This window comes from Streptomyces sp. HUAS MG56 (assembly GCF_058673395.1).
Genome location: NZ_CM178722.1, coordinates 5,421,336 through 5,535,016, shown reverse-complemented (window position 1 = coordinate 5,535,016; position 113,681 = coordinate 5,421,336). Strand labels below are relative to the sequence as shown.

Annotated in this window: 102 protein-coding genes, 3 tRNA genes and 2 pseudogenes (1 of these 107 only partly in view); 50 read left to right on the top strand and 57 right to left on the bottom strand. The window is 70.1% G+C overall.

Translation table 11 applies throughout. The annotated features are described in order from the left end of the window. A protein-coding gene (locus AC4OXY_RS26245) for an HTTM domain-containing protein (RefSeq protein ID WP_491994643.1) crosses the window boundary here: on the bottom strand, window positions 1–1,060 show its 5' portion. 188 nt of this gene lie to the left of the window's left edge; only the first 1,060 of its 1,248 coding nucleotides appear in the window; its start codon is at window positions 1,058–1,060; its stop codon lies beyond the left edge, outside the window. A 14-nt stretch (window positions 1,061–1,074) separates the two neighbouring features. Continuing rightward, the gene (locus tag AC4OXY_RS26240; protein WP_491991154.1) at window positions 1,075–1,809 is read right to left on the bottom strand and encodes a DUF5819 family protein; all 735 of its coding nucleotides are present in this window, start codon (window positions 1,807–1,809) and stop codon (window positions 1,075–1,077) included. A gap of 715 nt (window positions 1,810–2,524) precedes the next feature. On the opposite strand from AC4OXY_RS26240, the gene paaA reads away from it, so the two are divergent. The 6 genes from paaA (at window position 2,525) to AC4OXY_RS26210 (ending at window position 7,531) form a co-directional block, all read left to right on the top strand. Next, window positions 2,525–3,601 carry a 1,2-phenylacetyl-CoA epoxidase subunit PaaA gene (gene paaA / locus AC4OXY_RS26235; RefSeq protein WP_356025964.1) on the top strand — a complete coding sequence of 359 codons (1,077 nt, stop codon included), beginning with the start codon at window positions 2,525–2,527 and terminating at the stop codon, window positions 3,599–3,601. Continuing rightward, entirely contained in the window at window positions 3,598–3,885 is a 288-nt protein-coding gene (paaB, locus tag AC4OXY_RS26230) for a 1,2-phenylacetyl-CoA epoxidase subunit PaaB (protein WP_030640248.1), read from the top strand. The genes paaA and paaB overlap by 4 nt, the downstream gene beginning before the upstream one ends. Further along, the gene (gene paaC, locus AC4OXY_RS26225) at window positions 3,882–4,613 is read left to right on the top strand and encodes a 1,2-phenylacetyl-CoA epoxidase subunit PaaC (protein ID WP_362820685.1); all 732 of its coding nucleotides are present in this window, start codon (window positions 3,882–3,884) and stop codon (window positions 4,611–4,613) included. The genes paaB and paaC overlap by 4 nt, the downstream gene beginning before the upstream one ends. Then, window positions 4,607–5,146, top strand: coding sequence for a 1,2-phenylacetyl-CoA epoxidase subunit PaaD (paaD, locus tag AC4OXY_RS26220; protein WP_356025959.1), 540 nt, complete (start codon window positions 4,607–4,609; stop codon window positions 5,144–5,146). Before paaC ends, paaD begins: the two co-directional genes overlap by 7 nt. Next, window positions 5,146–6,210: a 2Fe-2S iron-sulfur cluster-binding protein gene (locus tag AC4OXY_RS26215; RefSeq protein ID WP_356025956.1), complete on the top strand. Its 1,065-nt coding sequence runs from the start codon at window positions 5,146–5,148 to the stop codon at window positions 6,208–6,210. The genes paaD and AC4OXY_RS26215 overlap by 1 nt, the downstream gene beginning before the upstream one ends. A gap of 178 nt (window positions 6,211–6,388) precedes the next feature. Continuing rightward, complete coding sequence (locus tag AC4OXY_RS26210) at window positions 6,389–7,531, top strand: acyl-CoA dehydrogenase family protein (protein WP_362820683.1); 1,143 nt, start codon at window positions 6,389–6,391, stop codon at window positions 7,529–7,531. A 289-nt stretch (window positions 7,532–7,820) separates the two neighbouring features. Here the strand turns inward: AC4OXY_RS26210 and AC4OXY_RS26205 are convergent, their stop codons facing one another. The 4 genes from AC4OXY_RS26205 to AC4OXY_RS26190 form a co-directional block, all read right to left on the bottom strand. Then, the gene (locus AC4OXY_RS26205; RefSeq protein ID WP_491994642.1) at window positions 7,821–8,150 is read right to left on the bottom strand and encodes a rhodanese-like domain-containing protein; all 330 of its coding nucleotides are present in this window, start codon (window positions 8,148–8,150) and stop codon (window positions 7,821–7,823) included. Between the two features lie 109 nt (window positions 8,151–8,259). Then, window positions 8,260–9,066, bottom strand: a complete 807-nt coding sequence (locus tag AC4OXY_RS26200) for a hypothetical protein (RefSeq protein ID WP_356025951.1) — start codon at window positions 9,064–9,066, stop codon at window positions 8,260–8,262. Window positions 9,067–9,339: 273 nt separating this feature from the next. Beyond that, window positions 9,340–10,833, bottom strand: coding sequence for a DUF2252 domain-containing protein (locus AC4OXY_RS26195; protein ID WP_491994641.1), 1,494 nt, complete (start codon window positions 10,831–10,833; stop codon window positions 9,340–9,342). A 319-nt stretch (window positions 10,834–11,152) separates the two neighbouring features. Then, a tRNA-Leu gene (locus AC4OXY_RS26190) sits at window positions 11,153–11,236 on the bottom strand. Window positions 11,237–11,674: 438 nt separating this feature from the next. On the opposite strand from AC4OXY_RS26190, the gene AC4OXY_RS26185 reads away from it, so the two are divergent. From AC4OXY_RS26185 to pknB, 6 genes are all read left to right on the top strand, one after another. Beyond that, entirely contained in the window at window positions 11,675–12,520 is an 846-nt protein-coding gene (locus AC4OXY_RS26185; RefSeq protein ID WP_356025949.1) for an FHA domain-containing protein, read from the top strand. A 10-nt stretch (window positions 12,521–12,530) separates the two neighbouring features. Beyond that, entirely contained in the window at window positions 12,531–13,049 is a 519-nt protein-coding gene (locus AC4OXY_RS26180; RefSeq protein WP_356025946.1) for an FHA domain-containing protein FhaB/FipA, read from the top strand. A gap of 140 nt (window positions 13,050–13,189) precedes the next feature. Beyond that, complete coding sequence (locus tag AC4OXY_RS26175; RefSeq protein ID WP_356026187.1) at window positions 13,190–14,725, top strand: Stp1/IreP family PP2C-type Ser/Thr phosphatase; 1,536 nt, start codon at window positions 13,190–13,192, stop codon at window positions 14,723–14,725. 27 nt (window positions 14,726–14,752) lie between these two features. Next, window positions 14,753–16,198 (top strand): FtsW/RodA/SpoVE family cell cycle protein, encoded by a 1,446-nt coding sequence (locus AC4OXY_RS26170; RefSeq protein ID WP_356025944.1) that lies wholly within the window; start codon window positions 14,753–14,755, stop codon window positions 16,196–16,198. Further along, on the top strand, window positions 16,195–17,673 hold the full coding sequence (locus AC4OXY_RS26165) for a peptidoglycan D,D-transpeptidase FtsI family protein (protein ID WP_376287937.1): 1,479 nt from the start codon (window positions 16,195–16,197) through the stop codon (window positions 17,671–17,673). Before AC4OXY_RS26170 ends, AC4OXY_RS26165 begins: the two co-directional genes overlap by 4 nt. A gap of 172 nt (window positions 17,674–17,845) precedes the next feature. Continuing rightward, window positions 17,846–19,834: a Stk1 family PASTA domain-containing Ser/Thr kinase gene (gene pknB, locus AC4OXY_RS26160; protein WP_356025939.1), complete on the top strand. Its 1,989-nt coding sequence runs from the start codon at window positions 17,846–17,848 to the stop codon at window positions 19,832–19,834. A 67-nt stretch (window positions 19,835–19,901) separates the two neighbouring features. Here pknB and AC4OXY_RS26155 read toward each other — a convergent pair whose 3' ends face one another. The 6 genes from AC4OXY_RS26155 to AC4OXY_RS26130 form a co-directional block, all read right to left on the bottom strand. After that, entirely contained in the window at window positions 19,902–20,666 is a 765-nt protein-coding gene (locus AC4OXY_RS26155; RefSeq protein WP_491991153.1) for a class E sortase, read from the bottom strand. A gap of 42 nt (window positions 20,667–20,708) precedes the next feature. Continuing rightward, complete coding sequence (locus AC4OXY_RS26150; RefSeq protein ID WP_402066711.1) at window positions 20,709–21,803, bottom strand: class E sortase; 1,095 nt, start codon at window positions 21,801–21,803, stop codon at window positions 20,709–20,711. Beyond that, a complete protein-coding gene (locus AC4OXY_RS26145; protein WP_356025933.1) occupies window positions 21,800–22,438 on the bottom strand; it encodes an aminodeoxychorismate/anthranilate synthase component II in 639 nt (212 codons plus the stop codon). Before AC4OXY_RS26145 ends, AC4OXY_RS26150 begins: the two co-directional genes overlap by 4 nt. Beyond that, window positions 22,435–22,596 (bottom strand): hypothetical protein, encoded by a 162-nt coding sequence (locus AC4OXY_RS26140; RefSeq protein WP_356025931.1) that lies wholly within the window; start codon window positions 22,594–22,596, stop codon window positions 22,435–22,437. The genes AC4OXY_RS26145 and AC4OXY_RS26140 overlap by 4 nt, the downstream gene beginning before the upstream one ends. A gap of 73 nt (window positions 22,597–22,669) precedes the next feature. Further along, a complete protein-coding gene (locus AC4OXY_RS26135) occupies window positions 22,670–23,377 on the bottom strand; it encodes a class E sortase (protein WP_491991152.1) in 708 nt (235 codons plus the stop codon). A 56-nt stretch (window positions 23,378–23,433) separates the two neighbouring features. Further along, window positions 23,434–24,216 (bottom strand): DUF881 domain-containing protein, encoded by a 783-nt coding sequence (locus AC4OXY_RS26130; RefSeq protein ID WP_356025927.1) that lies wholly within the window; start codon window positions 24,214–24,216, stop codon window positions 23,434–23,436. Window positions 24,217–24,318: 102 nt separating this feature from the next. Here AC4OXY_RS26130 and crgA point away from each other — a divergent pair, with 102 nt between their 5' ends. After that, window positions 24,319–24,573: a cell division protein CrgA gene (gene crgA, locus AC4OXY_RS26125; protein WP_356025923.1), complete on the top strand. Its 255-nt coding sequence runs from the start codon at window positions 24,319–24,321 to the stop codon at window positions 24,571–24,573. A 268-nt stretch (window positions 24,574–24,841) separates the two neighbouring features. Here crgA and AC4OXY_RS26120 read toward each other — a convergent pair whose 3' ends face one another. Together AC4OXY_RS26120 and AC4OXY_RS26115 are read right to left on the bottom strand one after the other, a co-directional pair. Then, on the bottom strand, window positions 24,842–25,741 hold the full coding sequence (locus tag AC4OXY_RS26120; RefSeq protein ID WP_491991151.1) for a rhomboid family intramembrane serine protease: 900 nt from the start codon (window positions 25,739–25,741) through the stop codon (window positions 24,842–24,844). 106 nt (window positions 25,742–25,847) lie between these two features. Beyond that, a complete protein-coding gene (locus AC4OXY_RS26115) occupies window positions 25,848–26,378 on the bottom strand; it encodes a peptidylprolyl isomerase (protein ID WP_491991150.1) in 531 nt (176 codons plus the stop codon). Between the two features lie 162 nt (window positions 26,379–26,540). Between AC4OXY_RS26115 and AC4OXY_RS26110 the strand changes: the two genes are divergently transcribed. Then, complete coding sequence (locus tag AC4OXY_RS26110) at window positions 26,541–27,239, top strand: DUF5324 family protein (protein ID WP_356025915.1); 699 nt, start codon at window positions 26,541–26,543, stop codon at window positions 27,237–27,239. A 244-nt stretch (window positions 27,240–27,483) separates the two neighbouring features. After that, window positions 27,484–27,636 carry a hypothetical protein gene (locus tag AC4OXY_RS26105; RefSeq protein WP_362820679.1) on the top strand — a complete coding sequence of 51 codons (153 nt, stop codon included), beginning with the start codon at window positions 27,484–27,486 and terminating at the stop codon, window positions 27,634–27,636. An 85-nt stretch (window positions 27,637–27,721) separates the two neighbouring features. Here AC4OXY_RS26105 and AC4OXY_RS26100 read toward each other — a convergent pair. Beyond that, a tRNA-Ala gene (locus tag AC4OXY_RS26100) sits at window positions 27,722–27,794 on the bottom strand. A gap of 181 nt (window positions 27,795–27,975) precedes the next feature. Between AC4OXY_RS26100 and AC4OXY_RS26095 the strand changes: the two genes are divergently transcribed. Both AC4OXY_RS26095 and AC4OXY_RS26090 read left to right on the top strand, forming a co-directional pair. Further along, window positions 27,976–28,524 (top strand): helix-turn-helix domain-containing protein, encoded by a 549-nt coding sequence (locus tag AC4OXY_RS26095; RefSeq protein ID WP_356025911.1) that lies wholly within the window; start codon window positions 27,976–27,978, stop codon window positions 28,522–28,524. 143 nt (window positions 28,525–28,667) lie between these two features. Further along, the gene (locus AC4OXY_RS26090; protein ID WP_491991149.1) at window positions 28,668–30,095 is read left to right on the top strand and encodes a serine/threonine-protein kinase; all 1,428 of its coding nucleotides are present in this window, start codon (window positions 28,668–28,670) and stop codon (window positions 30,093–30,095) included. Here the strand turns inward: AC4OXY_RS26090 and AC4OXY_RS26085 are convergent. Both AC4OXY_RS26085 and AC4OXY_RS26080 read right to left on the bottom strand, forming a co-directional pair. Next, window positions 30,059–31,453, bottom strand: coding sequence for a hypothetical protein (locus AC4OXY_RS26085; protein ID WP_491991148.1), 1,395 nt, complete (start codon window positions 31,451–31,453; stop codon window positions 30,059–30,061). The genes AC4OXY_RS26090 and AC4OXY_RS26085 overlap by 37 nt on opposite strands. A 265-nt stretch (window positions 31,454–31,718) precedes the next feature. After that, window positions 31,719–31,847, bottom strand: a complete 129-nt coding sequence (locus AC4OXY_RS26080) for a DLW-39 family protein (protein WP_003999697.1) — start codon at window positions 31,845–31,847, stop codon at window positions 31,719–31,721. A gap of 348 nt (window positions 31,848–32,195) precedes the next feature. Here AC4OXY_RS26080 and AC4OXY_RS26075 point away from each other — a divergent pair, with 348 nt between their 5' ends. Together AC4OXY_RS26075 and AC4OXY_RS26070 are read left to right on the top strand one after the other, a co-directional pair. Beyond that, on the top strand, window positions 32,196–32,546 hold the full coding sequence (locus AC4OXY_RS26075) for a DUF6344 domain-containing protein (RefSeq protein WP_356025904.1): 351 nt from the start codon (window positions 32,196–32,198) through the stop codon (window positions 32,544–32,546). Between the two features lie 192 nt (window positions 32,547–32,738). Then, the gene (locus AC4OXY_RS26070) at window positions 32,739–33,542 is read left to right on the top strand and encodes a glycosyltransferase family 2 protein (RefSeq protein WP_356025902.1); all 804 of its coding nucleotides are present in this window, start codon (window positions 32,739–32,741) and stop codon (window positions 33,540–33,542) included. Here AC4OXY_RS26070 and AC4OXY_RS26065 read toward each other — a convergent pair. Further along, window positions 33,520–33,714, bottom strand: coding sequence for a ferredoxin (locus tag AC4OXY_RS26065; protein WP_356025900.1), 195 nt, complete (start codon window positions 33,712–33,714; stop codon window positions 33,520–33,522). The genes AC4OXY_RS26070 and AC4OXY_RS26065 overlap by 23 nt on opposite strands. 242 nt (window positions 33,715–33,956) lie before the next feature. Further along, on the bottom strand, window positions 33,957–34,421 hold the full coding sequence (locus tag AC4OXY_RS26060) for a hypothetical protein (RefSeq protein WP_491991147.1): 465 nt from the start codon (window positions 34,419–34,421) through the stop codon (window positions 33,957–33,959). Between the two features lie 603 nt (window positions 34,422–35,024). On the opposite strand from AC4OXY_RS26060, the gene AC4OXY_RS26055 reads away from it, so the two are divergent. Further along, window positions 35,025–39,152, top strand: coding sequence for an nSTAND1 domain-containing NTPase (locus tag AC4OXY_RS26055; RefSeq protein ID WP_491991146.1), 4,128 nt, complete (start codon window positions 35,025–35,027; stop codon window positions 39,150–39,152). Window positions 39,153–39,363: 211 nt separating this feature from the next. Here the strand turns inward: AC4OXY_RS26055 and AC4OXY_RS26050 are convergent. From AC4OXY_RS26050 to dnaA, 9 genes are all read right to left on the bottom strand, one after another. Then, window positions 39,364–39,440: transfer RNA gene (locus AC4OXY_RS26050), tRNA-Ile, on the bottom strand. A gap of 112 nt (window positions 39,441–39,552) precedes the next feature. Beyond that, complete coding sequence (locus tag AC4OXY_RS26045) at window positions 39,553–40,287, bottom strand: DUF3566 domain-containing protein (RefSeq protein WP_356025893.1); 735 nt, start codon at window positions 40,285–40,287, stop codon at window positions 39,553–39,555. A 19-nt stretch (window positions 40,288–40,306) separates the two neighbouring features. Further along, window positions 40,307–42,904, bottom strand: a complete 2,598-nt coding sequence (gene gyrA, locus AC4OXY_RS26040) for a DNA gyrase subunit A (protein ID WP_356025891.1) — start codon at window positions 42,902–42,904, stop codon at window positions 40,307–40,309. A gap of 42 nt (window positions 42,905–42,946) precedes the next feature. Next, window positions 42,947–45,055, bottom strand: coding sequence for a DNA topoisomerase (ATP-hydrolyzing) subunit B (gene gyrB, locus AC4OXY_RS26035; protein ID WP_356025888.1), 2,109 nt, complete (start codon window positions 45,053–45,055; stop codon window positions 42,947–42,949). Window positions 45,056–45,429: 374 nt separating this feature from the next. After that, window positions 45,430–45,978 (bottom strand): DciA family protein, encoded by a 549-nt coding sequence (locus AC4OXY_RS26030; RefSeq protein ID WP_356025886.1) that lies wholly within the window; start codon window positions 45,976–45,978, stop codon window positions 45,430–45,432. Next, complete coding sequence (gene recF, locus AC4OXY_RS26025; protein WP_491991145.1) at window positions 45,975–47,096, bottom strand: DNA replication/repair protein RecF; 1,122 nt, start codon at window positions 47,094–47,096, stop codon at window positions 45,975–45,977. Before recF ends, AC4OXY_RS26030 begins: the two co-directional genes overlap by 4 nt. 39 nt (window positions 47,097–47,135) lie before the next feature. Continuing rightward, window positions 47,136–48,011 (bottom strand): phosphogluconate dehydrogenase (NAD(+)-dependent, decarboxylating), encoded by an 876-nt coding sequence (gene gnd / locus AC4OXY_RS26020; RefSeq protein ID WP_356025881.1) that lies wholly within the window; start codon window positions 48,009–48,011, stop codon window positions 47,136–47,138. Between the two features lie 181 nt (window positions 48,012–48,192). Continuing rightward, window positions 48,193–49,323 carry a DNA polymerase III subunit beta gene (gene dnaN, locus AC4OXY_RS26015; protein WP_071374904.1) on the bottom strand — a complete coding sequence of 377 codons (1,131 nt, stop codon included), beginning with the start codon at window positions 49,321–49,323 and terminating at the stop codon, window positions 48,193–48,195. A 965-nt stretch (window positions 49,324–50,288) separates the two neighbouring features. After that, window positions 50,289–52,361 (bottom strand): chromosomal replication initiator protein DnaA, encoded by a 2,073-nt coding sequence (gene dnaA / locus AC4OXY_RS26010; protein WP_491991144.1) that lies wholly within the window; start codon window positions 52,359–52,361, stop codon window positions 50,289–50,291. A gap of 394 nt (window positions 52,362–52,755) precedes the next feature. Here dnaA and rpmH point away from each other — a divergent pair, with 394 nt between their 5' ends. The 9 genes from rpmH to AC4OXY_RS25965 all read left to right on the top strand — a co-directional run bounded on the left by rpmH (window position 52,756) and on the right by AC4OXY_RS25965 (window position 59,725). Then, the gene (rpmH, locus tag AC4OXY_RS26005; protein WP_015659252.1) at window positions 52,756–52,893 is read left to right on the top strand and encodes a 50S ribosomal protein L34; all 138 of its coding nucleotides are present in this window, start codon (window positions 52,756–52,758) and stop codon (window positions 52,891–52,893) included. A 21-nt stretch (window positions 52,894–52,914) separates the two neighbouring features. Then, window positions 52,915–53,286 carry a ribonuclease P protein component gene (rnpA, locus tag AC4OXY_RS26000; RefSeq protein WP_356025876.1) on the top strand — a complete coding sequence of 124 codons (372 nt, stop codon included), beginning with the start codon at window positions 52,915–52,917 and terminating at the stop codon, window positions 53,284–53,286. Further along, on the top strand, window positions 53,283–53,657 hold the full coding sequence (gene yidD, locus AC4OXY_RS25995) for a membrane protein insertion efficiency factor YidD (protein WP_356025874.1): 375 nt from the start codon (window positions 53,283–53,285) through the stop codon (window positions 53,655–53,657). Before rnpA ends, yidD begins: the two co-directional genes overlap by 4 nt. 3 nt (window positions 53,658–53,660) lie before the next feature. Continuing rightward, entirely contained in the window at window positions 53,661–54,941 is a 1,281-nt protein-coding gene (gene yidC / locus AC4OXY_RS25990) for a membrane protein insertase YidC (RefSeq protein WP_356025872.1), read from the top strand. A gap of 15 nt (window positions 54,942–54,956) precedes the next feature. Continuing rightward, window positions 54,957–55,469: a Jag family protein gene (locus tag AC4OXY_RS25985; protein ID WP_356025869.1), complete on the top strand. Its 513-nt coding sequence runs from the start codon at window positions 54,957–54,959 to the stop codon at window positions 55,467–55,469. A gap of 117 nt (window positions 55,470–55,586) precedes the next feature. Continuing rightward, window positions 55,587–56,303: a 16S rRNA (guanine(527)-N(7))-methyltransferase RsmG gene (gene rsmG, locus AC4OXY_RS25980; protein WP_356025866.1), complete on the top strand. Its 717-nt coding sequence runs from the start codon at window positions 55,587–55,589 to the stop codon at window positions 56,301–56,303. Window positions 56,304–56,618: 315 nt separating this feature from the next. Further along, complete coding sequence (locus AC4OXY_RS25975) at window positions 56,619–57,692, top strand: ParA family protein (RefSeq protein ID WP_356026185.1); 1,074 nt, start codon at window positions 56,619–56,621, stop codon at window positions 57,690–57,692. Further along, window positions 57,689–58,783 carry a ParB/RepB/Spo0J family partition protein gene (locus tag AC4OXY_RS25970; RefSeq protein ID WP_356025864.1) on the top strand — a complete coding sequence of 365 codons (1,095 nt, stop codon included), beginning with the start codon at window positions 57,689–57,691 and terminating at the stop codon, window positions 58,781–58,783. The genes AC4OXY_RS25975 and AC4OXY_RS25970 overlap by 4 nt, the downstream gene beginning before the upstream one ends. Before the next feature lie 324 nt (window positions 58,784–59,107). Continuing rightward, the gene (locus tag AC4OXY_RS25965) at window positions 59,108–59,725 is read left to right on the top strand and encodes a GNAT family N-acetyltransferase (RefSeq protein ID WP_356025862.1); all 618 of its coding nucleotides are present in this window, start codon (window positions 59,108–59,110) and stop codon (window positions 59,723–59,725) included. Window positions 59,726–59,803: 78 nt separating this feature from the next. Here the strand turns inward: AC4OXY_RS25965 and trxA are convergent, their stop codons facing one another. From trxA to AC4OXY_RS25930, 7 genes are all read right to left on the bottom strand, one after another. Then, window positions 59,804–60,136: a thioredoxin gene (gene trxA, locus AC4OXY_RS25960; RefSeq protein ID WP_356025859.1), complete on the bottom strand. Its 333-nt coding sequence runs from the start codon at window positions 60,134–60,136 to the stop codon at window positions 59,804–59,806. Window positions 60,137–60,184: 48 nt separating this feature from the next. Continuing rightward, window positions 60,185–61,153, bottom strand: a complete 969-nt coding sequence (gene trxB, locus AC4OXY_RS25955) for a thioredoxin-disulfide reductase (protein ID WP_356025857.1) — start codon at window positions 61,151–61,153, stop codon at window positions 60,185–60,187. A 156-nt stretch (window positions 61,154–61,309) separates the two neighbouring features. After that, the gene (locus AC4OXY_RS25950; RefSeq protein WP_491991143.1) at window positions 61,310–62,251 is read right to left on the bottom strand and encodes an anti-sigma factor family protein; all 942 of its coding nucleotides are present in this window, start codon (window positions 62,249–62,251) and stop codon (window positions 61,310–61,312) included. Next, entirely contained in the window at window positions 62,248–62,973 is a 726-nt protein-coding gene (gene sigM / locus AC4OXY_RS25945; RefSeq protein WP_491991142.1) for an RNA polymerase sigma factor SigM, read from the bottom strand. Before sigM ends, AC4OXY_RS25950 begins: the two co-directional genes overlap by 4 nt. Window positions 62,974–62,999: 26 nt before the next feature. Next, window positions 63,000–64,721 carry a protein kinase family protein gene (locus AC4OXY_RS25940; RefSeq protein WP_362820670.1) on the bottom strand — a complete coding sequence of 574 codons (1,722 nt, stop codon included), beginning with the start codon at window positions 64,719–64,721 and terminating at the stop codon, window positions 63,000–63,002. Window positions 64,722–64,839: 118 nt separating this feature from the next. Next, window positions 64,840–67,233 carry a murein biosynthesis integral membrane protein MurJ gene (gene murJ / locus AC4OXY_RS25935; RefSeq protein ID WP_491991141.1) on the bottom strand — a complete coding sequence of 798 codons (2,394 nt, stop codon included), beginning with the start codon at window positions 67,231–67,233 and terminating at the stop codon, window positions 64,840–64,842. A gap of 45 nt (window positions 67,234–67,278) precedes the next feature. Then, on the bottom strand, window positions 67,279–69,660 hold the full coding sequence (locus tag AC4OXY_RS25930; RefSeq protein WP_362820669.1) for a DUF6049 family protein: 2,382 nt from the start codon (window positions 69,658–69,660) through the stop codon (window positions 67,279–67,281). A 296-nt stretch (window positions 69,661–69,956) separates the two neighbouring features. Between AC4OXY_RS25930 and AC4OXY_RS25925 the strand changes: the two genes are divergently transcribed. Then, the gene (locus AC4OXY_RS25925) at window positions 69,957–71,399 is read left to right on the top strand and encodes a CCA tRNA nucleotidyltransferase (protein WP_491991140.1); all 1,443 of its coding nucleotides are present in this window, start codon (window positions 69,957–69,959) and stop codon (window positions 71,397–71,399) included. A 110-nt stretch (window positions 71,400–71,509) separates the two neighbouring features. Here the strand turns inward: AC4OXY_RS25925 and AC4OXY_RS25920 are convergent, their stop codons facing one another. From AC4OXY_RS25920 to AC4OXY_RS25905, 4 genes are all read right to left on the bottom strand, one after another. After that, window positions 71,510–72,034: an LppU/SCO3897 family protein gene (locus AC4OXY_RS25920; RefSeq protein WP_356032483.1), complete on the bottom strand. Its 525-nt coding sequence runs from the start codon at window positions 72,032–72,034 to the stop codon at window positions 71,510–71,512. A gap of 130 nt (window positions 72,035–72,164) precedes the next feature. Then, window positions 72,165–73,427: an MFS transporter gene (locus AC4OXY_RS25915; protein ID WP_376287922.1), complete on the bottom strand. Its 1,263-nt coding sequence runs from the start codon at window positions 73,425–73,427 to the stop codon at window positions 72,165–72,167. 103 nt (window positions 73,428–73,530) lie between these two features. After that, window positions 73,531–74,613 (bottom strand): inositol-3-phosphate synthase, encoded by a 1,083-nt coding sequence (locus AC4OXY_RS25910; RefSeq protein ID WP_491991139.1) that lies wholly within the window; start codon window positions 74,611–74,613, stop codon window positions 73,531–73,533. A gap of 43 nt (window positions 74,614–74,656) precedes the next feature. Then, a complete protein-coding gene (locus tag AC4OXY_RS25905) occupies window positions 74,657–75,340 on the bottom strand; it encodes a PadR family transcriptional regulator (RefSeq protein WP_356032475.1) in 684 nt (227 codons plus the stop codon). Window positions 75,341–76,126: 786 nt separating this feature from the next. On the opposite strand from AC4OXY_RS25905, the gene AC4OXY_RS25900 reads away from it, so the two are divergent. Both AC4OXY_RS25900 and AC4OXY_RS25895 read left to right on the top strand, forming a co-directional pair. Further along, entirely contained in the window at window positions 76,127–78,400 is a 2,274-nt protein-coding gene (locus tag AC4OXY_RS25900) for a transglycosylase domain-containing protein (RefSeq protein WP_491991138.1), read from the top strand. Between the two features lie 129 nt (window positions 78,401–78,529). Next, window positions 78,530–80,074 (top strand): glycosyltransferase family 87 protein, encoded by a 1,545-nt coding sequence (locus AC4OXY_RS25895; RefSeq protein WP_491991137.1) that lies wholly within the window; start codon window positions 78,530–78,532, stop codon window positions 80,072–80,074. Between the two features lie 101 nt (window positions 80,075–80,175). On the opposite strand, the gene AC4OXY_RS25890 is transcribed toward AC4OXY_RS25895, so the two are convergent. From AC4OXY_RS25890 to AC4OXY_RS25880, 3 genes are all read right to left on the bottom strand, one after another. After that, on the bottom strand, window positions 80,176–81,207 hold the full coding sequence (locus AC4OXY_RS25890) for an alanine racemase (RefSeq protein WP_356032467.1): 1,032 nt from the start codon (window positions 81,205–81,207) through the stop codon (window positions 80,176–80,178). 83 nt (window positions 81,208–81,290) lie between these two features. Then, window positions 81,291–82,412, bottom strand: a complete 1,122-nt coding sequence (gene femX / locus AC4OXY_RS25885) for a peptidoglycan bridge formation glycyltransferase FemX (RefSeq protein ID WP_356032464.1) — start codon at window positions 82,410–82,412, stop codon at window positions 81,291–81,293. 123 nt (window positions 82,413–82,535) lie between these two features. Continuing rightward, entirely contained in the window at window positions 82,536–82,853 is a 318-nt protein-coding gene (locus AC4OXY_RS25880) for a hypothetical protein (protein WP_491991136.1), read from the bottom strand. Between the two features lie 271 nt (window positions 82,854–83,124). Here AC4OXY_RS25880 and rpsF point away from each other — a divergent pair, with 271 nt between their 5' ends. The 4 genes from rpsF to rplI all read left to right on the top strand — a co-directional run bounded on the left by rpsF (window position 83,125) and on the right by rplI (window position 84,833). Continuing rightward, window positions 83,125–83,415 carry a 30S ribosomal protein S6 gene (gene rpsF / locus AC4OXY_RS25875; protein WP_005482942.1) on the top strand — a complete coding sequence of 97 codons (291 nt, stop codon included), beginning with the start codon at window positions 83,125–83,127 and terminating at the stop codon, window positions 83,413–83,415. Between the two features lie 78 nt (window positions 83,416–83,493). Beyond that, window positions 83,494–84,090 carry a single-stranded DNA-binding protein gene (locus AC4OXY_RS25870; RefSeq protein WP_491991135.1) on the top strand — a complete coding sequence of 199 codons (597 nt, stop codon included), beginning with the start codon at window positions 83,494–83,496 and terminating at the stop codon, window positions 84,088–84,090. A 41-nt stretch (window positions 84,091–84,131) separates the two neighbouring features. After that, the gene (gene rpsR, locus AC4OXY_RS25865) at window positions 84,132–84,368 is read left to right on the top strand and encodes a 30S ribosomal protein S18 (protein WP_003949403.1); all 237 of its coding nucleotides are present in this window, start codon (window positions 84,132–84,134) and stop codon (window positions 84,366–84,368) included. 18 nt (window positions 84,369–84,386) lie between these two features. Further along, the gene (gene rplI / locus AC4OXY_RS25860; RefSeq protein WP_071380565.1) at window positions 84,387–84,833 is read left to right on the top strand and encodes a 50S ribosomal protein L9; all 447 of its coding nucleotides are present in this window, start codon (window positions 84,387–84,389) and stop codon (window positions 84,831–84,833) included. 143 nt (window positions 84,834–84,976) lie between these two features. Here rplI and AC4OXY_RS25855 read toward each other — a convergent pair whose 3' ends face one another. Then, window positions 84,977–86,314, bottom strand: a complete 1,338-nt coding sequence (locus AC4OXY_RS25855; RefSeq protein ID WP_491991134.1) for an MATE family efflux transporter — start codon at window positions 86,312–86,314, stop codon at window positions 84,977–84,979. Between the two features lie 481 nt (window positions 86,315–86,795). Between AC4OXY_RS25855 and dnaB the strand changes: the two genes are divergently transcribed. Further along, window positions 86,796–88,274: a replicative DNA helicase gene (gene dnaB, locus AC4OXY_RS25850; RefSeq protein WP_356032454.1), complete on the top strand. Its 1,479-nt coding sequence runs from the start codon at window positions 86,796–86,798 to the stop codon at window positions 88,272–88,274. An 18-nt stretch (window positions 88,275–88,292) separates the two neighbouring features. On the opposite strand, the pseudogene AC4OXY_RS25845 reads toward dnaB, so the two are convergent. Further along, window positions 88,293–88,869: pseudogene (locus AC4OXY_RS25845) on the bottom strand (dienelactone hydrolase family protein). 39 nt (window positions 88,870–88,908) lie between these two features. On the opposite strand from AC4OXY_RS25845, the gene AC4OXY_RS25840 reads away from it, so the two are divergent. Further along, complete coding sequence (locus AC4OXY_RS25840; protein ID WP_356032451.1) at window positions 88,909–90,294, top strand: serine hydrolase domain-containing protein; 1,386 nt, start codon at window positions 88,909–88,911, stop codon at window positions 90,292–90,294. Window positions 90,295–90,361: 67 nt separating this feature from the next. On the opposite strand, the gene AC4OXY_RS25835 is transcribed toward AC4OXY_RS25840, so the two are convergent. After that, window positions 90,362–90,814: a GNAT family N-acetyltransferase gene (locus AC4OXY_RS25835; RefSeq protein WP_376287911.1), complete on the bottom strand. Its 453-nt coding sequence runs from the start codon at window positions 90,812–90,814 to the stop codon at window positions 90,362–90,364. A 9-nt stretch (window positions 90,815–90,823) separates the two neighbouring features. Further along, entirely contained in the window at window positions 90,824–91,282 is a 459-nt protein-coding gene (locus tag AC4OXY_RS25830) for a MarR family winged helix-turn-helix transcriptional regulator (protein WP_071380569.1), read from the bottom strand. Window positions 91,283–91,424: 142 nt separating this feature from the next. Here AC4OXY_RS25830 and AC4OXY_RS25825 point away from each other — a divergent pair, with 142 nt between their 5' ends. Both AC4OXY_RS25825 and AC4OXY_RS25820 read left to right on the top strand, forming a co-directional pair. Next, window positions 91,425–92,633, top strand: coding sequence for an MFS transporter (locus AC4OXY_RS25825; protein ID WP_376287909.1), 1,209 nt, complete (start codon window positions 91,425–91,427; stop codon window positions 92,631–92,633). A 128-nt stretch (window positions 92,634–92,761) separates the two neighbouring features. After that, window positions 92,762–93,181 carry a GlcG/HbpS family heme-binding protein gene (locus tag AC4OXY_RS25820; protein ID WP_356032443.1) on the top strand — a complete coding sequence of 140 codons (420 nt, stop codon included), beginning with the start codon at window positions 92,762–92,764 and terminating at the stop codon, window positions 93,179–93,181. A 125-nt stretch (window positions 93,182–93,306) separates the two neighbouring features. Here AC4OXY_RS25820 and AC4OXY_RS25815 read toward each other — a convergent pair whose 3' ends face one another. Next, window positions 93,307–94,173, bottom strand: a complete 867-nt coding sequence (locus tag AC4OXY_RS25815) for a GNAT family N-acetyltransferase (RefSeq protein WP_356032441.1) — start codon at window positions 94,171–94,173, stop codon at window positions 93,307–93,309. Between the two features lie 149 nt (window positions 94,174–94,322). Between AC4OXY_RS25815 and AC4OXY_RS25810 the strand changes: the two genes are divergently transcribed. Both AC4OXY_RS25810 and AC4OXY_RS25805 read left to right on the top strand, forming a co-directional pair. Beyond that, a complete protein-coding gene (locus tag AC4OXY_RS25810; RefSeq protein WP_376287907.1) occupies window positions 94,323–94,955 on the top strand; it encodes an HAD family hydrolase in 633 nt (210 codons plus the stop codon). Between the two features lie 184 nt (window positions 94,956–95,139). After that, a complete protein-coding gene (locus AC4OXY_RS25805; RefSeq protein WP_356032436.1) occupies window positions 95,140–96,555 on the top strand; it encodes a globin domain-containing protein in 1,416 nt (471 codons plus the stop codon). A gap of 22 nt (window positions 96,556–96,577) precedes the next feature. On the opposite strand, the gene AC4OXY_RS25800 is transcribed toward AC4OXY_RS25805, so the two are convergent. The 5 genes from AC4OXY_RS25800 to AC4OXY_RS25780 form a co-directional block, all read right to left on the bottom strand. Then, the gene (locus AC4OXY_RS25800) at window positions 96,578–97,060 is read right to left on the bottom strand and encodes an NUDIX domain-containing protein (protein WP_053660775.1); all 483 of its coding nucleotides are present in this window, start codon (window positions 97,058–97,060) and stop codon (window positions 96,578–96,580) included. Window positions 97,061–97,146: 86 nt separating this feature from the next. Continuing rightward, on the bottom strand, window positions 97,147–98,052 hold the full coding sequence (locus tag AC4OXY_RS25795) for a LysR family transcriptional regulator (protein WP_376287905.1): 906 nt from the start codon (window positions 98,050–98,052) through the stop codon (window positions 97,147–97,149). A gap of 214 nt (window positions 98,053–98,266) precedes the next feature. Continuing rightward, complete coding sequence (locus tag AC4OXY_RS25790; protein ID WP_376287903.1) at window positions 98,267–99,415, bottom strand: cystathionine gamma-lyase; 1,149 nt, start codon at window positions 99,413–99,415, stop codon at window positions 98,267–98,269. Next, window positions 99,412–99,903 (bottom strand): low molecular weight protein-tyrosine-phosphatase, encoded by a 492-nt coding sequence (locus AC4OXY_RS25785; RefSeq protein ID WP_376287901.1) that lies wholly within the window; start codon window positions 99,901–99,903, stop codon window positions 99,412–99,414. The genes AC4OXY_RS25790 and AC4OXY_RS25785 overlap by 4 nt, the downstream gene beginning before the upstream one ends. Before the next feature lie 7 nt (window positions 99,904–99,910). Further along, on the bottom strand, window positions 99,911–100,288 hold the full coding sequence (locus tag AC4OXY_RS25780; RefSeq protein WP_071374949.1) for a phage holin family protein: 378 nt from the start codon (window positions 100,286–100,288) through the stop codon (window positions 99,911–99,913). Window positions 100,289–100,347: 59 nt separating this feature from the next. Between AC4OXY_RS25780 and AC4OXY_RS25775 the strand changes: the two genes are divergently transcribed. The 4 genes from AC4OXY_RS25775 to AC4OXY_RS25760 all read left to right on the top strand — a co-directional run bounded on the left by AC4OXY_RS25775 (window position 100,348) and on the right by AC4OXY_RS25760 (window position 102,850). Next, a complete protein-coding gene (locus AC4OXY_RS25775) occupies window positions 100,348–100,665 on the top strand; it encodes a cupin domain-containing protein (RefSeq protein WP_071374950.1) in 318 nt (105 codons plus the stop codon). A gap of 168 nt (window positions 100,666–100,833) precedes the next feature. Then, on the top strand, window positions 100,834–101,046 hold the full coding sequence (locus tag AC4OXY_RS25770) for a DUF5326 family protein (protein ID WP_094218693.1): 213 nt from the start codon (window positions 100,834–100,836) through the stop codon (window positions 101,044–101,046). Between the two features lie 442 nt (window positions 101,047–101,488). Beyond that, entirely contained in the window at window positions 101,489–102,313 is an 825-nt protein-coding gene (locus tag AC4OXY_RS25765) for an IclR family transcriptional regulator (RefSeq protein ID WP_376287898.1), read from the top strand. Between the two features lie 99 nt (window positions 102,314–102,412). After that, a complete protein-coding gene (locus AC4OXY_RS25760) occupies window positions 102,413–102,850 on the top strand; it encodes an SsgA family sporulation/cell division regulator (protein ID WP_071374953.1) in 438 nt (145 codons plus the stop codon). A 112-nt stretch (window positions 102,851–102,962) separates the two neighbouring features. On the opposite strand, the gene AC4OXY_RS25755 is transcribed toward AC4OXY_RS25760, so the two are convergent. Then, complete coding sequence (locus AC4OXY_RS25755) at window positions 102,963–104,483, bottom strand: YibE/F family protein (RefSeq protein ID WP_362820657.1); 1,521 nt, start codon at window positions 104,481–104,483, stop codon at window positions 102,963–102,965. 242 nt (window positions 104,484–104,725) lie between these two features. On the opposite strand from AC4OXY_RS25755, the gene thiC reads away from it, so the two are divergent. After that, complete coding sequence (thiC, locus tag AC4OXY_RS25750; protein ID WP_356032418.1) at window positions 104,726–106,528, top strand: phosphomethylpyrimidine synthase ThiC; 1,803 nt, start codon at window positions 104,726–104,728, stop codon at window positions 106,526–106,528. A 90-nt stretch (window positions 106,529–106,618) separates the two neighbouring features. Here the strand turns inward: thiC and AC4OXY_RS25745 are convergent, their stop codons facing one another. Continuing rightward, entirely contained in the window at window positions 106,619–107,557 is a 939-nt protein-coding gene (locus AC4OXY_RS25745; protein ID WP_376287895.1) for an NADP-dependent oxidoreductase, read from the bottom strand. Window positions 107,558–107,651: 94 nt separating this feature from the next. Between AC4OXY_RS25745 and AC4OXY_RS25740 the strand changes: the two genes are divergently transcribed. The 3 genes and pseudogenes from AC4OXY_RS25740 to AC4OXY_RS25730 all read left to right on the top strand — a co-directional run bounded on the left by AC4OXY_RS25740 (window position 107,652) and on the right by AC4OXY_RS25730 (window position 109,619). Further along, on the top strand, window positions 107,652–108,050 hold the full coding sequence (locus AC4OXY_RS25740) for a winged helix-turn-helix transcriptional regulator (RefSeq protein ID WP_491991133.1): 399 nt from the start codon (window positions 107,652–107,654) through the stop codon (window positions 108,048–108,050). 11 nt (window positions 108,051–108,061) lie between these two features. Beyond that, a pseudogene (locus tag AC4OXY_RS25735) lies at window positions 108,062–108,190 on the top strand (thiamine biosynthesis protein ThiC); the annotation flags it as partial. A gap of 163 nt (window positions 108,191–108,353) precedes the next feature. After that, complete coding sequence (locus AC4OXY_RS25730) at window positions 108,354–109,619, top strand: DUF4241 domain-containing protein (protein WP_376287893.1); 1,266 nt, start codon at window positions 108,354–108,356, stop codon at window positions 109,617–109,619. Between the two features lie 383 nt (window positions 109,620–110,002). Here AC4OXY_RS25730 and AC4OXY_RS25725 read toward each other — a convergent pair whose 3' ends face one another. The 3 genes from AC4OXY_RS25725 to AC4OXY_RS25715 all read right to left on the bottom strand — a co-directional run bounded on the left by AC4OXY_RS25725 (window position 110,003) and on the right by AC4OXY_RS25715 (window position 113,551). After that, window positions 110,003–110,866, bottom strand: a complete 864-nt coding sequence (locus AC4OXY_RS25725) for a hypothetical protein (RefSeq protein WP_356032407.1) — start codon at window positions 110,864–110,866, stop codon at window positions 110,003–110,005. A 181-nt stretch (window positions 110,867–111,047) separates the two neighbouring features. Then, entirely contained in the window at window positions 111,048–112,151 is a 1,104-nt protein-coding gene (locus tag AC4OXY_RS25720) for a metallophosphoesterase (RefSeq protein WP_356032405.1), read from the bottom strand. A 287-nt stretch (window positions 112,152–112,438) separates the two neighbouring features. After that, a complete protein-coding gene (locus AC4OXY_RS25715) occupies window positions 112,439–113,551 on the bottom strand; it encodes a LacI family DNA-binding transcriptional regulator (protein ID WP_079176901.1) in 1,113 nt (370 codons plus the stop codon). Window positions 113,552–113,681 lie beyond the last annotated feature (130 nt).

Here is a 113,681-nt window from a genome sequence, read left to right as displayed (position 1 = left end):
CGGCGGTGATCATCGCCAGCGAGAAGAACGGCAGGCCGAGGACGACCGCGATCACCGCGTGCTCAAGCATCATCGCGACCAGCAGGACGTTCTTGACCCGCCGGTTGAACAGGGTGAACGGGAAGGCGACCTGCACCATGACCGTCCCGTAGGCGGCGATCATCATGATCGTGCCGCTGGAGGACATCAGGTCGGCGAGGCCCGGCCAGGGCGAGAAGTAGTCCAGGTGGAGCGGGTAGTAGACGGCGGTGCCGTCCTGCCAGCGCGAGCCCTGGATCTTGTACCAGCCGGCCGTCGCGTAGATGAGGCACGCCTCCGCCATGATCACGGCAAGAGCGCCGTTGTGCAGGATGTTGGCGACGACGTCCAGCAGGATCTTCGGGTCCCGTGCCGTCGCCCAGCGGCCGACGGCCCACCACAGGCCGAGCCCCGCCAGGACCGTCCACAGCAGGGCGGGGATCAGCCAGCCGTTGTCGAACCGGCCGGTGACCGTCACGAGGACGAGCGCCAGGCCGAGCACCGCCCACAGGGCCGGCCCCAGCCGGTCGGCGGGAAGCCGCTCCCCACGCGCGCGTGCCGCCTCGGCGCGCTCCGCCCGCCGCGCGTCCAGCGACCACACCTGTCCGCAGCGCGTGAACACCAGGTAGATCGACATCAGGTGCAGGACGTTGTCCCCGCCGTCGCCGACGAAGACACTGCGGTTCTGGAGCGACAGCACGCCCACCATGAACAGCACGGACGCCGTCCGGGTGCGCCAGCCGAGCAGCAGCGCGACGCTCGCGAGGACCGCCAGCACGTAGAAGCACTCGAACCAGAGCTGCCCGCCGGTCCACATCAGGGCGGTGAAGGCGCGGTTGTCGGCCGTCAGCTCCTTGGCGAGGCTCCAGCTCCACGGTCCGGCCGGGCCGTACAGCTCCTGGCGGTGCGGGAACTCCCGCAGCAGGAACAGCAGCCAGGTCCCGGCGAACCCGATCCGGATCACGGCGCTCTGGTACGGCCCGAGCGCCGCCCCGGTCACCCGGGCGATCCCGCGCGAGAGGGTCAGGGAGAGACGGGTCAGAGAGGAAGAGCCGTTCACCGCACACCCCCGGCGGCCTCATCGGCGGTCACGGTCCACCAGGGCAGCAGACGGTAGACGGGCTGGTCGGACACGCGCTCGGGGCTCCACTTCGGCGGCTGCACATTGGTGGTGCAGGAACGGATCTGCACCTGCTGGATAACGCCCAGCCGGTCGGGCGGCTCGTTCCGGTACAGGCGCATCACCACGATCCGGCGCAGGTACTCCTCGGAGAGGGAACCGCGCATGCCGACGGGCCGGTTGTCGGTGCCGTGCGTGGCCGTGAAGAAGTCCCAGGCCCGGCGCAGCTCGTTCTGCTCGGTGTGGCTGGGCGCCAGGTTGCCGTCGATGGCGGCGCCGTCCTCGGCGGACAGATCGGTCCACCCGGTGGTCCGCAGCTCACCGCTCTTCGTCCGCACCTCGGCACGCACCTGCACGGCGATGTTCTGCTGCAACGGGTTCGGGGCGAACAGCTTCCAGTTCTGCTCGAACTCGGGGTACACCCACTCCTCGACGGCCTTGCCGTGCTGCTTCGTCACGGTGTTCGCGGGGGCGAGGCTGAGGAACACCATCAGCACATGTACACCGGCGGCCACGGCGACCGCGGCGAGGGCGAGTGCCGCGGCGATCTGGTAGCGGGGGGAGAGAGCGGCCACACCGGCACCGGGCGCGGCGGGCGGCACGGCGGCAACGCCCACCCCAGCGGCCGGCCCCGCCTCGGCCTCCTCGGTCTCGGCTCCCGGCTCGGCCACCGGGCCCGCCTCCTCCGCCCGGCCGGGCCGGGCCGCCCAGCCAGGACCAGCCGCCCGGGCCGACTCGCCACGTCCCGCGTCGCTGTGTCCTGCGTCGCTATGTCCCGCGTCGCTGTGGCCCACGTCGCTGTGTCCTGCGTCATCGGGTCCGGAGTCGCCGGATCCCGAGGCGCCACGTCCCGGCTCGCTGCCGCCGGGGCCAGTCCCTCTGGCGCCTACGGCCGCGGTGTCGATGTCGGTGCCGGTGTCGGTGCCGGCCGGAGGTTCGGCCGGGAGACGCGCCCCGGTCGACCCGTCGGGGCCTGGCTCGGCCCCCGGGTCCTCGTCGTACGCGTCCATTCCGTTCCCGTCCCCCGTCTCGGCTCGGTCATCTCGGTTCAGTCGGCCGGCCCCGCGGCCGGCTCAGGTGTACGGCGCCCGTCCCGGGTGCCCCACGGTTCCCGCACACCACGGTGCGGCGTCCGCACGGAACGGTACTCAGACCCGGCCGCCGAGCGCAGCCCCGGGTACGGGCCCGGCCCCGTGGTCCTCGCCACGCCGTACGGCACCGGACCCCGCCGTACCCGCCTCCGCTCCGGTTGTCCACAGGCCGCCCACCGGAGTTTTCCACAGCGGTTGACACTCCACAGCGCCCCGGCACACCATTGACACCACACGGACCGAACGATCGGTCGGGACAGTCTCCGCCGCAGAACCCGAGGTCAGGGGGACCGCAATGGCCACACCAGCCGCGCAGCGCACGGCCCGCACGGAGCCGGACGGCACGCCGGACACCGTCGACACGACGGCCTACCAGCGCGCTTTCGACGCGGCCGTGGCCGCCGACGAGCGCGTCGAACCACGCGACTGGATGCCCGACGCCTACCGCGCGACCCTGGTCCGGCAGATCGCCCAGCACGCGCACTCCGAGATCATCGGCATGCAGCCGGAGGCGAACTGGATCACCCGCGCCCCCAGCCTGCGCCGCAAGGCGATCCTCATGGCCAAGGTCCAGGACGAGGCCGGCCACGGGCTCTACCTGTACAGCGCTGCCGAAACCCTCGGCACCAGCCGCGAAGAACTGCTCGACAAACTCCACAGCGGCCGCCAGAAGTACTCCTCGATCTTCAACTACCCGACCCTGACCTGGGCCGACGTCGGCGCGATCGGCTGGCTGGTGGACGGCGCCGCGATCACCAACCAGGTCCCGCTGTGCCGCTGCTCCTACGGCCCCTACGCCCGCGCCATGGTGCGGATCTGCAAGGAGGAGTCCTTCCACCAGCGCCAGGGCTACGAACTGCTGCTGGCCCTCAGCAAGGGCACCCCGGAGCAGCACGCGATGGCCCAGGACGCGGTGAACCGCTGGTGGTGGCCCTCACTCATGATGTTCGGCCCGCCCGACGACGCCTCGCAGCACTCCGCTCAGTCGATGGAATGGAAGATCAAGCGCCACTCCAACGACGAGCTGCGCCAGCGCTTCGTCGACATCTGCGTCCCCCAGGCCGAGTCCCTGGACCTCACCCTCCCCGACCCGGACCTTCGCTGGAACGAGGAGCGGGGGCACTACGACTTCGGCCCGATCGACTGGGCGGAGTTCTGGGAGGTCCTCAAGGGCAACGGCCCCTGCAACGAACAGCGCATCACCCAGCGCCGCCGCGCCCACGACGAGGGAGCGTGGGTCAGGGAAGCAGCCGCGGCCTACGCCGCCAAGCACACCGGCCACACCGACAGCACCCGAACCACCGGACCCCGGACGACCGGACACCGGACAGGTCACGAGACGGCTCACGAGACAGAAGCGGAGCGAGCATGAGCACCACCGACTGGCCCCTGTGGGAGGTCTTCGTGCGCTCCCGGCGCGGCCTCTCCCACACCCACGCCGGCAGCCTGCACGCGCCCGACGCCGAGCTCGCCCTGCGCAACGCCCGCGACCTGTACACCCGGCGCGGCGAAGGCGTCTCGATCTGGGTCGTCCCGGCCGCCGCGATCACCGCCTCCTCCCCGGACGAGAAGGACCCGTTCTTCGAACCGGCCGCCGACAAGCCCTACCGCCACCCGACCTTCTACGACATCCCGGAAGGGGTGAAGCACCTGTGACCGCCACCGGCCCCGCCACCGTCCCCGTGACCGCCGCGCTCGCCCTCGGCGACGACGCCCTGGTGCTCTCCCACCGCCTGGGGGAGTGGGCCGGCCACGCCCCCGCCCTGGAGGAGGAGGTCGCCCTCGCCAACATCGCCCTGGACCTGCTCGGCCAGGCCCGGGTGCTGCTCTCACTCGCCGGCGACGAGGACGAACTGGCCTACCTGCGCGAGGAACGCTCCTTCCGCAACCTCCAGCTGGTGGAGCAGCCGGGCGGCGACTTCGCCCACACCATCGCCCGCCAGCTGTACTTCTCCACCTACCAGCATCTGCTCTACGCCGAACTGGCCGCAGGCGACGGCCCCTTCGCCCCCCTGGCCGCGAAGGCGGTGAAGGAGGTCGCCTACCACCGCGACCACGCCGAGCAGTGGACCCTGCGCCTCGGCGACGGCACCGAGGAGAGCCACAGGCGGATGCATGACGCCTGCGAGGCGCTGTGGAAGTTCACCGGGGAGATGTTCCAGCCGGTGGCGGGCCTCGACGCGGACTGGACCCGCCTGGACGAGCGCTGGCGGGAGTCCGTTGAGGACGTCCTCCGCCGTGCCACCCTGCCCGTCCCCGAGGGACCGCGCACCGGCGCCTGGTCGGCGGGCGCCGGCCGGCAGGGCCTGCACACCGAGCCGTTCGGCCGGATGCTCGCCGAGATGCAACACCTGCACCGCAGCCACCCGGGGGCGACATGGTGACCGCCACCGCCCTGGAGGCGGAACTGCTGGAGCTGGCCGGCGCGGTGCCCGACCCCGAACTTCCCGTGCTCACCCTGCGGGAACTGGGCGTCCTGCGCGCGGTGCACGTCCAGGGCACCGACACGGTCGACGTCGACCTGACCCCCACCTACACCGGCTGCCCCGCCATCGAGGCGATGTCCCTCGACATCGAACGGGTCCTGCGCGCCCACGGCATGCGCGAGGTCACGGTCCGCACGGTCCTCGCACCCGCCTGGTCCACCGACGACATCACCCCCGAAGGCCGCCGCAAACTCCGGGAGTTCGGCATAGCTCCCCCCCGCGTACGCGACGGCTCCGGCCCGGTGCCCCTGCCCCTCGGCCCGACCCGCACGAGCGCGACGCACGCCGCGGCCGACCCGGACCCCGTCCGCTGCCCGCACTGCGGCTCGGCCGACACGGAGCTGCTGAGCAGGTTCTCCTCCACGGCCTGCAAGGCGCTGCGCCGCTGCCTGGCCTGCCGTGAACCGTTCGACCACTTCAAGGAGTTGTGATGGCGCGCTTCCACCCGCTCCAGGTGGCCGCGGTCGACCGGATCACCGACGACGCCGTCGCCCTCACCCTCACCGTCCCGCCCGCCCTGCGCGCGGAGTTCCGGCACGCACCCGGCCAGCACCTGGCGCTGCGCCGCAGAGTCGACGGCACGGAGATCCGGCGCACCTACTCCATCTGCTCCCCCGCCCCCGACCCGGCCGGCCCGGGCCCGGACACGCTGCGGGTCGGCGTACGGCTCGTGGAGGGCGGCGCCTTCTCCGCCTACGCGCTGAAGGAGATCAACGCCGGCGACGAGCTGGACGTGATGACCCCGGCCGGCCGCTTCACCCTGGACCCGGCGCCGGGACTGTACGCGGCGATCGTCGGCGGCAGCGGCATCACCCCGGTGCTGTCCATCGTCACCACACTGCTGGCACGCGAGCCGGAGGCCCGGTTCTGTCTGATACGCGGTGACCGTACGGCCGCTTCGACGATGTTCCTGGAGGAGGTCGCCGACCTGAAGGACCGCTATCCGGAGCGGTTCCAGCTGGTGACCGTGCTCTCCCGGGAGGAGCAGCAGGCGGGTCTGCCGTCCGGCCGGCTCGACCGGGAGCGGCTGACCGCGCTGCTTCCCGTGCTGCTGCCGGTCGAGCAGGTCGCGGGGTGGTTCCTGTGCGGGCCGTACGGGCTGGTGCAGGGCGCGGAGCAGGCGCTGCGCAAGCTGTCCGTGGACCGCTCCCGGATCCACCAGGAGATCTTCCACGTGGACGCGGGCTCGCCCCCGGCCGCTTCCGCCCAGTCCCCCGCGCACAGCACGGTCATCGCCCGGCTGGACGGACGCGGTGGCACCTGGCCGGTGCGTGACGGCGAGACGCTGCTGGAGACGGTCCTGCGCAACCGGCCCGACGCGCCCTACGCCTGCAAGGGCGGAGTGTGCGGTACCTGCCGCGCCTTCCTGGTCTCCGGCGAGGTCCGTATGGACCGCAACTTCGCCCTGGAGTCGGAGGAGACGGAAGCCGGGTATGTGCTGGCCTGCCAGTCGCATCCGCTGACGGAACAGGTGGAGCTGGACTTCGACCGCTGAGGGCTGCCCGGGCCGAATCGGGGGGTGGGGAGGGAGGGGGGGAGGGGGGAGGGCCCCCAACACACCGAGAACCAACACCTCTCCACCCCTCCCCCCCCTCCACCCCCATTCCCTTCTCCTAGAACCTGTTCTATCTTGACGCAGCGTCAGATCACCGGACCCGCCGGAGGGACAGGCCGTGGACTTCACCTTCACCGAGGAGCAGCGGGCGGCGGCAGAGGCGGCGCGCGGCGTGTTCGCGGGCGTCGTGCCGGACGCGGTGCCCAGTCCGGCGCTCACCACCGGCGCCGTGACCGAGGGCTTCGACCGGGAGCTGTGGGCCCGGCTCGCCGAGGCGGACCTGCTGAGTCTGCTGCTCGACGAGGCGCACGGCGGCTCCGGTCTGGACGCGATCGCACTGTGCCTGGTGCTGCGCGAGTCCGCCCATGTGCTGGCCCGGGTACCGCTGTTGGAGCACAGTGCGGCGGCCGCGGCCGTACAGACCTATGGCGGGCCGGAGTTGGCGGAGCGGCTGCTCGCGCGGGCGGGGCGGGGTGAGCTGGTGCTGACCGTCGCGGCGCACGGCCGCAGCGGCCACGATCCGGCCGAACTGGCCGTGGGCGCACGGCGGGACGGGTCGGCGTGGGTGCTGGACGGGGTGCAGACGGCGGTGCCGTGGGCGTACGACGCGGACCTCGTCGTCGTGCCGGCGCACGTCGAGGGGACGGCGGCCGAGCGGACCGTGCTCGCGCTGGTGCCGCGCGAGCGGGACGGGGTGGTACTCGCCGAGCAGGTGTCCACCAGCGGGGAGCGGCTGGCCGAGGTACGGCTGACGTCGGTCCGGGTCGAGGCGGACGAGGTCGTCGAGGCGGACGGGGCGTGGGAGTGGCTGCACGCGCTGCTGGCCACCGGTACCTGTGCGCTGGCGCTCGGGCTGGGCGAGCGGGTGCTGAGGATGACGGCCGAGTACACCGGACAGCGCGAACAGTTCGGGTACCCGATCGCGACGTTCCAGGCGGTGGCCGTGCAGGCCGCGGACCGCTACATCGATCTGCGCGCCATGGAGGCCACCCTCTGGCAGGCCGCGTGGCGGATCGCCTCGGGAGCTCCGGGTGCGCTGCCCGCCGCCGGTGACGTCGCGGTGGCGAAGATCTGGGCGGCCGAGGGCGTGCGCCGGGTGGTGCAGACGGCACAGCATCTGCACGGCGGGTTCGGCGCCGACACCGACTGTCCGCTGCACCGCTATCACGCCTGGGCCAAGCACCTGGAGCTGGCGCTCGGCCCGGCGGCGGCGTACGAGGAGAGGCTCGGGGATCTGCTGGCGGCCCATCCACTGGGCTGACCGCGCCGGACCCGGCTCACGTCGGCCGAGCGGGCACGGGCCGAGCAGACACGAACCAAAGCCGGCACGAGCCAGGCGGGCACGGGCCAAAGCCTGCACGGGCCAAAGCCTGCACGAGCCGAGCGGGCACGGCCGAGCGCAGGTGAGCCGGGCTCACATAGGCCGACGGCGTGGGGGCCAAGGGCGTAGGAGCCGAGCGCCCGCGGGTGAGCGCCCGCGGGTCGGTCGCGTGGCCCGGGGAGGAGTCGTCCCGGCAGAGATGAAGCCCGGGCAGAGACGGCGGGGAAAGCTACAGGACCTGGCCGGGCTTGCCCTCGTCCGTGAACACCGGGCGGCCTGCGGCCTGCCAGATCTGCATGCCGCCGTCGACGTTGACCGCGTCGATGCCCTGCTGGACCAGGTACATGGTGACCTGGGCCGAGCGGCCGCCGGAGCGGCAGATGACGTGGACGCGGCCGTCCTGCGGGGCGGCCTCGGTCAGCTCGCCGTAGCGGGCCACGAAGTCGCTCATGGGGATGTGCAGCGCCCCCTCGGCGTGGCCCGCCTGCCACTCGTCGTCCTCGCGGACGTCCAGCAGGAAGTCGCCGTCCTTGAGGTCCGCGACCTCGACCGTGGGCACACCAGCTCCGAAACTCATGTACCCGACGCTACCCGAAGCTCCCCGGTGCCAACCGAGGCACCTGCGCGGCTACGACCGGGCCCGGTGGCGGCTCCGGTCCGGTGGCGGCTCAGGCCTGGCCCAGCAGGGCGGCCAGTTCGCTCTCCCGTTGGGCGATGTCCGCGCGCAGCCGGCCGGCGATCTCCTCAAGCAGGGCGTCGGGGTCGTCCGGGGCCAGCCGCAGCATGCCGGCGATCGCGCTCTCCTCCAGTTCACGGGCGACGTGGGTGAGCAGCTCCTTGCGCCGGGAGAGCCAGTCGAGGCGGGCGTACAGCTCCTCGGCGGCGCTCGGCAGGCGTTCGGGCGGCACGGGGCCGGCCGCCCACTCCTCGGCCAGTTCCCGCAGCAGCGCCTCGTCGCCGCGGGCGTAGGCGGCGTTGACGCGGGTGAGGAATTCCTCACGCCGCTTCTGCTCCTCTTCCTCCTGGGCGAGGTCGGGATGGGCCTTGCGGGCCAGCTCGCGGTAGAGCTTGCGGGCCTCCTCGCTGGGCCGCACCCGCTCCGGGGGGCGTACGGCCTGGTCGGTGAGCATGGCGGTGGCCTCAGGGAACAGGCCGTGGCCGTCCATCCAGCCGTGCAGCAGTTCCTCCACGCCGGGGATCGGCAGGACGCGGGCGCGGGCCTCCTCGGCGCGGCGGATGTCCTCCGGGTCGCCGGTGCGGGCCGCCTTGGCCTCGGCGATCTCGGCGTCCAGCTCCTCGATGCGGGCGTAGAGGGGGCCGAGGCGCTGCTCGTGCAGCCGGGAGAAGTTCTCGACCTCGACGCGGAAGGTCTCCACGGCGATCTCGTACTCGATCAACGCCTGCTCGGCGGCCCGTACGGCCCGCTCAAGCCGTTCCTCGGGCCGGGGCGCCTCTTCGGCTTCCGGGGTCGTCATCCGACCAGAGTAGGTGGTGAGGATGCGGCATCCCGCCGTAGGGCTGAGGATCGTGCGCCTGCTGCGGGTTCGTGGGGGATCCCACGCCCGGGCGGCGCAGCCGCACGCCGGCACGGACGCACGCCCCTTGCGGGGTGCTGCCGCATGTCGACACAACCGCATGCCCCCCGACGGCGGCCACCGCACATCCGCACAGCCCCACGCCCCACAACGACCGCCACCGCACATCCGTACAGCCGGGCGTCCCTTGGGGCGCGGTCACACCGTCTCTGTTCACACCCCCGACTCGGCCGCGATCCGCCCCGCGCGGACCGCTGTCACCAGTGCCGCGTGGTCCGCCTCGGTGCGGTCGGCGTAGGCGACGGCGAACGCGGCGATCGCCTCGTCCAGTTCCGTGTTCTTGCCGCAGTAGCCGGCGATCAGCCGCGGGTCGGCGCTGTGGGAGTGGGCGCGGGCCAGGAGGGCGCCGGTCATGCGGCCGTAGTCGTCGATCTGGTCGGGGGCGAGGGCGGCGGGGTCGACGCTGCCCTTGCGGTTGCGGAACTGGCGGACCTGGAAGGGTCGGCCGTCGACGGTCGTCCAGCCGAGCAGGATGTCGCTGACCACCTGCATGTGTTTCTGGCCGAGGACCACCCGGCGCCCCTCGTGCTCCGCCGGCGGGGTCTCGAAGCCGGCGGTGGCCAGGTGCGGGACCAGGGCGGACGGGCGGGCCTCCTTCACCTGGAGCACCAGTGGCTGTTCGCGGTGGTCGAGGAGCAGGACGACGTAGGACCGGGTGCCGACGCTGCCGGTGCCGACGACCCGGAAGGCCACGTCGTGCACGGCGTGCCGGGCGAGCAGCGGGTGCCGGTCCTCGCTGAGGGTGTGGACGTAGTGCTCCAGGGAGGCGGCGACCGCGGCGGCCTCGGCGTCGGGGATCCGGCGCAGTACCGGAGCGGCGTCGATGAAGCGGCGTCCGCCGTCCTCGGCCACCTGGGTCGACTTGGCGGCGAACCGGCCGCTGGTGTTGGCCCGTGCCTTGTGCGAGACGCGCTGGAGGGTGCCGAGCAGATCGTGGGCGTCGGTGTGGGAGACCAACTCCTCGTCGGCGATGGCGTTCCAGGCGTCCAGCACCGGCAGTTTGGCGAGGAGGCGCATGGTGCGCCGGTAGGCGCCGACCGTGTCGCGTGCCGCGGAGCGGCAGGTGTCCTCGTCGGCGCCGGCTTCGCGTCCGGCGAGCACGAGGGAGGCGGCGAGCCGTTTCAGGTCCCACTCCCAGGGGCCGTGTACGGTCTCGTCGAAGTCGTTGAGGTCAATGACGAGGTCGCCGCGGGGGTCGCCGTACAGGCCGAAGTTGGCCGCGTGCGCGTCGCCGCATATCTGGGTGCCGATCCGGGTCATCGGTGTGCGGGCGAGGTCGTGGGCCATCAGTCCGGCCGAGCCGCGCAGGAAGGCGAACGGGGTGGCGGCCATGCGTCCGACGCGGAGCGGGGTCAGCTCCGGGATGCGGCCGGCGTTGGACTCGACGACCGCGGTGACCGCGTCGGGGCGGGCGGGGTCCGGGTCGAGGGTGCGGTGTGCGTCCCGCGGCACGCTCGTCCGCAGTGCCTTGCCCTCGTCCTTGGGCGAGCCCTGCCGTGGCCATGCGGCGAAGCCGCGCACCCGGGGCAGCCGACGGCTCCCCTGCGCCACCACGTGCCCGCCCGTCTCCGCCACCGCGTGACCGTCCGTCCCCGCCTCCGCGCTCACACCCGCGTGACCGTCCGTCTCCGTGCCCGCGTCCGCCATCACTTCCACACCGGTCAACGCGACCGCCTCCCCCGAACACCGAACGCCGAACATCGCGGCCCGGACCGCAGAGCGAGCAGCGGGCGCCGAACGATCCTCCGCACGAACATCAACTCGTGCAGACCGTACAGCCGGTGGCCGTCACGCGTCAGACCCTGTGGATAACTCCCTGTGGGCAACCGCGCCGTGGGGCGCGCGCCGTGGAGCACTGCGAGAAGAGAGCTTCCTCACACGACGCACACAAAATCAGGCAGCCGTACAACGGCCGTACATACGACTACGGGCCCATCGTTTTCACGATGGGCCCGTAGCCTCTGTGTGCGCGAGGGGGGAGTTGAACCCCCACGCCCTTGCGGGCACTGGAACCTGAATCCAGCGCGTCTGCCTATTCCGCCACCCGCGCATTGGGTGTGTCTTCCGGTTCCTTCCCTTTCGGGCCGGCCCCTTCCGACATCCAGAACATTAGCACGTCGTACGGGGTGGGTTCACATCCCTTTCCGCGGCCCCGGCCCACGCCCCTGACCACCGGTTCCTGCCTGCGCCGGCGTCCCGTCCACGCCTCGTACGCGCGCCACCCGCGCCCCGTGCGGACCCCTTGCGCCCCGCGCGTCGTCGCACGTATCAGCGAGACCCGGTTCACGTATCAACCTCGTACCGGTACCCGCCGTCTGCCCAGGAGGCGGGCCGGGTCCACAGCCGGGTGCGGGACACTGGTCTGCGCGCGCCTCTACGATCCATGGCAGGAACCGGCTGATCGCCGGGCGCGTAGATACGATCAGTGAGCAGAGCGCAGTAGTACAGAGCACGGCAAGGGAAACGGCAGGGACGGAGGAGGTGCCCCATGGGAGTCCTGAAGAAGTTCGAGCAGCGTCTCGAAGGCCTGGTGAACGGCACCTTCGCCAAGGTCTTCAAGTCCGAGGTCCAGCCCGTGGAGATCGCGGGCGCGCTCCAGCGTGAGTGCGACAACAACGCCACGATCTGGAACCGCGACCGGACCGTCGTACCGAACGACTTCATCGTGGAGCTGAGCGCGCCGGACTACGAGCGGCTCAGCCCGTACTCCGGGCAGCTCGGCGACGAGCTGGCCGGGATGGTGCGCGACTACGCCAAGCAGCAGCGCTACACCTTCATGGGACCGATCAAGGTCAATCTGGAGAAGGCCGAGGACCTCGACACCGGTCTGTACCGGGTGCGCAGCCGCACTCTCGCCTCCTCCAGCAGCCAGGCGGCCCCGCAGGCCCCGCAGGCGGCACCGGGCGCCGGTGGCCACGGAGGGCAGCCGGCCATGCCGGCCGGTGCGCCCCCGATGCCGTCGTCGCCGCCGCCCGGCGGTGCCCGCCCCGGCGGTTACGGCTACCCGCAGCCCGCCGGACAGCGGCCGGCGGCCGCTCCCGCGAGCGGCGGGCGCACCCGCTACTGGATCGAGATCAACGGCACCCGCCACCAGATCTCCCGCCCGACGCTGGTGCTGGGTCGCAGCACCGACGCCGACGTGCGGATCGACGATCCCGGCGTCTCGCGCCGGCACTGCGAGATCCGGACCGGAACGCCCTCGACGATCCAGGATCTCGGCTCCACCAACGGCATCGTGGTGGACGGGCAGCACACCACCCGCGCTACGCTCCGCGACGGCTCGCGGATCGTCGTGGGCAGCACCACCGTTATCTATAGGCAAGCCGAAGGGTGAAGCGGGGGCAATGTCAGAGCTGACCCTCACGGTCATGCGGCTGGGTTTCCTGGCCGTACTGTGGCTGTTCGTGATCGTGGCCGTGCAGGTCATCCGCAGCGACCTGTTCGGTACGCGCGTCACCCAGCGCGGATCGCGTAGGGAGGCCGGGCGCCAGCAGCAGGCGCCCCGGCAGCAGGCCGCGCCGCCCCCGCCGCAGCGCGGCCAGCAGAGCGGCGGCAGGCGCGGGCGCGGCGCCCCCACCAAGCTGGTCGTGACGGAAGGCACACTGACCGGCACCACGGTCGCGCTGCAGGGCCAGACGATCACTCTGGGCCGGGCGCACGACTCCACGATCGTGCTGGACGACGACTACGCCTCCAGCCGTCATGCCAGGATCTACCCGGACCGCGACGGCCAGTGGATCGTCGAGGACCTCGGCTCCACCAACGGCACCTATCTGGACCGGTCCCGGCTGACGACCCCCACACCGATCCCGCTGGGCGCGCCGATCCGCATCGGCAAGACCGTCATCGAGCTGCGGAAGTAGTGCTACGTCATGAGTGAGCGCGAGCGGAGCGAGCACGCAGCGGCAGGCCGCCACCCGGCCGCCGGCGCGCTCCCGACCGGAGGGTGGGCAGTGTGGCTCGACACGACCGGCTGTACCCGGAACCGACGGGCGAGGTGGGCATGAGTCTGTCACTGCGCTTTGCCGCCGGATCGCACAAGGGCATGATCCGGGAGGGCAACGAGGACTCCGGTTACGCGGGGCCCCGGCTGCTCGCGATCGCCGACGGCATGGGCGGCCAGGCCGCCGGTGAGGTCGCCTCCTCGGAGGTCATCTCCACCCTGGTCTCGCTCGACGACGACGTGCCCGGCTCCGACATCCTCACCTCGCTCGGCGTCGCCGTGCAGCGCGCCAACGACCAGCTGCGCGCCATGGTCGAGGAGGACCCCCAGCTGGAGGGCATGGGGACGACGCTGACCGCGCTGCTGTGGACCGGGCAGCGGCTCGGCCTGGTGCACGTCGGTGACTCCCGCGCCTATCTGCTGCGCGACGGGGTGCTGACCCAGATCACGCAGGACCACACCTGGGTGCAGCGGCTCGTGGACGAGGGCCGGATCACCGAGGAGGAGGCGACCACGCATCCGCAGCGCTCGCTGCTGATGCGCGCCCTCGGCAGCGCCGAGCACGTCGAGCCCGACCTGTCGATCCGCGAGGTCCGGGCCGGCGACCGCTACCTGATCTGTTCCGACGGGCTCTCCGGCGTCGTCTCCCACCAGACGATGGAGGAGACCCTCGCCAGCTACCAGGGCCCGCAGGAGACCGTGCAGGAGCTGATCCAGCTCGCGCTGCGCGGCGGCGGCCCCGACAACATCACGGTCATCATCGCGGACGTGCTGGACCTGGACACCGGCGACACCCTCGCCGGGCAGCTGTCCGACCAGCCGGTCGTGGTCGGCGCGGTCGCCGAGAACCAGCACCATCTGCACGACAACGGCATCATGCAGACCCCGGCCGGCCGCGCCTCGCACCTGGGCCGCCAGGGGCACGGCGGCGGCGAGTTCGGCCCGCCCGGCTCCGGCGACCCCGACGGGTACGTCCCGTCGGGCGGCTTCGCCGACTACGCCGACGGCGACTTCACCAAGCCGCGCCGCCGCGGCTGGCTGAAGGGAACGCTGTACGGCGCCCTCGCGCTCGCCGTGATCGGCGGCGGCCTCTACGGCGGCTACCGCTGGACGCAGACGCAGTACTACGTCGGCACCAAGGACGAGCACGTGGCGCTGTACCGCGGCATCAGCCAGGATCTGGCCTGGGTGTCGCTGTCGAAGGTGGAGAAGGACCACCCCGAGATCGAACTCAAGTACCTGCCGCCGTACCAGCAGAAGCAGGTCAAGAACACGATCGCGGCGGGCGGTCTCCAGCAGGCCGAGACGAAGATCGAGGCGCTGTCGGTGCAGGCCTCCGCGTGCAGGAAGCAGGCGGAGCGCACGGCCGCGGAGTCGCAGAAGAACGCGAGGACGGGCCAGGGCCAGGCCGGGGGCACCACGGGAACCACCCGTACCTCCCTCGCGTCCAAGGCGACACCGACGCCGCACCCATCCGGTTCGACGTCGGCTTCGAAGAACCCTTCGAAGCCGCCGACCGCGTCCGCCACTCCCAACCCCGGCCCGAGCCTCTCCGAGGATGAGCAGAAGGTCGTCGATCAGTGCGGCAAGCAGTAACCCCGCCGCGAGAGGCCCTGTCACACGATGAGCAGTACGACTAACCCGCCGACGCATCACACGTCCACGATCGGCGCGATCGGCGCGCCGAGCCGCCGCAACACCGAGCTGGCCCTGCTGGTCTTCGCCGTGGTCATCCCGGTGTTCGCCTACGCCAACGTGGGTCTGGCCATCGACGGCAAGGTGCCCGCCGGGCTGCTGGCCTACGGTCTCGGGCTCGGTCTGCTGGCCGGTGTCGCCCATCTCGTCGTACGGAAGTTCGCGCCGTACGCCGACCCGCTGCTGCTGCCGCTGGCCACCCTGCTCAACGGGCTCGGCCTGGTGTGCATCTGGCGGCTGGACCAGTCCAAGCTGCTCCAGCAGATCCATGTCGCGGGCGGCAAGGCCACCAACCAGCTGCTGTACACGGCGATGGGCATCGCGCTGTTCGTCGTGGTGCTGATCTTCCTCAAGGACCACCGGGCGCTGCAGCGCTACACCTACATCTCCATGGTGGGCGCGCTGATCCTGCTGCTGCTGCCGCTGGTGCCGGGTCTGGGCGCGGACGTCTACGGCGCCAAGATCTGGATCTCGGTCGGCAGTTTCACCATCCAGCCCGGTGAGTTCGCCAAGCTCGTGCTGGCGGTGTTCTTCGCCGGCTATCTGATGGTGAAGCGGGACGCGCTGGCGCTGGCGAGCCGCCGTTTCATGGGGATGTACCTGCCGCGCGGCCGTGACCTCGGGCCGATCCTCGTCGTCTGGGCGATCTCGATCCTCATCCTGGTCTTCGAGACCGACCTCGGTACGTCGCTGCTGTTCTTCGGCATGTTCGTGATCATGCTGTACGTCGCCACCGAGCGGACCAGCTGGATCGTCTTCGGTCTGCTGATGTCGGCGGTCGGCGCCGTCGGCGTGGCGAGCTTCGAGCCGCACATCAAGGTGCGTGTGCAGGCCTGGCTGGACCCGATGCACGAGTACGTGCTCAGCCGCACCCCCGGCGTCACCGGTGTCCACTCCGACCAGCTGCAGCAGGCGCTGTGGGCGTTCGGCTCGGGCGGCACCCTGGGCACCGGCTGGGGCCAGGGCCACTCGGAGCTGATCCGGTTCGCCGCCAACTCGGACTTCATCCTCGCCACCTTCGGCGAGGAGCTGGGGCTCGCGGGCATCATGGCGATCCTGCTGGTCTACGGCCTGATCGCCGAGCGCGGCATCCGTACCGCCCTGGCCGCCCGCGACCCGTTCGGCAAGCTGCTGGCCGTCGGCCTGTCCGGCGGCTTCGCGCTCCAGGTCTTCGTCGTGGCCGGCGGTGTGATGGGTCTCATCCCGCTGACCGGTATGACGATGCCGTTCCTCGCCTACGGCGGTTCCTCCGTGATCGCGAACTGGGCGCTGATCGGCATCCTGATCCGGATCAGCGACACCGCGCGCCGCCCGGCGCCCGCCCCCGCCGCCAACCCCGACGCCGAGATGACCCAGGTGGTCCGCCCGTCATGAACAAGCCCCTGCGCCGGATCGCGATCTTCTGCGGCATCCTCGTGATGGCCCTGCTGCTCCGCGACAACTGGCTCCAGTACGTCCAGGCCGACTCCCTGCGCACCAACACGAACAACCGCCGTGTCGCCATCGAGCGGTACGCCTCCCCGCGCGGCGACATCGTCGTCGACGGCAACCCCATAACGGGCTCCGCCGAGGCCAAGCACGGCGACTTCAAGTACAAGCGGACCTACAAGGACGGGCCCATGTGGGCCCCGGTCACCGGCTACTCCTCGCAGGCCTTCGGCAGCACCCAGCTGGAGAGCATCGACGACGGCATCCTCAGCGGCACCGACGACCGGCTCTTCTTCCGCAACACCCTGGACATGATCACGGGCAAGCAGAAGCAGGGCGGCAACGTCGTCACCACGCTGAACCAGGCCGCGCAGAAGGCCGCGTTCGACGGTCTGAAGGCGCAGGGCGGCAAGGGCGCGGTCGTCGCGCTGGAGCCGTCCACCGGCAAGATCCTGGCGCTGGCCTCCTACCCGTCGTACGACCCGTCGTCCTTCGCGGGCAACAGCACGGACGTCGACTCCAAGAACTGGACCAAGCTCCAGAAGAGCAACGACCCGGCCGACCCGATGCTGAACCGGGCGCTGCGCGAGACGTACCCGCCGGGCTCCACCTTCAAGGTGGTCACGGCGGCGGCCGCGCTGGAGAACGGGCTGTACACCTCGCCCGACACCGCGACGAACTCGCCGCTGCCGTGGATCATGCCGGGCACGACGACGCCGCTGAAGAACGAGGGCAACATCCCCTGCAAGAACGCCACGCTGCGGGCCGCCCTGCAGTACTCGTGCAACTCGGTCTTCGGCAAGATCGGTGCCGACCTCGGCAACGCCAAGATGCTGGAGGAGGCGAAGAAGTTCGGCTTCGACTCCCCGCAGGACACGCCGGTCCGCGCCTACCCCTCGGTGTTCTCCGACAAGATGAACTCGTCGCAGACGGCGCTGTCCTCCATCGGCCAGTTCAACACCGCCGCGACCCCGCTGCAGATGGCGATGGTCGCCTCGGCGGTCGCCAACGACGGCAAGCTGATGAAGCCGTACATGGTGGACAAGCTCCAGTCGTCCAACCTGGACACGCTCTCGCAGACCCAGCCGCAGGAGCTGAGCCAGCCGCTGTCCTCGAAGAACGCGCAGATTCTCCAGGACATGATGAAGACGGTGGTCGAGCAGGGCACCGGTACGAACGCGAAGATCAACGGCATCACGGTCGGCGGCAAGACCGGTACCGCACAGCACGGTGTGGCGAACAGCGCCAACCCGTACGCGTGGTTCATCTCCTTCGCCAAGATGCCCGACGGCAGCTCGCCGGTGGCGGTGGCCGTGGTCATCGAGGACAACAGCGCCAACCGCGACGACATCTCCGGCGGCGGTCTGGCCGCGCCGATCGCCAAGAACGTCATGCAGGCGGTCATCCAGTCGAAGAAGTGACCCCCATCACGTCTTCTTCACAACGTTGCACGTTGCGATACCGGTCCTGTATCGGGTTCCGGGCTTGGCCAGGTCACACAAAGCGAGCCGGGTACGGTAGGCCCGGACGGCAGCCTCCGGCGGCGCACGGACGTGCGCGGCCGGGACCGACGGAGAGGGCTGGTAGGTAGCTATGGAAGAGCCGCGTCGCCTCGGCGGCCGGTACGAACTGGGCCAGGTGCTCGGTCGTGGTGGCATGGCGGAGGTCTACCTCGCGCATGACACCCGCCTCGGCCGCACCGTGGCAGTGAAGACCTTGCGCGCCGACCTGGCACGCGACCCTTCCTTCCAGGCCCGGTTCCGCCGGGAGGCCCAGTCGGCCGCCTCGCTCAACCATCCCGCGATCGTCGCGGTCTACGACACGGGCGAGGACTACATCGACGGGGTCTCGATCCCGTACATCGTGATGGAGTACGTCGACGGCTCCACGCTCCGTGAGCTTCTTCACTCCGGCCGCAAGCTCCTGCCGGAGCGGGCGATGGAGATGACCGTCGGCATCCTCCAGGGCCTGGAGTACGCCCACCGCAACGGCATCGTGCACCGTGACATCAAGCCGGCGAACGTCATGCTGACGCGCAACGGCCAGGTCAAGGTGATGGACTTCGGCATCGCCCGCGCCATGGGCGACTCCGGAATGACGATGACGCAGACGGCGGCGGTCATCGGCACGGCCCAGTACCTCTCGCCGGAGCAGGCGAAGGGCGAGCAGGTCGACGCCCGCTCGGACCTCTATTCGACCGGCTGTCTCCTCTACGAGCTGCTGACGGTACGGCCGCCGTTCGTCGGCGACTCCCCGGTGGCCGTGGCCTACCAGCATGTGCGCGAGGAGCCGCAGTCGCCGTCGGTCTTCGACCCCGAGATCACGCCCGAGATGGACGCGATCGTCCTGAAGGCGCTGGTCAAGGACCCGAACTACCGCTACCAGTCGGCCGACGAGATGCGCGTCGACATCGAGGCGTGCCTGGACGGCCAGCCGGTCGGGGCGACGGCCGCACTGGGCGCGGTGGGCTACGGCGGCTACGGCGACGACCAGGCGACCACGGCCCTGCGCCCGGACGCCGGCGGGCCCGCGGGGGCGACGACCATGCTCCCGCCGATGAACCCGGACGACGGCGGCTACGGCTACGACGACTCCCCGGGCCGGCGGCGCCAGCAGCCGAGGAAGTCCCACACCTCCACGGTCCTCCTGGTCGTCGCGGGCGTGCTCGTCCTGATCGGCGCGATCCTGATCGGCAAGTGGGCGTTCAGCGGGAAGTCCGCCGACACCTTCGACGCCCCGAACTTCGTCGGCTCCACCTACGCCGACGCCCAGAAGATGGCGGTCAACTCCGACCTGAAACTGGGCCCGCCCACCCGCAAGCCCTGCGACAACCAGCCGAAGAACTCGGTCTGCTCCCAGGACCCGACGGCGGGCACCCAGGTGAAGAAGGGCGACACGATCACACTGGTGGTGTCGACGGGGGCGCCGAAGGTCCAGGTTCCGGACGTCCGTGGCATCCAGTTCGACCAGGCCGAGTCCCAGCTGAAGGACAAGGGCTTCGAGGTCGACCGGAAGGACGTGGTGTCCTCCCAGCCCGCGGGTGTCGTCACCGCGCAGAACCCCGACGGCGGCACGGAGAAGGAGAAGGGCTCCACGATCACCCTCACCGTCGCCAAGCCGGAGGAGAAGGTGACCATCCCGGGCGACCTGGTCGGCAAGTCCTGTGACGACGCGAAGTCCGAGCTGACCCAGCTGGGCCTGGCACCGAGTTGCAACGACAGCCCGACCACCGACCAGACCCAGGACGGCAAGGTCCTCTCGACCAACCCGGCGGCGGGCACACAGGTCGTCAAGAACACCGGCGTGGTGATCAACGTCGGCAAGTTCCAGGGCGGCCAGCCGACGCAGGGCCAGGTCCCGAACGTCACGGGTCAGAAGCTGTCGGACGCGACGAAGATCCTCCAGCAGAGCGGCTTCACGAACATCCAGGTCAACGGCGCCAACGATGACAACGCCCGGGTCCTCGGCCAGTCGCCGGCACAGGGCACCCAGGCTCCGACCAACACCCAGATCGTGCTGACCACCATCGACGTCGGTGGCGGCAACGGCAACGGCGGCATCTTCGGCGGCAACAACGGCTGACCGGCACTGCCCCGCTCACCGCGAAGGCCCCGCAGCTCTCCGAGGAGCAGCGGGGCCTTCGTCGCGCTCAGCCCCGCAGCTCCGCCGGCGGCGTCCGCTCGCTGTCCACCTTCTGCACCCGGACCAGTTCGCCCCACACCACGTACCGGTACTCCGAGGTGTACACGGGGGTGCAGGTCGTCAGGGTGATGTAGTGGCCCGGCCTGGTCTTGCCGGATTCCTTCGGGATCTGGGAGATGACCTTGACGTTGTACTTCGAGGTCTCGGGGAGGATCGAGTAGACCTTGTAGACGTACCAGTCGTCCCGGGTCTCGAAGACGATCGGGTCGCCGTTCTTCAGCTTGTCGATGTTGTGGAACTTCGCGCCGTGGCCGTCCCGGTGCGCGGCGAGGGTGAGGTTGCCGTCCTTGCCGGTCATGGGCAGCGCTGCCTTGACCGGGTCGGTGTAGTAGCCGGCCACGCCGTCGTTGAGGACGTCGGTGCCGGTGCCCTTCTCGACCAGCACCTCGCCGTTCTTCATCGCGGGCACGTGCAGGAAGCCGATGCCGTCCTTGGTGTCCAGCGCGCCGGGGCCGGAGTCCTTCGCCCCCTGGGACTGCGCCCAGTGCTGACGTACCTTGTCGGCCTGTTTCTCCGCTTTGCGGTCCGCTATCACGTTCGTCCACCACAGGGAGTAGACGACGAACAGGGCGAGCAACAGCCCTGCGGTGATGAGGAGTTCACCGAAGACGCTGACCGCCGTCGCGATCCGTCCGGGACGCCGGCGGCGCGCGGCGGGCTCCGGCTCGGACGCGTCCGTGTGCTCTTCGGTCTCGTCGGCGGTCGCTGCCACTGTTCCCTCTGCCCCTGTGTGATGAACCCTGCTCGATGAGCCCTACTCGATGAGCGCGTCCGGCTTGCCCTCGCTGCGCGGGCGTTCCTGGACCATCTTGCCCCAGACGATCAGCCGGTACTTGCTGGTGAACTCCGGCGTGCAGGTGGTGAGGGTGATGTAGCGGCCGGGCCGCGTGAAACCGGAGCCCCTCGGGATCGGGTCCAGCACGCTGGTGTTGGACGGCGAGGTCACCGGAAGCGTCGACGTCACCTTGTACACGTAGTACGTGTCCTGCGTCTCGACCACGACCGCGTCGCCGGCCACGAGCCGGTTGATGTACCGGAACGGTTCGCCATGGGTGTTGCGGTGCGCCGCGAGCCCGAAGTTGCCCGTCCTGGCGTCGGGCATCGCCGTCTTCAGCGGCGCCTCGCCGTAGTGCCCGACCATGCCCTTGTCGAGCACCTTCGCGTTGCTGACGCCCTCCGCGATCGGCGCCACCACGTCCAGCTTGGGAATGTGCAGGATGGCGAAGCCCTGGCCCGGCGCGAACACGCCCGGGTTGCGCTTGCCGCTCGCCCAGTCGTCCTGGAGCTGGTGCGCCTCGCTGCCGGCCTGCGCGTGCGCGCGGACGTTGGTCCACCACAGCTGGTAGGTGACGAACAGCAGCATCAGCACGCCGGTGGTGATGAACACCTCGCCGATCGCCCGGCTCGCGATCACGCCCGGGGACGGCTTGCGCAGCCGCGCCTGCCGCCGGGCCTCCACCCGGGACAGCGGCCGGTCCGGCTCTTCCGGCGGCGCCGTGGCGGACGCGCTCTCCCGGCCACCCCCGTGCCGGCCGCCGCCACGCCCCCCGCCACGGCGCTTGGCGGCCTTTCTGCGGGCCGCACGCCCACCGGTCGCCACTGCGGACACGGCAGGGGCCGAAGAGGCCGCAGAGCCGCGTACAGGCTCGCCCTGCGGGCCCGACAGTGGATCGAGGGCCGGATCGGGAACCCGCAGCGCCATCGTCTCGTCGTCGAGGGGGTCGCGGTACGGCTCCCCGTAGGGCTCCCGCGCCTCCTGCCCATCCCACGACCCGAGCGCACCGGAAGCCTCGTACGACTGATCCCCGTACGAGGCATCGGTCTCGCGCTCCGGGCGCAGGGCGGTCACGCCGTGGCCCTGCCCACCACCGGGGCGAGCCCCGCCGACCTCGCCACGGCACCCTGGTCGCCGCACTCCACCAGCCAGTTGGCCAGCATCCGGTGCCCGTGCTCGGTGAGCACCGACTCGGGATGGAACTGCACGCCCTCGACCGGGAGTTCACGGTGGCGCAGGCCCATGATGATGCCGTCGTGGGTGCGGGCGGTCACCTCCAGCTCGGCCGGGACCGTGTCCGGCTCGGCGGCCAGCGAGTGGTACCGGGTCGCCGTGAAGGGGGAGGGCAGGCCCGCGAAGACGCCCTTGCCTCCGTGCTCGACCGGCGAGGTCTTGCCGTGCAGCAGCTCGGGCGCCCGGTCCACGACACCGCCGTAGGCCACCTGCATCGACTGCATGCCGAGGCAGACGCCGAAGACGGGCACGCCGGTGGCCGCGCAGTGGCGGACCATGTCGACGCACACCCCGGCCTGCTCCGGCGTGCCCGGGCCGGGCGAGAGCAGCACGCCGTCGAAACCGTCCTGGGCGTGCGAGGTCGACACCTCGTCGTTGCGCAGCACCTCGCACTCGGCACCCAGCTGGTACAGGTACTGGACGAGGTTGAAGACGAAGCTGTCGTAGTTGTCGACGACGAGAATCCGCGCACTCACTGGTTGTTCACCGTCACATCGTTGAAAGGCAGCAGCGGTTCGGCCCACGGGAAGACGTACTGGAAGAGGACGTAGATCACGGCCAGAACCAGTACGAGCGAGACGAGCGCCTTCAACCACGCGTTCCCCGGCAGATGCCGCCAGATCCAGCCGTACATGCCGTTCCTTGCCGTCCCTTCCGAGTCCCTACGGCACCTGACGCACGCCGTAACGCCACCAGACTAACGGCGACTACCGGCGCAGGGCCGCCGGTTCGCCCGCCTCCACGGACTGCGTGGAATCCAGGTGCGCCCAGACGATCAGCCGGTGGCTGTGCCCCCATTCCGGATCACAGGTGGTCAGCGTCAGATACCGGCCCGGACGCGTGTAACCCGACGTACGTGGCACAGGGTCGATCACCTCGACGTCCGTCGGCACGGTTTTGTAGGGCCCTTTGTCGATCCGATACGTGAACCAGGTCGTCCCGTCCGTGAGCACCACCGCGTCGCCCGGCCGCAGCTTCGGAAAGTCCAGGAACGGGTCGCCGTAGGTGCGCCGGTGGCCGGCCACCGCGAAGTTGCCCTCCTGGCCGAGCCGAGCAGTGCCCCGGTAGTGGGCGAGCCCCTTGGCCAGCACGTCCCGGCCGGTGCCCTCCGCCACGGGCTTGTTCCACGTGAAACCGAACCGCGGGATGTACATGATCGCGAACGGCTCTCCGTAGTGGTACGGCGCCGGGTCCGACACGGTCACCGTCGTCGTGGTCGTCGTGCCGTCACCCGAGGTGTGCACCGCCGACTGCACACTCCCCTTCGACCACTGCCGGTGCAGCTGGTCGATCTGGTCGCTCATGGCACCGTCGGCCCGCACACCCGTCCAGAACAGGACGTAGGCGACGAAGAGCACGATCAGGGCGCCCACGGTGATGCACAGTTCGCTGAAGGTCCTGACGATCACACGCACCGGCGCCTCCGGAACGGGCGGCTGACGGACGGCTGCTGCCCGTGCTGGTGCTACCGCTACTGCACGGGCTTCGCGTAGTGCAGATCCACTGTGCCCGAGTAGCCGGGAAGAGTCACCGTCCCGTCGTCGGTGACTTTCCAGCCGAGGCCGTAGACGTTGACGTACACCATGTAGGTCTGGATCGCCTTGCTCGCGGCGAGCGCCTGCTGGAGCCTGCCCGGGTCCCCGACGGCCGTGATCTTGTACGGCGGTGAGTAGACGCGGCCCTGGAGGATCAGGGTGTTGCCGACGCAGCGCACGGCGCTGGTGGAGATCAGCCGCTGGTCCATGACCTTGATGCCGGTCGCACCGCCCTGCCACAGGGCGTTCACCACGGCCTGGAGGTCCTGCTGGTGGATGACCAGGTAGTCGGGCTGGGGCGCGGGGTAGCCGGGAAGCTTGGCGGTGGCGTTGGGCGGGGCGTCGTTGAGGGTGACGGAGAGGCCGTGGCCGGTGAGCGGCTGGGTCCCGGCGCTCGACTCCAGGCCGCTGAGCTCGCGGTCCTGGGCCTTGCTGGTGCCGCCGTCGCTCTTGGCGAGGGATTCGACGCTCTCGCGCAGGGTCGCGTTGGACTCGTCCAGGCCCTTGTTCTTGCGGCTGCGCTGCTGGATCAGGTCGGACAGCTTCAGCAGGGAACCGTCCTGGCGGATGTCGGTGCCCTTGGCCGTGTCGAAGCTGGTGAAGAAGATGAGCCCCGCGAGAGCGAAAACGGCGGCCGTGAGGACGCGCACCGGACGCGGTCGGCGTCCCGTGCCCGAACCCGTTGATCCCGTCCCGGGGGAGTCGGCAGAATTGCTCAACGTACCCTTGTCTCTTTCGGCGCCACGGAAGCACTACGCTAACGGACGCGCCCGACCCAGTTACCTGCGCGGCCACGCAGCGCATCGACAGGAGAGACCCTCGTGCCGAAGTCACGTATCCGCAAGAAGGCCGACTTCACGCCGCCGCCGGCGAAGCAGGCACAGGCGATCAAGCTGGGCAGCCGAGGCTGGGTAGCCCCGGTCATGCTGGCCATGTTCGTGATCGGCCTGGCCTGGATCGTCGTCTTCTACGTGACCGACGGCTCGCTGCCCATCAACGCCCTGGGCAACTGGAACATCGTGGTCGGCTTCGGCTTCATCGCCGCCGGCTTCGGTGTCTCCACGCAGTGGAAGTAACGCTCCCGTAGCTCTCCCCAGGGCTGTCCACTGAGTTATCCACAGGCGTTGTCCACATGGGGAAAAGAACGACGATCTGTGGATAACCCATCGAGCGTTGACGCCGGTATGACTGCCCCGGCGACTCCCATACACCAGTTCGCCCCCTGTCCGACCTGCGGAAACACATCCGAGCGACAGGGGGCACAGCTGTGCCCGTACGCGGTGCACAAGATCCGGCACACGCTGTGGACAACGGTTCGGTATCAGGTTCGCCGGCAGGTCCGGATCAGGTGAGCTGAGCAGTCCTGATCAGAGTGAGCACCACCACGGCGACGAGGACGACCGCGCAGGCGCCGCACTGGATCAGCGTCCGCTTCTCGCGCGGGGCGTGGACCATGGCGTAGCCGACGGCGACACCGGCGACCAGGCCGCCGATGTGGGCCTGCCAGGCGATGTTGAAGCCCGGGGTGAAGGTGATGACGAGGTTGATCACCAGCAGGGCGACGAGCGGGCGCAGGTCGTAGTTGAGGCGGCGCATCAGTACGCCGGTCGCGCCGAAGAGGCCGAAGATCGCCCCGGAGGCGCCCAGCGAGGGCGCGTTGGGCGCGGCGAGCAGATAGGTGAGCGCGCTGCCGGCCAGGCCCGAGACCAGGTAGAGGGAGATGTAGCGGGCCCGGCCCAGGGCCGCTTCGAGGGGGCCGCCGATCCACCACAGGCTGAGCATGTTGAACAGGATGTGGGTGAAGTTCGTCGGCGAGTGCAGGAACATCGCGGTGAGCAGGCGGTAGTACTGCCCCTCGGCGACGCCCTCCATGGGACCGAACTGGAAGTACTGGGCCCGGCCGATCAGCTCGAAGTGCTCGGTGACCGTGTCGCCGATGGCCTGCTGTGCCAGGAAGACGGCGACGTTGATGCCGATCAGCAGCTTGGTGAGCAGCCGGGGGTCGGCCGTCATCGTGCCGCCGGCGATCGTGCGCGGGGCGGACGCTTGCGGCGCGTGCCCGGTGCCGGAGCCGCCGCGCACGCATTCGGGGCACTGGAAGCCGACCGAGGCGCTGATCATGCACTCGGGGCAGATGGGGCGGTCGCAGCGGGTGCAGCGCACGCCGGTCTCGCGGTCCGGGTGCCGGTAGCACACGGGCACGCTGTGGGCGGCGCCCTGCGTGCTGCCTTCGGCCTGGTCCATCGGTTCCCCTTGCTCGTCGTAGGCCTGCGCCCGGCAATGCCCCGCCCCGCTCACCCTTGGTACGGACGAGCGGGGCGTTTGGTTCCCCACGAGGGGACGGCCTTGATCAGCCTTCGCGCGTCTCGATGACGACGGACTCGATGACGACGTCGTCGGCCGGACGGTCGTTGCGACCAGTCTTGACGTCCGCGATGGCCTGGACGACGGCCTGGCTGGCCTTGTCCGTGACCTCACCGAAGATGGTGTGCTTGCGAGTCAGCCATGCCGTCGGGGAGACGGTGATGAAGAACTGCGAGCCGTTGGTGCCCGGGCCGGCGTTGGCCATGGCCAGCAGGAACGGCCGGTCGAAGGACAGGTCCGGGTGGAACTCGTCCGCGAACTGGTAGCCGGGGCCGCCTATGCCGCTGCCCAGCGGGTCACCGCCCTGGATCATGAAACCGCTGATGACGCGGTGGAAGATCGTGCCGTCGTAGAGCGGCGTGGTGCTCTTCTCACCGGTCTTGGGGTGCTTCCACTCGCGCTCACCCTTGGCCAGCTCGACGAAGTTGCGGACCGTCGCGGGGGCGTGGTTCGGGAAAAGCTGGACCTCGATGTCGCCGCGGTTGGTCTTCAGGGTGGCGTACAGCTGCTCAGCCACGATCTGCCTTCCGTTGTCTTCGTGTGACCCCCAGATCCTCGCACGACCCTGCGGTGGGCACCCATATGCCTGCCCTCGCATGCCGGGCAGGCCGTTGGCAGGCATGATCCGTAAAAGGGTGGAAAGTCGAAATACCGTACGCCACCGATGGAGGAGGATCCCGTGACCCGCATCGACAGCGTGCGCGCCGCGACCGGCTCGGCGAAGGACAGCGTGCTGCACGCCGCGGAAGTGGTGGCGCCCTACGCCGACACGGCCAAGGAGCGTGCCGCGCTCTACGCCCAGGAGGCACGCGTACGGCTGGCGCCGGTGATGTCGCAGGCCGCCGAACAGGCCCGCGTCCAGTACGACGCCCGGCTCGCCCCGCGTCTGGAGCAGGCCCGTGCGCATGTGCCGCCGAAGGTGGACCTGGCCGCACAGGAGGCCGCCGTCCGCACCCGCAAGGCCGCCCGGCAGGCCGCCGAGTACTCGCGCCCGAGGATCGAGCAGGCCGTGGCCGCGGCCGGCCCGGTGTACGACGAGGCCGCTGCCCGGGGCGCCGCCGCCCTGGCCGCGCTGCGCGGGCAGGTCTCGGCCGAGGACATCCACAAGCTGGCCCGCAGGAACGCGCGCCGCTGCCGGGGTGCCCGTGCCCTCAAGGGGCTGGCCGTGCTGGCCCTGCTGGCCGGTGGCGCCTTCGCGGCCTGGAAGTGGTGGGACAAGCAGGCCAACCCGGACTGGCTGGTCGAACCGCCGGCCGCGACCGAGGTCCCCGAACCGGTCCACCTCACCTCGGTGGACAACGACGGTTCCGCCCTGGACCCCGAGGTCCGTGCCAAGCAGGCCGACGAGGACAAGGGGAACGGGGAGGACCACGACTAGCCCGTCGCCCCCTCTGTAACGGGCCGTGGGACGGTGAGCCGTACGCTCGCCGTCCCACGGCCCGTTTCACGTGAAACCACGGCGGGAGACACCCGGCGCCAGCCGTCCGGCGGAACAAGGCGACCGGCAGCGGGAGTTCGCACCGGCGTAGGCGACGACCACGAACGGGATACCGACGGCGAACGGGCGCTCGGCGGACAGCCGCAAGGAGACCAACAGCCTCACCAGGAGGAGCGGCGCCCCCGTGAGCACCGCGAGATCGCGCTGGGGGCGGCACCTGCTCTCCGGCATCGGCCTCCCCTGTCCGGCGCCGCGCGGCAGCCACCGGCTCACCGGCCGACGGGTGCCCGGCCTGTGGCTCGCGGGCGGGCAGCGGCCGCATCGCCCGGGCCACTGACGACACGGACGCCGGGCGACTGCCACGAGGGACGAAAAATGCCCTCCGAAACCGCGTTTTCGCAGATCAGAGGGCACTTACCGAGTGGAGCCTAGGGGAGTCGAACCCCTGACATCCGCCATGCAAAGACGGCGCTCTACCAACTGAGCTAAGGCCCCGGAAAGCAGCGCCCGGCCGGAGCAGTGCTGCCCGGCGGGTGCCGCAGACCAGAGTACCGGGTCACCCCCGGGTTCCCGCAAAAAGATTGGGGGTCCCCGCGCATGACCACGCTCCGTAAGATGCTCGGCGTGGTTCGCTACAGCGAACCGCGGTATTCAGGGGAAGCGATGGGGAGACGCAATGGACGCCGCACAGCAGGAAGCCACCGCGAGAGCGCGGGAGCTCCAGCGGAACTGGTACGGAGAGCCGTTGGGGGCGCTCTTCCGTAAGCTCATCGACGATCTCGGCCTCAACCAGGCCCGTCTCGCGGCGGTCCTCGGCCTGTCCGCTCCGATGCTGTCGCAGCTGATGAGCGGCCAGCGGGCCAAGATCGGCAATCCTGCCGTGGTCCAGCGGGTGCAGATGTTGCAGGAGCTGGCGGCCCAGGTCGCCGACGGCAGCGTCAGCGCCGCCGAGGCGACCGACCGCATGGAAGAGATCAAGAAGTCGCAGGGGGGATCCGTGCTCAGCAACACCGCCCAGACCACGAGCGGTTCGGGTGCGCCGACGGTCAAGCGGGTGGTCCGCGAGATCCAGTCGCTGCTGCGCTCGGTGGCCGCCGCCGGCGACATCATCGACGCCGCGGACAGCCTCGCCCCGGCCCACCCCGAACTCGCCGAGTTCCTCCGTGTCTACGGCGCCGGCCGCACCTCCGACGCCGTCGCCCACTACCAGTCCCACCAGAACTGAGCCGCGGGCACAGAGACGGGCGGGGCGGGGGATAGCGGGAGCGACAGGGGGGTAGTGGGGGCGTAACACCGGGCGGGGGACACCGGGCGGGGGACACCGGGCGGGGGACATCGCGGAGCCAGGGGGAGGAGCGGCGGGCTGCCATGGGTGAGGTCTTCGCGGGCCGGTACGAGCTGGCCGACCCGATCGGACGCGGCGGCGTGGGCGCCGTCTGGCGTGCCTGGGACCACCGCCGACGGCGATATGTGGCGGCCAAGGTGCTCCAGCAGCGCGACGCCCACTCCCTGCTGCGCTTCGTGCGCGAGCAGGCCTTACGGATCGACCATCCCCATGTCCTCGCCCCGGCCAGCTGGGCCGCCGACGACGACAAGGTGCTGTTCACCATGGACCTGGTCGCCGGCGGCTCCCTGGTCCACCTGGTCGGCGACTACGGCCCCCTGCCGCCGGGCTATGTGTGCACCCTGCTCGACCAGTTGCTGTCCGGTCTCGCCGCCGTCCACGGCGAAGGCGTCGTCCACCGGGACATCAAGCCGGCCAACCTCCTCCTCGAAGCCACCGGCACCGGCCGGCCCCGGCTGCGGCTGTCCGACTTCGGCATCGCCATGCGGCTCGGCGAACCCCGCCTGACGGAGACCAACCTCGTGGTGGGCACGCCCGGTTACCTCGCGCCCGAGCAACTGCTCGGCGCCGACCCCGACTTCCCGGCCGACCTGTTCGCCGTGGGTCTGGTCGCCCTGTACCTCCTCGAAGGCGCCAAGCCGGACGCCAAGGCGCTCGTGCGGTACTTCACCGAGCACGGGACGCCGGGACCTCCCAAGGGCGTACCCGAACCGCTCTGGCAGGTCGTCGCGGGCCTGCTCCAGCCCGACCCGGCCACGCGCTTCCGCACCGCCACGGGGGCTCGCAAGGCGCTCGCCGCGGCCACCGAACTCCTGCCGGAGCCGGACCTCGACGACGAGTTGATCGAGATCTTCGACCAACTCGGCCCGCTGCCCCCCGGGTTCGGCCCCGACGGCCCCCTCACCAGGGCCTCCGGAGTGGCCGTCGAACCGGCCCAGGACACCGACACCGACACCGGCGCCGGCGGTCCGTCCGCGGACACCGGCTCCCTGTCGGACACCGGGAGCTTCCGGCTGCCCCCGCCCCAGGAGACCCGCGGGACCCCTGAAGCCCCTGATATCCCGGAAACCCCGAAGACCCCCGCTCCCCAGCCGTACACCCCGGCCCCCGAGCCGTACGCCGCTTCCCCGCACGCTCCGGCAGCCCCGCCCCCGCCCCTTCCTGCCCAGGCCCGGCCCGAGTCCCCCACCCCGCAGCCGTACCCGCACCCCTATCCGTACGGGAACCCGGCCCCGGACCCGGAGCCGTACGCCATCGATCCGTCGGTCACCGCGTCGTACACCGCCCGGGACCCGGCTCCCCCGGTGCCCGCCCCCGCGCACGGTCGTCGTGGGCGCCGGGCGCGGCGCAGCCGGCCGCGGCCCGGGCCGTCGGCCAGGGTGGCGGTACCGATCCTGCTGCTGGCGCTGGCCTGTTACGCGGTGGGTTTCTGGGCGCTGGCCCGCGTCTGAGTGCGGCGGGCCGCCAGCGTCCACCCGCCGAGCACCGCGAGCAGCAGGGTCCCCGTGCCGATCCCGCCGGCCGCGACCAGCTTCAGCACGGGATCACCGCCCCCGCCGCCCGCGCCCCCGGTGGCCCCGGTGGCCCCGGTGAGCGCGGCCGCCCGGTCCTGTCCCGTGACCGTGAAGACGTCCCCCGGCACGGGCCGGCCGGCGTACTGCGGGCCCGCGTGCGCCTGACCGGACACCTGGACCCGCAGGGTCACGGCGAACGGCCCCCTCCCGAAGGTGCCGCTCAGCCGCTCGCTGAGGTGCAGCACCAGGTAGTAGTCCCCGGCGAAGCGGACGGAGGTCACCGCGGCCGGGACGGCGTAGCGGTTGGCGTACTCCACGGGCGGGACCGGGGCGAGGACGGCGGGCCGGGCGGTGCCGGTGTAGCCGAGGGCGGTGTCCTCGACGGTGCCGCGCACCGGGTTGTGGAGGGAGAGGTCCAGGGCGCCGCCGACATAGCCCTGGCCCGCGGCGGCGCCCAGTTCGGCGGAGGCGTGCAGTTGCCGGCCCCAGTCGAGCGGCACCTTGTAGAACCGGGTCTCGCCCGGCACCAGTTCGGTGCGCCAGACGCCTTGGCCGAGCGCACGGGCGGAGGCGAAGCCCGTGCCGCCGGACCGCTCCCGCGGGGTGCCGGCGAGCGGCTCGGGGGTGGCGGAGTCCCAGGTCCGCGGGGCGGTGGTGGCCTCGGCGCGCGCCGTGCGCGGTTCCGTCGCGGGCGCGATCTCCAGGTCCCAGGGCCGGTCCGGACCTGCCGTGGGCGTCGTACCGGCCGTCGTACCGGCTATTGCACCGGTGGTCGTACCGGAGCCGCCGGTGCCGAGGCGCTGGACGATCACGTAGTACGTGCCGCCGCCCTGGCACAGCGACCTGCCCGTCTCCCGCTCCCCCAGTGCCGTGACCGGGTGCGGACTGAGCGCGGCGCCGAAGCGGGCGGAGGCGAAGGAGCACTGCGTGCCCGCCGCGTCCTGGACCGTCACGCTGATGCCGTCGGTGCTGGAGACGGTGGCGTCCGCCGGAGGTACGGCGGTGACGGGGACGTACGCCGTGTCGCCGGCCGTCAGCCGGATCCGGTAGGAGAGCCTGCCGGCGACCGGCAGGGGGCTGCGGTAGACGTCGCCGGGCTCCAGCCGGCCGGCGTCCGCGCTGCCCTGGCCGCCCGCGACCGTACGCGCGCCGGGCGCGAAGCCGTACGACGTCTCGCCCGCGGCGGCGGCCGCCGGCACACCGGGCGGCGCGAACAGGGCGAACGAGGCGAGCACGACGCTCAGCCCCGGCAGCAGCGCCGCCCGCCCCACCGTCCGCCGCCTTCGCCCCCGCACGTACCGGCCTCCCCAGTCGTCGCTAGCCGTACCGGACCACGGCCCGCCCTGAGCCGTACCGGACCGTGGCCCATCCTGCCCCGCGCGGCCCCACGCCATCCGGGGAACGCGTACGGCCGTCCGAAACGCCCCGCATCGCCCGGCGGTCGGCGTGCGACGACACGACGGGGTGCACGGAACGCCTACCGCACCCCGCGCGCCCCCGCAAACGCAGAACCCCGGCCGCTTCGGCGACCGGGGTCTGTCCAGATTCTGGTTTCGGCACTCACGAACCCGTGGGCACGGAGTCAGTCGCCTCCGTCCACAGGTCCTGCTCGGCGCGATCCGCCTGGATCTGGCGGTACACGAGGAGCCCGCCGATGGCGGCCAGTGCGACCAGGAGCAGCTTCTTCACCGCGCGACCTCGTCTTTCCTTGACGTAGGGGACCTCTGGCGCCCGACTATACACACCGGCCGATATCGATCGGTGACCTGCGCCGGAGCTCAACTGCCGCTCCCGGAGCCGCAATAGACCAGGTCCGGGGCCGATCCGATCGGAGGGTGATCACACCTCCACGGTCCGTTACTTTGCTCCCTCTTCGCTCACCCTCACCGGCTTTTGGGAGTCTCCGACCCTCTTGCCGCCATCCGGGTGGTGTTCATCGGAACATCGACGCGCCACGGGCGGGGGTCCACCACTTCGCGTCGCTCATACACATCATGAGGAAAGTACGCAAATCGCCCAACCCGAAAGTGAGGGGCCATGACCCAGAACAAGGTCATGAAGCTGTGGACCGCCTTCGTCACCGCCTTCCTCGCGCTGTGCACGGCGCTCGGACTCGTCACCACCGCGACCGCCACGACCGCGGCGGCCGCTCCCCGCACCGAGACCCCGAGCAAGGACAGCGCGGAACAGAACGTCCCGACGATCCCGGCGCAAAGCCACTGGGCCTGGTCCTACGGCAGGGCACTGCCCCCCACGATGAAGCAACGGATCCGGGCCGAGGCCCACGGCAAGACCCCGGCTTGCCGGCACCGGCCCCTCGACACGACGGAAGCGGAGAACGCGGCCGCGGCCCCCGACCATCCCTCGTCGGCGTCCCTCGACTGCTGACCCGCCGTTCTCCCGCCGCTCGACGCGGCGCACCAGCACCGCAGCCGTCTCGACGACACAAGGGCGACTTGCGTACCCCAAGCAGTCAGTCGAGACGGAAGAACCCCCGGCCGGGCGGGCCGGGGGTCTCGCGCTGTCGTCATCCGCGCCGCCTGCGAGGATGACCGGCAACGCTCCCGAAGAGGTAAAGGGGTGAGTGCTGCCGTGACCCGGCGCGTCACCGTTGTCACCGCTGTCCACGGCCCGTCCGCCCGGTTCCTGCCGGACGCCTACGCGTCCCTGAGCGCACAGAAGCTCCCCGCCGGCTGGGAGTGGGAGTGGCTGGTCCAGGAGGACGGGACGACGGACGAGGTCCGCCCCCACGTACCGGACGACGCGCGCGTGAGCTTCCGTCAGGGCCGTCCCGGCGGGCCCGGTACGGCCCGGACGATCGCGCTGGCACGCGCCGAGGGCGAGTACGTGAAGGTGCTGGACGCCGACGACCGGCTCACCCCGGGCGCGCTCGCCCGCGACCTGGCCGTGCTGGAGGCCGACCGCACCGTCGCCTGGACCACCTCCCGGGTCCTCGACCTGCTGCCCGACGGCTCCACGGCGGGTTTTCCCGGCGATCCGGCCGAGGGCCCGCTCGAACGCGGTGTCGTGCTCGACCACTGGAAGCGGGGCGGCTTCCGCCCGCCCGTCCACCCGGCGACCCTCTGCGTCCGCCGGGACCTGCTGACCGCCCTGGGCGGCTGGATGGCCCTGCCGGCGTCCGAGGACACCGGTCTGCTGCTCGCGCTGAACGCGGTCGGCCGCGGCTGGTTCTCGGCGCAGGTCGGCCTGCTGTACCGCAAGTGGGAGGGCCAGATGACGGGCCAGGCGTCCCACGTCGACCCCGCCGAGCGCGCGGCCCGGACGGCGGTGGTGGAGGCCAGGGCCCGCGCACTCGCGGACCTCGGCTGGACCTATCCGCCCGACGCGGTGAGTCCCGCCGTCACGCCCCTTCCTGGAGCCTGATCGCCTGCGAGGGGCACCGCTCGGCCGCCTCCCGGACCTCGGGGGCGTCCGCGGCCTCCGCGCGGCCGGGCCGTACGGCTCCGTACCCGTCCTCGAACGCGAACACGTCCGGCGCCCGGTACGCGCACTCGGCGGAGCCGTAGCACAGGGAGCGGTCGACGGAGACCTTCATGCGTCCTCCAGGCGTCAGCTGGCTTCCAGGACGTCCCTGCCCCGCGGACCGCGCCCTGAACCCGGCCGACCCGAGCGGGGCCGTGGGGCCCCTCCCGCGCTGGGGCCCCTCCCGCTCGACCGAAGCCGAGAGTGGGGGAGAAGCCGAGAGTCGGAGAGAAGCCGAGCGCGGGGAGCGTGCAGCTGCGAGGCGGAGGAGCGAGTCGGCGCCCCGCGCCGCCGGCACGGTCCGAACGACACCCCCTACGGCCGGCCGGCCGCGGCCGAGAGCCAGTGGGCCACCCGGCGCACCGTCGGCTCGTCGAGCAGGTCGGCCAGTACCCGGACCGCCTCGCCGTCCTCGGCGCTCAGATCGTGCAGGCCCGCCTTGCCCAGGCCGGCCATCAGGACCTGGTGACGGCGGTCCGTCATGCGTTCCGCGAGCACGGCCGGTGCGGCGGCGCCGGGCGCGGGCCCGTCGGCGGGAGCGGCGGGCGCCCGGCCGGCCGGGGCGTCGAAGAGGCGCCAGGCACCGTTCTCCGGCCCCCACAGCGCGACCGTCACCTCCTCGCCGCGCGCCCGCACGGTCCGTGTCATGTCCGCGACGGCGTACAGCACGGGCCCCCGGTCCGGGGACTCGGCCCCCACGGTCCAGGAGTCCTGTGCGGGCGGGCGGAACATCGCGACCCAGCGCGGAGCACCGGGCGGGCACGGGGGACGTTTCTCCATGACTCTCACCCCTTCGGGAACAGCCGGCGGAGCGCACACTATCTGACGGAGCGTCAGATAACCATGCCCGTCCGGAGCGCACGCACACGGCAGCCCCGCCCCGGGCGACACGTGCAGGGCCGATTCGGGTGATCTGTGAGCATGTCCGCGCAACGGCGAACCGTGTGAGTCCGGTATGAGTTCGCCGCCCGCTCGGCACCGGTCCCTCCCCTCGTGGGGACCGGTGCCGAGCGGTGCGGGGCTGACGACCCGTGGCGCGTCGGCTCGCCACGGGCCGTGGACGGGAAGCCGGTTGCCGGACTGGTCGCGGGAACACGCGACGCTCCACAGCCGCTCCCTGCCTACTGCGGAGCCCGCTCGCCCGCTCTCGGTGGAAGTTGGCCGAGATCCTTCGGCGACCCGATCCGTATCTCCGGATATCAGCCCGATGGCCTGTCCGGACGGTGTGTGACGGCTCCGCTACCCGGTCCGGATCCTGCCATCTGTTGTCCCCCGGGAGGAGGCTGCGGCGTCCGGTGCAGTGCTTCCGCGCAGGTCAGGCGTATAGGGTGAGTTTTCCGGTCCGGACATCCAGATGCGGGGGGAAAGAAAAGGGGAGGGACCTTGAGTTCCGACTCAGGGACACGCACAGCTTTCGCCGAGCGCCTCGCGCTGCTGTACAAGGAGGCCGGAAACCCTCCCCTCAAGAGCGTCGCCGAGGCGGTCGTACGGCTCCAGCGGGTCGACGAACGCGGCCGGCCCGTGCGCGTGTCCGCGCAGCGGATCAGCGACTGGCGCCGGGCCAGGAACGTACCGGCCCAGTTCACCGCCCTCGCGGCCGTGCTCCACATCCTGATCCCGGAGGCCCGCCGGCTGCGGCCCGCACCGGTCTCCACCGGCCTGTACGACCTCACGCACTGGCAGCGCCTGTGGGAGCGCGCGCTGGCCGACCCGGTCGGCGACCGGCCCGCACCGCCCGCCGAGGAGGACCAGCGGCCACCGGCCCAGGCCCCGCCGGTCACCGGCGGCGTCTGCCCCTACCGAGGGCTGGCCCCGTACCGGCAGGAGGACGCCCGCTGGTTCTTCGGCCGGGAGCGCAGCACGGGCGCGCTCGTCGAGCAGCTGAACGCCGCCGAGCGCACCGGCGGCCTGGTGATGCTCGTGGGTGCTTCGGGAGCGGGCAAGTCGTCGCTGCTCAACGCCGGTCTGGTGCCCGCGCTGCGGGACGGCGCCCCGGTGGCGGGCCGGCCCGGACGAGCGCAGCGGGACGGGGGCTCTGCCGGACGAGGTCCGGGGGAGGGCACCGTGCTCCAGCTGGTCCCGGGCGCCGATCCGCTGGGCGCGCTGGTCGACCGCGTCCCCGAGCTGGGCCAGGTCGCCGCCACCGCGCGCGAGGCCGAGCGGGAGGCGACGCGCAACCCCGCCGCCCCCGGCTGCGACACGCCCCGGATCGCCCGGGCGGCACGCGAGGCGGCCGCGGCCTGGGCACGCCGGGAGACACACGGAGAGGCGCCCGCCGAGGGGCTGCCCGACGGCGAGCCCTCGGGCGCTCCGGCCCCGGGCCCCCGCCCGGTCGTCATCATCGACCAGTTCGAGGAGGCGTTCACCCTCTGCCCCGACGAGGCGGACCGCCGTACCTTCATCCAGCTGCTGCACGCCGTCTGCACCTCGCCCGCCGGGGCGGACGGCCCCGCCCCGGTCGTCGTCGTGCTCGGCATACGGGCCGACTTCTACGAGCAGTGCCTCGGCTATCCGGAGCTCGCCGACGCCCTCCAGCACCGGCACATGGTGCTCGGCCCGCTGACCAGCGGCGAGCTGCGCGACGCGGTGACCGGCCCGGCCAAGGCGGTCGGCCTGGAGCTGGAGCCGGGGCTCGCCGAGCTGATCGTGCGCGAGGTGAGCGCCGACGGCCCGCGCGGAGCGCACGACGCGGGCGTGCTCCCGCTGCTCTCGCACGCCCTGCTCGCCACCTGGCAGCGCCGCAAGGCCGGACGGCTGACCCTGGCCGGCTACCGGGCGGCCGGCGGGATCCAGGGCGCGGTCGCGGCGACCGCCGAGCGCGCCTGGTCCGGGCTCGACCCCGCGGCCCGTACGGCGGCCCGGCTGCTCCTGCTGCGCCTGGTCCGGCTCGGCGAGGACACCCAGGCCACGCGCCGGCGCGGCACCCGGCGCCAGCTCGCGGCGGAGTCGGCCGACCCCGGCAAGACGGAGGAGTCGCTGGAGGCCCTGGTGCGGGCCCGGCTGGTGACGCTGGACGCGGACACCGTGGAGATCACCCACGAGGCGCTGCTGCACGCCTGGCCCCGGCTGCGGCACTGGATCGACGACAACCGCAACGACCATCTGCTGCGCCAGCGGCTGGAGGAGGACGGCCGGTCCTGGGAGGACTCGGGCCGGGACAGCTCGCTGCTCTACCGGGGCTCCCGGCTGGAGCAGGCCCGCGCCTGGGCCCGCTCCGCCGGTGACACCGTCCTCACCCGCAGCGCGGTGGAGTTCCTGGCCGCCTCGGTCCGGCTGCGCCGGCGCTCGGTGTGGCTGAGCCGGGCCGCGGTGGCCGCGCTGGTCGTGCTGGCCCTGGTGGCCGGCGGGTCGGCGGTCATCGCCCGGCAGCAGCGGGACGACGCCGTCTTCGAGCAGATCCTCGCCGAGGCCGACCGGGTCCAGCACACCGATCCCTCCCTGTCCGCCCAGCTCGACATGGTCGCGCACCGGCTGCGCCCGGGCGACGAGGGGACGTACAGCAGGCTGATCTCGATCGTGAACGCCCCGCTGGCCACCCCGCTGACCGGCCACACCGGCGCCGTCTACCTCACCACCTTCAGCCCCGACGGCAGGACCCTGGCCACGGCCAGCTACGACCGGACGGTGCGGCTGTGGAACGTGGCCGACCGGAGCCGACCGAGCCCCCTGGGCAAGCCGCTGACCGGCCACACCAGCTGGGTGAGCAGCGCGGTCTTCAGCCCCGACGGCAAGACCCTGGCCAGCGCCGGCGACGACGGCACGATCCGGCTGTGGAACGTCGCCGACCCGGCCCACCCGGTGTCGCTGGGCAGGCCGCTGACCGGCCACAAGGGCACGATCTACCTGATCGCCTTCAGCCCCGACGGCCGGACGCTGGCCAGCGCGAGCGAGGACCACACCGTACGGCTGTGGGACGTGGCCGACCCGCACCGGCCGCGGCAGACCGACGTCCTGCGCGGGCACACCGCCGCCGTGCGCAGCGTGGCCTGGAGCCCCGACGGGCACACCCTGGCGGCGGGCGGTGACGACGACAGGATCCTGTTGTGGGACGTGTCCGACCCGCGCCACGCACGGCAGTACGGCACGGCCCTCGAAGGCCACACGGACCTCGTGCACTCGGTGGCGTTCAGCCCCGACGGGCACACCCTCGCCTCCGGCAGCGCGGACGACACGGTCCGCCTGTGGAACGTCACCGACCCCGCCCGCCCCTCCTCGCTCGGCGCGCCGCTGACCGGGCACACCGGTCCGATCTGGTCGGTCGCCTTCAGCCCGGACGGCAGCCGGCTCGCCGCCGCGAGCGCGGACAGCACGGCCAGCCTGTGGAACCTGACCGATCCGTCGTCACCGTCCCAGGTCGGGGAGCCGCTCGCGGGCAGCAGCGGCGAGATGTACGCCCTGGGGTTCAGCCCCGACGGGCGGACCCTCGCCACCGGCAGCGGTGACAGCAGGGTGCGCCTGTGGTCGCTGCCGACCTCGGACATCATCGGCCGCGGCGGCGCGTTCCGGCCGGACGGACAGGTGCTGGTCACGGCGGCGCGGGACGGCAGGCTCCGGCTGTGGAACGTGATGCGGCCCAGCCGGCCGGTGCGCCTGAGCGCACCGTTCATGCCGGGGGACGGCGGCCATCGTGCGATGCGGTTCTCCCCCGACGGCCGCATCCTCGCCGTGCTGACCCACGACCAGTCCGTATACCTGTGGAACGTCGCCGACCCGGCCCACCCGGTCGCCGCCGGACCGCACATCGCCCTGCGGACACGCTTCGCGGGCCCCTTCACGCTCTCCTTCAGCCCCGACGGCCACACCCTGGCCACCGCCTACAACGACACCACCATCCGGCTGTGGAACATCACCGACCCCGCGCACCCGGTCGCGCTCGGCAAACCGCTGACCGGCCACCGGGGCTTCATCAACTCGATCGCCTTCAGCCCCGACGGCCGCACACTGGCCTCCGGCAGCGCGGACGACACGATCCGCCTGTGGAACGTCACCGACCCGGCCCGCCCCTCCTCGCTCGGCCTGCTCAGGAAGCACTCCGGTCCGGTCAACACGATCGCCTTCAGCCCGGACGGGCACGTTCTGGCCAGCGGCAGTGACGACGACACGGTCCGCCTGTGGAACGTCACCGACCCGGCCTCGGCGACCGAGCTGGGCGCGCCGCTCACCGGCCACACCGAGGCGGTCAAGCTGCTGACGTTCAGCCCGAACGGGCACGCGCTGGTCAGCGGCGGCAACGACAACACGGTCCGCCTGTGGAACGTGGTCCGCCCCGCCTCGGCGACCCCGATCGGCCAGTCGATGAGCCCCAACGCCAGATCGGGCACGTTCCTGTCGTTCAGCGCCCGGGGCAACGTCCTCGGGGTCTCCAGCGGCACCGACACGCTCCGCCTGTGGAGCCTGGACGACGACGCGGCGATCAGCCACATCTGTGCCGTCACCCGGGGCGTCCTGACCCCGCAGAAGTGGCACGAGTACCTCCCGCGCCTCTCCTACGACCCCCCGTGCGGTCGATGATCGGCCAACCTGCCTGATTCCCGGCCGACTTGGCCCCGTAATCCGCTCAACCTTGTTATCCTTGGCCATAACCCGATCGCTGGTGCATCCCCCGTCGCCAGCGGTCGGGTCTTTTTCGTTCGCGTTCGTTCACCTTCGCTCACGCGGGGCGCCCCCACCACACCCGGGAACGCCGAAGGCCCCCGGTCCAGTGGACCGGGGGCCTTCATGCTGGTGGGGCTAACAGGATTTGAACCTGTGGCCTCATCCTTATCAGGGATGCGCTCTAACCAACTGAGCTATAGCCCCGCCGCGCTTTGCGGTGTGTGTCCCGCGCGCTGACTCCTGAAGATTAGCGCACGACCACGTCAGTCCCAAAATCGGTTGTCGGGGGACCGTCACAAGCGTGCTGCCGGGCGGATCACTCGTCCTCGGCGAGGGTCAGCTCGATGCCGCCCACGAAGCCCGCGGAGAGGTTGTAGATGAACGCGCCGAGCGTCGCGAGCGCCGTGGCCAGCACCACGTCGATGACCGCGATGATCGTCGTGAACGTCAGGACGTGCGGGAGGGACAGGAACGACTGCAGGTCGAAGCCGTTCGCCTCGTTCGACCCGGTCGCCTCCGAGATCGTGCCGCCGACCGTCGAGAACACGCCCATCGCGTCCATGACCATCCACAGCACCGCCGAGGCGACGATCGTGCAGATGCCGAGCGCGATGGAGAGCAGGAAGCTGACCTTCATCACCGACCACGGGTCGGCCTTGGCGACCCGCAGCCGCGCCTTGCGGGTGCGCGGCGTCGTCCGCACCCCGGTGCGCGGCCGGCGCACCGCACCGGCGGGCGCCTGCGCCGGGTAGGCCTGCGGCGGGTGGTACGGCCCCGAGGGCTGCTCCGGGGTGCGCTCGTGAGGGAGCGGCGACGCGGGCTGCGGCTCGCCGACCGGGGCCGGGCCTCGGGTGTCCGTCACAGTTCCCCCCTGGGGTGCCGACGTGCCGGAAGAAGCCCTGCCCGGAGTCCCGGAGTCCTTCACCGGCTTCAGGTTGGTCGTGTGCGGGTCGCTCGCGCTCCCGCCACGCGCGGCGGAGCCACGGCCGCCGCCGTCCGATTCCGTACCCGTGGAGGTACCGGCCGATCCGGCGCCCGTGGCTCCGCTCACGATGACTCACTCCTCGTGCCTACTCGGCCGAGGGCGCCTCACCCTCGTCCGTGCCGGTGGCCTCGGCACCCTCGGCGGTCTCGTCGACGACGTCCTCGCCGTCGACCTCCTCCGCCTCGCGTCCGGCCTCGGCGTTACGTGCGATACCGACCACGGCATCGCGCTTGCCCAGGTTGATCAGTTGGACGCCCATGGTGTCACGGCCCGTCTCCCTGACCTCGCTGACTCGCGTACGAATCACACCGCCGGAGAGCGTGATCGCGAGGATCTCGTCGCTCTCCTCGACGACCAGCGCCCCGACGAGCGAGCCGCGGTCCTCCACGATCTTGGCGGCCTTGATGCCGAGGCCGCCGCGGCCCTGGACGCGGTACTCGTCGACGACGGTCCGCTTCGCGTACCCGCCGTCGGTGGCAGTGAACACGAACGTACCGGGTCGCACCACATTCATCGACAGAAGTTCATCGCCCTCGCGGAAACTCATGCCCTTGACACCGGAGGTGGCGCGGCCCATCGGGCGCAGCGAGTCGTCGGTGGCGGTGAAGCGGATCGACTGTGCCTTCTTGCTGATCAGAAGCAGATCGTCGTCGGCCGAGACCAGCTCGGCGCCGATCAGTTCGTCGTCGCTGCCGTCCTCGCGCTCGCGCAGATTGATCGCGATCACGCCGCCGGAGCGGGGCGAATCGTAATCCTTCAGAGGCGTCTTCTTGACCAGACCGGACTTGGTGGCGAGCACCAGGTACGGCGCCGCCTCGTAGTCCCGGATGGCCAGGATCTCGGCGATCGCCTCGTCCGGCTGGAAGGCGAGCAGGTTGGCCACGTGCTGGCCGCGCGCGTCCCGGCCGGCCTCGGGCAGCTCGTACGCCTTCGCCCGGTACACCCGGCCCTTGTTGGTGAAGAACAGCAGCCAGTGGTGCGTGGTGGAGACGAAGAAGTGGTCGACGATGTCGTCTTCCTTCAGCTTCGTGCCGCGCACGCCCTTGCCGCCGCGCTTCTGCGCCCGGTAGTCGTCCGTCTTCGTGCGCTTGACGTAGCCGCCGCGCGAGACGGTGACGACGATGTCCTCCTCGGCGATCAGGTCCTCGATGGACATGTCGCCGTCGTAGGGCACCAGCATGGTCTTGCGGTCGTCGCCGTACTTCTCGACGATCGCGGCCAGTTCCTCGCTGACGATCCCGCGCTGGCGGACCGGCGAGGCCAGGATCCCGTTGTACTCGGTGATCTTCGCCTGGAGTTCGTCGTGCTCCTGGACGATCTTCTGCCGCTCCAGGGCCGCGAGGCGCCGCAGCTGCATCTCCAGGATCGCGTTGGCCTGGATCTCGTCGATCTCCAGCAGGCCCATCAGGCCCGTGCGCGCGACCTCGACGGTCTCGCTGCGCCGGATCAGCGCGATGACCTCGTCGATCGCGTCCAGCGCCTTCAGCAGACCGCGAAGGATGTGCGCGCGCTCCTCGGCCTTGCGCAGCCGGAAGCGGGTGCGGCGGACGACGACCTCGATCTGGTGCGTCACCCAGTGCCGGATGAACGCGTCCAGCGAGAGGGTGCGCGGGACGCCGTCGACCAGCGCCAGCATGTTCGCGCCGAAGTTCGTCTGGAGGTCGGTGTGCTTGTACAGGTTGTTCAGCACGACCTTGGCGACCGCGTCCCGCTTGAGGACGATGACGAGCCGCTGGCCCGTGCGCGACGAGGTCTCGTCACGGACGTCCGCGATGCCGCCGATCTTGCCGTCCTTCACCAGGTCGGCGATCTTCTGCGCCAGGTTGTCCGGGTTGACCTGGTACGGCAGTTCGGTGACGACCAGGCACTGGCGGCCCTGGATCTCCTCGACCTCGACCACCGCGCGCATCGTGATCGAACCGCGCCCGGTGCGGTACGCCTCCTCGATGCCCTTGCGGCCCACCACCAGCGCGCCGGTCGGGAAGTCCGGGCCCTTGATGCGCTCGATGAGGGCGTCGAGCAGCTCCTCGTGCGAGGCCTCCGGGTTCTCCAGGTACCACTGGGCGCCGGCCGCGACCTCGCGCAGGTTGTGCGGCGGGATGTTGGTCGCCATGCCGACCGCGATGCCTGCCGAGCCGTTGATCAGCAGGTTCGGGAACCGGGAGGGCAGGACGGTCGGCTCCTGGGAGCGGCCGTCGTAGTTGTCCGTGAAGTCGACGGTCTCCTCGTCGATGTCGCGGACCATCTCCATCGACAGCGGCGCCATCTTGCACTCGGTGTAGCGCATGGCGGCCGCCGGGTCGTTGCCCGGGGAGCCGAAGTTGCCGTTGGAGTCCACCAGCGGCATCCGCATCGACCACGGCTGGGCGAGGCGCACCAGGGCGTCGTAGATCGAACTGTCGCCGTGCGGGTGGTAGTTGCCCATGACGTCGCCGACCACGCGCGCGCACTTGTAGAAGCCGCGCTCGGGGCGGTAGCCGCCGTCGTACATCGCGTACAGCACGCGCCGGTGGACGGGCTTGAGGCCGTCCCGGACGTCGGGCAGCGCGCGGGACACGATGACGGACATCGCGTAGTCCAGGTACGAGCGCTGCATCTCCGTCTCAAGCCCGACGGGCTCGACGCGCAGTACGGCGTCGCCGGCCTCGGTCTCGGGAGTCTGCGGGGTGTTCTCGTCGGCCATTGCTGGTGAAGATCCTTCCTGGTGCGGTCAGCTGAGACCGACTCAGATGTCGAGGAAGCGGACGTCCTTGGCGTTGCGCTGGATGAACTGGCGCCGGGCCTCGACGTCCTCGCCCATCAGCACCGAGAACAGGTCGTCGGCCTGGGCGGCGTCGTCGAGGGTGACCTGGCCGAGGACCCGGTGCTCCTGGTCCATCGTGGTCACGCGCAGCTCCTCGGCGTTCATCTCGCCGAGGCCCTTGAAGCGCTGGATCGAGTCCTCCTTGACGCGCTTTCCGCGCTGACGGCCCATCTCCAGCAGCGCGTCGCGCTCGCGGTCCGAGTAGGCGTACTCGACCTCGTCCCGGCCCCACTTGATCTTGTAGAGCGGAGGACGGGAGAGGAACACGTGCCCGGCCTCGACCAGCGGCCGCATGAAGCGGAACAGGAAGGTCAGCAGCAGGGTGTTGATGTGCTGGCCGTCGACGTCGGCGTCCGCCATCAGGATGATCTTGTGATAGCGGAGCTTCTCGATGTCGAAGTCCTCGTGCACACCCGTGCCGAAGGCCGAGATCAGCGCCTGGATCTCCTGGTTCTGCAGGATCTTGTCGATCCTGGCCTTCTCCACGTTGAGGATCTTGCCGCGGATCGGGAGGATCGCCTGGTACTGCGGGTTGCGGCCGGACTTGGCCGAGCCGCCGGCGGAGTCACCCTCGACGATGAAGATCTCGCACTTGATGGGGTCGTTCGACTGGCAGTCGGACAGCTTGCCGGGCAGGGACGCCGACTCCAGCAGGCCCTTGCGGCGGGTCAGGTCGCGGGCCTTGCGGGCCGCCACGCGCGCGGTGGCCGCCTGGATGCCCTTGCGGACGATGTCCGCGGCCTCGACCGGGTTGCGGTCCAGCCAGTCGTTGAGGTGCTCGTAGACCGCCTTCTGCACGAAGGTCTTGGCCTCCGTGTTGCCCAGCTTGGTCTTCGTCTGGCCCTCGAACTGCGGCTCGCTCAGCTTGACCGAGATGATCGCGGTCAGACCCTCGCGGATGTCGTCACCGGTGAGGTTGTCGTCCTTCTCGCGCAGCAGCTTCTTGTCGCGCGCGTACTTGTTGATGAGGCTGGTGAGGGCCGCGCGGAAGCCCTCCTCGTGCGTACCGCCCTCGTGGGTGTGGATGATGTTGGCGAACGAGTACACGCCCTCGCTGTAGCCGCTGTTCCACTGCATCGCGACCTCAAGGGACAGGCTCTTGTCCTTGTCCTCGGCCTCCAGGTCGATGACGGTGTTGTGCACCGCCTCTCCCTTGCGGGAGTTGAGGTACTTCACGAAGTCGACGATGCCGCCCTCGTAGTGGTACGTGACCGCCTTGACCTCGGCCTTCTCGTCCGCACCCGCCTCGTCCGCGCCGGACGTGGCCTTCGCCGACTCGCGCTCGTCGGTGAGCCGGAGCGTCAGGCCCTTGTTGAGGAAGGCCATCTCCTGGAAGCGCCGGGACAGCGTCTCGAAGGAGTACTCGGTGGTCTCGAAGATGTCCGGGTCGGCCCAGAAGGTGACCGAGGTACCGGTCTCGTCCGTGGCCTCGTGCCGGTCGAGGGGGGCCGTCGGGACGCCGAGCTTGTAGTCCTGCGTCCAGCGGTACCCGTCGGTCTTGATCTCGACGGAGACCTTGGTCGACAGGGCGTTCACGACGGAGACGCCGACGCCGTGCAGACCGCCGGAGACCGCGTAGCCGCCGCCGCCGAACTTGCCGCCCGCGTGCAGCACGGTCAGCACGACCTCGACGGCCGGCTTGCCCTCGGAGGCCACGATGCCGACCGGGATGCCGCGGCCGTTGTCGACGACGCGCACGCCGCCGTCGGGCAGGATCGTGACGTCGATGGTGTCCGCGTAGCCCGCCAGCGCCTCGTCGACGGAGTTGTCGACGACCTCGTACACCAGGTGGTGCAGACCGCGCTCGCCGGTCGAGCCGATGTACATACCGGGTCGCTTGCGGACCGCGTCCAGCCCTTCGAGCACGGTGATGGCGCTGGCGTCGTAGGAGGCGGAGGCCGCGCCGGAGTCGGTGGCCTCGCCGCTCACAGGGGCCTCGGGGGCCTCGCCGTGCACGCCGGCGTCGGTGGACGGGATGTTCTCGTTGGGGTTGCCGGAATCGGCCACGAAGCGCCCTTTCTGGCACAGCACGAACCAAGCTCGTCGGCGGGTTGCCGGAGCGGCTGCGGCATGTTGCGTTGGTAAGCCTTGATCAGCGTTGCTCAGCTTTTCCCGGGCGGTCCCCACGTTGGGGCGGGATTGGCTCCCAGTCTACCGGTAGCGCTGACATCGATGGGGGTTTGCCGGTACCTGAGTCCCCATGTGCCGCCCTGAACCATCCTCGGCCGGGTCCCGATATACGGATGGGGGCTCCAAGCGGCTCACAGCGGCACTCAGCGCTTCGGGCCGTCAACCCTTGGCTACTGGGGGGTCAGAAGGCGTGGCACACGCGCGCGTGGAGGCACGACAAGGGGCGCGGCAGGGGTGCGACCGCCCCGCCACGGAACCTCAAGACGTGAGGTACGTCACCCGTACGTATCGCCGGGTCCGGTGCTCCCCGGAGCCCTCAGCGGCCCGTAGCGGCGGGCCGGACCGCCCGGATTGAGCACTTTGATCATCCGTACGGTGCCGTGCCCCAGATCCTCGTTGAGCCGCGCGACCAGCGCGGGCGCGAGATGGCGCAGCTGGGTCGCCCAGGCCGTCGAGTCACAGGCCACGACCAGCACGCGCTCGTCCTCGTCGTAGCGCTGCGGCACACAGTGCTTGGCCAGGTCCTCGCCGACGATCTGCGGCCAGCGGCCCATCACCCCGCCCACCGCCGCCGGGGTCTCCCAGCCGCGCTCGGTCAGCAGCCGGTTGATCGCGGCACCCAGCGCCATCGGGTCCCGGCCGTCGGCACGCGCGCCGGAGCGCAGCCCGCCGCCCCGCCGGGCCTGCTTCTTCTGCCGGGCCGCGTCCCCTCGCGCGCGTGCCTGCTCCTTCGCCGCGCGCAACGCCACGCGCGCGAGGTCGACGCCGGAGGGTTCCTCCGCGCTCTTCTTCGGCGCCTTCGGGCCGGGCTCCCCGGTGCTCATACGCGCTCCACCGTCCCGCCGGACACCACGTACCGCGCGCCCACCAGGACATCCGGTACGTCGTCGTCCACGGCCGCCGTCACCAGCACCTGCTCGCCCGGCGCGACCAGTTCGGCCAGCCGCTCCCGCCGGCGCGCGTCCAACTCGGCGAAGACGTCGTCCAGCACCAGCACCGGCTCGTTGCCCTCGGCGCGCAGCAGGTCGTAGGAGGCCAGCCGCAGGGCGAGCGCGTACGACCAGGACTCGCCGTGCGAGGCGTACCCCTTCGCGGGCAGCTCGCCGAGCTTGAGGACGAGGTCGTCGCGGTGGGGCCCCACCAGGGTCACCCCGCGCTCGATCTCCTGCTTGCGGGCGTCGGCCAGCGCCGCCATGAGCTGGGCGTACAGCTCCTCGCGCGTGTGCGCCTCACCGGGCGCCGACGGACGGTACTCCAGCGCGAGCGGCCCGCCGCCGGGGGCCAGCTGCTCGTACGCCTTGTCCGCGAGCGGCTGGAGCGCGGCGATCAGGTCCAGCCGCCGGGCCAGCAGCTCGGCACCCTCGTGCGCGAGATGCTGGTCCCACACGTCCAGCGTGGACAAGTCCATGGACCGCCCGCCGTGCCGCCGCGCGAGGGCGGCGCTCTTCAGCAGCGTGTTGCGCTGCTTGAGCACCCGCTCGTAGTCGGACCGCACACCCGCCATCCGCGGCGACCGCGCGGTGATCAGCTCGTCGAGGAAGCGCCGCCGCTCGCCCGGGTCGCCCTTGACGAGGGCGAGGTCCTCGGGCGCGAACAGGACCGTGCGCACGATACCGAGGATGTCGCGGGGCCTGACCTGCGAGGACCGGTTGATGCGGGCGCGGTTGGCCTTGCCGGGGTTCAGCTCCAGCTCGACCAGTTGCTGCCGCTCGTCCTGGCGGACCTGCGCCCGTACGACGGCCCGCTCGGCCCCCATGCGGACCAGAGGCGCGTCGGAGGCGACCCGGTGGCTGCCCAGCGTCGCCAGATACCCGACGGCCTCGACCAGGTTCGTCTTGCCCTGGCCGTTGGGGCCTACGAAGGCGGTGACGCCCGGGTCGAGCGGAACCTCGGCCCGGGCGTACGAGCGGAAGTCGGCCAGCGAAAGATGCGTGACGTGCATGATCGTTCCGCCGGCCTTCCCGATCCCCGGATCCCTGAACTACTTCTTCTCTACGGCGTGACCGCCGAACTGGTTGCGCAGCGCGGCGATCATCTTCATCTGCGGCGAGTCCTCCTGGCGGGAGGCGAACCGCGCGAACAGCGACGCGGTGATCGCGGGCAGCGGCACCGCGTTGTCGATCGCGGCTTCCACAGTCCAGCGTCCCTCACCGGAGTCCTGTGCATAACCGCGCAGGCCCTGAAGGTGCTCGTCCTCGTCGAGCGCGTTCACGGCGAGGTCGAGCAGCCAGGAGCGGATGACCGTGCCCTCCTGCCAGGAGCGGAAGACCTCACGGACGTCCGTGACGGAGTCGACCTTCTCCAGCAGCTCCCAGCCCTCGGCGTAGGCCTGCATCATCGCGTACTCGATGCCGTTGTGGACCATCTTCGCGAAATGGCCCGCGCCGACCTTGCCGGCGTGCACCGAGCCGAAGTCGCCCTCGGGCTTGAGCGCGTCGAAGACCGGCTGCACCTTCGCGACGTGCTCGGCGTCGCCGCCGTACATCAGCGCGTAGCCGTTCTCCAGGCCCCAGACGCCGCCGGAGACGCCGCAGTCGACGAAACCTATGCCCTTGGCCGCCAGCTCCTCGGCGTGCTTCTCGTCGTCGGTCCAGCGGGAGTTGCCGCCGTCCACGACCACGTCGCCCGGCTCCAGCAGTTCGGCGAGCTGGTCGACGGTCGACTGGGTCGGCTCGCCGGCCGGCACCATCACCCAGACCACGCGCGGGCCGCTGAGCTTGCCCACAAGCTCTTCCAGGCTGTGGACGTCCGCGAGGTCCGCGTTGCGGTCGTATCCGATGACGGTGTGACCCGCGCGGCGAATCCGCTCGCGCATGTTGCCGCCCATCTTGCCGAGGCCGACGAGACCGAGCTCCATCAGTTGGTTCCTTAGGTTGCTGTGTGGCGTGAGGGGCACCTGCGTACCCGGTCCGAGCCTAGTCCCGGCCCCTCGTGCACAGCTGTGGGCATACGCGCTCACCTGCGGAAACCCCGGCCGCCGTCCTCGCCGGTCACCAGCGCCGGGTACCCACAGGGGCACCCGGCGCTGTGGACGACGGTCAGCCGCTGAGCCGCACCGGCATGATCAGGTACTTGTACGCGTCGTCCGCCTCCGCGTCCAGCGCCGGCTTGCCGCTGAGCAGCGCCGGCTTCGTGGACGTCGTGAACGACAGCTGGGCCACCGGGGAGTCGATCGCGCTCAGACCGTCCAGAAGGAAGGTCGGGTTGAAGGCGATCGAGATGTCGTCGCCCTCCAGCTGCGCGTCGACCCTTTCCACAGCCTGTGCGTCGTCGCTGGAGCCCGCCTCCAGGATCAGCACGCCCTGCTCGAAGCTCAGCCGCACCGGGGTGTTCCGCTCGGCCACCAGCGCCACACGCTTGACGGCCTCCACGAAGGGCGCGGTCTCGATCACGGCGACGGAGTTGAACTCGGTCGGGAACAGCGTGCGGTACTTCGGCAGGTCGCCTTCGAGCAGACGCGTGGTCGTACGCCGCCCCGCGCCCTCGAAACCGATCAGGCCCTCGCCCGCGCCCGAACCGGACAGCGCCAGCGTGACGGTGTCACCGGCGCCGAGCGACTTGGCGGTGTCCAGCAGCGTCTTGGCCGGGACCAGGGCGACCGCCGAGGCCTCGGGGTTCTCCGGCTTCCACAGGAACTCGCGGACCGCGAAGCGGTAGCGGTCGGTGGAGGCCAGGGTGACCGTGTCGCCCTCGATCTCGATGCGCACACCGGTGAGGACGGGCAGCGTGTCGTCACGGCCGGCGGCGATGGCCACCTGGGACGCGGCGGCCGCGAAGACCTCGCCGGGGACGGTGCCGGTGGCGTTCGGCATCTGCGGCAGCGCCGGGTACTCCTCCACCGGCAGGGTGTGCAGGGTGAACCGGGAGGATCCACAGACCACGGTCGCCCGTACACCGTCTGTGGAAATCTCCACCGGGCGGTTGGGCAGAGCGCGCGAGATGTCGGCGAGCAGACGGCCGGAGACGAGGACCGTGCCCTCCTCCTCGACCTCGGACTCGACGCTCACGCGAGCGGAGACCTCGTAGTCGAAGCTCGACAGGCTCAGCTGGCCGTCCTCGGCCTTGAGGAGAAGGCCGGCGAGGACAGGCGCCGGCGGACGGGCCGGGAGGCTGCGTGCCGCCCACGCCACTGCCTCCGCGAGTACGTCGCGTTCCACCCGGATCTTCACCGTAAGCCGCCTCCTGCTGCTGTTGCTTCTGAGTCCTCCGACTCGGTGTCACCGCCCACTGCGGAGGGCAGGACACCGGGGACCAGTCTGACGCACCGCACTGACAGTAGGTGCCCGTCGGGGTCAAGTCGCTCCGAGAGGCAGCCGGGCTCGAGACAGCGAGTTGTGCACAGAACCCGCTTCAAAACGATTCCCGAGCTCTCTCTAGTCGGGAGTAGTAGTAGGGCCTGTGGATACCGTGGATAACCACGTTTGCCCAGCTCAGAGGCGAAATTTTGTCCACTGGCCCTGTGGGCGGAGGCGGTGGACAACCAGGTGTCTCTGTGGAGAACAGAAAGTTCTGCACACACCGCCCACAGCCCGGAGGCAGTTCTCCCCAGCTGCGTCCCCAGGTTTACCCACGTTTCCCACACCCGAATCCGGCACCTTCGTGTGACGCCTTTCACTCGACGCGGTGACAGGGTGCGTCGCGTTGCCGAACAGTGGACAGCCATGTGGAGAAGCCGACGATCACTGGGGACAACCGCGCCAAGCCTGTGGGTCGTCAGTGGAAAACCTCGTCCACAGCCTGTGGATCTTCTTTTCCTCCACAGCCTGTGGAGATCGTTCGTCCACGATTCCACAGGGTCTTGAGCTGGGCGAATCCCCAGGAGACAGACTCCCTGTGGATGCCGTTCGGGACAACTCCACCGTCCCCAGTGTGTGGACGGAAGAAACTCAGCGAATCTGTGGAGAGTGGCCGTAACCCGGCACGTAATCGAACACCAGGTGCCAATCGGGCAACGCTCCCAGCCTGCCAAAGCTCTCGCGTCCGCCACCGGGCCCCGGCATCGAGCCCCGCCACCGGGCCCCGCATCGGGCCGGCGACAGCCGACGGGAACACAGAAGGGCGCCCCCAGGATGTGGATCCCGAAGGGCGCCCTCGAACTCCGGCTCAAGCCCGGCGCAGCCGCCGGCAGCCGCTCTCAGCCGTTCTTGATGCGGTTGGTCAGCTCGGTGACCTGGTTGTAGATCGACCGCCGCTCGGCCATCAGCGCACGGATCTTCCGGTCGGCGTGCATGACGGTCGTGTGGTCCCGCCCGCCGAACTGCGCGCCGATCTTCGGCAGCGACAGATCCGTCAGCTCACGGCACAGGTACATCGCGATCTGCCGGGCCGTGACCAGCGCCCGCCCGCGCGAGGTGCCGCACAGGTCCTCCACGGTCAGCCCGAAATAGTCCGCGGTGGCCCCCATGATCGCCGTGGCCGTGATCTCCGGGGCGGAGTCCTCGCCGCCGGGGATCAGGTCCTTCAGGACGATCTCGGTCAGGCCCAGGTCCACCGGCTGCCGGTTGAGCGAGGCGAACGCCGTCACGCGGATCAGCGCGCCCTCCAGCTCACGGATGTTCCGCGAGATCCGCGAGGCGATGAACTCCAGCACCTCCGGCGGGGCGTTCAGCTGCTCCTGCACGGCCTTCTTGCGCAGGATCGCGATCCGCGTCTCCAGCTCGGGCGGCTGGACGTCGGTGATCAGTCCCCACTCGAAACGGTTCCGCAGCCGGTCCTCCAGCGTGACCAGCTGCTTGGGCGGCCGGTCGCTGGACAGCACGATCTGCTTGTTCGCGTTGTGGAGCGTGTTGAAGGTGTGGAAGAACTCCTCCTGCGTCGACTCCTTGTCCGCGAGGAACTGGATGTCGTCGACGAGCAGGATGTCCATCTCGCGGTAGCGCTTGCGGAAGCTGTCGCCCTTGCCGTCGCGGATGGAGTTGATGAACTCGTTGGTGAACTCCTCCGAGCTCACGTACCGCACGCGCGTGCCCGGGTAGAGGCTGCGCGCGTAGTGCCCGATCGCGTGCAGCAGATGCGTCTTGCCGAGCCCCGACTCCCCGTAGATGAACAGGGGGTTGTACGCCTTCGCCGGCGCCTCGGCGACCGCCACCGCGGCCGCGTGCGCGAACCGGTTGGAGGCGCCGATGACGAACGTGTCGAAGAGGTACTTCGGGTTCAGCCGCGCCGTCGGCTCGGCCGGGCCGCCCGCCGGCGCCGGCTTCGCGGACAGCGGACCCGGTCCGCCGGACGTGGGCATGTCCGGGCGGCCGTGGCCGCCCCGGTGCGCCGGGCCGCCGCCGGCCGGCTGCTCGGGCAGCTCCCGGCGGACGGGGTCGCGCTGGTCGTACTCGGCCCGGGAGGAGGAGTCGTACTCCGGGCGCCCCGAGTCGTACTCGGAGCGCGGGGCGTCGTAGTCCGGGCGGGACGGTTCGTAGTCACCACGGTCCCCGCGGTCGCCGCGGTCCCCGCGCGGGGCGTCGTAGTCGCCGTACTCGCCGCGCTGCTGCTCGTACTTCGGCCGGTCCATGCCCTGCGGGCGGTAGTCCTGGGACGGCGGGCCGTACGCGTCCGGTCCGGAGCCGTAGGCGTCCTGGGACGACGGCGAGGCGTAGGGGTCGCGCTCGGGAAAGCCGAGGCGCGGCTGCTGCCAGCTGTACTCGTCCTGCGCGGGCCGCGGCCAGGCGCCCGGCTCGCGCCGCTGGAACTCGGAGGGGTAGGCCGGGCGGACGACGGGGAGCTGGTCCCCGCGGTCCCCGCGGTCCCCGCGGTCGACGCGGTCCCCACGGTCTCCTCGGGAGTGCGGCCCGTCGGCCGGGGGCTGGTCCGCGGCGCGGTGGCGGCCGTAGCCCTCGTACGGCCGTTCCTCGTACGACGACGGGCCGGAGGGCAGCTCCGGCTCCTCGTAGCGCGGACCGGGCGGCTGCTGCACGGGCGCGGGAGCCGACGGCTCGCCCGCGGAGTCGTCCACGGTGATCGCGATGCGGATGGGGCGGCCGCACTCGCGGCTCAGCGTCTCGCTGACGATCGGCGCGAGACGGCCCTCCAGTACGTTCTTCGCGAATTCGTTCGGTACGGCGAGCAGGGCGGTGTCCGCGACCAGCGCGAGCGGCTGGCAGCGCCGGATCCAGTGCTCGTCCTTGACCTCGACACCCTGTCCGCGCCCCTCCCCGAGGAGCTGCTCGAGTACTCGCGGCCACACTGCGGCAAGATCGGCAGGTACGTCAGCCACAGGGCACGCTCTCTCACAGGTCCCACGAACGTGTGACGCGGGACGGGTCGGGGTGTACTTCGGGTGTTCGGTGGGGCAAACCCGCCGGGGCGGGGGACAAAAGAACGAATGGGAGTTCAGCCACGGTAGTCAGCGCGGCGGCTACGGTTCAAGTTGTTGTCCCCAGCCTGTGGATAGTGTCTCTCCGTGACCCTCGGTTTGACCGGATGGCGTAGCCCCGCGTACCGTAACCAGGTCGAGTTGTCGATGGCTGCTGCCGCCTGCCTCCGATGGGCACAGATCACTCCAGGTGATCGGGAAGCGGTGCACTCGGGCGTGACGCGAGCTACTCGTGGGCGCACGGTGACAGCCAGGACGGCACCCGCCACACCGATTTGATTTCTGGAGCCCCCGAGTGAGCAAGCGCACCTTCCAGCCGAACAACCGTCGTCGCGCGAAGACCCACGGCTTCCGCCTGCGGATGCGTACCCGTGCCGGCCGCGCGATTCTCGCGAACCGTCGTGCCAAGGGTCGCGCCAGCCTGTCCGCCTGATCCCGATCAGGTCATGACGTCGTGCTGCCCACCGAGAACCGGCTGAGGCGGCGCGAGGACTTCGCGACCGCGGTACGACGAGGACGCCGGGCAGGACGCCCGACTCTCGTCGTCCACCTTCGTAGCGGTGCCACGGACCCGCACGCGCCTGGGGAGAGCGCTCCCCCGACGCGTGCGGGTTTCGTCGTGAGCAAGGCCGTGGGTGGCGCGGTTGTGCGCAACAAAGTGAAGCGCAGACTGCGCCATCTGATGCGTGACCGAGTCGCCGCTTTTCCCCCCGGTAGCCTGGTAGTCGTACGAGCGCTGCCCGGATCGGGCGACGCAGACCATGCACAGCTGGCCCGAGACCTCGATGCCGCAGTTCAGCGGCTGCTGGGAGGGGGCGCGCGATGAAGTACCCACTACTGGCCCTGATCAAGCTGTACCAGTGGACGATCAGTCCATTGCTGGGGCCGGTGTGCAAGTACTATCCGTCGTGCTCCCACTACGGCTACACGGCCATCGACCGGCACGGTGCGATCAAGGGAACGGCACTCACCGCCTGGCGCATCCTCCGGTGCAATCCGTGGTCGCTCGGCGGTGTGGACCATGTTCCGCCGCGTAAGCGTCCGCGGTGGCACGAACTGCTGCGCAACGCTTGGCGCGCACGCAAGGGCGGGACCTCCGCCGCCGAACCGGCCACCGAAGCGGAGCCCGGGAGCCCGTCTTCCGAGCTTCCTCCGAGCCCGGCCGCAGAGATCTCGTCCCATGCCCAAGGAGCATGATTAGTGGACACGATTGCCAGCCTCTTCAGTTTCATCACCTGGCCCGTTTCCTGGGTCATCGTCCAGTTCCACAAGATGTACGGCGCGATCTTCGGTGCCGACAGCGGGTGGGCCTGGGGCCTGTCCATCGTGTCCCTGGTGATTCTGATCCGCATCTGCCTGATCCCGCTCTTCGTGAAGCAGATCAAGTCGACGCGCGCGATGCAGACGCTCCAGCCGGAGATGAAGAAGATCCAGGAGCGCTACAAGAACGACAAGCAGCGTCAGTCCGAAGAGATGATGAAGCTGTACAAGGAGACGGGTACCAACCCGCTCTCCTCGTGCCTTCCCATCCTGGCGCAGTCCCCGTTCTTCTTCGCCCTGTATCACGTGCTCAACGGCATCGCGACGGGCTCGACCATCGGCGTCATCAACGAGCCGCTGCTCGCCAGCGCCCGTAAGGCGCACATCTTCGGGGCCCCGCTCGCCGCGAAGTTCATGGACAGCTCGGACAAGGTCGCGGCGCTGGGCGCCACGCTGACCGACGTCCGGGTCGTGACCGCGGTCATGATCGTCCTGATGTCGTTCTCGCAGTTCTACACGCAGCGTCAGCTGATGACGAAGAACGTCGATACGACGGTGAAGACGCCGTTCATGCAGCAGCAGAAGATGCTGATGTACGTCTTCCCTGTCATGTTCGCCGTCTTCGGCATCAACTTCCCGGTCGGTGTCCTCGTCTACTGGCTGACCACCAACGTGTGGACCATGGGTCAGCAGATGTATGTCATCCGCAACAACCCGACGCCGGGTTCCAAGGCCCAGGCCGCCTACCTGGAGCGTCTGACCAAGCACGTCACGCACCACGGCAAGGTCAGCCGCCGCAGCGAGAAGACCATCGTCAAGGCGATCGTCGCCAAGGGCCGCGAGCGCAACGAGTTCGAGCGCAAGTTCATCAACGGGCTGAACAAGGCCGGCCTCGCCGCCCAGGCCGACGGCACCGTGGTGCAGAGCACTGCCCAGGCCGCGGCGCAGACCGAGGACGGCGCGACGGTCACCGCGGCCGGTACCGCGGCCGCCGGCAAGCGCCAGCAGCCCAAGCGCCAGTCCAAGTCTCAGCGCCAGTCCGGCGGGCCGAAGCCGGCCGACGAGTCCACCACGTCGCTGGAGAAGGCCGACGAGCCGGAGGACACCAAGTCCTCCGCTGCCGAGCAGCAGCCCTCCAAGCCCGGCGGCACCCGTAGCAGGGCCCAGTCCGGCCAGCGCAAGGGTGGCCCGCAGCGGCCCAAGTCCCCGTCCAAGAAGTAAGAAGGAGCCCATCCCGTGACGGAAGGCACCACCTCCGCCGATGCCGAGGGTGCAGACACCCTGACCCGCCTGGAGCAGGAGGGCGAGATCGCGGCGGACTACCTGGAGGGTCTGCTCGACATCGCCGACCTCGACGGTGACATCGACATGGACGTCGAGGCCGATCGCGCCTCCGTGTCGATCATCAGCGACAGCGGCGGCCGCGACCTTCAGAAGTTGGTCGGCCGGGACGGCGAGGTGCTGGAGGCGCTTCAGGAGCTGACGCGTCTGGCCGTGCACCGGGAGACCGGTGACCGCAGTCGGCTCATGCTGGACATCGCGGGCTACCGCGCCAAGAAGCGCGCCGAGCTGTCCGAGCTGGGGGCCAAGGCCGCCGCCGAGGTGAAGAGCACCGGCGAGCCCGTCAAGCTCAAGCCGATGACCCCGTTCGAGCGCAAGGTCGTGCACGACGCGGTCAAGACCGCGGGACTGCGCAGCGAGTCCGAGGGCGAGGAGCCGCAGCGGTTCGTCGTCGTGCTGCCCGCCTGATCGGTCCCCCGCGTTTTCCGGCCCCGTCTGTTGAGCAGACGGGGCCGAACTTTGTCAGCCTGGTAGTTCTGGTGGCCGGTGTGTGAAGCACCGGCGCTGTACGGAAGGACGGTCCCCGTGACGGAGGCAGCGGAGCTTCCCCCCGCGCCCGAACAGGCGCGGGAAGTGTTTGGTGATCGCTTCGCCGATGCGGTCCGCTACGCGGAGCTGCTCGCCGAGGCGGGCGTGCAGCGCGGCCTGATCGGCCCGCGCGAAGTGCCCCGCCTGTGGGAGCGGCACATCCTCAACTGCGCGGTGCTCTCGGAGGCCGTTCCCGAGGGCGTGACGGTCTGCGACGTCGGCTCCGGCGCAGGGCTGCCCGGTATTCCCCTGGCCCTGGTCCGGGAGGATCTGAACATCACCCTGTTGGAGCCCCTGCTGCGGCGCACCAACTTCCTCACCGAGGTCGTCGAGCTGCTCGGCCTGGACCACGTCACGGTCGTGCGCGGCCGTGCCGAGGAGGTCCTGGGCAAGCTGTCCCCGGTCCACGTGGTGACCGCCCGGGCCGTGGCCCCGCTGGACCGGCTGGCCACCTGGGGCATTCCGCTGCTGCGTCCCTACGGCGAGATGCTCGCCCTCAAGGGGGACACCGCGGAGGAGGAACTGAAGGCGTCGGCCACAGCCCTCAGCAAGCTCGGTGCAGTGGAGACGTCCATCCTGCATGTGGGCGAGGGCATCGTGGACCCGATGTCGACGGTGGTCCGGGTGGAGGTCGGCGAGAGCCCGGGCGGTGTGCGGTTCGCGGCGAAGCGAGCAAAGGCGGCCCGGGCCGGCCGGGCGCGCCGTCGTCGCTGAACAGTCGAACGAGGTCGCCGTGGTCGCGTCTCGTCCGTGGTGACGTCTCGTCCGTCCTGACGACGAGACGTACTCCACACAAGCTGCCCGAGCTACGCAAGCCGGAGTGTCGCAGAGGTCCGGTCGCAGCCGCTGTGCATCGTGTTTCACGTGAAACGTCGCTCACTGCTGCACGGCATCATCAGTCGTGGCCGCGCCGCGGCCGAACCGCGCGACCGCAAGCCTCTCGGCTCACTCGGAGGGGCAGCGGAGTTGTCCACAGAGGTGGATTTCTCCACAGAACACCAGGCCTCACTGGTTCGCGACCCCGAAGGCATGGGAGGCTCTGTTCATTGCGAGCCTGAAGTCGAGGAGAGTGAATCCTTGCGGTCCGACGCCAACATCGCGGGACCGATGACCGATCCGGTCCCCGGTCCCCGTACCGAGTCGATGGGGGCGGATGTTTCACGTGAAACACCGCCTCCGATGGACGACACCCCGATCGGTCGTGCGGCCCAACTGGCGGTGGAGGCGCTGGGCCGCGCCGGCGAAGGTCTGCCCAGACCGGAGCAGACCCGAGTCATCGTGGTCGCCAACCAGAAGGGCGGCGTCGGCAAGACGACGACCACAGTCAACCTTGCCGCTTCCCTGGCGCTCCACGGCGGGCGCGTCCTGGTGATCGATCTCGACCCCCAGGGCAACGCATCCACCGCTCTCGGGATCGACCACCACGCCGAAGTTCCTTCCATCTACGACGTGTTGGTGGAGAGCAAGCCGCTCGCCGAAGTCGTCCAGCCCGTCCCGGACGTCGAGGGCCTCTTCTGCGCTCCCGCCACCATCGATCTCGCCGGTGCAGAGATTGAATTGGTCTCCCTCGTGGCCCGGGAAAGCCGGCTTCAGCGGGCGATCCAGGCCTACGAGCAGCCGCTGGACTACATCCTCATCGACTGCCCGCCCTCACTCGGCCTGCTGACGGTCAACGCACTGGTGGCGGGCCAGGAGGTCCTCATCCCGATCCAGTGCGAGTACTACGCGCTGGAGGGCCTGGGCCAGTTGCTCCGCAACGTCGACCTGGTGCGGGGGCACCTCAACCCCACACTGCACGTGTCGACCATCCTGCTCACCATGTACGACGGCCGGACGCGTCTTGCCTCCCAGGTCGCGGAAGAGGTGCGCACCCACTTCGGCGACGAGGTGCTGCGGACGAGCATTCCCCGCTCGGTCCGTATCTCCGAGGCGCCGAGTTACGGACAGACGGTGCTGACCTACGATCCCGGATCGAGTGGCGCCCTGTCCTATCTTGAGGCGGCCCGAGAAATCGCGCTGAAGGGCATCGGTATCAGCTACGACGCGAGCCAGGCCCATCTCGGCGCTCAGAACGACCCGAGCATGGTGGAGGGGATCCAGTGAGTGAACGACGGAGGGGGTTGGGTCGTGGTCTTGGCGCACTGATCCCCGCTGCCCCGACCGAGAAGACGCCGGCCCCGGCCGCGCTGGGAGGCGGAGCCTCCGCCTCTCCGACGGCCGTTCCGGTACTGACGACCGACCGCGGGGTGGCTGCGGCGAAGGTGGCCACGCTGCCGCCCGTCGCGCAGGAGACCGTCGTGGAGCCCTCGGTCTCGGAGCTGCCGGCTGCCCCAATGGGTGCCCACTTTGCCGAGATCCCCCTCGACGCCATCTCGCCCAACCCGCGTCAGCCGCGTGACGTCTTCGACGAGGACGCTCTCCAGGAGCTGGTCACCTCCATCCAGGAGGTCGGTCTCCTCCAGCCCGTCGTGGTACGGCAGTTGGGGCCTGCCCGCTATGAGCTGATCATGGGTGAGCGCCGTTGGCGGGCCTGCCGTGAGGCCGGCCTGGAAGCCATCCCGGCGATCGTCCGGGCCACCGAGGACGAGAAGCTCCTTCTCGATGCGCTGCTGGAGAACCTGCACCGTGCGCAGCTGAACCCGCTGGAAGAGGCGGCCGCCTACGACCAGTTGCTCAAGGACTTCAACTGCACGCACGACCAGCTGGCCGACCGGATCGGGCGGTCCCGCCCCCAGGTCTCCAACACGCTGCGGCTGCTGAAGCTTTCGCCGACGGTCCAGAAGCGGGTCGCCGCCGGAGTGCTCTCCGCCGGACATGCCCGGGCGTTGCTGTCGGTGACGGATCCTGAGGAGCAGGACCGGCTGGCGCACCGCATCGTCGCCGAGGGGCTGTCGGTGCGTGCCGTCGAGGAGATCGTGACCCTCATGGGCTCGCGTCCCCAGAAGCCCCAACGTCCCAAGGGTCCGCGTGCCGGCTCCCGGCTCTCACCGGCGCTGGACGAGCTGGCGACGCGGCTGTCGGACCGCTTCGAGACTCGGGTGAAGGTGGACCTCGGTCAGAAGAAGGGCAAGATCACGGTTGAGTTCGCCTCCGTGGATGATCTCCAGAGGATCCTGAGCACTCTCGCTCCGGACGAGGGGCCGGTGCTCCAGCACGAGCTCCAGGAGGGCGCGGCGGAGGACCAGGACGACTGACCCCCGGTCCAGTCATCTCGGTCGTGCGGGAAGCGGGCCGTGTCCGGTGTGTACCGGAACACGGCCCGCTCTTTTGCTTTGAGGCGGTATCGAGTGAATCGCTTCGTGGATACGATGCGAAATGGTATGGCACATCCACCGGACAGCACATGCATCTCTGAGTGGGGAGACAGGGGCCATGCGATCGATAAGCCGCACCGGACTGGTGAGCGCGGGTCTGAGTCTCGGAGTGGTCGGCGGATTCGTCGCCGGCCTGCTCAGGGAACGCAGCGCTCTGGCAGCCGCGCGTGATGCGGCGGGCGAAGGAAGCGAGGATCAGCCTTCATGGGGCGTCGGCTCGTGCCGCTCACACTGGACAACCTTCAGGACCTTCCCCCACGTTGCCGCTCCTGTGTCTTCTGGGAACTGGACCCCGTCAGCGGAGAAGCGGCCGTAAAGGCGGGCACCTCCGCGCTGGAGAAGGAGTCCTGGATCTCCGCCGTCCTGCTGGACTGGGGGTCGTGCGGCCGCGTGGTGTACGTGGACGACCTGCCGGTGGGGTTCGTACTCTACGCACCTCCCGCCTATGTCCCGCGCTCGACGGCCTTTCCCACGAGCCCGGTCTCACCCGACGCCGTCCAGCTGATGACGGCCTTCGTCCTGCCCGGTTACCAGGGGCAGGGGCTGGGCCGGGTGCTGGTGCAGACGGTTGCCAAGGATCTGCTGCGCCGGGGCTTCAGGGCGATAGAGGCTTTCGGGGACGCCCGCTGGAAGGAGCCCGCCTGTCTGCTGCCGGCGGAGCATCTGCTGGCCGTGGGGTTCAAGACGGTACGGCAGCATCCGACGCATCCCCGGCTGCGGCTGGAGCTGCGCTCGACGCTCTCCTGGAAGGAAGACGTGGAGATGGCGCTCGATCGGCTGCTGGGGGCGGTGCAGAAGGAGCCGGCGCTCAGGCCGCTCTAGTCGCTGCGCCAGCGGCGAGACATAAGCGAATGGGCCGCCCCTCGGGAGGGGCGGCCCATTCGTGTTTCACGTGAAACGTCACTCGGCGATGAAGTCCTCAAGGTCGCGAACGATCGCGGCCTTGGGCTTGGCGCCGACGATGGTCTTGGCGACCTCGCCGCCCTGGTAGACGTTCAGGGTCGGGATCGACATGACGCCGTACTTGGCGGCCGTGGTCGGGTTCTCGTCGATGTTGAGCTTGACGATCTCGATCTTGTCGCCGTGCTCGGCGGCGATTGCCTCGAGGGACGGGGCGATCTGGCGGCACGGACCGCACCAGGCGGCCCAGAAGTCCACCAGTACGGGCTTGTCGCTCTTGAGGACGTCCTGCTCGAAGGAAGCGTCGGTCACGTTCTTCAGGGTGCCGGCCACGGCGGGCTCCTTAACTCGTTCGTGGGGTGGGGCGGGGGAAGGGGAAGGTCAGACGGCGGCGGTCTCGGACTCCGTCGAGTCCTCGTCCGCGAGGGCGGACAGGAAGCGCTCGGCATCCAGGGCGGAGGAACAGCCGGTGCCGGCCGCGGTGATCGCCTGGCGGTAGGTGTGGTCGACCACGTCACCGGCGGCGAAGACACCGGTGACATTGGTGCGAGTGGAGGGCGACGCCACCTTCAGGTAGCCCTCCTCGTCAAGGTCCAGCTGGCCCTTGAACAGCTCGGTGCGCGGATCGTGGCCGATCGCGATGAACAGACCCGTCACGGCCAGGTCGGACAGTTCGCCGGTCTTGACGTTGCGCAGCTTCAGACCGGAGAGCTTCTGCTCGCCCTGTACCTCGGCGACCTCGCTGTCCCAGACGAACTTGATCTTCGGGTCGTTGAAGGCGCGCTCCTGCATCGCCTTGGAGGCGCGCAGGCTGTCCCGGCGGTGGACGATCGTCACGGACTTGGCGAAGCGCGAGAGGAAGGTGGCCTCCTCCATAGCGGTGTCGCCGCCGCCGATCACGGCGATGTCCTGGTCCTTGAAGAAGAACCCGTCACAGGTGGCGCACCAGGAGACACCGCGGCCGGAGAGGGTGTCCTCGTTCGGCAGGCCGAGCTTGCGGTGCTGGGAGCCGGTGGCGACGATGACGGCCTTCGCCTGGTGGACCGTGCCCGCGGTGTCGGTGACGGTCTTGATCTCACCGGTCAGATCGACGGAGACGATGTCGTCGGGGATCAGCTCGGCGCCGAAGCGTTCGGCCTGCGCACGCATGTTGTCCATGAGCTCGGGGCCCATAATCCCGTCCTGGAAGCCGGGGAAGTTCTCCACCTCGGTGGTGTTCATCAGGGCGCCACCGGCGGTGACGGCGCCCTCGAACACCAGGGGCTTCAGCGATGCGCGCGCGGTGTAGAGCGCCGCCGTGTACCCTGCGGGCCCGGAGCCGATGATGATCACGTTACGGACGTCGCTCACGGCTTGATTCCTCGTCTCTGGTCTGTGTCAGTCGACCGGTGGGAGCCCCTTTCAGAACTCTCACCCCACCCAACGGATCCTACGGGGCGCGCATTCCCAGTGTGTCGGGGCACACGCATACCGGGTGGGGGTGACCGATGGACCGCACCGGGAGACTCAGGACCGGGTGAAGGAGTCTTTCAGAAGCACGGCCCCGGCGGTGCCGGGCTGCTGGCGAATACAGGCCGCGTCGACGACGTAGGCCGTGACACGAGTGCTGTCACCGGGCTCCGGCAGCACGACCAGATAGGCGCTCTTCCCACCGTAGCTGCCGGTCTTCGCCGCCAGAGCCTGGTCGCTGCGCGGGATCGCCCGCCGCACACAGTCAGGGATGGGGATCTCCGTCTGCAGCAGGGTGTTGGCGCTCTCGGTGCCGGTCGGCGTGCTCTGGTTCTCCGTGATCCCGGACCGTGGGTGCTGGCTCTTGTAGCCCGGCTGCTCCGGCCTCTTTGCGGCGAGCAGGTCGTGCACCTGGTTCTGGACGCTGGCGCCGGAGAACACGCTGATGGACGGGCTCGGCGTGCCGTGTGCCGTCGTGGTGGAGCTGCCGCCGGTGAACGATTGGATCACCAGGGTCCCGGCTCCCAGCACGGCGGCGGTGAGTACCGTGCCCAGCACGAGGGCCCTACGGCGCCGGGCGCGGCCGCTCTTCTTCCGTCCGGGGCCCGTCGTCGCTTGGGGGCGCCCAGCGGGGCGGTCGGCCGGGCGCTCGATGGCGACCGATGTTTCACGTGAAACATGCGCGTCGATGTCGTCACCGGAAGTGCCGGTCTCGTTGCCGGAGGACTCGGTGCCGTCGCCGGAGAAGGCGAGGAGCGCCTCGACGGCAAGGGCGGCGTCGATCCGGGCGGCCACGTCGGCCGGCATGGGTTCGACGTCCGGCACGGACACCAGCAGTCCGCGGATCTCCTCCAGCGAGGCGTGGACATCCGCACACGGCTCGCACGTGTCCAGGTGCCGTCGTATGTCCGTGCTGCGGTCGGGAGGGAGCAGGCCTTCGGTGAGGTCGGAGATCTCCTCGACGTCCGGGTGTCCGGCCGTGTCAGTCGTGGAAGTCACGCTCGCCCACCTCCGCCCTTCACTACGGCTGAGTCGCTCGGTCCCGTGTCCGTGGGGCTCTCGTTGGCAGACCCCGTTGCCGGTGGGACGGATGTCCCCTGCACCCGGTTCCGTCCCGGACCGGGTTCTTTTCCGCCTCCGCCGCTTTCGGGCCGCAGATGGGTGAGCAACGGCAGGAGTCTCGCTCTGCCTCGGGCGCAGCGGCTCTTCACGGTCCCCGTGGGCACGTCGAGAATCCGCGCGGCCTCGGCCACGGGGTAGCCCTGCATGTCGACCAGGACGAGCGCCGCCCGCTGCTCCTGCGGAAGCGTGCCGAGCGCCTCGAACAGCTGGCGTTGCACGTCGTTGCGTTCAGCCGGCGCCGAGGCCGACTCGTGCGGCTCCAGCAACTGCTCCAGCCGCTCGGTGTCGTCGACCGGTGACGTCTTCCGGGAGGCGGCCTTGCGGGTACGGTCCACGCAGGCGTTCACCGTGATCCGGTGCAGCCACGTCGTGACAGCCGACTGCCCCCGGAAGGTATGGGCGGCCCGGTAAGCCGACACCAGGGCGTCCTGGACCGCGTCGGCGGCTTCCTCACGGTCCCCGAGCGTCCGCAGCGCCACCGCCCAGAGCCGGTCCCGATGCCGCCGCACGAGCTCACCGAACGCCTCGGGATCGCCCTCCACGTGGCGAGCGAGCAGGTCCTTGTCGCTCACCTCGTCGTATCCGGCGCCCTCCGCCATCTGCCCCCTCCGGTCCGGGTGAGACGTCAGCCCGCGAACTGCACTTCGCCGATGGCCTGCTTGAAGCCGGCACCGGAGTACAGAGTGGGGTCGTACCCCGAGTTCGGTACGGCTGTCAGCCAGACGAGGACGTACTGCGTCTTCACCGACTTGGTCACCTTCACCGTAGCGGTGTTGTCCGTCGTCGTGACCTTGCCGATCTGGGTCATCGAGTCCAGCGATGCCGGCGTCAGCGAGTCGGTCGCGTACAGCTCGACCGTCGTGTGGTCACCGCCGTAGCGCAGATCGATCGTGGCCGTGCTGAGCTGCTTGGCCGAACCCAGGTCGTAGACGATGCCGACGCCCGGCTTGTAGGGGGCGATGACCGGACCCGAGTTGAAGGTCCTGGTCCTCCAGTACGTGTTCTTGTCGCCGTCGTAGGTCTTGGGGACGTCGCCGGGGTGCTGGGGGTCGCCCTTGGCGACGAACTCCTGGCCGCCCTGGATCTTTATCGGCGTCGGCTTCGTCTTTGCGGTGCCCTTGTCGCCGTCGTTCGTCTGCTGGCTCTTGTTGGTGTCGTCGGACTTGCCGCCCTGGTCCATCAGCGCGTCCGCCAGCTGCCAGCTGCCCAGGCCGAGCGCTGCGATGAGCAGTGCCGACACCGCCCACTTCAGGGCCTTGCCGGTGCGGCTCTGGAGCGGGGGCGGCGGAGCCGCGATCGGCTGCGTGGCGCCGGCGTGTGGCGCCGGGCGGCCGTACGTGCCCTGCTGGTAGGTCGTGCGCTGGTACTCCGGCGGGGCGGCGAACGCCGGCTCCGGCGGGCGGATGCGAGGCATCTCGCCGATGGCCTTCACCAGTTCCTCCGGCGTGGTGCACGCGGCCTCGTGCCGGGACGCGGTGGCCCCGTCGTTGGCGAGCGCGCGCATGGCCAGCTCCGAGAGGCCTCGGTGGACACCGGCGCGCACCTGGTCGGGCGCGATGAGGCCGACGCCCTTGGGCAGCCCGGACAGGCCGTACGCGTCGCTCTCGTACGGCCAGCGCTGGGTCAGCGCCGCGTACAGCAGGGCGCCGATCGCCTCGGTGTCCGTGCGCTGCGGGGTGTCGGAGCTGATGCCGCGCAGCGCGGCGTTCACCGCGAGGCCGCGGATACGCCACTGCCCGGTCGAGGCCCGCAGCACGGCGTTCGGGTTCAGCCGCAGATGGGCGAGACCCTCACGGTGTGCGGCAGCCATGGCCGAGGCGATCTGACTGACCATCTGGTAGGCGTCGTGCGGCTCCAGCGGTGCCGCCGCGAGCAGCGCGGTCAGCTCGGTGGCGTCGGGCAGCCACTCGTGCACGACGTAGACGAGGTCGTTCTCCTCGACAGCGTCCAGGACCTGGACGAAGCGCGGGTCGCCCAGCAGGGCGGAGGAGCGGGCGGCAGCCAGGACGGAACGGGCCCGGGTGTGCTCCGCGGGCAGGATGTGGACGCCGACTGCACGGCGGAGTTTCTCGTCGACCGCACGCCAACTGCTGAATCCGTCCAGACGGGTGACGCACTCCTCCAGTCGGTAGCGTCTGGCGAGCTTGTGACCGCTGTGCAGTTCGGGAGGCGACGTCTTCTCTCCAGGACCGTCGATTCCGCTGCTCCCCTGCGCCTTGTCGCTGCCCTTGTCCCGCTCCGGGTTCTTGGCCACCCCGTCGGCCGTGGACTGGTCCGCCTTGGCGGTCAGCGGCTGCTCGCCGCTGTTGTCTGCCACGTCGACGGCAGCCGTGCTCCGTTCCGCCACCGTCGTCCCTGCCTCCCCATCCGTTGCACGCTGTCCGACGCCGAAACCAATTGTGCCCACAGTCCGCCGCTATGCACGACACGCGGCGGCGGACGATGGTTGTGCGCCTACCCCCGCTTCAGCGGCCCAGACGTCCGCGGACCATGCCCACGAGCGAGTTGAGTTCCTCGATGCGCATGCGCCGGGCGGCGACGAAGAAGACACCGAGCAGGACGGCACCGCCGACGAGCAGCGCGGCGAAGGAGCCGACGACGCCCTGGCCGAGGCTGTGGCCGATGCCGTAGCAGGCCGCGCCGCTGAGCAGGGCCGCCGGTACGGAGGCGATGCACAGCCGCGCGTACGTCCGCAGCACCCGGGCGCCGTCCATGTCGCCGCCGAGCCGCTTGCGCAGCCGTCGCCAGGCGACGCCCACACCGATCGCGTAGGCCAGGCCGTAGGCGGCGGCCATACCGGCGACCGCCCAGCGGGCGGGCAGCACGAAGTAGCACAGCGCCGAGGCGCCCGCGTTGACGACGGCGACGATGACGGTGTTGTAGAAGGGCGTGCGGGTGTCCTCGTAGGCGTAGAAGGCGCGCAGGACGACGTACTGCACCGAGTAGGGGATCAGGCCGAGGCCGAAGGCCATCAGCATGTAGCCCATGTTGGTGGCCGCGTCGGTGCCCGAGGAGCCGAAGATCAGCGTGCACATCGGGATGCCGAGTGACAGGAAGCCGAAGGCGATCGGGACGATGGCGACCGCGGTGGTTCGCAGGCCCTGCGAGATGTCGTCGCGGACCGCGCCCGCGTCGCCCTCGGCCGCCGAGCGCGAGATGCGCGGCAGCAGGGCGGCCATCAGGGACACCGTGATGATGGCCTGCGGCAGGCCCCAGATCAGCTGGGCGTTGGCGTAGGCGGCGAAGCCGGTGCCCGCGACGCCGGAGTCCTTGCCGGACGCCGTGGACAGCTGGGTGACGATCATGGCGCCGGCCTGGTTGGCCAGCACGAACAGGACCGTCCACTTGGCGAGCATGGCGGCTTTGCCGAGGCCGTGGCCCCGCCAGTCGAACCGCAGCCGGATCCGGAAGCCCGTCTCGCGCAGATACGGGATCATCGCCAGTGCCTGGACGACCAGACCGAGCAGCACACCGATCCCGAGCAGGCGCTGGCCCTCCGCCGGGATGTTGGTGACCGTCATGTGGGAGTGGGAGGCGGTGCCGTAGACCCAGATGAACATGCTGAGCGTCACGATGATGACGATGTTGTTCAGTACCGGGGTCCACATCATCGCGCCGAACTTTCCGCGCGCGTTGAGGATCTGGCCCATCACCACGTGGACGCCCATGAAGAAGATCGAGGGCAGGAAGTAGCGGGTGAAGGTGACCGCGACGTCGTTGGCCGCGGGGTTGGTGGCGACCGGGTTGGACAGCATGCGCACCAGCAGCGGCGCCGCGAACATCGCGAGACCGGTCAGTGCGGCCAGCGCCACCATCACCAGGGTCAGCAGGCGGTTGGCGAACGCCTCGCCGCCGTCGTCGTCCTCCTTCATCGCCCGCACCAGCTGCGGTACGAAGACCGAGTTGAGGCCGCCGCCGACGGTGAGGATGTAGATCATCGTCGGCAGCTGGTAGGCGACCTGGAAGGAGTCGCCGAGGAAGTAGAGGCCGAGCGCGGAGACGATCAGCGCGGAGCGGACGAAGCCGGTCAGGCGGGAGACCATCGTGCCCGCCGCCATCACGGCACTGGACTTCATCAGGTTGGCCGCCTTGCCGCCCTTCTTCGCGGCCGTGGCGGGCGCCTCGGAGTCGGGGACGGCGGTCAGGGCCATGGTGGAGGCAGAGGCCTCCGGCTCCCCGCCGCCGTGCGGCCCGGCGGGCGCCGGTGCCGCGGCAGGGGCGGGCACCGGGGGCTGCGCGGGGTTGCCGGTCCCGGCCGGGTAGGCGGTCCCGGCGTACGGGTCGCCCTGCTGCGGGCTCTGCCCGTATCCCTGCGGGTACTGGCCGGCCTGGCCGTACCCGGCGCCCTGGGTCGCGGCCGGCCCGGGGTAGGGCGAGGGATCGGCGGGCACGTGGCCGCCGCCCTGCTGCTGGTCCTTGAAGAGATGCGCGAAGGCGTCCGGCTCGTGGTGCTGCTCGCCGGAGTGCGTGACCAGGTCGTCCACTCCCACGAACCGGGTCGTGCGCGGGTTGTCGCCGTGGGGCAGGTACGGGCCCGCGCCCTCCGGCTCCGGCGCCGGGGTCTGCGCCCACACCCGGGGGTCGGGGGCGTGCGGCGACTGGTCGGGCGAGGCGTACATCTGCTGCTGACCGTAGCTGCCCGGCGGGGGCGGCGGGTGTGCGGCGCGGTCGTAGAGCGCCTCGGCGACCGGGTCCTGGGCGGCCAGGTCCTGCGCCCGGTAGGGGTCCTGGTCGTAGGCGTCCTGGAGGTACATGTCCGCAGCGTGCTGCGGCGGTACCTGGCCGGGCTCCGGCGGCGTCTCGGGGTAGCCCGAGCCGGCCGCGCCCTGGCCGCGATCACCGTCGTACGGCGCGTTCATGCTTACCCCACCTCATCGTCCCGGGCCCACCGGCCACGACATCGCTCAACGGTCCACTCTCTCACCCGTCCCGGACGGGTCGGCGTTTTCCGCAGCGGTGTCCGGCGCAGGGTCACTCGGCTGCTCCGGGTCGTCTGCCCCTGTGCCGAGGCCGGAATCACCGGGTTCCTGCGGGAGACGATCCGAGGGTGCGTCGGGGTTCCCGGGCTTGTCACCGGCCTCCCCTGCCGCGTCCGGACCGTCCTCGTCGGCCTGCCGGGCGGCCGCGCGCTTGCGCTGGGTGTACATCCGGAATCCCGCGAGGACGAGGAGCAGCACGCCGCCGCCGATGACCAGCATCACGGTGGGCGTGACCTCGGTGACCTTCACGTCGAAGCTGACGGCGTCGCCGTACTCCTGACCGTCCTCGGTGTACAGCTGGGCGACGACCGTGACCCGGCCGTTGGCGTTGGCCGCGGTGGCGAACTTCACGGACTGGCTGTGCCCGCCGGAGATCTCCACCGGCTGCTCGGAGTAGGCCTTGCCGCCGATCTTCAGACGCGTCGGGTTGGACGAGGTGAGGCGCAGGATCAGGTGGCCGACGGGCTGGACGAGATTGTTCTGGACGGTCACCGGGATCGTGGCGCTGCGGCCGGAGAGCTTGGTCTCCGACTTGTCGATCAGCTTGACCTGGGCGGCCAGATCGTCGAGCCACCCCTCCACGCCGTTGCGGAAGCTGCCCGCGTCCCCGCTCCTGCCGCGCCACGACGTGGACATCTCACGGTTTATGGCCCGCCCGAACGGCGTGACGACGCGAGAGCGGTCGGTGAGGATCACCTGGAAGTTGTCGAGCTTGTCCTGGGTGCGTGCAATCTGCTGGAACGCCGACACGGGCAGTTCCTGCTTGCGCAGCGAGGACGGGTAGTACTGCGTGGAGGGGATCTGAGTGGTGGCGTTCGGGTCCGGCTTGTCCTTGGCCGCCGAGGTGAGGTCCTGGGACTGTGACCAGTTCGCACCGTCGAGCGCCTTCAGCGCCGCCGCCATCGCCTGGGCCTGGCTCGCCGCGGGCATCCGCTGCGGGGCGACGACGATGCTGCGCTGCTCGTCGGTCTGGGCGTTCACCTCAAGGCTCTGGGCCAGGAACTGCTGCACGGCCAGCGTCGAGGTGTCGGCCTTGGTCAGGTCGCCCTCGAAGGCCGTGGACAGCCGGGCGTCGGAGACCACCGCCGTGGTGCCGCCGCCGACCGGGCGGGCGGCGGAGGGCGTGTACGACAGCCCGGCGGTCTCCTGGAGGCTGTCGCTGCGGGCGATCACCCGGTCGGCTCCCGCGGACGTCGCGACCTTCATGATCGACGGGTCCACGGCGCCCTCCACCGGCCAGGCGAAGTCCGTGGTCGGTGTGACGTGGAGCACGGTCTTGACGGTGATGGCGGCGACGTCGGTGGCGTCCTTGAGGTGGCTGAGCGAGCCGGTGACGCCGGTGCCGTTGTGCGCGAGGGACGCCAGGTCCGGGTCGCCGAACGGCAGCGCGACGACCTCCTTGCCCGCCACCGCGTTCTGGAGGTCCGCCAGCCACTGCTTGGCGACCGCCTGGTGCGCCTTCGGGCCGGGTGTGGTCGTGCCGTTGTCACCGGGGAGCCGGTAGTTGCCGGTCGCCATCGCGTCCACGGAGGCCAGCAGGTCCGGGTCGATCACCCAGGTGACGTCGAGGTCCTTGCCGAGATCCACCATCTGGGCCAGCCGGCCGCCCGGAGCCAGCTCCTTGGCCAGGTCGTCGTTGAGGAACACCGGCGTCTGCAGCTCGCCGGCGCCCGTCTTGGCCGTCATGTGGACCGTGGAGATCAGCGGCCACAGGAACGTCGTCTTCGTCTTGCTGCCGGCGTCGGACGGCTGCCACGGCAGGAACGTCTGCTGGACGCCGAGCACCTGGTCCCAGGCCTGGGCGGGGGTCTGGCCGGACAGGGAGACGCCGAATTCGTAGACACCGTCCGCGCCGAGGTCGAGCTTGTCCACCGGGACGGAGATGCTGAAGTGCTCGGCGACGCCCGGGTCCAGCTTGGCGAACTTCTCCACGTACTTCCCGCCGACCTCGGACCCGGCGGCGCTCTGCGGGTCGTCGGAGTGCTGGGCGATGCTGTCGATCTCCGAGCGGGTGGTCACCATGGGGCCCACCCGCAGGCCTACGTGGGCGCTGGTGACGGGCTGCTTGCCGTTGTTGGTGACCGTGCCGGACACGGTCAGCGTGTCGCCGTCGGTGGGGGCGCTCGGGGTGAGCGTGTCCAGGGCGACGGACACCGTGCCCGAGGAAGCAGCCTGGGCGGGCGCGGCAGCGGGCAACTGGAGCAGACCGGCCAGCAGTGGCGCTCCGGCGAGCAGCGCTCCGGCGCGCCGCACCCAGCGGCGGGCAGGGGAGGCACTGGTTGCCTGGAAGTCAGCCGCCTCGGCCACGCTCGCCCGTCCCTCGTCGTCAGTGGTCGTCGGAATGTGCGTCCACGCATGGTAACGAGGCGCGGAGAGCGGAAGTGCCGCGGTGCCCGTCACAAGATCGAAGAACTCCGGCGACCTGTCCTCTATATCCAGTATCGAGTGGAGAGCTTCCCAACGCCGCAAGAGCAGCTCTTGCACGGGTATGCCGGAAGCTGTCCGGGCCCGCTTTCACCGGGCGGTCCCGTGATCTTCACCGGGCCGCCCCGGGATAAAATCGAGGACACCCCTGGTCGCCGGTGCACGTACCCTCTTCTGTTGTGCCGAACCCCAACGAAGACACTCCCTCCGCCCTGAGCCAGGCGCAGCAGCGCGCGGTCGCCGAGCTGCTGCGGGTGGCCCCCGTCGCCGACGATCTCGCCCGCCGATTCCAGGAGGCGGGGTTCTCCCTCGCCCTGGTCGGCGGATCGGTGCGCGACGCGCTGCTCGGCCGGCTCGGCAACGACCTGGACTTCACCACCGACGCCCGCCCCGAGGACGTACTGAAGATCGTCCGGCCCTGGGCGGACGCCGTCTGGGAGGTGGGCATCGCCTTCGGCACGGTCGGTGCGCAGAAGGACGGCTACCAGATCGAGGTGACCACCTACCGGTCGGAGGCGTACGACCGCACCTCACGCAAGCCCGAGGTGTCGTACGGCGACTCCATCGAGGAGGACCTGGTCCGCCGGGACTTCACGGTCAACGCGATGGCCGTGGCGCTGCCGCAGAAGGAGTTCATCGACCCGCACGGCGGCCTGGAGGACCTGGCCGCGCGGGTGCTGCGGACGCCGGGCACGCCCGAGGAGTCGTTCTCGGACGATCCGCTGCGGATGATGCGGGCCGCCCGGTTCGCCGCCCAGCTGGACTTCGCGGTCGCCCCCGAGGTCGTCGCCGCGATGACGGACATGGCCGAGCGTATCGAGATCGTCTCGGCAGAGCGGGTCCGGGACGAGCTGAACAAGCTGATCCTCTCCACGCACCCCCGCGAGGGCCTGGCCCTGCTCGTCGAGACCGGGCTGGCCGACCATGTGCTGCCCGAGCTGCCGGCGCTGCGCCTGGAGCGGGACGAGCACCACCGGCACAAGGACGTCTACGAGCACACGCTGATCGTCCTGGAACAGGCGATCGCGCTGGAGCAGGAGGGCCCCGATCTCACGCTCCGGCTCGCCGCGCTGTTGCACGACATCGGCAAGCCGCGCACCCGTCGCTTCGAGAAGGACGGCCGGGTCTCGTTCCACCACCACGAGGTCGTCGGCGCCAAGATGACCAAGAAGCGCATGACTGCTCTGAAGTACTCGAATGAGCTGGTGAAGGACGTCTCGCGGCTGGTCGAACTGCACCTGCGCTTCCACGGCTACGGCGCCGGTGAATGGACGGACTCCGCGGTCCGCCGCTATGTCCGTGACGCGGGGCCGCTGCTGGACCGTCTGCACAAGCTGACCCGCTCGGACTGCACCACCCGCAACAAGCGGAAGGCGGCCATGCTGTCCCGGGCCTACGACGGTCTGGAGGAGCGCATTGCCCAGCTCCAGAAGCAGGAGGAGCTGGACGCGATCCGCCCCGACCTGGACGGCAACCAGATCATGGAGATCCTGGGCGTCGGCCCCGGCCCGGCCATCGGCAAGGCGTACAAGTACCTGCTGGAGTTGCGCCTGGACAACGGCCCGATGGAGCACGATGCGGCGGTGGCGGCGCTCAAGGAGTGGTGGACCGAGCAGAGCTGAGGGAGCAGAGCGGGGTCATGTTTCACGTGAAACATGACCCCGCACGGCCTTCAGGGAACGGTGTGGGGCGGTGTTTCACGTGAAACACCGCCCCACCGCACGTTCGCGTGTTACTTGTTGCTCCCCAGGCAGAGAACGAAGGAATCGCTGCCTTCCTTCCACTCGATGGCAGCGGTCGTTCCCTGGACCGACTGGCAGGCGAGCATGGCCAGACTGGTGCTGCCGTCCTTCTTGAGCACCTTGTAGTCCGCCTTCGGGTCGCTGCAGCCCAGCTTCTGGATCTGCGGGTCCTTGTCGCTTCCCTTGTTCGTCAGGCAGTCACCGACGGCCAGTTTCTGAGTGTCGTCGGCCTTGTTGAAGTACCAGCCGCCGACGATGACGATGAGGCCGACGACGGCGCCGATGATGCGGATGTACTGCCGGACGCCGCGCTTCGGCCGCTGAGGAGGCACCGGTGCGTACGGCGCCATGCCCTGCTGGGGGAACCCGGGCTGGCCCGGCTGCTGCGGGTAGCCGCCCTGCGGAGGGTAGGGAGCCTGAGGCTGGCCGCCCTGCGGGGGGTACGGCGCCTGAGGCTGACCGTACGCCTGCTGGCCCTGCGCGAATGGGTTCTGGCCCTGGGGCGGAGTCGTCACGTGTGGGTCCCCCTATGAAGAAAGAGATGAGTGAGCAGCGCACATAAGTGGCGCGTAAGACGCACGTAAGCTACCGGGCCGCACTGACACTCCTGTAGCCCGGGGGAACTCTGTGGCCCTGATGTGACACTCACCGGCGTTCAAAGCGGCCCATAGCGACAGCAACCGCTCCGTAGAGGAGAGAGACGGTGACGACCAGCGTCGCCGAACGGCCGTCCGGGGGCAGCATCAGGGCGGCCACTCCGGCCGCCCCGACGAATGCCACGTTGAACAGCACGTCGTACACGGAGAACACGCGCCCGCGGAAGCCGTCGTCCACCGAGGACTGCACGACCGTGTCGGTCGCGATTTTCGCGCCCTGGGTGATGAGGCCCAGCACGAAGGCGGCGACCAGGAGCGGCCCGATGGCGAAGGGGAGGCCGAGAGCGGGTACCAGGACCGCGGCCGCGGCGGAGCACGCCACGATCCAGCGACCGGGGCCGAGCCGTCCCGCCGCCACGGGGGTGACCACGGCCGCCGCGAAGAATCCCGCCCCTGAGACCGCGAGCACCAGCCCTAGCAGCCGGAGCCCCTCCTCGGGGGTGCTGGAGAGGGCGTACCGGCAGAGCATGAGCAGCAGGACCAGCAGGGCGCCGTAGCAGAAGCGCATCAGCGTCATCGCGGCCAGTGCCCAGGCGGCTTCTCTGCGCCGGGGTGCGGCGAGGTGCCGGACGGCCGCCACCAGATCCCGTGCCGTGTCGGCCAGCGCGCTGCGCAGCCGTGGCCGCGCCGGATGGCGGTCGGGCCCGAGAAGCGCCCGGGGCAGGCTCAGGGAGGTCAGGCCCGCACAGAGATAGAGGAGTGCGCCCAGCAGGACCACCGCGGCGTCGGAGTCCGACGCCACGAGCCGTACGGCGAAGGCGAGGCCGGCGCCTGCCGTCGCGGCGAGCGTGCCGGCCGTCGGGGACAGGGAGTTGGCCAGCACCAGGCGCTCGGCGTCCACCACGCGGGGCAGGGACGCGGACAGCCCGGCGAGGACGAAGCGGTTGACGGCCGTGACGCACAGCGCGGAGACGTAGAAGAGCCAGTTCGGGACATGGCCGAGCATCAGCACGGCGGTGACCGCTGCCAGCAGGGCGCGCAGCAGATTGCCGTACACGAAGACCTGCCGGCGTCGCCAGCGGTCCAGCAGGACACCCGCGAACGGACCGACCAGGGAATAGGGGAGCAGCAGCACGGCCATCGCCGAGGCGATCGCCGTGGCCGAGGTCTGTTTCTCCGGCGAGAAGACGACGTACGCGGCGAGCGCCACCTGGTAGACGCCGTCGGCGCCCTGGGAGAGCAGGCGGACGTACAGCAGGCGTCGGAAGTACCGAAGACGCAGCAGGACGCGCAGGTCACGCACGACGGGCATGCCGCCCAGCCTCACATATGCGGAAGGTCCCCGGGTCGGGAAACCCGGGGACCTTCACAGCCCTGGCAGGAGCGTTTGCGTGCGAGCGGTCGCGTCGGCGCCTTTAGCGCTCGACCTCGCCGCGGATGAACTTCTCGACGTTCTCGCGGGCCTCGTCGTCGAAGTACTGGACCGGCGGGGACTTCATGAAGTACGAGGACGCCGACAGGATCGGGCCGCCGATGCCGCGGTCCTTGGCGATCTTCGCGGCGCGCAGGGCGTCGATGATGACACCCGCGGAGTTCGGGGAGTCCCAGACCTCGAGCTTGTACTCCAGGTTCAGCGGGACGTCACCGAAGGCGCGGCCCTCAAGGCGGACGTAGGCCCACTTGCGGTCGTCCAGCCAGGCCACGTAGTCGGACGGGCCGATGTGGACGTTCTTCTCGCCGAGGTCCCGGTCGGGGATCTGGGAGGTGACGGCCTGCGTCTTGGAGATCTTCTTGGACTCCAGGCGCTCGCGCTCGAGCATGTTCTTGAAGTCCATGTTGCCGCCGACGTTCAGCTGCATGGTGCGGTCCAGGATGACACCGCGGTCCTCGAACAGCTTCGCCATGACGCGGTGCGTGATGGTGGCGCCGACCTGGGACTTGATGTCGTCACCGACGATCGGCACACCGGCCTCGGTGAACTTGTCCGCCCACTCCTTGGTGCCGGCGATGAAGACCGGGAGGGCGTTGACGAAGGCGACCTTGGCGTCGATGGCGCACTGGGCGTAGAACTTCGCCGCGTCCTCGGAGCCCACGGGCAGGTAGCAGACCAGGACGTCGACCTGCTTGTCCTTCAGGATCTGGACGACGTCGACCGGCTCGGCCTCGGACTCCTCGATGGTCAGGCGGTAGTACTTGCCGAGGCCGTCGAGGGTGTGGCCGCGCTGGACGGTGACACCGGACGTGGGCACGTCGCAGATCTTGATGGTGTTGTTCTCGGAGGCGCCGATCGCGTCCGTGAGGTCGAGGCCGACCTTCTTGGCATCGACGTCGAACGCGGCGACGAACTCGATGTCACGCACGTGGTAGTCACCGAACTGCACGTGCATCAGGCCGGGGACCTTGGCCGCCGCGTCGGCGTCCTTGTAGTACTCGACTCCCTGCACCAGCGACGCGGCGCAGTTGCCCACGCCGACGACGGCTACGCGAACCGAACCCATTCCGGTTGCTCCCTGTGTGTACGAGTGAGGCCCTGACTGGGACTCACGTGGCGGTGTCGCCGGGCGTATCCGTCCGGGGGGTGTCCCCGGCACGGGGCAGGCCGCCCGTCGATCCAGTGGTGGTGTCCTGCGGAGCGGTCCCCCGGGACGTGGAACCCTTCAGGTCCCGCCCCGCCCGCTCGCTCTCGATGAGCTCGTTCAGCCAGCGCACTTCGCGCTCCACGGACTCCATCCCGTGGCGCTGGAGCTCAAGTGTGTAGTCGTCGAGGCGCTCCCGCGTGCGCGCCAGGGAGGCGCGCATCTTCTCCAGGCGCTCCTCCAGGCGGCTGCGCCGGCCCTCCAGCACGCGCATGCGCACATCGCGCGACGTCTGCCCGAAGAAGGCGAACCGTGCGGCGAAGTGCTCGTCCTCGTAGGCGTCGGGGCCGGTCTGCGAGAGCAGCTCCTCGAAGTGCTCCTTCCCCTCCGCCGTCAGCCGGTAGACGATCTTGGCGCGGCGTCCGGCGAGCGGAGCGGCGAGGGCGTCCTCATGGGTGTTGCCCGGTTCCTCGATCAACCAGCCGCTCGCGACCAGCGTCTTGAGGCAGGGATACAGGGTCCCGTAGCTGAACGCACGGAACACCCCCAGGGACGTGTTGAGGCGTTTGCGCAGCTCGTAGCCGTGCATCGGGGACTCGCGCAGCAGACCGAGCACGGCGAACTCGAGGATGCCGGAACGTCGGCTCATCGTCGCCTCCTCTCGGTCCCGCAGCTCTCTCCCGCGGGTCTCGCAGTGCCTCTCAGCGTCTTTATCTCGTGCTGATGTATCGACTCGATACATCAGCACGATAGAACGGCCGTCGGCGGGCGACAAGAGGGACGACGGTGAACGGGATCACATCACCGATTCATACGATGCAGGTTGCCTGTTTTGGGGTGAACTTCAGGGCTCAGCGGGTTTTGGCGGTGCGTAGTCTGTGCGGCATGCACATCGCCGGGAACCAAGTGACGTCTGGGGAGCGTCGTCGTCCCCGGTGCGGTACGGGTGAATGCAGGACCGACCACATCCGTACTCCGGGGGGACCGGAAACCAGCCGCCGTTCCAGGCGCGCACGGGTGCGCCTGCCCGAGGAGTAATCGTTCGATGAGCGAGCACCGTCGCAAACCGCCGCAGCCGCAGGGAGGCGGACGTGCCGCGGCCCGACGTGGTCAGTCCGGCTCGTCCTCCGGCCGCCGTGCGGCACCGCGTGGCGCCACCGGGTCTCCTGCCGACTCCTACGAGTCCAGTTCCCATGGGTCGGACAGCGGCCCGGGAGGCGAGGAGCGTTCCTACGGCGGCCGGGCCGAGGCCCGCCGCGCGGCACAGAGAGGCAGCCGCCGCAGAGGCGCCGACAACACAGGTCCAGGCGGCCGGGGAGGCGGCCCGGGCGGTCCCAGCGGTCCCGGGCGCGGCAGAGGCCGCGCATCGACCGCGCCCGGCAGGAAGAGATTCATCGACTACCCCCGGTCAGGCAAGTACGGATGGCGCCGCTGGATGCCTTCCTGGAAGCTCGTCACCGGGATGTTCATCGGCTTCGTGGGGAGCCTGGTCGCGCTGGTCGGCGTCGGCTACGCGATGGTCTCCGTGCCCGACGAGAACGCGGCGGCCAAGTCCCAGAACAACGTCTACTACTGGGCCGACGGCACGCAGATGGTGGCCACGGGCACCGGCGTCAACCGGCAGAACGTCAACATCGCCCAGATTCCCGAAGCGATGCAGTGGGCCGTGATCTCGGCCGAGAACAAGAGCTTCTACCAGGACTCGGGCGTCGACCCCCAGGGACTCCTGCGCGCCGTGGTCAACATGGCACGGGGCGGCCAGACCCAGGGTGGCTCGACGATCACCCAGCAGTTCGTGAAGAACACCTACCTGAGCCAGCAGCAGACCCTCACCCGCAAGTTCAAGGAGATGTTCATCTCCATCAAGGTGGGGACGAAGCTCTCCAAGCAGCAGATCCTCCAGGGCTACCTGAACACCTCGTACTTCGGCCGCGGCGCCTACGGCATCCAGGCGGCGGCGCAGACGTACTACGGCAAGGACGCGAAGGACCTCACGCCGAGCGAGTGCGCGGTGCTCGCGGCGCTGCTGAAGGGCCCGACGTACTTCGACCCGGCCGGCAACGCGGACCTCGACCCGTCGGCGACCCAGCAGGCGAACACGCAGCGCTCGAAGGACCGCTGGGGGTGGATCCTCGAGCAGATGCACAACGACCACCACCTCACCGACGTGCAGTTCCAGCAGGCCACCAAGCAGTACCCCGTGCCCGACGGCCGCAAGGCGACCAAGGGCATGACCGGCCAGATCAGCTACCTGGTGGACACGGCGAAGAAGTACGTCCTCGCGCACTCCGACATCACCGAGACGCAGTTCGACCAGGGCGGCTACCAGATCCAGACGACCTTCGAGAAGGACAAGGTCAACGAGCTGGCAGCGGCCGTGAAGAAGGTCCAGAAGGACCGCATCGACCCGAAGAAGCGTGATCTGGACAAGTACGTCCAGTTCGGTGCGGCGTCGGTGAAGCCCAAGGACGGCGCGATCGTCGCTCTGTACGGCGGTGACGGCTACGAGAACGGCCACTTCACGAACAACGCCGACACCTCCGGCGTCCCGGTCGGTTCGACGTGGAAGCCGTTCGTGCTCGCCGCGGCGATGGAGTACGGCACGTACCGGACCGGTGGGGAGGGTCTCTCGCCGCTGAGCAAGTACAACGGCAACGACCATCTCAAGGTGCTCAACAACGACGGCAGCCCGGTGCTGACGAAGGACAACTCGATCTTCTACCAGCGCAACGAGAGTGACTACAAGTGGGGCTACATCTCGCTGCGCAAGGCGATGGAGCAGTCCGTCAACACGCCGTTCGTCCAACTCGGTATGGATGTGGGGCTGACGCATGTCCGGGACGTCGCGCAGGCGTCCGGCATTCTCAGGGACAGCTTCTCGACGCTCAACCCGTCCTTCTCCATCGGTACCTCGACCCCGAGCGCGATCCGCATGGCCGACGCGTACGCGACGTTCGCCGCGTCGGGTCAGCACACTGACCCGTACTCGGTGACCGCCGTGAAGAAGGACGGCCAGGAGCTGCCGGGCTTCACCAAGCCGAAGGTGAGCACGGCGATTCCCGAGAACGTGGCGAACAACGTCACGGACGTCCTCCAGAACGTGATCCAGAACGGTACGGGTGTGAACGCCAAGGCCCTGGGCCGGACGGCGGCAGGCAAGACCGGTACCACCGACAGCAACAAGTCGGCCTGGTTCGTCGGCTACACCCAGCAGTTGTCCACCTCGGTGGCGATGTTCCGTGAGAACCCGAAGGACCATGAGCTGCTGTCCATGAACGGCACGGCCGGGGTCGAGTCGATCCACGGTGGTGACATCCCGACGTCGGTGTGGACCGAGTACATGAAGGGCGCGCTGAAGAACGCCAACGACAACGGCTTCCCGGCCGCCACCGAGATCGGCAAGGTCCAGGACGAGGCGGGCGCTCCGACTCCGACCCCGACCCCGACCGTCACGCCGAGCCCGAGCGCGACCCAGTCGCCGAGCCCGACGCCGAGCGCGACGAACACCTCCCCGTCCCCGTCGGCGAGCGACACCTGTCAGTGGAACTGGGGCAACCCCTGTAACGGCAATGGCAACGGCACCGGCGGTACGGACACGGGTGGCACCACCGGAGGAACCTCTCCGTCACCCACGCCCACCGATACGACCGGCAACGGCAACACACGAGGCAACGGCAACGGAGGCATCTTCGCCGGCGCCAATGGCTAGCCGCCGCCCCGGACCGGTTGGCGACCATTTCGTCCGCCGCGGGTGTTTCACGTGAAACATGGGCCGCCGCACCCACGAGGTGCGGCGGCCCTCGGCTTTTTCCTAGGCACGTACGGCAGGATGTGCCCCATGCCCAGTGCAGAGATGACGCCTGCGGGCGTGCACGAGCCCGAGCCCGTGCGGCCCGCCACGGCAGAACCGGTGCCGCCGACCAGGGAGGACGAGGTCGCCGCGGCCGGCAGCGAGCTGATCGGCGGTCCCATCGGACGGCGAGCCCTGCTCGGCACGTCCTGGTGGACGCCCGTACGAGTCATCGCGCTCGTGGCGATCGGCATGTTCGCCCTCGGTCTGGTCCAGAAGGCGCCCTGCTACCACAGTGCCTGGTTCTTCGGCGCGAGCAGCCAGTACACGAAGGCCTGCTATTCGGACATCCCGCACCTCTACCAGGGGCGCGGGTTCGCCGACCATCTCGTGCCGTACTTCGACAAGCTCCCGGACGACATGTCCGGCGGCATGGGCTATCTCGAATACCCGGTGCTGACCGGCGTGTTCATGGAGGTGGCCTCCTGGCTCACCCCGCACAGCGGCACCATCCAGTACCAGGAGCAGTGGTACTGGTTCGTCAACGCCGGGATGCTGCTGGTCTGCGCGGTCGTCATTGCCGTCTGCGTGGCCCGCACCCACCGCCGGCGCCCCTGGGACGGCCTCCTGGTCGCCCTGGCGCCCGCCGTCCTGCTGACCGCCACCGTCAACTGGGACCTGCTGGCGGTGGCGCTCACGGCCGCCGCGATGCTGATGTGGTCCCGCAGCCGGCCCGTCGCCTTCGGTGTCCTCCTGGGCCTCGCCACGGCCGCCAAGCTCTATCCGGTGTTCCTGCTCGGCCCCCTGTTCGTGCTGTGCTGGCGGGCCGGCAAGTGGCGGGAGTTCGTCCAGGCCACGGTCAGTACGGTGCTCGCCTGGTTCGTGGTGAACCTGCCGGTGATGCTGTTCGCATTCGAAGGCTGGTCGAAGTTCTACACGTTCAGCCAGGAACGGGGCGTCGACTTCGGTTCCTTCTGGCTGATCTGGGCGCAGAACTCCAGCAACCCGCCCTCGACGGGTTTCGTGAACACCGCCGCCACCGTGCTGGTGGTGCTGTGCTGCCTCGGTATCGCCGTGCTGACGTTCACCGCCCCGCGCCGGCCGCGTTTCGCGCAACTGGCCTTCCTGGTGGTCGCGGTGTTCATCGTCACCAACAAGGTCTACTCCCCGCAGTACGTCCTGTGGCTGGTGCCGCTGGCGGCGCTCGCCCGGCCCAAGTGGCGCGACTTCCTGATCTGGCAGGCGTGCGAGATGGCGTACTTCCTGGGCATCTGGATGTACCTCGCGTACACGACCAGCGGAGACGCCCACAAGGGACTGCCGACGCTGGGCTACCACTGGGCGATCGTGCTGCACCTGGCGGGCACGCTGTACCTGTGCGCCGTCGTCGTACGGGACATCCTCATGCCGGAGCGGGACGTGGTGCGCCGGTCCGGCGACGACGACCCCTCGGGCGGGGTGCTCGACGGAGCGGAAGACGTCTTCGTGCTCGGAGCGGCGACCTACGAGCCGCGTCACGCCGCTCACTTCGAGGGGCCTCAGGTGGACTGGGGCAGGCCGGTGCCGCCCTCCCCCGAGAATCGTTCGCTCTGAGCGAACAACCCTTCAGGAGCTGACGCAGAAGGCCGTACCCGGGTGCTCCGGGTACGGCCTTCTCGCTGTCCTGAAAGGGACTCGGTGTCCTGGGTGCCGGCTCAGCGGTCCATGATGCGGTCGAACTGGGTCGTGGTGTGCCGCAGATGGGCCACCAGCTCGTCCCCGACCTTCGGCTCCGGGGCGTCCGAGGGCACGAACAGGATCGACACCTGCATGTGCGGCGGCTCGGCGAACCAGCGCTGCTTGCCGCCCCAGACGAATGGAGAAAGGTTCCGGTTGACGGTGGCGAGGCCGGCCCGCGCGACGCCCTTGGCGCGTGGCATGACGCCGTGCAGCGCCTTCGGGGCCTCCAGACCCACCCCGTGCGACGTACCGCCCGCCACGACCACCAGGAAGCCGTCCGAGGCCGCCTTCTGCTGGCGGTAGCCGAACCGGTCGCCCTTGGCCACGCGCGTCACGTCCAGGACGGCACCGCGGTACTCGGTGGCCTCGTGGTCCCCCAGCCACAGCCGCGTGCCGATGCGGGCGCGGAACCGGGTCTGCGGGAACTGCTGCTGGAGCCGGACGAGTTCGTCGGCCTTGAGGTGGCTGACGAACATCGTGTGCAACGGCAGCCGGGCCGCGCGCAGCCGGTCCATCCAGCCGATGACCTCCTCGACGGCGTCCGAGCCGTCGGTGCGGTCCAGCGGCAGATGGATGGCGAAGCCCTCCAGCCGGACGTTCTCTATGGCCTGGTGCAGCTGCGGCAGGTCCTGCTCGCTGATGCCGTGCCGCTTCATCGAGGACATCACCTCGATGACGACACGGGCGCCGACGAGGCCGTACACGCCGTCGATCGACGACACCGAGCGCACCACCCGGTCGGGCAGCGGCACCGGCTCCTCGCCGCGCCGGTACGGCGTCAGCACCAGCAGGTCCCCGCCGAAGAAGTCCTTGATGCGTGCGGCCTCGTAGGTCGTGCCGACCGCGAGCAGGTCGGAGCCCAGCCGCGTGGCCTCCTCGGACAGCCGCTCGTGCCCGAAGCCGTAGCCGTTGCCCTTGCAGACCGGGACGAGTCCCGGGAACTGCTCCTGCACGTGCTTGTGGTGCGCCCGCCAGCGCGCGGTGTCGACGTAGAGCGTGAGCGCCATGGCCGGACCCGGGACCTTTCTCGTGGCTGCGGTGGATCAGAGGTGTCTGAGCTGTGAAGGCTATGGAATCAGACGGCCGCGGCTCAACGGCGCGACATGTAGATGTCGAGCGCCTTGTGGAGCAGCTTGTTCAGCGGGAAGTCCCACTCGCCGAGGTACTCGGCGGCCTGCCCGCCCGTGCCGACCTTGAACTGGATCAGGCCGAACAGGTGGTCCGTCTCGTCCAGCGAGTCCGAGATGCCGCGCAGGTCGTAGACGGTGGCACCGAGTGCGTAGGCGTCGCGCATCATCGTCCACTGCATCGCGTTCGAGGGCCGGACCTCACGGCCGATGTTGTCGGAGGCGCCGTAGGAGTACCAGACGTGGCCGCCGACGATCAGCATCGTCGCGGCGGAGAGGTTCACGCCGTTGTGCCGGGCGAAGTACAGCCGCATCCGGTTCGGGTCCTCGGTGTTGAGGGCCGACCACATGCGCTGGAAGTACGACAGCGGGCGCGGCCGGAAGTGGTCGCGCACGGCCGTGATCTCGTACAGCCGCTGCCACTCGGCCAGGTCCTGGTAGCCGCCCTGGACCACCTCGACACCGGCCTTCTCGGCCTTCTTGATGTTGCGGCGCCACAGCTGGTTGAAGTTCTTGTGGACCTCTTCCAGGGAACGATTCGCCAGCGGCACCTGGAAGACGTAGCGGGGCTGGACGTCACCGAAGCCGGCGCCGCCGTCCTCGCCCTGCTGCCAGCCCATACGGCGCAGCTTGTCGGCCACCTCGAAGGCGCGCGGCTCGATGAAGTCGGCCTCCATGTCGCGCAGCCGCTTGACGTCCTGGTCCTGGATGCCCTTCTTGATGGTCTCCGCGTGCCAGCGACGGATGATCACCGGCGGGCCCATCTTCACGGAGAACGCGCCCTGCTGCTTCAGGTGCGCCAGCATCGGCTGGATCCAGTCGTCCAGGTTCGGCGCGAACCAGTTGATGACCGGCCCCTCGGGCAGGTAGGCCAGGTAGCGCTTGATCTTGGGCAGCTGCCGGTAGAGGACCAGGCCCGCGCCGACCATCTCGCCCGTGCGCTCGTCGAACCAGCCGAGGTTCTCCGAGCGCCACTCCGCCTTGACGTCGGCCCAGGCCGGGACCTGCATGTGGCTCGCCGCCGGCAGGCTCTGGATGTAGGCCAGATGCTGCTCGCGGCTGATGGTCCTCAGGGTCAGGCTCATTCGGGGCGCTCCTCGGGCTGGTGTGTCCCCATGGGTACAGGGGCTCCGGCTCTCGCGCCGAAGCCTACTGCGCCGTGCGAGCGCCCCGACTGGGCGTACTGCCCTTAATCCCGGCGGGCCGCCTCAGCTGCCGATGAGTCCGCCGAAGAGACCGCCGTGTGCCATGCCGATCAGGAAACCGATCCCGGAGGCGCCGAGCCCCAGGATCAGGGCGAAGCGCTCACGCGTGGTCACGGAGATCCACTGTCCGTAGATGCCGACGAGCAGGCCCACGAGACCCGCCCACGACGTCAGCAGATGGAGGCCGTGGAAGAAGGACGTGATGAAGGACAGCAGACCCAGGACGAGCGTGGTCGCCGCCAGTGTGTCCTGGAGCGGACGGGCCTTGCCGTCCGTGGCGAAGAGGGAACCGGCGACGTTGGGATGCATTACCTGTGCCATGGGCACCTCCTGCGGAAGGCGGCGCATAGTAGCGCCGTACACACCCGACGTGTACAGAGTGACCGCCTCCACGCCCGGATTTCAACCGGAAGCGGGTGTGCGGGTAGTCTGTACCGTCTGCACCGGTGTCTGCCCACTGCCTGCCCAGGTAAGACTGCGGGAGCCTCAGCGCCCCCGATTGTCAGTGGTCGCGGATACCGTTGCGTACGCATCACAACCCTCCTGCCACGGAACGACCGTGGCCGTTGAGTCCAAAGGAGGTGGGTTCCACATGCGTCACTACGAGGTGATGGTCATCCTCGACCCCGATCTGGAGGAGCGCGCTGTCGCCCCCCTGATCGAGAACTTCCTCTCCGTCGTCCGTGAGGGCAACGGCAAGGTGGAGAAGGTCGACACCTGGGGCCGTCGTCGTCTCTCGTACGAGATCAAGAAGAAGCCCGAGGGCATCTACTCGGTCATCGACCTTCAGGCCGAGCCTGCGGTCGTCAAGGAGCTCGACCGCCAGATGAACCTGAACGAGTCGGTCCTCCGGACCAAGGTCCTCCGCCCCGAGACCCACTGAGCCCTCCCGCTCAGCTGATCTCGGGATCCGAGTAGCAAGCAAGCAGCCAGAGCAGCAAACCCGCCGAGAGGTTCCCCCATGGCAGGCGAGACCGTCATCACGGTCATCGGCAATCTTGTCGACGACCCCGAGCTGCGCTTCACCCCGTCCGGTGCGGCGGTCGCGAAGTTCCGCGTCGCGTCCACTCCCCGCACCTTCGACCGCCAGACGAACGAGTGGAAGGACGGCGAGAGCCTCTTCCTGACCTGCTCGGTCTGGCGTCAGGCGGCGGAGAACGTCGCCGAGTCGCTTCAGCGAGGCATGCGCGTGCTCGTGCAGGGCCGGCTGAAGCAGCGGTCCTACGAGGACCGGGACGGCGTCAAGCGCACGGTCTACGAGCTGGACGTCGAGGAAGTCGGCCCCAGCTTGCGCAACGCGACGGCCAAGGTCACCAAGACCTCCGGCGGTGGCGGGCGCGGTGGCCAGGGCGGTTACGGCGGCGGTGGCGGCCAGCAGGGCGGCGGCTGGGGCGGTGGCCCCGGTGGCGGTCAGCAGGGCGGCGGCGCTCCGGCCGACGACCCGTGGGCGTCCGGCGCTCCCGCTGGTGGCAACCAGCAGGGTGGCGGCGGCTGGGGCGGTGGCTCCGGCTCCGGCTCCGGCAGCGGTGGCGGCTACTCGGACGAGCCCCCCTTCTAGGGGCTCGTATCCACACTTCTTGATCACACAGGAGAAACACCATGGCGAAGCCGCCTGTGCGCAAGCCGAAGAAGAAGGTCTGCGCTTTCTGCAAGGACAAGGTCACGTACGTGGACTACAAGGACACGAACATGCTGCGGAAGTTCATTTCCGACCGCGGCAAGATCCGTGCCCGCCGCGTGACCGGCAACTGCACCCAGCACCAGCGTGACGTCGCCACGGCCGTGAAGAACAGCCGTGAGATGGCGCTGCTGCCCTACACGTCCACCGCGCGCTAAGGGAAGGGTGACCGACACATGAAGATCATCCTCACCCACGAGGTCTCTGGCCTCGGTGCTGCCGGCGACGTCGTTGACGTCAAGGACGGTTACGCTCGCAACTACCTGATCCCGCGGAACTTTGCGATCCGCTGGACCAAGGGTGGCGAGAAGGACGTCGAGCAGATCCGCCGCGCCCGCAAGATCCACGAGATCCAGACCATCGAGCAGGCCAACCAGGTCAAGGGCCAGCTCGAGGGCGTCAAGGTCCGCCTGGCTGTCCGCTCCGGCGACTCCGGTCGTCTCTTCGGTTCCGTCACCCCCGCCGACATCGCTTCCGCGATCAAGGCGTCCGGTGGCCCCGAGGTCGACAAGCGTCGTATCGAGCTGACCTCGCCGATCAAGACCCTGGGCGCCCACGAGACGTCCGTGCGTCTGCACCCCGAGGTTGCCGCCAAGGTCAACATCGAGGTCGTCTCGGCCTGATCGCCGAGTCATCGCCGCGCTCGTTCGAGCCGGTGAGAGGGGCCGCACCCTTGCGGGGGTGCGGCCCCTTTCCGTTGTCCGGAATGGTCACCGGGCCGTGTTTCACGTGAAACCGAGGCTGCTCCGAGATCGGCGGCCCTAGGTCAGCGGGTCGCGCCCGTCACGATCCAGCGACCCGAACGGGAGCGCAGCCACAGGGTCAGCAGGCGGATCGTCATCATCAGCGTCATCGCCGTCCACAGCGCGGTGAGACCGCCGCCGAACACCGGGACCAGCAGAGCCACCGGGGCGAATACGGTGAGGGTGACGACCATGGCCCCGGCCAGATACGGCCCGTCGCCGGCACCCATCAGGACACCGTCCAGGACGAAGACGATCCCGCAGATCGGCTGCGAGAGCGCCACCATCAACAGGGCGGGCAGTGCCGCGTCCTTCACCACGGAGTCGCCGGTGAACAGCGGGAGGAAGAGCGGACGGGCGGCCACCACGAGAGCACCGAGGACGACACCGGTCGCGATGCCCCACTGCACCATGCGACGGCAGGCCTCTCGCGCGCCCTGGGCATCGTCCGCGCCGAGATAGCGGCCGATGATCGCTTGCCCCGCGATCGCTATCGCGTCGAGAGCGAAGGCGAGCAGGCTCCACAGGGACAGAACGATCTGGTGCGCGGCGATGTCGGCGTCGCCGAGACGTGCCGCGACCGCCGTGGCGATCATGAGGATCGCCCGCAGGGAGAGCGTGCGGATCAGGAGGGGAACGCCGGCCTGGGCCGAGGCCCGGATGCCGGCGGCGTCCGGGCGGAGGGAGGCGCCGTGCCGACGGGCCCCGCGTACGACGACGGTCAGGTAGACGGCTGCCATTCCGCACTGGGCGATGACGGTTCCCCAGGCCGAACCGGCGATGCCGAGCCCGGCGCCGTAGACGAGCCCCGCGTTGAGGGCGCCGTTGGCGACGAAGCCGCCGACGGCGACGTAGAGCGGAGTTCTGGTGTCCTGGAGTCCGCGGAGCACACCCGTGGCGGCGAGGACGGTGAGCATGGCCGGGATGCCCAGTGCGGAGATACGCAGATACGTCGTGGCGTACGGGGCCGCTGTCGCGGAGGCGCCGAAGAGGTCCACGATGCCAGGTGCCAGAGGAAGGACGACGGCGATGACGCCGATGCCGAGCAGCAGTGCCAGCCAGATGCCGTCCATGCCCTGTCGGATGGCCGCCGGCAGATCGCCGGAGCCGACGCGCCGGGACACGGCGGCCGTGGTGGCATAGGCGAGGAAGACGAAGACGCTCACGGCGGTGGTGAGGAGGGCGGAGGCGACGCCGAGACCGGCGAGCTGGGCGGTGCCGAGGTGGCCGACGATCGCGCTGTCCGCCATGACGAACAGAGGCTCGGCGACGAGTGCGCCGAAGGCCGGGACTGCCAGAGCGACGATCTCTCGGTCGTGCCGGCGGCGGGTGGCCCGGGGTATCGCGGGAGCCTGTGTCATGAGCGCCAATCTAATCGTCCACAGGTAAGAGATGCAACCAAGTTGTGCCCCTTACTCGTCGTGGTGAGGCGTATCCTTTCGTGCGGTGTTCGAAGCGATCTTGGTCCGGCTGGGGAAGTTTTTCTTCTGCACAGCCAGTGGATGCTAAACGCGCAGGTCACGGCCCTCTGCCGGAGAGGCTAGAGGGCTTTTTCACAGAGCTGTCCACCGGGTCGTGCACAGGTTTCCGGGAGTTCTCCACAGCATCGGGGCTGTCGTCCACATGGCCTGTGGATAACCAGATTGGCTGACGGTGCCGAGGGGCCTACCGTGGTCCGGCGCCCGCTCCTTCTCTTGGCTGGGGAAGCGTCTTTCCCGCGGTCCTGGAATCGTCACAAACCCGACGCGTAAGAATCGGAGTTGGGCCTCTCATTTGTCAGTGTCGTGCCGTACAAAAGAGGACACGGCGAGGTCCGCCCTGCGGACGGGAGGAGGTGGCTCGGTGAGCATTTCCGAGCCCTTGGACGATCCATGGGCCGACAGCGGACCCAGTGATCGTCTGCCCGCCTCGCGTCGACGCGGCGACGGAGGCCGGAGTCGTGGCGAGCAACACGACCGGGGCCGGGAGAACGGCGACTGGGACGGCGGCGGTTCGTCCTTCGAGCGGGTGCCGCCGCAGGATCTGGACGCCGAGCAGTCGGTGCTGGGCGGCATGCTGCTGTCCAAGGACGCCATCGCCGACGTCGTCGAGATCCTCAAGGGCCATGACTTCTACAAGCCCGCGCACGAGACGATCTACCAGGCGATCCTCGACATCTATGCCAAGGGCGAGCCGGCCGACCCGATCACCATCGCCGCTGAGCTCACCAAGCGTGGCGAGATCAACAAGGTCGGCGGGGCGTCGTATCTGCACACGCTCGTCCAGACGGTACCGACGGCGGCGAACGCCGAGTACTACGCGGAGATCGTCCACGAGCGCGCGGTCCTGCGTCGCCTGGTCGAGGCCGGCACCCGTATCACGCAGATGGGATACGCCGCCGACGACGACGTCGACGAGATCGTCAACCGCGCCCAGGCCGAGATCTACGCCGTCACCGAGCAGCGCACCAGTGAGGACTACCTGCCGCTCGGCGACATCATGGAGGGTGCCCTCGACGAGATCGAGGCGATCGGCTCGCGCAGCGGCGAGATGACCGGTGTGCCGACCGGGTTCACCGACTTCGACTCGCTGACGAACGGCCTGCACCCGGGCCAGATGATCGTCATCGCGGCGCGCCCCGCCATGGGTAAGTCGACGCTCGCGCTCGACTTCGCGCGGGCCGCCTCGATCAAGCACAATCTGCCGAGCGTCATCTTCTCCCTCGAAATGGGCCGCAACGAGATCGCGATGCGTCTGCTGTCTGCCGAGGCCCGGGTCGCGCTGCACCACATGCGCTCCGGCACGATGACCGACGAGGACTGGACCCGGCTCGCCCGCCGTATGCCGGATGTCTCGGCCGCGCCGCTGTTCATCGACGACTCGCCGAATCTGTCGATGATGGAGATCCGCGCCAAGTGCCGCCGTCTCAAACAGCGGAACGACATCAGACTGGTCGTCATCGACTACCTCCAGCTGATGCAGTCCGGTGGCTCCAAGCGCGCCGAGAGCCGTCAGCAGGAGGTCTCGGACATGTCCCGTAACCTCAAGCTGCTCGCCAAGGAGCTGGAGATCCCGGTCATCGCGCTGTCACAGCTGAACCGTGGTCCCGAGCAGCGCACCGACAAGAAGCCGATGGTCTCCGACCTGCGTGAGTCCGGCTCCATCGAGCAGGACGCCGACATGGTCATCCTGCTCCACCGCGAGGATGCCTACGAGAAGGAGTCCCCGCGCGCGGGCGAGGCCGACCTGATCGTGGCCAAGCACCGAAACGGCCCGACGGCCACGATCACGGTCGCTTTCCAGGGTCACTACTCCCGCTTCGTGGACATGGCCCAGACCTGACCCTGATGTGCGCAGGGGTCAACCAACCCGCGGTCGGGCCGTCTCCGGATGGGGGCGCGTCGTGAGCGCGCGGCCCCAGTTCGCCGACCTCGATCCTGCGGTGCACAGCATCGTGGCCCGGCTCACTCCGTCAGGGGACAGGCACTCGGCGAGCAGGTCGACGACGTCGTGTCGGCCTCGCTTGTGCGTGGTGCGGGTGGTGGAAACCGTGGCGGGGTCCGCCGTAGACCACGAGGCGCCAGTCGACGCCCGCGGCCTGCTTCTCGGCGGCCCGTGGTCAGTGCGTCGACCGTCCCGATCGCGTGCAGGTTGACGCCGTCGCGTCCGAGTTCCAGCACGATTGCGCCCCCGGTGCCGTAGCCGACAGCGGCGATCCGGTCGGGGTCGGCGAGCAAGGGAGTTACGCGCGCCAGCATCTTCTGTGGATCGGTGACCAGCGCCCGCCGCGGAGGTCGAAGGCCGGCGCCACGTACCCCAGTTCGGCGAGGGCGTCGGTCCGGCGGCGCTGGAAGTCGTTCAGGCGCGGCCCCTCGGGCCCGATCATCGTGAGGCCGTCGGCCGGGTATGCGACCGTGTGCGTGGTGACCGGGGAAATGGATTCGACGCCGGCCACCGGACCGGGTGGACTGGCCCCATGACGACACCTCAGGAAGACCTGCTCCCCGCCACCCGGCGAGCTCTGCTGCACCGGATCGCCGTCGCGCAGGCGGAAGGGCGGGCGCCGTCGCTGGTCGCAGCCGTCGTACGGGGTGGGCGGACCGTGTGGCACGGGGCGCGGACCTCGGTGGACGGACATGCCCCGGACGAGACCGTGCAGTACCGGATCGGGTCCATCACCAAGACCTTCACCGCAGTCCTGGTGATGCGACTGCGCGACGAGGGCCTGCTCGATCTCGGTGACCCGCTGGAGAAGCATCTGCCGGGTACCGGGGTGGGCGAGGCGACGATCGCCGAGCTGCTCGCGCACAGCGCTGGGTTGGCTGCCGAGTCACCCGCGCCTTGGTGGGAGCGGACCCCCGGCTCGCTGCGCCCCGAGCTGAGCGATGTGCTGGGCGAGCGCCCGCTGCTGCACCCTGTGGGCCGCCGGCACCACTACTCCAACCCCGGCTACACCCTGCTCGGTGCACTGGTGGAGGAGTTGCGCGGCGCTCCGTGGGAGGAGGCGCTGCGCGGCGAGATCCTTGAGCCGCTCGGCCTGCACCGCACGTCCGCGCAGCCGCTGTCCCCGCACGCGGGCGGATGGGCGGTGCATCCGTGGGCGGACGCGCTGCTGCCCGAACCACTGGAGGACCTGGGCCGGATGGCGCCGGCCGGGCAGCTGTGGTCGACCACGGGGGACCTCGCGCGGTTCGCCGCGTTTCTGGCCGTAGGAGACGATCGGGTCCTGAGTGCGGAGTCGGTCCGCGAGATGCGGACCCCCGCGGCACCCGCCGAGGTGTCGGACGTGCTGGACGGGGTCACCTACGGCCTCGGGATGCAGCTCCAGTCCCGAGACGGCCGGCTCCTCGTCGGCCACTCGGGCTCGCTCCCGGGTTTCTTGGCGAACCTCACCATCGGCGTGGAGGACGATGTGGCAGCGGTGGTGCTGGCGAACTGCACCAGTGGGCCGCTGCTGGGAGCGGTGGGCGCCGATCTCGTCCGTATCGTTGCCGAGGCGGAACCGCGGATCCCCGAGCCCTGGCGGCCGTTGCGCGAAGTCGATCCGGCGGTCCTGGACCTTGCGGGGCAGTGGTACTGGGGGACCTACGCCTACGGCCTGCGGGTGACCGCCGACGGCCGGCTCGCCCTGGGGCCGCTGACCGGCAACGGGCGGCGAGCCCGCTTCCGGTCCAACGGTGATGGCACCTGGACCGGCTTGGAGGGCTACTTCGCCGGAGAGCTGTTGCGGCCCGTGCGACGCCCGGACGGATCCGTCAGCCACCTGGACCTCGGATCGTTCGTCTTCACGCGGCAGCCGTACGACACGGAGGCGCCGGTGCCGGGCGGAGTGGACCCTGATGGCTGGCGGGGCATCGGCTAGGTGAAGGACGGCCGGGGGTGTGTTTCACGTGAAACACACCCCCGGCCCGTCTGGTCGTCCTCTGCCGTCAGAGCTTCAGCTTGAAGCCTTCGTGTGAGGCGCTGAAGCCCAGCCGCGCGTAGAAGCGGTGGGCGTCGGTGCGGCTCTTGTCGGACGTGAGTTGCACCATCGCGCACCCGAACTGCCGGGAGGTGTCGATCGCCCACTGGATCAAAACCGTGCCCAGCCCGCTGCCCCGCTCGTCGGCGTGGATGCGGACGGCTTCGATGAGCGCGCGGGTCGACCCCTTGTGGGAGAGCCCGGGGATGATCGTGAGCTGGAGGGTGCCGATCACACGGTCCTCACGGACGGCGACGACCAGGTGCTGGTTCGGATCGGCCGTGAGGCGTTCCAGCGCGGCCAGATACGGGGTCAGGTCGTCCGGTGATTCGCGCTGGCCACCCAGCGGGTCGTCGGCGAGCATCGCGACGATCGCCGGAAGGTCGTCGGCGGTCGCGTGGCGTATCTCAAGATCTCCCATGTTCGCACCCTATGCGGGCACGTTCAGGGACTCCACGACTCGGACCAGCGGGGTCAGCTCGGGGTTCTTGGAGGCGTCGTCCAGGGCCTCGCGCAGGGCAGCGTCGTTGGTGGGCCGCGCCTCCTCCAGTAGACGCAGGCCCGCCTCGGTGACGTTGGTGTAGATGCCACGCCGGTCGGTGGGGCACAGGTAGCGCTCCAGGAGCCCGCGGTCCTCCAGTCGGGTCACCAGACGGGTGGTGGCGCTCTGACTGAGGACGACCGCGTCGGCGACCTGCTTCATCTGGAGATGGCCGCCCTCGCCGTCGTGCTGTCGGCTGAGCACGTCCAGCAGGGAGTACTCGCGCACGCTCAGATCGTGCTGTGCCTGGAGGGCGCGCTCGATGTGCGCCTCGATCCTGCCGTGCAGGGCAGAGAGGGCGCACCAGCCCTGGGCAAGGGCGGTGAGCGCGGGGTCCGTCGCTGTCATTGGCGTTTTCCTCCGTCCCGGAGCGGCTGCCTCAAGGATAGAGCAACCTCGCAATAGTGCGCGGTTGCCATTAGCCAGCGTCTGCAATTATTGTGGACGCACGCAAAGCGCTCCTGCAATCGTATGGGAAGGTTCACCCCTCATGCCTCTCGCGCTCCTGGCCCTCGCGATCGGGGCCTTCGGAATCGGAACGACCGAGTTCGTGATCATGGGACTGCTGCCTGAGGTCGCAGGCGACTTCGGGGTCTCCATCCCCACGGCAGGCCTGCTCGTGACCGGCTACGCGCTGGGCGTGGTCATCGGCGCTCCGCTGATGACCGTGCTCGGCACCAAGGTCCCGCGCAAGCGGATGCTGATGTTGCTGATGGGCCTCTTCATCGTCGGGAACCTGGTCTCCGCGGTGGCCCCCGTCTTCGCCGTCATGGTGATCGGACGAGTGATCGCCTCGCTCGCCCACGGTGCCTTCTTCGGCATCGGCTCCGTCGTCGCGGCCGAGCTGGTGGCGCCCCACAAGAAGGCCGGGGCCATCGCCATGATGTTCACCGGCCTGACCGTCGCCAATGTCGTCGGCGTCCCGCTGGGCACCCTCATCGGCCAGCACGTCGGCTGGCGCGTCACCTTCGGCGTCGTCGCCGCTCTCGGTGTCGTCGGCCTCGCGGGCATCGCGAAGCTGGTGCCCGAGCTGCCGAAGCCGGAGGGTGTGCACCTGAGGCACGAACTGGCCGCCTTCAAGAACGCCCAGGTCCTCCTCGCCATGGCGATGACGGTCCTCGGTTTCGGCGGTGTCTTCGCGGCCATCACCTACATCGCGCCGGTGATGACCCACATCGCGGGCTTCGCCGACGGCTCGGTCACCTGGCTGCTGGTCCTGTTCGGCCTCGGCATGGTCGGGGGCAACCTCATCGGCGGCAAGTTCGCCGACCGCGCCCTGATGCCGATGCTGTACGTCTCCCTCGGCGCCCTGGCTGTCGTCCTGGCGCTCTTCACGCTCACCGCGCACCACAAGATCGCGGCGGCCGTGACCATCGCCCTGATCGGAGCCCTCGGCTTCGCGACCGTCCCGCCGCTCCAGAAGCGTGTCCTCGACCAGGCCCATGGCGCCCCGACCCTCGCGTCGGCCGTGAACATCGGCGCCTTCAACCTCGGCAACGCCCTGTCCGCCTGGCTCGGCGGCATCGTGATCGCGGCCGGCTTCGGCTACACGGCCCCGAACTGGGTCGGTGCCACCCTCGCCGCGGCCGCCCTGGTCCTCGCCGTCCTCTCGTCGGCCCTGGAGCGCCGCGGCGGACCGCGGAGCACCGTGATCGCCACCGGAACGCCAGTCGGGCAGCAGACGCCCGTCCATCACTGAGCACTCCGGACAGCGGCCCCGCCCGCCGGGCCTCACCGGCGGGCGGACCCATGACCACCAAGAACCCCAGCCACATCCAGGACCTCAGCACGTCCCGAGGTCTCTGCACCACCCAAGGAGAACACCCCATGAGCACCACCTCCGTCGCCCCGCTGTCCATCGAGGACGCCGAGCTGCTGGTTGCCACGGCCCGTCGTGCGGCCGAGGCGGCCGGAGTCACCGTCAGCGTGACTGTCCTGGACGCGGGCGGGCACCTGCTCGCCTTCCGCCGGGACGACCGGGCGGTGCTGATCTCCGGCGAGACCAGCACTCGCAAGGCCTACACCGCGCTTCAGCTGAACGCGCCCACCGCGGACCTGGTCGACGCCGTCCAGCCGGGCGGCCTCTTCCACACCCTGCCCACCGCCCTCGACCGGCCCCTGCTGTTCATCGCGGGCGGTGTACCCGTGCACCGGGGCGGCCGGCTGATCGGTGCCATCGGTGTCGGCGGCGGTGCCCCGGAGCAGGACCACGGCTTCGCCACGGAGGCTGCGCGGACGCTCGCCTGATCACGGCCCGCACGCATCCCCCCGACGGACGGACGCCGGCCCCGCCGCATCATCGGCGGGGCCGGCGTCCGTCGCATGTCGGCGTATTCCACAACCGAACTTCAGGTCCGCCCGGCGTACGCGCCTCAGCCCGCCGCGACCGTCAGCGGGGCGAACCGCCGGGTCCAGTCACCCGGGAGGTCCGGGATGCCGTACGTCATCACGGAGTTGAACGCCACGGAGGCCAGCCCGCGCGCCTTCGCCCAGGCCAGCAGCTCCTCGTGGCGTACGTCGATGTCGGTGCGCAGCGGACGGTCGGTACGGTCCGCCAGTGAGGCGATGAGGGCTTTGGCGGTCTCCGTGTCGCGGGCGATCAGCGGGCCGACGACATGCGTGTCCATGTTCGGCCACGCGGCTGCGTAACCGGTGAGTGTGCCGTCCTCCTCGGCCACCCGGAGCTGGTCGGCGAAGGCGGGCAGCCGCACGAGGAGAGGGGTACGGTCGCTGCCGAACACCTCCTCGTCGAGCCGCAGGATCGAGGGAAGGTCCTCCGCGGTGGCAGCGCGAGTGGGGACCCCGGACTCCGGCCCACCGCGAGTGAAGTGGCCGCTGAGCATCTCGGCCCGGCCTGTCACCTTGAAACCCAGTTCCTCGTACAGGGGGCGGCCGTTCTCCGTTGCGTGCAGGGTCAGCGGAGTGGCTCCCATGGTCGACACGACATGGCGCATCAAGCGGCGCCCGACGCCTTGGCGGGCATGTCGTTCGGCGACCAGGACCATCCCGATGGCGCCAAGATCCGGAAGCCCCCACGACCCGTACTGCGTGACGACGCACGCGGTGACGAGACCACCCTGCGGGTCGTCGATGCCGAAGCCGTTTCCGGCCGTGAGGAGAAAGCCCCACTTGTGTTCCTCGCGTGGCCACCCCCGGTCTTCGGACAAGTCGGCGCAGGCGGTGAGATCGCGAAGCGTCAGACGGCGGATGGGTAGAGCGGCGAGGGAAGGAGTCGGCACGCAGGTCAGGCTGTCCGACGGGCACCCCTGGCGTCCACCCGTTTCGACGGAGACGTACGTGCTTTTGGCCATGCATGGGCCCGTGTAGCGCCGGCGGGCGGCCTGGGAGTGTTTCACGTGAAACATCGGCAGCCCGTTAGCCTCGGGCCATGGCGAGACTGCATCTCTTCGATCTTGACGGCACGTTGCTGCACGGCACGACCGCCCCGGTGGAGATTTCGCGCCAGCTGGGGCGGGAGGCGGAGACGGTGGCGCTGGACCGGGCGATCGCCGAGGGGCGGATCGGTCCGCCGGAGTATGCGGCGCGGGTGTACGAGCTGTGGGGTGATCTGACCGACGCGCACGTCGACGTCGCGTTCCGGGCGGCGCCCTGGCTGGCCCGGATCCGTGAGGTCTGGGCGGAGATCCGAAACGCGGGCGAGTACTGCGCGGTGGTATCCCTCTCGCCGTCCTTCTTCGTGGAGCGCCTGCTCGACTGGGGCGCTCACGCGGCTCATGGATCGCGTTTCCCGGCCGTGCCGTTCACCGAGCCGGTCGACGCGGCCGGGGTGCTCAGCGCAGCGGCCAAGGTCACTGTCGCCGACCGGCTCTGTGCGGAGTTCGGGGTGGCGCGGGCGGACTGCGTGGCATACGGCGACTCGTCCTCGGACCGGGACCTGTTCGCCGCCGTGCCGGTCTCCGTGGCGGTCAACGCGGACGCCCGCCTGGCCGGCCTCGCGACCCACCGCTACACGGGGCGGGATCTGTGGGACGCCTATGAACTGGTGGCCGCTGAGCGGTAGTTGTCGGACCGCGCGGCTCTGCTGTCCTGCCTGGTGCGTGCGAGCGGAAGGGGGGATTTGTATGCGGGACGACGGCCGGTAGGGTCGGGGCGGGTGCTACGGCTGGCCGCCCGCCGGGGGAACATGCATCTTCCGAGGGGAGGTGCGCTGACCGACCGCAAGACGTTCGAGGCGAGGGCACACCATGGACGCTCCGACCACCACGCCGGGGGAGAACGGCACGTCGGACGGGGACGGCTGGTTCACGCCGCGCAAGGTGCCCTCGGCTCCACCGCCGGACGGTGCCCGAGCGTCGGCCGCCGACGGCAGCACCAGGCACGGCCTCCCCAGACGCTCCGCCGAGGCACCGGCCGGGCGAGCCGCGGAGCCACTTGCCGGGCCGGCATCGGACATGCCGGCCGCGCCGGCCGCGGAAGCACTCGCCTGGCCGTCGACGGACGTCGAGCGGGTGCCGGTGCAGCGGTCGGGACCGACGGCCGGGCAGGGTTCTCCGGACGCCCTGCTCATCCGTCGCACGATGGCCGAGATAGCCCCGATCGCCGACCAGGTCACGTCCTACTTCTACGCTCTGCTCTTCGTCCGCCACCCCGAGCTCCGTGAGCTGTTCCCGGCCGCGATGGACGTCCAGCGGGAACGCCTGCTGAAGTCCCTGCTCAAGGTGGCCGAGCACGTGGACGACACCGAAGTCCTCACCGACTACCTGCGGAACCTGGGCCGGGGCCACCGCAAGTACGGGACGCGCGCGGAGCACTATCCGGTCCTGGGGGAATGCCTCCTCGGCGCGCTGAGCGCGTACGCCGCCGCCGTCTGGACCCCCGAGACCGAGGCCGCCTGGGTACGGGCGTACACGAAGATGTCCCAGGCCATGATCGACGCGGCCGCGATGGACGAGCTGCGGGCCCCGGCCTGGTGGCACGCCGAGGTGGTCTCGCACGAGCTCAGGACCGCCGACGTCGCGGTCCTCACCGTCCGCCCCGACCAGCCCTACCCCTTCCTGGCGGGCCAGTACACGAGCGTGGAAACACCCTGGTGGCCGCGAGTATGGCGGCACTACTCCTTCGCCTCGGCGCCCCGTTCGGACGGACTGCTGACGTTTCATGTGAAGGCCGTACCGGCCGGCTGGGTCTCCAACGCGCTGGTGCACCGCGCCCGGCCCGGAGACGTCGTACGGCTCGGCGCCCCGGTCGGCTCGATGACCGTCGACCACACGACCGACAGCGGACTGCTCTGCCTGGGCGGCGGCACCGGCATCGCGCCCATTAAGGCCCTGGTCGAGGATGTCGTCGAGCACGGAGTGCGGCGGTCGGTCGAGGTGTTCTACGGCGCCCGCAGCGACCACGACCTGTACGCCATCGACACCCTGCTCGGCCTCCGGCAGATCCACCCCTGGCTCGCGGTCCGGGCGGTCACCGACCAGCAGACCCCTCTTCGGTTCCCCGACGCCGTCCGGGAGTACGGCCCCTGGAACGAGTACGACGCCTATCTCTCGGGGCCGCCCGGAATGATCCGCAGCGGCATCGACGTACTGCGGGACATCGGCGTCCCGTCACGCCGAATACGGCACGACGCCGTGGAGGAACTGCCCACTGCCGGGAGCTGAGGAATCGGGGAATAGGGGAGCGCTATCCGAGGTCGGGGGCGTGCATGGCCCGTACGCCCTCGATATTGCCGTCCAGGTAGTGGCGCAGCGACAGCGGGACGAGATGGACGGAGGCGATGCCGACCCGGGTGAACGGGACGCGCACGATCTCGTACTCTCCGGCGGGCTCGTCCACTTCGGGGCCGTGCCGCAGGGACGGATCCATGGACTCCAGGCGGCAGACGAAGAAGTGCTGCACCTTCACGCCGGTTGCGCCGCCGTCCTCGCCGATGTGTTCCACCGTGTCCACGAAACACGGCACGACATCGGTGATCTTGGCGCCGAGTTCCTCGTACACCTCGCGGTGCAAGGCGTCCACGACGGTCGGATCCCCGGGCTCGACCCCGCCACCGGGAGTGACCCAGTAGGGATCGACACCGGGCTTGGTGCGCTTGATCAGGATCAGGTCGTCACCGTCCAGGAGGACGGCACGCGCGGTGCGCTTGACCACGGGTCGGACGGTCATGGGAGAAATGTGGCCCAGCCGGTTCCACGTGAAACATCTGGCTTCCACGTGAAACCTCTGCCCGCGCGAACGCCTTGGTGCGCAGGTCAGCCCCAGCCCGTGGCCGCCCGCTGGAGCCACTCGTGAGCCCGTGCCACATGGGGCATGGCGAGGGTTCCGGTGCGCACCACCAGGAAGTACGTGCGCAGCGGCGGTACCGCCGGATCGTGCAGCCTCACGATCTCGCCCTCGGCCAGGGCCGGGGCGCACAGATAGCGGGGCAGCACCGCCATCCCGGCACCGGCGATCGTGCAGGCCAACACGGCTCGCAGATCCGGGACGACGACCGCCCCCGAGGCGGCGGGGCGGGAGTCGAAGACGGAGGCCCAGTAGTGCGAGACCAGGGGCAGCGACTCGTGGACCTCGACGACGGGCAGGTCCTCCAGCGCCGACGCCCCCTTCAGGCGCAGTTCCTCCGCACCGATCCGTTCCACCCAGCGAGGAGCGGCGACCAGCACGTGCTCCTCGTCGCAGAGCGGAGTCGCGCTGAGCAGAGCGCCGCGCGGCCGGGCCGTACTGATGGCCAGATCATGGTGTCCTGCTGCCAGGCCTTCCAGGGTTTCCTCGGCCGTGCCGAAGGAGGCGCGCAGCGCGAAGCCCTGACCGTCGTCGCCGGTCAGCTCGGTGAGGGCGGGCAGAGCGCGTTCAGCGGTGAACTCGGGCGGGCCGGCGAGGTGCAGGGTTCTCAGCGAGGAGTCGTCGTCCAGGCCGCTCTCGGCTATCTCCACCAGGGCGTCGAGGTGGGGCGCGGCCTTGTGCGCGAGTTCGTCGCCGATGGTCGTCGGGGTCACCCCGCGTGCCTGCCGGAGGAAGAGCGGCTTGCCCAGCTGGCGTTCCAGCGTGCGGATCTGTGAGGTGACGGCGGGCTGGGAGAGGCCGAGCAGTGCCGCGGCGCGGGTGAAGGAGCCGGCCCGGTGCACGGTGACGAAAGTGCGCAGCAAGGCCAGATCCACGGTTTCCCCTCTCCTGTCCCTGCCCTCCTCCGGTGCCCCCAGGCAGGCACCAACTATAAATATGTCGATACGTTGCTGTCGCTAGCGTGATTGGACACTGACAGAGAGTCAACTAGCCTTGTTCGCGCGGTTCTTCGCGCGGAGAACCGAAGACGGTCCGAGCCAGGAGGGGGGAGGCTCGGACCGTCGTGCGGTTCAGGGGGACGCGGGTTCCTCACTCGGCGGACTCGTCCAGGGCCCGCAGCACGTCCGCGATCAGGTCCTCGGGGTCCTCGGCGCCGACGGACATCCGGATGAAGCCCTCCGGCACGTCGTCCCCGCCCCAGCGGCGCCGACGCTCGGCAGTCGAGCGCACCCCGCCGAAGCTCGTCGCGTCCTCCACCAGCCGCAGGGACGCGAGAAAACGCTCGGCACGCGCGCGCGTGGGCAGGGTGAAGGAGACCACGCACCCGTAGCGGCGCATCTGCCGCGCGGCTACCTGGTGCGCCGGGTCGCCGGGCAGCCCGGGGTGGCGCAGGCCGGACACCTCGGGCCGCTGCTTCAGCGCCTCGGCGAGCGCGACGGCGGTGGTGTTCTGCCGTTCGACACGCAAGGCGAGCGTGGCGATGGACCGGTGCGCGAGCCAGGCCTCCATGGGCCCGGAGATCGCCCCGACGATCTTGCGCCAGCGGCGTACGGAGGCCATCGCCTCGGCGTCCCGGCCGGCGACGTAGCCGAGCAGCACGTCCCCGTGCCCGGTGAGCTGCTTGGTGCCACTGGCCACGGAGAAGTCGGCACCCAGCTCCAGCGGGCGCTGGCCGAGCGGGGTGGCGAGGGTGTTGTCGACGGCCACCAGGGTGCCCTGTGCGTGGGCCGCCGCCACCAGCCGCCGGATGTCGCACACGTCCAGCCCCGGGTTCGACGGGGACTCGATCCACAGCAGCCGGGCGCCGTCCAGGACCTCCAGCTGGCGGTCCCCGCCGGTGGGCGCCGTGCGCACCTCGATGCCGTACGCCTCCAGCTGGGCGCGGACCAGAGGAAGCACCTGGTAGCCGTCGGAGGGCAGCACCACCGCGTCCCCGGCGCGCAGCTGGGAGAACAGCACGGAGGAGATCGCCGCCATGCCGGACGCGAAGACGAGCGTCTCGACGTCGTCCCGCCCGGGCGCCTCCAGCTCGCCGATGGCCCGCTCCAGCAGCGTCCAGGTCGGGTTCTCGTCACGGCCGTACAGGTACGGGCCCGTCGCCTCGCCGGGCAGGTGGAAGTGCGCCGCGAACACCGGCCCGGGCAGGGTCGGTTCGTGCTTGACCGGCTCGGGCAGTCCCGCGCGCACCGCGCGCGTGCTCTCGCCGGCCCGGCCTGGGTCCTCGGCGGCCTCGCTCATGCGGCCCGCCCTTCCAGGCGCCCCCGTACGGCGGCGAACAGCCCGGTGCTCGCCGCCTCCACCATGGCAAGACATTCCTCGAAGCCGTCGCGGTGTCCGTAGTACGGATCCGGTACGTCGAGGTCGTCGCCCGCGGCGGGGTCGTAGGAGCGCAGCAGGCGCACCTTCAGGGCGTCCTCCTCGGTGGGGGCGAGGCGGCGCAGGGCCTTGAGATGGCCGTTGTCGAGGGCGATCACGAGGTCGAGGCGGGCGAACCACGACGGCTGGAACTGCCGCGCGACGTGCTCGCCGTCGTAGCCGTGCTCGGCGAGCACCGAGACGGCGCGCGGGTCGGCGGGATCGCCCTCGTGCCAGCCGCCGGTACCAGCACTGCCGACCTCGACCCGGTCCTCGAGCCCGGCCTCGGCCACCCGCGCGCGGAAGACGGATTCGGCCATCGGGGAGCGGCAGATGTTGCCGGTGCACACGAAACAGACGCGGTAGGTCATGGCGTGCTCAGTCCTCGTCCGGCAGGACCATGTGCAGGGCCCAGGAGACGACGGAGATGATCAGACCGCCGAGAACGGCCGTCCAGAAGCCCTCCACATGGAAGCTCAGCGAGAGCTTGCCGCACACCCAGGAGGTCAACAGCAGCATCAGCGCGTTCACGACCAGGGTGATCAGGCCGAGGGTGAGGATGAACAGTGGGAAGGTGAGCACCTTCACGATCGGCTTGACCAGCCAGTTGACCAGACCGAAGATCAGCGCGACCACGATCAGCGTGCCGGCCTTCTTGGCGGTGTTGTCACCGGTCAGGGTGATCTTGTCGAGCAGCCACACGGCGACTGCGAGGGCGCCTGCGTTGGCGATCGTCTTGACTACGAAATTCTTCATGTGTCTGATCGTGGCAGACCCGATCGGAACCGAGCAGTGAGACGAGGGCGACAGCGGCGATGAAGGCATTCCGGCTGGACGAACTGGAGGCGGAGCGCGCCGCCAACGAGGGGGCCTACCTTCAGTTCCTGCGGGAGCGGAACATGTCGGTCGGTCTGTACGCGCTCAACGCGGGCGAGCACGACCCGCAGAAGCCGCACAACCAGGACGAGGTGTACTTCGTGGTGAGCGGCCGGGCGTCGATCACGGTCGGCATGGAGACGACCGAGGTGGCACGGGGCAGCGTCGTCTACGTCCCGGCCGGGGTCGCCCACAAGTTCCACCACATCAGCGAGGATCTGAGGGTTCTCGTCGTCTTCTCTCCGCCGGAGGCGTGAGACCGGGCCTCGGGGTTCCCTAGGGGACGGGTCAGGGGAGGACAAGGGACGACAGACCCCCGCAGGGCCCCCTCGCGGCTCTAGCATCGAATGCGGAACATCAACGGCGTACGAGAACGCAGACGTACGACGACGCATACGACATACGACAACGCAAAGGAAAAGGCGATGCGAGAGATCTTCGCGGGACTGCCGTGGTGGGTGAAGTGGGTCGCGGTGCCGGTCATCGCCCTGGTCGTGTTCGGCAGCCTGATAGCGACCGTCGTCGGGTTCGTGATCGGCCTGCTGTTCAAGGCGCTGGTCTTCGTCGCGCTGGTCGGCGGACTGATCTACATCGTGCGCAAGTTCATGTCGAACTCCTCGTCGCGCAGCGACTGGTGACGGCACGCGGGGACTGGTGAGCGAACCACGCGATCACCGGTCCCGGCCGGGGTGACGGGTTCCCTCGGGGGAGGGAAGTTTCCCCGCGAGGCCGTCTGCACGCGGTGGCGGACGGTTAAAGTCCGGAACTCCCCGCGGGGTCAGGCCCCGTGGGTGGCGCAGACCCCTCCGTGCTCTTCCCCGGCACGGGCTGCCCATCGCGCTCCGGGAGTACCTCTTGGCCACGGTCGACACCGCACCGGCAGAATCCCACGTACCCCCCAACCCGCCGCGTCCCTGCGTACCTCCCACACGGCGCGCGCCCACCGTGGCCGTCCCCGGACAGCCGCACTCGGCGGACATCGACTCCGCCACCGCCCTTCCCGCGGACTCGCCCCGTCCTCCCCGCTCCCCTGACGCCGCCGGGCCACCGCCGCCCGGCGACTCGAACCGGCCGCAATCCATGGCCGGTTCCGGCCGACGCCCCTCCGCGGGGCTGCTCGTCCAGCCGCGCTCCGCGGACGCCCCGGAGCCCGCGACCGCCGCGACGCTCATCGGATCCGTCCAGCGCGCGATGCGCCTGCTGGAGACGGTCGCCGAGCATGTCTACGGCGCCCCCGCCAAGCAACTGGCGCGCGAGACCGGCCTCGCCCTGCCGACGACGTACCACCTGCTGCGCACACTGGTCCACGAGGGCTATCTGCGCCGCGAGAAGGGGCTGTTCTTCCTCGGTGACGCGGCCGAGCGGCTGGGTAGCAGCGGAGCCCAGCAGAAACGTCGCAGCGCGGTCGCGGACACGCTCGCGCACTGGCGCGATTCCATCGGTGTGCCGGTGTACTACGCGATGTACCGGGACGGCGAGATCGAGGTCATGTGCGTCTCCGACTCCCCCGAGGTGCCCGCGGTCGAGGAGTGGGCCGACTTCCGGGCAACCGGCCACGCGCACGCGATCGGGCAGTGTCTGCTCTCCCAGCTGGACGAGGACGCCCGCCGCGACCATCTCGACCGCTACCCCGTGCAGCCCATCACGCCGTACACGGTGCGGGACAACGACGCCCTGCTACGGCGGCTGGCCCGGACGAGGCGGATGGAGCCGGTGGTGGAGCGCCAGGAGTACGTGCTCGGGACGGTCTGTGCCGCGGTCCCGATCACGGTCGGCACCACCGTGGCCACGATGGCCATGTCGCTGCCTGTCAGCCAGGCCGACCGGCTGCTGCCCGCGGCTCATCGGCTTCAGGCGGAGATCGGGCGCCACCTGGGGACCCTCGGTCTCTCTATCAGTATCTGAAAACTTACTCCTTGTGATGTGCTGTGTACGTTCAGCAAGATTTGACCCACGCTTAGAGGGCCACTCCCAGCCAGTCGATGTCATATGACGGGGTAGACGATGCGCGAGTCCGTACAGGCAGAAGTCATGATGAGCTTTCTCGTTTCGGAGGAGCTCTCCTTCCGCATTCCGGTGGAGTTGCGCTACGAGACCGATGATCCCTATGCCGTGCGGCTCACCTTCCATCTGCCCGGTGACGCTCCGGTGACCTGGGCTTTCGGGCGAGAGCTGCTGATCGACGGCGTGGGCCGGCCGTGCGGGGAAGGGGATGTGCACATCGCCCCCGCCGATTCCGAGGCGCTCGGCGAAGTGTTGATCAGGCTTCAGGTCGGTGGCGACCAGGCGCTGTTCCGCTCGTCGACGCCGCCGCTCGTGGCCTTCCTGGACCGCACCGACAAGCTGGTGCCGCTGGGTCAGGAGGGTGCGCTCGCCGATTTCGACGCGCACCTGGAGGAGGCCCTGGACCGCATCCTGGCCGAGGAACAGAGCGCCGGCTGAAGCGTTACGGCAGGGGGGCTCAGGGCCTCCGCGTGGTGCGTGGAGCTATGCAGGAACGCTTCTCTGGGACATCCGGCGTGGCCGCTGCCTGACCTCCGCAGGGGCTGACGCCTCACCGCTTCCGGCGCCGGCCCCGGCCGCCGCGTGCCGGGGCGGGCTGGGCGCCGTTTCCGGCCGGGGCGTCCGGGCCGGGGCGGTCGGCGGAGACCACCAGCGCGGCGAGCGCAGTGGTGAGCGGGACAGAGGCGACCAGACCGATCGAGCCCACCAGGGTGCGCACGATCTCCTCGGCGACCAGCTCGCTGTTGGCCACCGTTCCGACGCTGCTCTGCGCGATCGAGAACAGCAGCAGCAGCGGCAGCGCGGCGCCGGCGTAGGCGAGGACGAGGGTGTTGACCACGGAGGCGATGTGGTCGCGGCCGATGCGGATGCCCGCCCGGTACAGCGCGCGCCGGCCGAGAGAGGGGTTGGCCTCGTGCAGCTCCCAGACGGCCGACGTCTGCGTCACCGTCACGTCGTCCAGGACGCCGAGCGAGCCGATGATGACGCCGGCGAGCAGCAGACCGCTCATGTCGATCTTCGGGTAGAGGCCGTGGATCAGGCCGGTTTGGTCGTCGGTGTTGCCGGTGAGCGCGGCCCAGTCGATGAACTGTGAGCCGAGGATGCCGATCAGCGCCAGTGAGGCGAGCGTGCCGAGCACGGCCACCGATGTGCGGGCGGACAGGCCATGGCACAGGTAGAGGGCGATCAGCATGATCGTGCTGGACCCGATCACCGCCACGAGGAGAGGGTTCGACCCTTGCAGGATTGCGGGCAGGATGAAGAAGTTCAGCACCATGAAGCTGATGGCCAGCGCGACGAGCGCCATGACGCCGCGCAGTCGGCCCACGACCACGACGGCGAGGGCGAAGATCCCGGCCAGCAGGCCCATCGGGAAGCGGCGGTTGACGTCGGTGACGGAGTACTGCAGGTCCTTGGGCGCGGAGGGTTCGTATGCGACTACGACGGCCTCGCTCTGGTGCAGCTGCCGTGGCTGGTCGGGCTGCACGATCTCGGTGAAGGTGCGGCCCTTGTCCTTGCCGGTGTCGATCCGGATCGTGGCCTTGTGACAGGTGCCGTTCGCCTCCTGCTGGGCCGAGTTGCCCTCGGCGGTGGCGGTGTCGCCGGTGGGGGTCTCGCCGGAGGCGTTCACCGACTTGCAGCTGACCTCGACGACCTGGGTGACGGTGGCCTGCTGGGTCTGCTGGTCGAAGCCGACGCCGGTGCGCTTGTGCGGCGGCGCACCGCCCGGCCACAGCACCACGAGCCCCACCACGACCGCGGCGGTGAAGGGGATCAGGATCGCCGCGATGACCTTGCGCAGGTGCCGGGAGACCGGCGCGGCAGGCCCATGGCTGTGGCTGTGACCGTGGCCGTGTGCGTGACCGGGGGCTTGCGGCTGACCGTGCCCGTGTGCGTGGCCGCGGTCGTGGCGATGGTCGTCGTCCCCGCCGGATCCCCGGCCTGGGCCGTGCCCAGAACCGTGCCCGGGGCCCGGCGTCGTGACGGCCTGGCCGTGGCCGTCGCCTGCCGCTGAGCCGTCCCGGCGGCGCGGCTCGGGGGGCTGGTACGGGTACTGCTCGGTCCTGGTCACCGCCCGATCATTGCAAGAACGCCCGGGGGCCCACTGTTCAGTACGCCACATATGACGCTAGCGTGGAGGCACCTTTGCACACGCGGGAGCTCGGAGCACCGGGCTGAGAGGGCGCTGACCTCCGTATTCGCGATGTTTCACGTGGAACGACGTCCGTTTCACGGGATACACCGGCAGACGGAAACCGCTGCGTCGACCGCCGAACCTGTTACCGGGTAATGCCGGCGTAGGGAGTAGGTCTCATGACCAACAAGGACGCACGCACGCCTGTCTCCGTTCAGGACGAGAAGTCCCAGGAGACCGGGAAGTCCATCGGCTGGCACAAGGCGTACGTCGAGGGCTCGCGCCCCGACCTGCGCGTGCCGGTCCGCCAGGTGCATCTCACCAACGGGCAGTCGGTCACGCTGTACGACACGTCGGGCCCGTACACCGATCCAGTCGTCGACACCGATGTCCGCAGGGGACTGTCGCCGCTGCGGGAGAACTGGATCATCGCTCGCGGTGACACCGAGGAGTACGCGGGCCGTCCCGTCCGCCCCGAGGACGACGGGATCAAGCACACCTCGCCGCGCGGCGGGCTGCGCAACCTCGACGCGGTCTTCCCGGGACGGCCGCGCCAGCCGCGCCGGGGCCGCAGCGGCCAGGCGGTGACGCAGCTCGCGTACGCGCGCCGGGGCGAGATCACTCCGGAGATGGAGTACGTGGCCATCCGGGAGAACGTTTCACCTGAGGTGGTCCGCGAGGAGATCGCGGCCGGCCGCGCGGTGCTGCCGGCCAACGTCAACCACCCGGAGATCGAGCCGATGATCATCGGCAAGCGGTTCCTGGTGAAGGTCAACGCCAACATCGGCAACTCCGCGGTGACCTCCTCCATCGAGGAGGAGGTGGAGAAGATGACCTGGGCGACCCGGTGGGGCGCCGACACGGTCATGGACCTGTCCACCGGCCGCAACATCCACACGACGCGCGAGTGGGTGCTGCGCAACTCCCCCGTTCCCATCGGCACGGTGCCGCTCTACCAGGCCCTGGAGAAGGTCGACGGCAGGGCCGAGGAGCTGACCTGGGAGATCTACAAGGACACGGTCATCGAGCAGGCCGAGCAGGGCGTGGACTACATGACCGTCCACGCGGGCGTCCGGCTGCCGTACGTGCCGCTCACCGCCAACCGCAAGACCGGCATCGTCTCGCGCGGCGGCTCGATCATGGCCGCATGGTGCCTCGCGCACCACAAGGAGTCGTTCCTGTACGAGAACTTCGAGGAACTGTGCGAGATCCTCGCCGCCTACGACGTCACCTACTCGCTGGGCGACGGCCTGCGGCCGGGTTCGATCGCGGACGCCAACGACGAGGCGCAGTTCGCGGAGTTGCGCACGCTCGGGGAACTCAACACGATCGCCAAGCGTTTCCACGTACAGACCATGATCGAGGGCCCGGGACACGTCCCGATGCACAAGATCAAGGAGAACATCGACCTTCAGCAGGAGATCTGCGATGAGGCTCCGTTCTATACGCTCGGCCCGCTGACGACGGACGTCGCTCCGGCGTACGACCACATCACCTCCGGCATCGGTGCCGCGATGATCGCCTGGTGGGGCACGGCGATGCTCTGCTACGTCACGCCCAAGGAGCACCTGGGCCTGCCCAACCGGGACGACGTCAAGACCGGCGTCATCACCTACAAGATCGCCGCCCACGCGGCCGACCTCGCCAAGGGACACCCGGGCGCGCAGGAGTGGGACGACGCGCTGTCCGACGCCCGCTTCGAGTTCCGGTGGGAGGACCAGTTCAACCTCGCGCTGGACCCGGACACGGCACGGGAGTTCCACGACGAGACCCTGCCGGCCGAGCCCGCCAAGACGGCCCACTTCTGCTCCATGTGCGGGCCGAAGTTCTGCAGCATGAAGATTAGCCAAAGCATCACAGAGCGGTTCGGTGGCGCGGCGGCTGAGGGGGCGTCGGCGGAGGAGGTCGCTGAGGGGATGCTCCAGAAGTCGAAGGAGTTCGCCGAGGCGGGGAACCGGGTGTATCTGCCGATCGCGGACTGAGTTCCGGCTGCAAGCGGTCCGCGTTTCCGAGTCGACGTGAGGGCGTCACGCGAAGCGCGGACCATGCCGGTTGCTTGGTGATCGAGTCGGTCACGGCACAAGGACGATCTTGCCCATGGTGCGCTTGGCCTCGATGGTGCGGTGAGCCTCCGATGCTTCGGCCAGCGGGTAGGTCTGCTGCACCGCGACCCGTAGCCGACCTGCCTCGATGCGTTCGGTGATCCGATCCAGAAACTCACCGGAGGGCTCGGACGCGACCCATGCATAGCGCAGTCCGCGGGTGGCTGCCTGCCGCTCGTCCGTACCCGGGTCGATCGACGCGCCGATGAGCAGACCATCCGGCCGGAGCACATCGAGGGAGCGCGGCCCGTAGGAACCGCCGACCAGGTCCAGGACCGCGTCGACCGGAGCCACGGCCGTCCGGAAGTCGGTGGTGGTGTAGTCGATCAGTTCGTCGGCACCCAGTTCGCGAAGGAGGTCATGACGGGCCGCCCGTGCGGTACCGATGACGTACGCCCCCAACTCCTTGGCCAGCTGCACCGCGACGTGACCGACGCCGCCCGCCGCCGCGTGGATCAGTACGCGGTCGCCGGGCCGGACCCGGGCCAGCACGGCCAGCGCCTGCCAAGCGGTGAACGCGACCAGAGGCACAGCCCCCGCGTGCACCAGGCCGAGGTTCTTGGGCGCGAGAGCCAGCGCGTCGGCCAGCACGGCAGTGAACTCGGCGTACGCGCCGCGTCGGGTGACCGACAGCATGCCGTACACCTTGTCGCCCGGTGCGAACCGCGTAACGCCTTCTCCGACCTGCTCGACGACACCGGCCACGTCGTTGCCCGGCGTCCACGGCAGGGTGACCAGCTCCGGCACACGACCAGCGCGGAGCACCGCGTCACCCGGGTTGACTCCGGCACCGGCGACCCGCAGCAATACCTCACCGGGGCCGGGCTCGGGCACGTCGGTCTCGGTGTAGGTGAGCTCCTCGGGGCCGCCGAACGCGGACTGGACGATGGCATGCATGCGGGCGGACATCAGAACTCCTTGTCAGTGGGTCGCGGTGCGTCCCATGGTCGGCCCGAGTGACAACAGTGCGGAAGAAGGCACTTATCTGATATCGAGGTTCCTCATGGATACCGGCTTCGACCTGAGGAAACACGGTGGCGTGGACGTCTTCCTGCGTGACTGCCCCACGCGTGCCGTGCTGGAGCTGATCGCCAGCAAGTGGACCATGCTGGTACTGGTGGCACTTGAGGACGGCCGACCCATGCGGTTCGCGGAACTGCGGCGGCGGCTGGATGGCGTGACCCCGAAGGTGCTGACGCAGACCCTGCGCGCGCTGGAACGCGAAGGCCTGCTGACGCGGACTGTGTTCCCGACCGTGCCGCCGCGCGTGGAGTACCAGCTGACCAAACTGGGCCAGGAGGCAGGTGGGCTGGTGCAGAGCATCACCGACTGGTCGCAGGCGAACATCGCCGCATTCCAGATGGCCAGGAAGACATTCGACGAGCGTGAGACTCAGGGCTGATCATGTCCGGCATGAAGATCTCGCAGAACATCCGCCGCGAACACGGCGGCAGCCGGGTCGAGATCGAGGAGGGCATGGCCCAGAAGTCGAAGGAGTTCGCGGCGAGCGGCAACAGGGTGTACCTGCCGATCGCCGACTGACGGCTCCCCGGAGCGGTGCTCACAGGTGAAGGGCCGTGAGCACCGCCCGGCCGCGCTCACAGGTGCTCGGGCGCCCACGGCCCCGTCCTCGGCCCGTTGTCAGAGGCGGACGCTACGGTCGATTGCAGCGCAGCAACCTGTCAGGCGTGGAGGGGGAATCGACATGGCCGACGACGGACGCACCGCGCTGGTGTCGTACGCCAAGGGGTGGGATCTGTCCTCGTGCAGCGCCCTGGAACCGCTCACGCGAACCGAGGCCGAGGCCCGGGACCGGGCGGAGCAGCCGTATGTGATGGTCCATCGGGTACCGGGGCGGACCGTGCCCGTCGAGGTCCATCTCGTGGCCTGGGCGGACCACTACGTGGGGGTGTGGGCGTACGACGAGCGGGGCCGCCGTACGCAGGAGCTGGACTGGCGCCTGCTCGAACCGGGGAGCCTGTTCCTGCGCCACCGGTCGGAGTGGCGCTATGAGTCCCAGGAGCAGGCCGAGTTCGCGCAGGACGCCTGGCGCACGACGACGGACCTCTACCCGGGCGGCAGGGGCCGCACGGTGTCCGAGCCGCAGGGTGTCCTGGGCCCGTCACGGCACGGACGCCCGGACGTGCCCGAGGCCGAGCGCCGGCGGGACCGGGCGCAGTTCGGCGTGGCAGGCGTCGGAAGCCCGCTCCTGGCCGCACCGTCCGTGCGCGGCCGGCACGCGGACGCCCCGGTGGCGCCCGCCGCTGACGGCATACCCGTGACGCCGTCCCGCTGGCTGCCGCCGCGCCCGACGGCACCGTCCCACCTGAGCGAGTTGTTCCGGCCCGGCACACGGCTGGCCACGAAGGACGAGCCGGAGATGACCGTCGCCGACGTGCGGGAGATCGCGGTGCTGCGGGTGCCGAGCGGCAGACTCGCCGTCGACTGCCCCCTGACGACGGACGACGGCGGGCAGCGCGAGCTGCTGGAGCGCATTCCGCCGGGCGCGTACCCGGTGCAGGAGACCGTGCTCAGCTACGAGTTGGAGTACGACGACGAGGTGTTCCCCACGGAGGAGGGCGCCGCCGTCCGGCTCCTGATCGACACCGAACCGGCGGTCACCTGGGAGCCGGCGCTCGCCGAGGGCGAGGACCCGAGGCTGCTGCGGCACCACGAGGCCTACGGCTTCGCCACGGATGCCGCGCTGGGCGGCTTCGCCGACTCCGCCGCGTGGGACGTGCTCGCGGACAAGTACCGGCGCTACAGCATGGACGGGGAGGAGCACGCGGGCGAGCGGGTCGGCGACAGCTACTGTGTGCGCACCTCGGACAGCGCGAGCGGCGCTGACCTCATCCAGTTCGCCACCGGAGGGGACGGGGTGTGGCCGGTCTGGCTGGGCCGCTCGGCGTCCGGGAAGCTGGTCTCCGTCGTGGTCGTGTGCGTCTATCTTCTGGACCTCAGGATCCTGTGAGCCGTGCGATGAGTTCGTCCACCTCGTGGCGGAGGGCGGTTTCCGCAAGCCGACGGCTTCGCGGACCTCGTCCGCGGTGCCGGTTCGGAGACCGAAGCGACGGAGACGACAGGAACGCGAGCCCGGAGCTGATGCCGGGCGAGGGCGCCGACAGTGTGCGCGCCGCTCTGCCCGGACGCCGAGCGGGCCCGGATCGACGGCGAGCGGCGGGCCGCCGCCGCCCTCGTACGGCACCGCCGGGACGCAGCCCCGGTGAACTCGCCGCCCCGAGCCGGTCGTTCGAGACGGCGGCGCGGCGGACCACCGGGCACCGCGAAGCCGCGCCCGGGGCCCCCGGGCCGCCGGCCGCCCCGGGGGCGCCTGGGCTGCCGGCTGCCGTGGGGCTACTCGGGGCGGTGGTCCGGGCCGCCGAAGTCCGGGCTCGTGTAGTCGGGGCTGGTGAAACCCGTGCGGCCGGACTCGGTGCCGTTGTCGGGGCTGCTGAAGCCGGGACGGTCGTAGCCCAGGCGGGGCATCCGGCCGGTCGGGGCTGACGGGGTCGTGCGCAGCCGCGCGGGGGCCGGTCCGGGCTCGGCGAGCGCCTCGCGCAGAAACGGCAGGATCCCGCGCTCCAGCAGGGCGCTGCGCCAGGCCTCTCTGGCCCTGTCCAGCTCCTTGTACGCCGCGTTCAGCGTCTGGGCCTGGGCCGAGGAGCTGTTGCGCAGGGCGGTGAGGAGCAGTCCGACGGCGGCGACGAGGATCGCGGCCGCGGTCACGGCGCCGAACACCCAGCCGGCGGTGAGCATGGTGTCGCCGAAGGTCTGGCCGGGATTCAGCGTCTTCAGGATGTAGCCGATGAGGAGGAAGATCGCCGCGGCGGTCCCGGACAGCACGGGAGCCAGTACGGCGACGACCGCGATGGCGCCCGCGCCGGTGTTCTCGGCCGGCTCGCCGAAGGCGGTCGTGAGCCCGGCCGTGGCCGGACCCGGCTCCGCGGAACCGGAATCGCCGCTGACGGCAGGGGCCATCGCCGGGTGGCGCAGTTCGTCGCGGACCTCGATGTAGTGCTCGTACTCGCTTGCGGCGGCCTCCGTGATCAGGGCGGTGGCGTTGAGCGCCATGGTGCGCAGCTGTTCGGAGTTGAGCCGCTGTCCGACAGCGGCCAGTTCCGGTCGGTGTGGTGCGGAGCGCAGCGCCTCATCGAGGAGCCGCTCGAATTCCTGGCGGTCCTCACTCAGCAGGTGCTGCGGAACGCTGTTCATGTGCATCCCCCGATGCTCCGTAGGGCTTGGGGCTCGCACGCCGGCGAGCCGTCGGGCAGAAACGGAGGGGAGCCTGCTACGGATAAGCCGATGGTAGAGCCGTGACGGTGCGCGGTGACAGGGGGTTGCGGAAATTGCGTTCCGGCCTGCGCGTACTCCGCCGGGGGGACGCCTTCCCGGAGAACGGTCAGTTATCCAGAGGAAGTTGCCGGACCAGTAGCTTTCCGGCCATGGTCACGCCGCCGTCCATCGCGATGGCGAGCCCGTCGGCGTACACGTGCGGTCCCTCCACGACCGGGCCGCTGCCCTCCTCGCCGTCCTCGGAGCCGACTTCGCCGAGGAGGTAGGGAATCGGGCTGTGACCGTGAACGATGCGGGTACCGCCGTACGTATCGAGGAGGGAACGGACGGCGTCTGCACCCCCCTCGTCACGGAAGGAGAAGCGCTTGGTGAACTTGCGGAACAGATCCCAGCACTCGTCCGCGTCATTGCGGGTGAGGGTCTCGCGGACCGTGTCGTTGACCGCCTCGATCGAGTCGCCGTAGTCGAGGTAGGCGGTGGTGTCCGAGTGCACCAGCAGATAGCCGTCGACCTCCTCGACGGCGTCGAGGCGGGCCATCCACTGGAGGTGGTGGTCCTGGAGGCGGTCCATGTCGGTCTTCTGGCCGCCGTTGAGCAGCCAGGCCGCCTGGAAGGTGGCGGTGCCGGCACCGGAGTTGACGGGGGTGTCGCCGAACCGCTTGGCGCCGAGCAGCAGCAGCTCGTGGTTGCCCATGAGGGCCTTGCAGTAGCCGCCCGCCGCGGCGGCCTCGGCGGACAGCCGCATCACGAGGTCGATGACTCCGATGCCGTCGGGTCCGCGGTCGGTGAAGTCGCCGAGGAACCACAGCCGGGCGTCGCCCGCGCACCACTGGCCCGAGGCGTCGACGAGCCCTTGCTCCTGGAGCGCGGTCATCAGTTCGTCGAGGTATCCGTGCACGTCGCCGACGACGAAGAGCGGTCCGGAGCCGGACGCGGGCTGCGGCGCCGGGGCCGCGGGCGCCGGCTCGACCTGGACCTGGACGGTGTCGGTGCGGGTGATGACCGGCAGGTCGCGCCGGGTGGGCGTGTAGCCGTCGGGGTACGCCTCGTCGGCGGGCGGCACGGCGTCGCCCGGACGGGGCTGCGCGGCGTCACCCGGGTCGGCGGTGCGGACGTACGGACCGGTCTCGTGGACGTACGCCGGTACCCGGAAGTCGCGCAGCGTCGCCGTCCGCTCCACCTCGGGTCCCTGACCGGCCCCCTGAGTCATCAGACCCCTCCACCATCGCGCCGCAGCTGCACCGCTTCGGACTGCCTGGTCGCAGCGGTCCGCGGTGTCGTGGGCCCATCATAGGAATGCGCGTCGCGCCGTGTGATGACCCAGGGGTGGTGAATCGGAACAGGACTCCAGTTCACCGCCGCTTTCGCCCCGTTTCGGCAGGTGTTCGGCCTGGTTCGCGTCGGCCGGACCCCCGGCAGGCGGGCCGGTCGCCGACCCGCCGGGTGTCCTCCACCCGCCGCCGAGAGTACGGGGCGCGCGCCCCGTACTGTGCGGCCCTAGGCCCTGTCCGGTGACCGCGGCGGGCTCACCGTCGTGCGCGGGGGACGCCGCTGGGAGGAGGTGCGCACGATCAGCTCGGTCGGTATCACCTGCTCGACCGGATGGTCCGACTCGACGCCCTCGATGGCGTCGATCAGGAGCTGGATCACCGCGGTGCCGATGCGGCGCGGCTTCAGGGAGAGCGTGGTGATGGGCGGCTCGGTGCTGGCGTAGACCGTGGATTCGCTGCAGCACACCAGCAGCAGGTCGTCGGGGACGCGCAGCCCGTAGCGGCGGGCAGCGGCGAGCAGGTCGGTGCCGTTGGGGTCGAACAGGCCGTAGACCGCGTCGGGCCGGTCGGGGCGGGCCAGGAGCCGGTCCGCGGCGACGGCGCCCGCGCACGGGTCGTGCGCCGGATAGGCCTCGTAGACCGGGGTCTGGCCGACCCGTTCGCACCAGCGCAGATAGGCCGTGGTCGACAGATGCGTGTACGTGTCCGTCGAGGTGCCCGTGAGCAGGCCGATACGGCGGGCGCCGGCGTCGGCGAGATGGTCGAGGATCCCGAGTACGGCGGCCTCGTGGTCGTTGTCGACCCAGGCGGTGACGGGCAGCGCGCCGGCCGGGCGGCCGTCGGAGACGACCGGGAGCCCCTGCCGGACCAGCTCGCTGACCACCGGGTCCTGGTCGGAGGGGTCGATGACGACCGTGCCGTCCAGGGCGACGTTGGACCACACGTCGTGGCGGGAGGTCGCGGGCAGGATGACGAGGGCATAGCCGCGGGCGAGCGCCGCCGACGTGGCGGCCCGGGCCATCTCCGCGAAGTAGGCGAACTCCGTGAAGGTGAAAGGTTCATCCCCGTACGTCGTCACGGTCAGGCCGATGAGGCCCGACTTGCCGGTACGGAGGGTGCGGGCGGCGGCCGAGGGGCGGTACCCGAGCCGGTCGGCGACCTCGCGGACATGGCGCCGGGTGGCATCCGGGAGCCGGCCCTTGCCGTTGAGGGCGTCGGACACGGTCGTGATGGAGACTCCGGCGGCGGCGGCCACGTCTCTGATGCCCGCCCGGCCCGGCCGACTGCCTCGACGTGAGGTTTCCGCGCGGCTCACCTGGTGCTTCCCTGCTGCTGTCATGGCGAGCCGATAGTAGGGCTCATGCGGTGGGGTAGTGCGGACGCATATGCACGCGTTGACAGGCACGTTTCTGCATGGTCATTCGGGGTCAACTGCCTTAGAAAGAAAGACAGTTGAACGATCCAGGGGT

What these genes read in the sequence shown, in the direction of transcription:
- paaA (WP_356025964.1), top strand. Translation starts at nt 2,525, where the DNA reads ATGGCCACACCAGCCGCGCAGCGCACGGCCCGCACGGAGCCGGACGGC.
- paaB (WP_030640248.1), top strand. Translation starts at nt 3,598, where the DNA reads ATGAGCACCACCGACTGGCCCCTGTGGGAGGTCTTCGTGCGCTCCCGG.
- paaD (WP_356025959.1), top strand. Translation starts at nt 4,607, where the DNA reads ATGGTGACCGCCACCGCCCTGGAGGCGGAACTGCTGGAGCTGGCCGGC.
- AC4OXY_RS26215 (WP_356025956.1), top strand. Translation starts at nt 5,146, where the DNA reads ATGGCGCGCTTCCACCCGCTCCAGGTGGCCGCGGTCGACCGGATCACC.
- AC4OXY_RS26200 (WP_356025951.1), bottom strand. Translation starts at nt 9,066, where the DNA reads ATGACGACCCCGGAAGCCGAAGAGGCGCCCCGGCCCGAGGAACGGCTT.
- AC4OXY_RS26195 (WP_491994641.1), bottom strand. Translation starts at nt 10,833, where the DNA reads ATGGCGGACGCGGGCACGGAGACGGACGGTCACGCGGGTGTGAGCGCG.
- AC4OXY_RS26185 (WP_356025949.1), top strand. Translation starts at nt 11,675, where the DNA reads ATGGGAGTCCTGAAGAAGTTCGAGCAGCGTCTCGAAGGCCTGGTGAAC.
- AC4OXY_RS26180 (WP_356025946.1), top strand. Translation starts at nt 12,531, where the DNA reads ATGTCAGAGCTGACCCTCACGGTCATGCGGCTGGGTTTCCTGGCCGTA.
- AC4OXY_RS26175 (WP_356026187.1), top strand. Translation starts at nt 13,190, where the DNA reads ATGAGTCTGTCACTGCGCTTTGCCGCCGGATCGCACAAGGGCATGATC.
- AC4OXY_RS26170 (WP_356025944.1), top strand. Translation starts at nt 14,753, where the DNA reads ATGAGCAGTACGACTAACCCGCCGACGCATCACACGTCCACGATCGGC.
- AC4OXY_RS26165 (WP_376287937.1), top strand. Translation starts at nt 16,195, where the DNA reads ATGAACAAGCCCCTGCGCCGGATCGCGATCTTCTGCGGCATCCTCGTG.
- pknB (WP_356025939.1), top strand. Translation starts at nt 17,846, where the DNA reads ATGGAAGAGCCGCGTCGCCTCGGCGGCCGGTACGAACTGGGCCAGGTG.
- AC4OXY_RS26140 (WP_356025931.1), bottom strand. Translation starts at nt 22,596, where the DNA reads ATGTACGGCTGGATCTGGCGGCATCTGCCGGGGAACGCGTGGTTGAAG.
- AC4OXY_RS26120 (WP_491991151.1), bottom strand. Translation starts at nt 25,741, where the DNA reads ATGGACCAGGCCGAAGGCAGCACGCAGGGCGCCGCCCACAGCGTGCCC.
- AC4OXY_RS26095 (WP_356025911.1), top strand. Translation starts at nt 27,976, where the DNA reads ATGGACGCCGCACAGCAGGAAGCCACCGCGAGAGCGCGGGAGCTCCAG.
- AC4OXY_RS26090 (WP_491991149.1), top strand. Translation starts at nt 28,668, where the DNA reads ATGGGTGAGGTCTTCGCGGGCCGGTACGAGCTGGCCGACCCGATCGGA.
- AC4OXY_RS26075 (WP_356025904.1), top strand. Translation starts at nt 32,196, where the DNA reads ATGACCCAGAACAAGGTCATGAAGCTGTGGACCGCCTTCGTCACCGCC.
- AC4OXY_RS26065 (WP_356025900.1), bottom strand. Translation starts at nt 33,714, where the DNA reads ATGAAGGTCTCCGTCGACCGCTCCCTGTGCTACGGCTCCGCCGAGTGC.
- AC4OXY_RS26060 (WP_491991147.1), bottom strand. Translation starts at nt 34,421, where the DNA reads ATGGAGAAACGTCCCCCGTGCCCGCCCGGTGCTCCGCGCTGGGTCGCG.
- gyrA (WP_356025891.1), bottom strand. Translation starts at nt 42,904, where the DNA reads ATGGCCGACGAGAACACCCCGCAGACTCCCGAGACCGAGGCCGGCGAC.
- AC4OXY_RS26030 (WP_356025886.1), bottom strand. Translation starts at nt 45,978, where the DNA reads ATGAGCACCGGGGAGCCCGGCCCGAAGGCGCCGAAGAAGAGCGCGGAG.
- recF (WP_491991145.1), bottom strand. Translation starts at nt 47,096, where the DNA reads ATGCACGTCACGCATCTTTCGCTGGCCGACTTCCGCTCGTACGCCCGG.
- gnd (WP_356025881.1), bottom strand. Translation starts at nt 48,011, where the DNA reads ATGGAGCTCGGTCTCGTCGGCCTCGGCAAGATGGGCGGCAACATGCGC.
- yidD (WP_356025874.1), top strand. Translation starts at nt 53,283, where the DNA reads ATGAAGTACCCACTACTGGCCCTGATCAAGCTGTACCAGTGGACGATC.
- AC4OXY_RS25975 (WP_356026185.1), top strand. Translation starts at nt 56,619, where the DNA reads ATGGGAGGCTCTGTTCATTGCGAGCCTGAAGTCGAGGAGAGTGAATCC.
- AC4OXY_RS25965 (WP_356025862.1), top strand. Translation starts at nt 59,108, where the DNA reads ATGGGGCGTCGGCTCGTGCCGCTCACACTGGACAACCTTCAGGACCTT.
- sigM (WP_491991142.1), bottom strand. Translation starts at nt 62,973, where the DNA reads ATGGCGGAGGGCGCCGGATACGACGAGGTGAGCGACAAGGACCTGCTC.
- murJ (WP_491991141.1), bottom strand. Translation starts at nt 67,233, where the DNA reads ATGAACGCGCCGTACGACGGTGATCGCGGCCAGGGCGCGGCCGGCTCG.
- AC4OXY_RS25915 (WP_376287922.1), bottom strand. Translation starts at nt 73,427, where the DNA reads ATGCCCGTCGTGCGTGACCTGCGCGTCCTGCTGCGTCTTCGGTACTTC.
- AC4OXY_RS25910 (WP_491991139.1), bottom strand. Translation starts at nt 74,613, where the DNA reads ATGGGTTCGGTTCGCGTAGCCGTCGTCGGCGTGGGCAACTGCGCCGCG.
- AC4OXY_RS25905 (WP_356032475.1), bottom strand. Translation starts at nt 75,340, where the DNA reads ATGAGCCGACGTTCCGGCATCCTCGAGTTCGCCGTGCTCGGTCTGCTG.
- AC4OXY_RS25900 (WP_491991138.1), top strand. Translation starts at nt 76,127, where the DNA reads ATGCCTTCCTGGAAGCTCGTCACCGGGATGTTCATCGGCTTCGTGGGG.
- AC4OXY_RS25895 (WP_491991137.1), top strand. Translation starts at nt 78,530, where the DNA reads ATGCCCAGTGCAGAGATGACGCCTGCGGGCGTGCACGAGCCCGAGCCC.
- AC4OXY_RS25890 (WP_356032467.1), bottom strand. Translation starts at nt 81,207, where the DNA reads ATGGCGCTCACGCTCTACGTCGACACCGCGCGCTGGCGGGCGCACCAC.
- femX (WP_356032464.1), bottom strand. Translation starts at nt 82,412, where the DNA reads ATGAGCCTGACCCTGAGGACCATCAGCCGCGAGCAGCATCTGGCCTAC.
- AC4OXY_RS25880 (WP_491991136.1), bottom strand. Translation starts at nt 82,853, where the DNA reads ATGGCACAGGTAATGCATCCCAACGTCGCCGGTTCCCTCTTCGCCACG.
- rpsF (WP_005482942.1), top strand. Translation starts at nt 83,125, where the DNA reads ATGCGTCACTACGAGGTGATGGTCATCCTCGACCCCGATCTGGAGGAG.
- AC4OXY_RS25870 (WP_491991135.1), top strand. Translation starts at nt 83,494, where the DNA reads ATGGCAGGCGAGACCGTCATCACGGTCATCGGCAATCTTGTCGACGAC.
- rpsR (WP_003949403.1), top strand. Translation starts at nt 84,132, where the DNA reads ATGGCGAAGCCGCCTGTGCGCAAGCCGAAGAAGAAGGTCTGCGCTTTC.
- rplI (WP_071380565.1), top strand. Translation starts at nt 84,387, where the DNA reads ATGAAGATCATCCTCACCCACGAGGTCTCTGGCCTCGGTGCTGCCGGC.
- AC4OXY_RS25855 (WP_491991134.1), bottom strand. Translation starts at nt 86,314, where the DNA reads ATGACACAGGCTCCCGCGATACCCCGGGCCACCCGCCGCCGGCACGAC.
- AC4OXY_RS25840 (WP_356032451.1), top strand. Translation starts at nt 88,909, where the DNA reads ATGACGACACCTCAGGAAGACCTGCTCCCCGCCACCCGGCGAGCTCTG.
- AC4OXY_RS25835 (WP_376287911.1), bottom strand. Translation starts at nt 90,814, where the DNA reads ATGGGAGATCTTGAGATACGCCACGCGACCGCCGACGACCTTCCGGCG.
- AC4OXY_RS25830 (WP_071380569.1), bottom strand. Translation starts at nt 91,282, where the DNA reads ATGACAGCGACGGACCCCGCGCTCACCGCCCTTGCCCAGGGCTGGTGC.
- AC4OXY_RS25825 (WP_376287909.1), top strand. Translation starts at nt 91,425, where the DNA reads ATGCCTCTCGCGCTCCTGGCCCTCGCGATCGGGGCCTTCGGAATCGGA.
- AC4OXY_RS25820 (WP_356032443.1), top strand. Translation starts at nt 92,762, where the DNA reads ATGAGCACCACCTCCGTCGCCCCGCTGTCCATCGAGGACGCCGAGCTG.
- AC4OXY_RS25810 (WP_376287907.1), top strand. Translation starts at nt 94,323, where the DNA reads ATGGCGAGACTGCATCTCTTCGATCTTGACGGCACGTTGCTGCACGGC.
- AC4OXY_RS25805 (WP_356032436.1), top strand. Translation starts at nt 95,140, where the DNA reads ATGGACGCTCCGACCACCACGCCGGGGGAGAACGGCACGTCGGACGGG.
- AC4OXY_RS25800 (WP_053660775.1), bottom strand. Translation starts at nt 97,060, where the DNA reads ATGACCGTCCGACCCGTGGTCAAGCGCACCGCGCGTGCCGTCCTCCTG.
- AC4OXY_RS25790 (WP_376287903.1), bottom strand. Translation starts at nt 99,415, where the DNA reads ATGAGCGAGGCCGCCGAGGACCCAGGCCGGGCCGGCGAGAGCACGCGC.
- AC4OXY_RS25785 (WP_376287901.1), bottom strand. Translation starts at nt 99,903, where the DNA reads ATGACCTACCGCGTCTGTTTCGTGTGCACCGGCAACATCTGCCGCTCC.
- AC4OXY_RS25780 (WP_071374949.1), bottom strand. Translation starts at nt 100,288, where the DNA reads ATGAAGAATTTCGTAGTCAAGACGATCGCCAACGCAGGCGCCCTCGCA.
- AC4OXY_RS25775 (WP_071374950.1), top strand. Translation starts at nt 100,348, where the DNA reads ATGAAGGCATTCCGGCTGGACGAACTGGAGGCGGAGCGCGCCGCCAAC.
- AC4OXY_RS25770 (WP_094218693.1), top strand. Translation starts at nt 100,834, where the DNA reads ATGCGAGAGATCTTCGCGGGACTGCCGTGGTGGGTGAAGTGGGTCGCG.
- AC4OXY_RS25765 (WP_376287898.1), top strand. Translation starts at nt 101,489, where the DNA reads ATGGCCGGTTCCGGCCGACGCCCCTCCGCGGGGCTGCTCGTCCAGCCG.
- AC4OXY_RS25760 (WP_071374953.1), top strand. Translation starts at nt 102,413, where the DNA reads ATGCGCGAGTCCGTACAGGCAGAAGTCATGATGAGCTTTCTCGTTTCG.
- thiC (WP_356032418.1), top strand. Translation starts at nt 104,726, where the DNA reads ATGACCAACAAGGACGCACGCACGCCTGTCTCCGTTCAGGACGAGAAG.
- AC4OXY_RS25745 (WP_376287895.1), bottom strand. Translation starts at nt 107,557, where the DNA reads ATGTCCGCCCGCATGCATGCCATCGTCCAGTCCGCGTTCGGCGGCCCC.
- AC4OXY_RS25740 (WP_491991133.1), top strand. Translation starts at nt 107,652, where the DNA reads ATGGATACCGGCTTCGACCTGAGGAAACACGGTGGCGTGGACGTCTTC.
- AC4OXY_RS25730 (WP_376287893.1), top strand. Translation starts at nt 108,354, where the DNA reads ATGGCCGACGACGGACGCACCGCGCTGGTGTCGTACGCCAAGGGGTGG.
- AC4OXY_RS25725 (WP_356032407.1), bottom strand. Translation starts at nt 110,866, where the DNA reads ATGCACATGAACAGCGTTCCGCAGCACCTGCTGAGTGAGGACCGCCAG.
- AC4OXY_RS25720 (WP_356032405.1), bottom strand. Translation starts at nt 112,151, where the DNA reads ATGACTCAGGGGGCCGGTCAGGGACCCGAGGTGGAGCGGACGGCGACG.
- AC4OXY_RS25715 (WP_079176901.1), bottom strand. Translation starts at nt 113,551, where the DNA reads ATGACAGCAGCAGGGAAGCACCAGGTGAGCCGCGCGGAAACCTCACGT.